This window comes from Parvibaculum sedimenti, assembly GCF_009184905.1.
In the GTDB taxonomy this organism is placed as follows: domain Bacteria; phylum Pseudomonadota; class Alphaproteobacteria; order Parvibaculales; family Parvibaculaceae; genus Parvibaculum; species Parvibaculum sedimenti.
On sequence record NZ_WESC01000013.1, the window covers coordinates 1 to 104,680 of the forward strand.

At 61.7% G+C, this 104,680-nt stretch carries 103 protein-coding genes and 1 tRNA gene; 55 read left to right on the forward strand and 49 right to left on the reverse strand.

Translation table 11 applies throughout. The annotated features are described in order from the left end of the window. Window positions 1-359 precede the first annotated feature (359 nt). The 6 genes from F2P47_RS13625 to arsA all read left to right on the forward strand — a co-directional run bounded on the left by F2P47_RS13625 (window position 360) and on the right by arsA (window position 6,747). Entirely contained in the window at window positions 360-1,898 is a 1,539-nt protein-coding gene (locus tag F2P47_RS13625; protein ID WP_152216930.1) for a sulfatase family protein, read from the forward strand. Between the two features lie 99 nt (window positions 1,899-1,997). Further along, on the forward strand, window positions 1,998-2,792 hold the full coding sequence (locus F2P47_RS13630; protein WP_152216931.1) for an enoyl-CoA hydratase: 795 nt from the start codon (window positions 1,998-2,000) through the stop codon (window positions 2,790-2,792). Window positions 2,793-2,827: 35 nt separating this feature from the next. Beyond that, a complete protein-coding gene (locus F2P47_RS13635; RefSeq protein WP_152216932.1) occupies window positions 2,828-3,694 on the forward strand; it encodes an SDR family NAD(P)-dependent oxidoreductase in 867 nt (288 codons plus the stop codon). A 62-nt stretch (window positions 3,695-3,756) separates the two neighbouring features. After that, window positions 3,757-4,104 carry a PilZ domain-containing protein gene (locus F2P47_RS13640; protein WP_152216933.1) on the forward strand — a complete coding sequence of 116 codons (348 nt, stop codon included), beginning with the start codon at window positions 3,757-3,759 and terminating at the stop codon, window positions 4,102-4,104. A gap of 71 nt (window positions 4,105-4,175) precedes the next feature. Beyond that, complete coding sequence (locus tag F2P47_RS13645; RefSeq protein WP_152216934.1) at window positions 4,176-4,964, forward strand: SDR family NAD(P)-dependent oxidoreductase; 789 nt, start codon at window positions 4,176-4,178, stop codon at window positions 4,962-4,964. A 25-nt stretch (window positions 4,965-4,989) separates the two neighbouring features. Further along, on the forward strand, window positions 4,990-6,747 hold the full coding sequence (arsA, locus tag F2P47_RS13650; RefSeq protein WP_152216935.1) for an arsenical pump-driving ATPase: 1,758 nt from the start codon (window positions 4,990-4,992) through the stop codon (window positions 6,745-6,747). Here arsA and F2P47_RS13655 read toward each other — a convergent pair whose 3' ends face one another. Next, window positions 6,748-7,494 carry an alpha/beta fold hydrolase gene (locus tag F2P47_RS13655; RefSeq protein WP_152216936.1) on the reverse strand — a complete coding sequence of 249 codons (747 nt, stop codon included), beginning with the start codon at window positions 7,492-7,494 and terminating at the stop codon, window positions 6,748-6,750. It lies immediately after the preceding gene. Window positions 7,495-7,616: 122 nt separating this feature from the next. Here F2P47_RS13655 and F2P47_RS13660 point away from each other — a divergent pair, with 122 nt between their 5' ends. Beyond that, window positions 7,617-8,879 carry a M20 family metallopeptidase gene (locus tag F2P47_RS13660; RefSeq protein ID WP_152216937.1) on the forward strand — a complete coding sequence of 421 codons (1,263 nt, stop codon included), beginning with the start codon at window positions 7,617-7,619 and terminating at the stop codon, window positions 8,877-8,879. Window positions 8,880-8,897: 18 nt separating this feature from the next. Here F2P47_RS13660 and F2P47_RS13665 read toward each other — a convergent pair whose 3' ends face one another. Further along, the gene (locus F2P47_RS13665) at window positions 8,898-10,259 is read right to left on the reverse strand and encodes an MFS transporter (RefSeq protein WP_152216938.1); all 1,362 of its coding nucleotides are present in this window, start codon (window positions 10,257-10,259) and stop codon (window positions 8,898-8,900) included. A 319-nt stretch (window positions 10,260-10,578) separates the two neighbouring features. Here F2P47_RS13665 and F2P47_RS13670 point away from each other — a divergent pair, with 319 nt between their 5' ends. Next, window positions 10,579-10,827: a zinc-finger domain-containing protein gene (locus F2P47_RS13670; protein ID WP_152216939.1), complete on the forward strand. Its 249-nt coding sequence runs from the start codon at window positions 10,579-10,581 to the stop codon at window positions 10,825-10,827. Window positions 10,828-10,864: 37 nt separating this feature from the next. On the opposite strand, the gene F2P47_RS13675 is transcribed toward F2P47_RS13670, so the two are convergent. Next, entirely contained in the window at window positions 10,865-12,151 is a 1,287-nt protein-coding gene (locus F2P47_RS13675; RefSeq protein ID WP_152216940.1) for an NRAMP family divalent metal transporter, read from the reverse strand. A 269-nt stretch (window positions 12,152-12,420) separates the two neighbouring features. On the opposite strand from F2P47_RS13675, the gene F2P47_RS13680 reads away from it, so the two are divergent. Together F2P47_RS13680 and F2P47_RS13685 are read left to right on the forward strand one after the other, a co-directional pair. Further along, window positions 12,421-13,419 carry an ATP-grasp fold amidoligase family protein gene (locus F2P47_RS13680; RefSeq protein WP_185681119.1) on the forward strand — a complete coding sequence of 333 codons (999 nt, stop codon included), beginning with the start codon at window positions 12,421-12,423 and terminating at the stop codon, window positions 13,417-13,419. Between the two features lie 230 nt (window positions 13,420-13,649). Then, window positions 13,650-14,489, forward strand: coding sequence for an ATP-grasp fold amidoligase family protein (locus tag F2P47_RS13685; protein WP_185681120.1), 840 nt, complete (start codon window positions 13,650-13,652; stop codon window positions 14,487-14,489). A 14-nt stretch (window positions 14,490-14,503) separates the two neighbouring features. Here F2P47_RS13685 and F2P47_RS13690 read toward each other — a convergent pair. The 3 genes from F2P47_RS13690 to F2P47_RS13700 form a co-directional block, all read right to left on the reverse strand. Next, window positions 14,504-14,590 (reverse strand) — tRNA-Leu (locus tag F2P47_RS13690). Between the two features lie 132 nt (window positions 14,591-14,722). Beyond that, window positions 14,723-14,974, reverse strand: a complete 252-nt coding sequence (locus F2P47_RS13695; RefSeq protein ID WP_152216943.1) for a hypothetical protein — start codon at window positions 14,972-14,974, stop codon at window positions 14,723-14,725. 267 nt (window positions 14,975-15,241) lie between these two features. Beyond that, window positions 15,242-16,039 carry a competence/damage-inducible protein A gene (locus tag F2P47_RS13700; protein WP_152216944.1) on the reverse strand — a complete coding sequence of 266 codons (798 nt, stop codon included), beginning with the start codon at window positions 16,037-16,039 and terminating at the stop codon, window positions 15,242-15,244. A gap of 149 nt (window positions 16,040-16,188) precedes the next feature. Between F2P47_RS13700 and map the strand changes: the two genes are divergently transcribed. Continuing rightward, a complete protein-coding gene (map, locus tag F2P47_RS13705) occupies window positions 16,189-17,010 on the forward strand; it encodes a type I methionyl aminopeptidase (RefSeq protein ID WP_152216945.1) in 822 nt (273 codons plus the stop codon). Next, complete coding sequence (gene radC, locus F2P47_RS13710) at window positions 17,003-17,704, forward strand: RadC family protein (protein WP_246176901.1); 702 nt, start codon at window positions 17,003-17,005, stop codon at window positions 17,702-17,704. The genes map and radC overlap by 8 nt, the downstream gene beginning before the upstream one ends. Before the next feature lie 52 nt (window positions 17,705-17,756). Here radC and F2P47_RS13715 read toward each other — a convergent pair whose 3' ends face one another. Then, complete coding sequence (locus tag F2P47_RS13715) at window positions 17,757-19,244, reverse strand: amidase (protein ID WP_152216947.1); 1,488 nt, start codon at window positions 19,242-19,244, stop codon at window positions 17,757-17,759. Between the two features lie 106 nt (window positions 19,245-19,350). Between F2P47_RS13715 and F2P47_RS13720 the strand changes: the two genes are divergently transcribed. The 3 genes from F2P47_RS13720 to F2P47_RS13730 all read left to right on the forward strand — a co-directional run bounded on the left by F2P47_RS13720 (window position 19,351) and on the right by F2P47_RS13730 (window position 22,451). Beyond that, on the forward strand, window positions 19,351-20,271 hold the full coding sequence (locus F2P47_RS13720) for a LysR family transcriptional regulator (protein WP_152216948.1): 921 nt from the start codon (window positions 19,351-19,353) through the stop codon (window positions 20,269-20,271). 62 nt (window positions 20,272-20,333) lie between these two features. Then, entirely contained in the window at window positions 20,334-21,656 is a 1,323-nt protein-coding gene (gene purB, locus F2P47_RS13725) for an adenylosuccinate lyase (protein ID WP_152216949.1), read from the forward strand. A 72-nt stretch (window positions 21,657-21,728) separates the two neighbouring features. Continuing rightward, window positions 21,729-22,451: a histidine phosphatase family protein gene (locus F2P47_RS13730; protein WP_152216950.1), complete on the forward strand. Its 723-nt coding sequence runs from the start codon at window positions 21,729-21,731 to the stop codon at window positions 22,449-22,451. A gap of 218 nt (window positions 22,452-22,669) precedes the next feature. On the opposite strand, the gene F2P47_RS13735 is transcribed toward F2P47_RS13730, so the two are convergent. Then, window positions 22,670-24,622 (reverse strand): pyrroloquinoline quinone-dependent dehydrogenase, encoded by a 1,953-nt coding sequence (locus F2P47_RS13735; RefSeq protein ID WP_246176902.1) that lies wholly within the window; start codon window positions 24,620-24,622, stop codon window positions 22,670-22,672. Window positions 24,623-24,700: 78 nt separating this feature from the next. Here F2P47_RS13735 and F2P47_RS13740 point away from each other — a divergent pair, with 78 nt between their 5' ends. After that, the gene (locus F2P47_RS13740; RefSeq protein ID WP_185681121.1) at window positions 24,701-25,420 is read left to right on the forward strand and encodes a TetR/AcrR family transcriptional regulator; all 720 of its coding nucleotides are present in this window, start codon (window positions 24,701-24,703) and stop codon (window positions 25,418-25,420) included. Window positions 25,421-25,460: 40 nt separating this feature from the next. Here the strand turns inward: F2P47_RS13740 and F2P47_RS13745 are convergent, their stop codons facing one another. Beyond that, entirely contained in the window at window positions 25,461-25,784 is a 324-nt protein-coding gene (locus F2P47_RS13745; RefSeq protein WP_152216952.1) for a DUF1476 domain-containing protein, read from the reverse strand. Between the two features lie 335 nt (window positions 25,785-26,119). Between F2P47_RS13745 and purC the strand changes: the two genes are divergently transcribed. The 6 genes from purC to grxD are packed head-to-tail and all read left to right on the forward strand — an operon-like array spanning window position 26,120 to window position 30,707. Next, window positions 26,120-26,881, forward strand: a complete 762-nt coding sequence (gene purC, locus F2P47_RS13750) for a phosphoribosylaminoimidazolesuccinocarboxamide synthase (RefSeq protein ID WP_152216953.1) — start codon at window positions 26,120-26,122, stop codon at window positions 26,879-26,881. A 38-nt stretch (window positions 26,882-26,919) separates the two neighbouring features. Next, window positions 26,920-27,165 carry a phosphoribosylformylglycinamidine synthase subunit PurS gene (purS, locus tag F2P47_RS13755; RefSeq protein ID WP_152216954.1) on the forward strand — a complete coding sequence of 82 codons (246 nt, stop codon included), beginning with the start codon at window positions 26,920-26,922 and terminating at the stop codon, window positions 27,163-27,165. Window positions 27,166-27,167: 2 nt separating this feature from the next. After that, the gene (gene purQ, locus F2P47_RS13760; protein WP_152216955.1) at window positions 27,168-27,836 is read left to right on the forward strand and encodes a phosphoribosylformylglycinamidine synthase subunit PurQ; all 669 of its coding nucleotides are present in this window, start codon (window positions 27,168-27,170) and stop codon (window positions 27,834-27,836) included. Next, window positions 27,833-30,052 (forward strand): phosphoribosylformylglycinamidine synthase subunit PurL, encoded by a 2,220-nt coding sequence (gene purL / locus F2P47_RS13765; protein ID WP_152216956.1) that lies wholly within the window; start codon window positions 27,833-27,835, stop codon window positions 30,050-30,052. The genes purQ and purL overlap by 4 nt, the downstream gene beginning before the upstream one ends. Before the next feature lie 27 nt (window positions 30,053-30,079). Then, window positions 30,080-30,316 carry a BolA family protein gene (locus F2P47_RS13770; protein WP_152216957.1) on the forward strand — a complete coding sequence of 79 codons (237 nt, stop codon included), beginning with the start codon at window positions 30,080-30,082 and terminating at the stop codon, window positions 30,314-30,316. 52 nt (window positions 30,317-30,368) lie between these two features. Further along, on the forward strand, window positions 30,369-30,707 hold the full coding sequence (grxD, locus tag F2P47_RS13775; protein ID WP_152216958.1) for a Grx4 family monothiol glutaredoxin: 339 nt from the start codon (window positions 30,369-30,371) through the stop codon (window positions 30,705-30,707). 63 nt (window positions 30,708-30,770) lie between these two features. Here the strand turns inward: grxD and F2P47_RS13780 are convergent, their stop codons facing one another. Both F2P47_RS13780 and F2P47_RS13785 read right to left on the reverse strand, forming a co-directional pair. Next, window positions 30,771-32,117 (reverse strand): ATP-binding protein, encoded by a 1,347-nt coding sequence (locus tag F2P47_RS13780; RefSeq protein WP_152216959.1) that lies wholly within the window; start codon window positions 32,115-32,117, stop codon window positions 30,771-30,773. Between the two features lie 3 nt (window positions 32,118-32,120). Continuing rightward, entirely contained in the window at window positions 32,121-32,840 is a 720-nt protein-coding gene (locus F2P47_RS13785; RefSeq protein ID WP_152216960.1) for a response regulator, read from the reverse strand. Window positions 32,841-32,991: 151 nt separating this feature from the next. Between F2P47_RS13785 and F2P47_RS13790 the strand changes: the two genes are divergently transcribed. Together F2P47_RS13790 and F2P47_RS13795 are read left to right on the forward strand one after the other, a co-directional pair. Then, a complete protein-coding gene (locus F2P47_RS13790; protein ID WP_152216961.1) occupies window positions 32,992-33,372 on the forward strand; it encodes an EF-hand domain-containing protein in 381 nt (126 codons plus the stop codon). 33 nt (window positions 33,373-33,405) lie between these two features. Further along, the gene (locus tag F2P47_RS13795; RefSeq protein ID WP_152216962.1) at window positions 33,406-33,990 is read left to right on the forward strand and encodes a hypothetical protein; all 585 of its coding nucleotides are present in this window, start codon (window positions 33,406-33,408) and stop codon (window positions 33,988-33,990) included. 111 nt (window positions 33,991-34,101) lie between these two features. On the opposite strand, the gene rpsD is transcribed toward F2P47_RS13795, so the two are convergent. Further along, the gene (gene rpsD, locus F2P47_RS13800; RefSeq protein ID WP_152216963.1) at window positions 34,102-34,722 is read right to left on the reverse strand and encodes a 30S ribosomal protein S4; all 621 of its coding nucleotides are present in this window, start codon (window positions 34,720-34,722) and stop codon (window positions 34,102-34,104) included. Window positions 34,723-35,213: 491 nt separating this feature from the next. Beyond that, window positions 35,214-36,002: an RNA methyltransferase gene (locus tag F2P47_RS13805; protein ID WP_152216964.1), complete on the reverse strand. Its 789-nt coding sequence runs from the start codon at window positions 36,000-36,002 to the stop codon at window positions 35,214-35,216. A gap of 163 nt (window positions 36,003-36,165) precedes the next feature. Here F2P47_RS13805 and F2P47_RS13810 point away from each other — a divergent pair, with 163 nt between their 5' ends. Then, complete coding sequence (locus tag F2P47_RS13810; RefSeq protein WP_152216965.1) at window positions 36,166-37,389, forward strand: NADP-dependent isocitrate dehydrogenase; 1,224 nt, start codon at window positions 36,166-36,168, stop codon at window positions 37,387-37,389. Here F2P47_RS13810 and F2P47_RS13815 read toward each other — a convergent pair whose 3' ends face one another. The 10 genes from F2P47_RS13815 to flgB form a co-directional block, all read right to left on the reverse strand. After that, window positions 37,390-38,655: a cyclic nucleotide-gated ion channel gene (locus F2P47_RS13815; RefSeq protein ID WP_185681122.1), complete on the reverse strand. Its 1,266-nt coding sequence runs from the start codon at window positions 38,653-38,655 to the stop codon at window positions 37,390-37,392. Next, window positions 38,639-41,311, reverse strand: coding sequence for an alanine--tRNA ligase (gene alaS / locus F2P47_RS13820; protein ID WP_152216967.1), 2,673 nt, complete (start codon window positions 41,309-41,311; stop codon window positions 38,639-38,641). The genes F2P47_RS13815 and alaS overlap by 17 nt, the downstream gene beginning before the upstream one ends. 229 nt (window positions 41,312-41,540) lie before the next feature. Then, complete coding sequence (recA, locus tag F2P47_RS13825; RefSeq protein ID WP_152216968.1) at window positions 41,541-42,638, reverse strand: recombinase RecA; 1,098 nt, start codon at window positions 42,636-42,638, stop codon at window positions 41,541-41,543. Between the two features lie 178 nt (window positions 42,639-42,816). Continuing rightward, window positions 42,817-45,336 carry an ATP-binding protein gene (locus F2P47_RS13830; RefSeq protein WP_204886695.1) on the reverse strand — a complete coding sequence of 840 codons (2,520 nt, stop codon included), beginning with the start codon at window positions 45,334-45,336 and terminating at the stop codon, window positions 42,817-42,819. A 111-nt stretch (window positions 45,337-45,447) separates the two neighbouring features. Continuing rightward, window positions 45,448-46,530 carry a flagellar biosynthesis protein FlhB gene (gene flhB, locus F2P47_RS13835; protein WP_152216969.1) on the reverse strand — a complete coding sequence of 361 codons (1,083 nt, stop codon included), beginning with the start codon at window positions 46,528-46,530 and terminating at the stop codon, window positions 45,448-45,450. A gap of 19 nt (window positions 46,531-46,549) precedes the next feature. Beyond that, a complete protein-coding gene (fliR, locus tag F2P47_RS13840; RefSeq protein ID WP_152216970.1) occupies window positions 46,550-47,311 on the reverse strand; it encodes a flagellar biosynthetic protein FliR in 762 nt (253 codons plus the stop codon). A gap of 25 nt (window positions 47,312-47,336) precedes the next feature. Beyond that, window positions 47,337-47,600 carry a flagellar biosynthesis protein FliQ gene (fliQ, locus tag F2P47_RS13845; RefSeq protein WP_152216971.1) on the reverse strand — a complete coding sequence of 88 codons (264 nt, stop codon included), beginning with the start codon at window positions 47,598-47,600 and terminating at the stop codon, window positions 47,337-47,339. 64 nt (window positions 47,601-47,664) lie between these two features. Next, window positions 47,665-47,985, reverse strand: a complete 321-nt coding sequence (fliE, locus tag F2P47_RS13850) for a flagellar hook-basal body complex protein FliE (protein WP_152216972.1) — start codon at window positions 47,983-47,985, stop codon at window positions 47,665-47,667. Between the two features lie 6 nt (window positions 47,986-47,991). Continuing rightward, window positions 47,992-48,402, reverse strand: a complete 411-nt coding sequence (flgC, locus tag F2P47_RS13855) for a flagellar basal body rod protein FlgC (protein WP_152216973.1) — start codon at window positions 48,400-48,402, stop codon at window positions 47,992-47,994. A 20-nt stretch (window positions 48,403-48,422) separates the two neighbouring features. Further along, complete coding sequence (gene flgB, locus F2P47_RS13860; protein ID WP_246176903.1) at window positions 48,423-48,878, reverse strand: flagellar basal body rod protein FlgB; 456 nt, start codon at window positions 48,876-48,878, stop codon at window positions 48,423-48,425. 249 nt (window positions 48,879-49,127) lie between these two features. Between flgB and F2P47_RS13865 the strand changes: the two genes are divergently transcribed. Both F2P47_RS13865 and fliP read left to right on the forward strand, forming a co-directional pair. Next, window positions 49,128-49,505, forward strand: coding sequence for a FliO/MopB family protein (locus tag F2P47_RS13865; protein WP_152216974.1), 378 nt, complete (start codon window positions 49,128-49,130; stop codon window positions 49,503-49,505). A gap of 89 nt (window positions 49,506-49,594) precedes the next feature. Then, window positions 49,595-50,269 (forward strand): flagellar type III secretion system pore protein FliP, encoded by a 675-nt coding sequence (gene fliP / locus F2P47_RS13870; protein WP_152217032.1) that lies wholly within the window; start codon window positions 49,595-49,597, stop codon window positions 50,267-50,269. A gap of 3 nt (window positions 50,270-50,272) precedes the next feature. On the opposite strand, the gene F2P47_RS13875 is transcribed toward fliP, so the two are convergent. The 5 genes from F2P47_RS13875 to F2P47_RS13895 form a co-directional block, all read right to left on the reverse strand. Then, a complete protein-coding gene (locus F2P47_RS13875; protein ID WP_152216975.1) occupies window positions 50,273-53,659 on the reverse strand; it encodes a hypothetical protein in 3,387 nt (1,128 codons plus the stop codon). Between the two features lie 170 nt (window positions 53,660-53,829). Further along, window positions 53,830-54,600: a MotE family protein gene (locus F2P47_RS13880; protein WP_152216976.1), complete on the reverse strand. Its 771-nt coding sequence runs from the start codon at window positions 54,598-54,600 to the stop codon at window positions 53,830-53,832. Between the two features lie 10 nt (window positions 54,601-54,610). Next, window positions 54,611-55,099 (reverse strand): DUF6468 domain-containing protein, encoded by a 489-nt coding sequence (locus F2P47_RS13885; protein ID WP_152216977.1) that lies wholly within the window; start codon window positions 55,097-55,099, stop codon window positions 54,611-54,613. Next, window positions 55,096-56,232, reverse strand: a complete 1,137-nt coding sequence (fliM, locus tag F2P47_RS13890; RefSeq protein ID WP_152216978.1) for a flagellar motor switch protein FliM — start codon at window positions 56,230-56,232, stop codon at window positions 55,096-55,098. The genes F2P47_RS13885 and fliM overlap by 4 nt, the downstream gene beginning before the upstream one ends. Window positions 56,233-56,264: 32 nt before the next feature. After that, window positions 56,265-56,759: a flagellar basal body-associated FliL family protein gene (locus tag F2P47_RS13895; protein WP_152216979.1), complete on the reverse strand. Its 495-nt coding sequence runs from the start codon at window positions 56,757-56,759 to the stop codon at window positions 56,265-56,267. 299 nt (window positions 56,760-57,058) lie between these two features. Between F2P47_RS13895 and flgF the strand changes: the two genes are divergently transcribed. From flgF to flgH, 4 genes are read left to right on the forward strand one after another with little or no spacing between them, the layout of a single operon-like run. After that, complete coding sequence (flgF, locus tag F2P47_RS13900; RefSeq protein ID WP_152216980.1) at window positions 57,059-57,811, forward strand: flagellar basal-body rod protein FlgF; 753 nt, start codon at window positions 57,059-57,061, stop codon at window positions 57,809-57,811. A 58-nt stretch (window positions 57,812-57,869) separates the two neighbouring features. Further along, entirely contained in the window at window positions 57,870-58,655 is a 786-nt protein-coding gene (gene flgG / locus F2P47_RS13905; RefSeq protein WP_152216981.1) for a flagellar basal-body rod protein FlgG, read from the forward strand. 11 nt (window positions 58,656-58,666) lie between these two features. Then, complete coding sequence (flgA, locus tag F2P47_RS13910; RefSeq protein WP_152216982.1) at window positions 58,667-59,650, forward strand: flagellar basal body P-ring formation chaperone FlgA; 984 nt, start codon at window positions 58,667-58,669, stop codon at window positions 59,648-59,650. A 29-nt stretch (window positions 59,651-59,679) separates the two neighbouring features. Continuing rightward, window positions 59,680-60,444, forward strand: coding sequence for a flagellar basal body L-ring protein FlgH (flgH, locus tag F2P47_RS13915; RefSeq protein WP_152216983.1), 765 nt, complete (start codon window positions 59,680-59,682; stop codon window positions 60,442-60,444). A 78-nt stretch (window positions 60,445-60,522) separates the two neighbouring features. Here flgH and dksA read toward each other — a convergent pair whose 3' ends face one another. Continuing rightward, on the reverse strand, window positions 60,523-60,939 hold the full coding sequence (gene dksA / locus F2P47_RS13920; RefSeq protein WP_152216984.1) for an RNA polymerase-binding protein DksA: 417 nt from the start codon (window positions 60,937-60,939) through the stop codon (window positions 60,523-60,525). Window positions 60,940-61,265: 326 nt separating this feature from the next. Continuing rightward, window positions 61,266-61,697: a flagellar assembly protein FliX gene (locus F2P47_RS13925; RefSeq protein WP_152216985.1), complete on the reverse strand. Its 432-nt coding sequence runs from the start codon at window positions 61,695-61,697 to the stop codon at window positions 61,266-61,268. 263 nt (window positions 61,698-61,960) lie between these two features. On the opposite strand from F2P47_RS13925, the gene F2P47_RS13930 reads away from it, so the two are divergent. The 8 genes from F2P47_RS13930 (at window position 61,961) to flaF (ending at window position 69,595) form a co-directional block, all read left to right on the forward strand. Continuing rightward, a complete protein-coding gene (locus F2P47_RS13930; protein ID WP_152216986.1) occupies window positions 61,961-63,100 on the forward strand; it encodes a flagellar basal body P-ring protein FlgI in 1,140 nt (379 codons plus the stop codon). Further along, on the forward strand, window positions 63,100-63,414 hold the full coding sequence (locus F2P47_RS13935) for a rod-binding protein (protein WP_152216987.1): 315 nt from the start codon (window positions 63,100-63,102) through the stop codon (window positions 63,412-63,414). Before F2P47_RS13930 ends, F2P47_RS13935 begins: the two co-directional genes overlap by 1 nt. Continuing rightward, window positions 63,411-63,878 carry a hypothetical protein gene (locus F2P47_RS13940; protein WP_152216988.1) on the forward strand — a complete coding sequence of 156 codons (468 nt, stop codon included), beginning with the start codon at window positions 63,411-63,413 and terminating at the stop codon, window positions 63,876-63,878. The genes F2P47_RS13935 and F2P47_RS13940 overlap by 4 nt, the downstream gene beginning before the upstream one ends. A 125-nt stretch (window positions 63,879-64,003) precedes the next feature. Then, entirely contained in the window at window positions 64,004-65,947 is a 1,944-nt protein-coding gene (locus tag F2P47_RS13945) for a tetratricopeptide repeat protein (RefSeq protein ID WP_185681123.1), read from the forward strand. 341 nt (window positions 65,948-66,288) lie between these two features. After that, window positions 66,289-67,407: a flagellin N-terminal helical domain-containing protein gene (locus tag F2P47_RS13950; RefSeq protein ID WP_185681124.1), complete on the forward strand. Its 1,119-nt coding sequence runs from the start codon at window positions 66,289-66,291 to the stop codon at window positions 67,405-67,407. A gap of 181 nt (window positions 67,408-67,588) precedes the next feature. After that, window positions 67,589-68,695: a flagellin N-terminal helical domain-containing protein gene (locus F2P47_RS13955; protein ID WP_152216991.1), complete on the forward strand. Its 1,107-nt coding sequence runs from the start codon at window positions 67,589-67,591 to the stop codon at window positions 68,693-68,695. Window positions 68,696-68,823: 128 nt separating this feature from the next. Next, on the forward strand, window positions 68,824-69,225 hold the full coding sequence (gene flbT / locus F2P47_RS13960) for a flagellar biosynthesis repressor FlbT (RefSeq protein ID WP_152216992.1): 402 nt from the start codon (window positions 68,824-68,826) through the stop codon (window positions 69,223-69,225). A 13-nt stretch (window positions 69,226-69,238) separates the two neighbouring features. Then, window positions 69,239-69,595, forward strand: coding sequence for a flagellar biosynthesis regulator FlaF (flaF, locus tag F2P47_RS13965; protein WP_246176904.1), 357 nt, complete (start codon window positions 69,239-69,241; stop codon window positions 69,593-69,595). A gap of 73 nt (window positions 69,596-69,668) precedes the next feature. On the opposite strand, the gene F2P47_RS13970 is transcribed toward flaF, so the two are convergent. From F2P47_RS13970 to F2P47_RS13980, 3 genes are read right to left on the reverse strand one after another with little or no spacing between them, the layout of a single operon-like run. Next, window positions 69,669-71,153, reverse strand: a complete 1,485-nt coding sequence (locus F2P47_RS13970; protein ID WP_152216994.1) for a flagellin N-terminal helical domain-containing protein — start codon at window positions 71,151-71,153, stop codon at window positions 69,669-69,671. Window positions 71,154-71,155: 2 nt separating this feature from the next. Further along, entirely contained in the window at window positions 71,156-73,069 is a 1,914-nt protein-coding gene (flgK, locus tag F2P47_RS13975; protein ID WP_152216995.1) for a flagellar hook-associated protein FlgK, read from the reverse strand. 42 nt (window positions 73,070-73,111) lie between these two features. Then, on the reverse strand, window positions 73,112-74,539 hold the full coding sequence (locus tag F2P47_RS13980; RefSeq protein WP_152216996.1) for a flagellar hook protein FlgE: 1,428 nt from the start codon (window positions 74,537-74,539) through the stop codon (window positions 73,112-73,114). A 291-nt stretch (window positions 74,540-74,830) separates the two neighbouring features. Between F2P47_RS13980 and F2P47_RS13985 the strand changes: the two genes are divergently transcribed. Together F2P47_RS13985 and F2P47_RS13990 are read left to right on the forward strand one after the other, a co-directional pair. Continuing rightward, window positions 74,831-75,676: an AAA family ATPase gene (locus F2P47_RS13985; protein WP_152216997.1), complete on the forward strand. Its 846-nt coding sequence runs from the start codon at window positions 74,831-74,833 to the stop codon at window positions 75,674-75,676. A 149-nt stretch (window positions 75,677-75,825) separates the two neighbouring features. Beyond that, on the forward strand, window positions 75,826-77,001 hold the full coding sequence (locus tag F2P47_RS13990; RefSeq protein ID WP_152216998.1) for a vWA domain-containing protein: 1,176 nt from the start codon (window positions 75,826-75,828) through the stop codon (window positions 76,999-77,001). On the opposite strand, the gene F2P47_RS13995 is transcribed toward F2P47_RS13990, so the two are convergent. The 5 genes from F2P47_RS13995 to F2P47_RS14015 all read right to left on the reverse strand — a co-directional run bounded on the left by F2P47_RS13995 (window position 76,998) and on the right by F2P47_RS14015 (window position 85,006). Next, on the reverse strand, window positions 76,998-77,696 hold the full coding sequence (locus tag F2P47_RS13995) for an ABC transporter ATP-binding protein (RefSeq protein WP_246176905.1): 699 nt from the start codon (window positions 77,694-77,696) through the stop codon (window positions 76,998-77,000). The genes F2P47_RS13990 and F2P47_RS13995 overlap by 4 nt on opposite strands. After that, window positions 77,693-78,943 (reverse strand): ABC transporter permease, encoded by a 1,251-nt coding sequence (locus tag F2P47_RS14000; RefSeq protein WP_152217000.1) that lies wholly within the window; start codon window positions 78,941-78,943, stop codon window positions 77,693-77,695. The genes F2P47_RS13995 and F2P47_RS14000 overlap by 4 nt, the downstream gene beginning before the upstream one ends. Window positions 78,944-78,955: 12 nt before the next feature. Further along, window positions 78,956-79,960 carry an efflux RND transporter periplasmic adaptor subunit gene (locus F2P47_RS14005; protein WP_152217001.1) on the reverse strand — a complete coding sequence of 335 codons (1,005 nt, stop codon included), beginning with the start codon at window positions 79,958-79,960 and terminating at the stop codon, window positions 78,956-78,958. Window positions 79,961-80,109: 149 nt separating this feature from the next. Continuing rightward, on the reverse strand, window positions 80,110-83,385 hold the full coding sequence (locus tag F2P47_RS14010; RefSeq protein WP_281349294.1) for an error-prone DNA polymerase: 3,276 nt from the start codon (window positions 83,383-83,385) through the stop codon (window positions 80,110-80,112). Between the two features lie 19 nt (window positions 83,386-83,404). Continuing rightward, the gene (locus tag F2P47_RS14015; protein WP_152217003.1) at window positions 83,405-85,006 is read right to left on the reverse strand and encodes a Y-family DNA polymerase; all 1,602 of its coding nucleotides are present in this window, start codon (window positions 85,004-85,006) and stop codon (window positions 83,405-83,407) included. Between the two features lie 147 nt (window positions 85,007-85,153). Between F2P47_RS14015 and F2P47_RS14020 the strand changes: the two genes are divergently transcribed. Together F2P47_RS14020 and F2P47_RS14025 are read left to right on the forward strand one after the other, a co-directional pair. Next, window positions 85,154-85,414, forward strand: a complete 261-nt coding sequence (locus F2P47_RS14020; RefSeq protein ID WP_152217004.1) for a hypothetical protein — start codon at window positions 85,154-85,156, stop codon at window positions 85,412-85,414. Window positions 85,415-85,431: 17 nt separating this feature from the next. Further along, window positions 85,432-85,701 (forward strand): hypothetical protein, encoded by a 270-nt coding sequence (locus tag F2P47_RS14025; protein WP_152217005.1) that lies wholly within the window; start codon window positions 85,432-85,434, stop codon window positions 85,699-85,701. A 16-nt stretch (window positions 85,702-85,717) separates the two neighbouring features. Here the strand turns inward: F2P47_RS14025 and F2P47_RS14030 are convergent, their stop codons facing one another. From F2P47_RS14030 to F2P47_RS14060, 7 genes are all read right to left on the reverse strand, one after another. Continuing rightward, window positions 85,718-86,518, reverse strand: a complete 801-nt coding sequence (locus F2P47_RS14030) for an ImuA family protein (protein ID WP_152217006.1) — start codon at window positions 86,516-86,518, stop codon at window positions 85,718-85,720. A 72-nt stretch (window positions 86,519-86,590) separates the two neighbouring features. Further along, the gene (locus F2P47_RS14035) at window positions 86,591-87,121 is read right to left on the reverse strand and encodes a flavin reductase family protein (protein WP_152217007.1); all 531 of its coding nucleotides are present in this window, start codon (window positions 87,119-87,121) and stop codon (window positions 86,591-86,593) included. A gap of 23 nt (window positions 87,122-87,144) precedes the next feature. After that, window positions 87,145-87,762 carry a class I SAM-dependent methyltransferase gene (locus F2P47_RS14040; protein WP_152217008.1) on the reverse strand — a complete coding sequence of 206 codons (618 nt, stop codon included), beginning with the start codon at window positions 87,760-87,762 and terminating at the stop codon, window positions 87,145-87,147. A 49-nt stretch (window positions 87,763-87,811) separates the two neighbouring features. Further along, window positions 87,812-88,699, reverse strand: a complete 888-nt coding sequence (locus tag F2P47_RS14045; protein WP_152217009.1) for a hypothetical protein — start codon at window positions 88,697-88,699, stop codon at window positions 87,812-87,814. 31 nt (window positions 88,700-88,730) lie between these two features. Continuing rightward, window positions 88,731-89,120, reverse strand: coding sequence for a DUF3574 domain-containing protein (locus F2P47_RS14050; RefSeq protein WP_152217010.1), 390 nt, complete (start codon window positions 89,118-89,120; stop codon window positions 88,731-88,733). 6 nt (window positions 89,121-89,126) lie between these two features. Continuing rightward, window positions 89,127-89,333, reverse strand: a complete 207-nt coding sequence (locus F2P47_RS14055; RefSeq protein WP_152217011.1) for a hypothetical protein — start codon at window positions 89,331-89,333, stop codon at window positions 89,127-89,129. A gap of 56 nt (window positions 89,334-89,389) precedes the next feature. Beyond that, entirely contained in the window at window positions 89,390-90,421 is a 1,032-nt protein-coding gene (locus F2P47_RS14060; RefSeq protein ID WP_152217012.1) for an NAD(P)/FAD-dependent oxidoreductase, read from the reverse strand. A 257-nt stretch (window positions 90,422-90,678) separates the two neighbouring features. On the opposite strand from F2P47_RS14060, the gene F2P47_RS14065 reads away from it, so the two are divergent. Then, complete coding sequence (locus tag F2P47_RS14065) at window positions 90,679-91,041, forward strand: chorismate mutase (RefSeq protein ID WP_152217013.1); 363 nt, start codon at window positions 90,679-90,681, stop codon at window positions 91,039-91,041. A 21-nt stretch (window positions 91,042-91,062) separates the two neighbouring features. Here F2P47_RS14065 and F2P47_RS14070 read toward each other — a convergent pair whose 3' ends face one another. Further along, on the reverse strand, window positions 91,063-91,383 hold the full coding sequence (locus tag F2P47_RS14070) for a 2Fe-2S iron-sulfur cluster-binding protein (RefSeq protein WP_152217014.1): 321 nt from the start codon (window positions 91,381-91,383) through the stop codon (window positions 91,063-91,065). Between the two features lie 266 nt (window positions 91,384-91,649). Between F2P47_RS14070 and F2P47_RS14075 the strand changes: the two genes are divergently transcribed. The 6 genes from F2P47_RS14075 (at window position 91,650) to F2P47_RS14100 (ending at window position 95,853) form a co-directional block, all read left to right on the forward strand. Next, window positions 91,650-93,206 carry an alkaline phosphatase family protein gene (locus F2P47_RS14075; protein WP_152217015.1) on the forward strand — a complete coding sequence of 519 codons (1,557 nt, stop codon included), beginning with the start codon at window positions 91,650-91,652 and terminating at the stop codon, window positions 93,204-93,206. A gap of 118 nt (window positions 93,207-93,324) precedes the next feature. Next, window positions 93,325-93,615 (forward strand): GIY-YIG nuclease family protein, encoded by a 291-nt coding sequence (locus F2P47_RS14080; protein WP_246176906.1) that lies wholly within the window; start codon window positions 93,325-93,327, stop codon window positions 93,613-93,615. A gap of 195 nt (window positions 93,616-93,810) precedes the next feature. Further along, on the forward strand, window positions 93,811-94,203 hold the full coding sequence (locus F2P47_RS14085) for a hypothetical protein (protein WP_152217017.1): 393 nt from the start codon (window positions 93,811-93,813) through the stop codon (window positions 94,201-94,203). 12 nt (window positions 94,204-94,215) lie between these two features. Continuing rightward, window positions 94,216-94,782 carry a hypothetical protein gene (locus tag F2P47_RS14090; RefSeq protein ID WP_152217018.1) on the forward strand — a complete coding sequence of 189 codons (567 nt, stop codon included), beginning with the start codon at window positions 94,216-94,218 and terminating at the stop codon, window positions 94,780-94,782. Window positions 94,783-94,840: 58 nt separating this feature from the next. Further along, on the forward strand, window positions 94,841-95,245 hold the full coding sequence (locus F2P47_RS14095) for a hypothetical protein (protein ID WP_152217019.1): 405 nt from the start codon (window positions 94,841-94,843) through the stop codon (window positions 95,243-95,245). Between the two features lie 209 nt (window positions 95,246-95,454). Next, window positions 95,455-95,853 carry a hypothetical protein gene (locus F2P47_RS14100; protein WP_152217020.1) on the forward strand — a complete coding sequence of 133 codons (399 nt, stop codon included), beginning with the start codon at window positions 95,455-95,457 and terminating at the stop codon, window positions 95,851-95,853. On the opposite strand, the gene F2P47_RS14105 is transcribed toward F2P47_RS14100, so the two are convergent. Further along, on the reverse strand, window positions 95,840-96,259 hold the full coding sequence (locus F2P47_RS14105; protein WP_152217021.1) for a DUF2177 family protein: 420 nt from the start codon (window positions 96,257-96,259) through the stop codon (window positions 95,840-95,842). The two genes, F2P47_RS14100 and F2P47_RS14105, sit on opposite strands and share 14 nt — an antisense overlap. A 148-nt stretch (window positions 96,260-96,407) precedes the next feature. Between F2P47_RS14105 and F2P47_RS14110 the strand changes: the two genes are divergently transcribed. From F2P47_RS14110 to F2P47_RS14120, 3 genes are read left to right on the forward strand one after another with little or no spacing between them, the layout of a single operon-like run. After that, entirely contained in the window at window positions 96,408-97,541 is a 1,134-nt protein-coding gene (locus F2P47_RS14110) for an NAD(P)/FAD-dependent oxidoreductase (RefSeq protein ID WP_152217022.1), read from the forward strand. Further along, on the forward strand, window positions 97,538-99,364 hold the full coding sequence (locus F2P47_RS14115; RefSeq protein WP_152217023.1) for a chloride channel protein: 1,827 nt from the start codon (window positions 97,538-97,540) through the stop codon (window positions 99,362-99,364). The genes F2P47_RS14110 and F2P47_RS14115 overlap by 4 nt, the downstream gene beginning before the upstream one ends. Before the next feature lie 13 nt (window positions 99,365-99,377). Further along, entirely contained in the window at window positions 99,378-100,286 is a 909-nt protein-coding gene (locus F2P47_RS14120; RefSeq protein ID WP_152217024.1) for an FAD:protein FMN transferase, read from the forward strand. Window positions 100,287-100,299: 13 nt separating this feature from the next. Here the strand turns inward: F2P47_RS14120 and F2P47_RS14125 are convergent, their stop codons facing one another. Further along, window positions 100,300-100,644: an EF-hand domain-containing protein gene (locus F2P47_RS14125; RefSeq protein ID WP_152217025.1), complete on the reverse strand. Its 345-nt coding sequence runs from the start codon at window positions 100,642-100,644 to the stop codon at window positions 100,300-100,302. Between the two features lie 166 nt (window positions 100,645-100,810). After that, entirely contained in the window at window positions 100,811-101,122 is a 312-nt protein-coding gene (locus F2P47_RS14130; protein ID WP_152217026.1) for a DUF2834 domain-containing protein, read from the reverse strand. A 126-nt stretch (window positions 101,123-101,248) separates the two neighbouring features. Between F2P47_RS14130 and F2P47_RS14135 the strand changes: the two genes are divergently transcribed. Together F2P47_RS14135 and F2P47_RS14140 are read left to right on the forward strand one after the other, a co-directional pair. Next, the gene (locus F2P47_RS14135) at window positions 101,249-102,076 is read left to right on the forward strand and encodes a helix-turn-helix domain-containing protein (RefSeq protein WP_152217027.1); all 828 of its coding nucleotides are present in this window, start codon (window positions 101,249-101,251) and stop codon (window positions 102,074-102,076) included. A gap of 319 nt (window positions 102,077-102,395) precedes the next feature. Then, complete coding sequence (locus F2P47_RS14140) at window positions 102,396-104,375, forward strand: ATP-binding protein (RefSeq protein ID WP_152217028.1); 1,980 nt, start codon at window positions 102,396-102,398, stop codon at window positions 104,373-104,375. Window positions 104,376-104,680: the final 305 nt, after the last annotated feature.

Below are 104,680 nucleotides of genomic sequence, written 5' to 3' on the forward strand. Positions count from 1 at the left end.
ACTCCCTGCAATCTTCCATCAAAAGGTGATCGCAGATCACGACGCCAGAGGTAATGTGGGGGCAAAACACCGCTTACACAATGTCCCAATCCAAGAGCGAAGCCTTGGAATAGAAACTCACGTCGGACACGGCATCAGACGCGAGATCGAGACCGATAGCCAAAATTTCTTTTGCCATATAGACACAAAACCCCTCGAATCGTCTCCCCTTTCAGACTAACAACATCCACCCTTTCTTCTAAATTGTCTGTGTGCCGCAGCACTTATGGCCGAACTCACGCACTGATTTTCCTAGCGCCCACATGTCAGACTGGGTTAATGTATATCATTAATAGTTGAATAGAGGTACGGGAGACTTCATGGGCCGCAAGATACTTTTCATCACGACCGATCAGATGCGCTTCGATGCCATCGGCGCGAATGGGCAGAAAGTGGCCCGCACGCCAGCGATCGACGCGCTGGCGGCAAACGGCATCAACTACAGCCGCGCGCATAACCAGAACGTCGTCTGCATGCCCGCCCGCTCGACCATGATCACCGGACAATATGTCTCGACGCATGGCGTGTGGATGAACGGTGTGCCGCTGCCCGTCGATGCGCCGAGCGTCGCGCAATATCTGCACGAGAAAGCGGGCTACCGCACCGCGCTCATCGGCAAGGCGCATTTCGAGCCTTTCCTCGACTTCAAGCAGCAGTTCTATGAGAGCCAGATGGCGCGGCTCGGAGAATACGGGCCCCATCGCGGCTTCGAGCACATGGAACTCGCGGCCCATTCACCGCTCATCCTGCACTACGCGGAATGGCTGAAGACGCACGATCCGGATGCCTTCGTGAAGTTCTATCCAAACCTCGACGCGAAATTTCAGGTGAATGCGGCGGGCGGCGGCGAAACGGGCGGTTGCCAGCTCCACTTCAACGATGTTGCGCGCGAGCATTATCACACCGACTGGGTGGCGGACCGCGCCATCGCCTGGCTCGACGGTTTGAAGGCGGATGAAGACTGGTTCTGCTGGGTCTCCTTCCCCGATCCGCACCACCCCTGGGACCCGCCGAAGTCGGAGCTTGGCCGCCACCCCTGGCGCGAAACACCGATGCCGGAATTCTATCCGGGCTCGAAGGAAAAGATCGAAGCGATCCTGAAGGACAAGCCGCGCCACTGGCACGAATGGTACACGGGCGAGCGCGTCACCAATTTCGAAGCGCCGCCGGAGTTTCGCGCCTGCGACATGACCGCCGATCAGGTGCGCGAGATCAACGCCTTCACCCATGTCGAGAACGAACTGATCGACGAGGCCGTGGCAAAGATCATGGCCAATATCGAAAAACGCGGCTGGGGTGACGATGTCGATGTCGTCTTCACTACCGATCATGGCGAGTTTCAGGGCGAGTTCGGCCTGCTCTTCAAGGGCCCCTATCATGTCGACGCGCTGATGCGCCTTCCCATGATCTGGCGGCCCGCCAAGTCGGCCAATGTCGCGCCCGCGAGCGTCGCCGCACCGGTCGGCCAGGTCGATCTCGCACCGACCTTCTGCGAGATCGCAAGTCTTCCCGTCGCCGAATGGATGCAGGGCAAGCCCCTCCCCCAGAGCGAAACGGAGGCCGCGCGCCAGAAACGCGAACGGGTTTTCACCGAATGGGACTGCCAGCATGTAGACGGCACGACAGTGGGGCTCCGCACCATCTATCGCGACGGCTACACCATCACGGCCTACCTGCCGGGAACGATCTATGACGGCACTGAGGGCGAGCTTTACGATCACAAGAACGATCCGCAGCAGTGGCGGAACCTCTGGAACGATCCGGCTTACCAGGCGCTGAAGTCGGACCTGCTCGCGGATATGAAGGACAATCTTCCCTCGGTCCACGAGCCGCGCCTTGAATGTGTCGCACCGGTCTAGGCACCCCGGTCCACGTCATGTCATCCCGGCGCAAGCCGGGATGACAGTCGCGCGTCCGGCATGCAGAATGCGGCACCTCAAGAACTGCAGGAGTCCCGCATGTCCTCTCCCACCCCGCGCATGATCGCCGTCAAGGACGGTTCGATCGGCTGGATGATCTTCAACAATCCGGAGCGCCTCAACGCCGTCAGCCTCGACATGTGGGAGGCCGTGCCGAAGATCATTGCGGAATTCGAATCCGATCCGGAAATCCGTGTCATCGTGCTGAAGGGCGCAGGCGACAGGGCCTTCGTCGCGGGCGCCGACATTTCGCAGTTCGAGGCGCAGCGCAACAATCCTGAAAGCGTCGCGACCTACGAAGACGCGACCACCCTCGCCTTCGAAACAATCGCGCGCGCCGAACGCCCGACCATCGCCATGATCGACGGCTATTGCATCGGCGGCGGCCTCGGTATCGCGCTTTCCTGCGACATCCGCTTCGCGGCAGAAGGTTCGACCTTCGGCATCCCGGCCGCGAAGCTTGGCCTTGCCTATGCGGCGTCCGGTACGCGCCGCCTCGTCGATGTCGTAGGCCCCGCCTTCGCCAAGGAAATCTTCTTCACCGCGCGGCGTTTCACCTGCGACGAAGCGCTCTCCATGGGTCTCATCAATCGCGTCTTTACACGCGAAACTCTGGAGGCCCAGACGCGGGACACCTGCTCGATCATCGCCGAGAATGCGCCGCTGACCGTCATGACGGCAAAGAAGATCGTCGACGAGACACGAAAGGCATCCGACAATTTCGACGCCGATTATTGCGATCAACTGATCGAACGCTGTTTTTCGAGCGAGGATTATGCCGAGGGACGCAAGGCGTTCATGGAAAAGAGAAAGCCCGTATTCAGGGGCCGCTGAAACAAATCCAACGAGAAAACAAAGGGAGAAACGTCATGGGCGGAAGGCTCGAAGGCAAGGTTGCGATCATCACCGGCGGCACGAGCGGGATCGGCCGCGGCACGGTCGATCTTTTTCTGAAGGAAGGCGCGAAGGTCGTCGTTGGCGATCTCCAGGACCACAAGGGCGTGGCGATGGAGCACGAGCTGGGCAAGAACTTCTCCTATTGCCGCACCAATGTTGCGCATGAGACGGAAGTGAAGACGCTGGTCGAGCACACGATCGAGAAGTTCGGCAAGCTCGACATCCTGTTCAACAATGCCGGTTATGGCGGCGTCGGCGGCGAGCTGCACGAAATCGACATGAATGGCTTCGACGAGACGGTCGGCGTCCTGCTGAAGGGCGTTGTGCTCGGCTACAAATATGCCGCGCCACACATGAAGGCGCAGCAGTCCGGCAGCATCATCTCGACCGCATCGGTCGCAGGATTGCAGGCTGGCTTCGGCCCCCTCATCTATTCCGCCTGCAAGGCGGCGGTGCATCACTTCTCGCGCTGTGCGGCGATGGAGCTTGCGCCCTTCTTCGTGCGCTCGAATGCGATTTGCCCCGGCGGCATCGCAACCTCAATCTTCGGAAGCGGGCTCGGCCTCGGCACGCAGGTTGCCGACCAGTTCGCCGAAGTGATGAAGCAGCACCTTGCCAACATCCAGCCGACACCGCGTTCGGGCCTGCCGAACGACATCGCGGAAATGGCGCTCTTCCTCGGCAGCGACGCATCGAGCTTCGTTACCGGCCAGAGCATCGCCGTCGATGGCGGGCTTACCGCTGGCCCCATGGCATCGCTCGGCAAGCGGATCGACTTCGAAAAGGTCATCGGCGACTTCCTGTCGAGCCTGCCCGCCGACGCGAAGCCCGCGCAATAATTCCTAAACCATCCGGCCCTAGGCTCTCTCCGGGGGTGCGTCACGCCCTCCGGAGAGAGCCCATGGCCGAACCATCCGAAACCCAGCCGAAAGACGCCTCCGACCGCCGCCTGTTCCGGCGTATCGGCACGCGCATCGAAGGCCGCGTCGTCTTCGCCGGCGTCGATGTCGATTGCATCGTGCATGAAATGTCGGCGACCGGCGCGCTCATCGAATGCCTGCCGCTCCCTGCCCTCGGCGCCGCTGTCGCCATCGACGTGCCCGATGTGGGTTTCGCGCGAGGCGCCGTCATCCGCCATGACGGCGCGCTTGCCTGCATCGAGCTTTCGACGCCGACAGGCAAGCGGCTGAAGCTGACCGACCGCCTCATCCTCGCTGCCTTCCATAACCCGCCAGAAGACCTTTCCTGACGTTTCTACCAGTAGCCTTCGCCCCCGGAACAGCTAAACTCCCCGCAAACAATATCTCACGGGGAAGCGACATGACGCTCAAGGACAAGGTTTCCATTGTCACCGGTTCGGCCACGGGCCTCGGCGCCGCCGTCGCCATCAAGCTCGCGGAGCGCGGCAGCCGCGTCGTCATCAACTACACGAAGAGCGAGAAGGAAGCGAAAGAGACACTGGAGATGGTCAAGTCGAAAGGCGTCGACGCCATTCTCGCCCAGGGCGATGTCGGCGAGGATGCCGATTGCCGCCGCATCGCGCAAACCGCTGTCGACAAATGGGGCCGCATCGACGTGCTCGTCAACAATGCGGGCACGACGCAGTTCGCCAACCACGCCGATCTCGAAGCGCTGACTGCAGAGGACTTCTTCTGTATCTACAAGGTCAACGTCGTCGGCGCCTATCAGATGATCCGCGCCTGCGCGCCGCACATGAAGAAAGTGGGCAAGGGCTCGGTGGTCAATGTGTCGTCGATCGCAGGCGTCACCGGCGTCGGCTCATCGGTTGCCTATGCCGCCTCGAAGGGCGCACTCAACACCATGACGCTATCGCTCGCCCGCTCCCTCGCGCCGGAAATCCGCGTCAACGCCGTCTGCCCCGGATTCATCGGCACGCGCTGGTTCTCCGACCGTTTCGGCGAGATGCAATACGAAAAGATCAGAAAGCAGCAGGAGGCGACCACGCCGCTCGCCCGCGCCGGAACGCCGGAGGACATCGCCGTTTCGGTCGTCTTCTTCGCCGGCGAAGGCTCGGACCACATCACCGGCGAAACGCTGATGACCGATGCCGGCATGCATCTCGGCTTCGCACCGCTGAAAGCGCGGTAAGTCGCGCGGGAAAGAACGGGTTCTTATGCTGAAGCTCGCCGACAATCCGACGCGATTCCTGTTCTTCACCGGCAAGGGCGGCGTAGGAAAGACCTCGCTCGCTTGCGCTGTCGCGCTAAAGCTCGCCGACAGCGGCAAATCGGTGCTGCTGGTCAGCACCGATCCCGCTTCCAATCTCGACGAGATGCTCGGTGCCAAACTCGACAATGCCCCCACGCCAATACCGGGCGCGCAGCATTTGTTCGCCATGAACATCGATCCTGACGAGGCGGCTGAAGACTATCGCCGGCGCGTCATCGAACAGATGGCACCTACATCAACCGACTCGGAACGCTCGACGGTACGCGAGGAGCTATCTGGCGCCTGCACCACCGAGATCGCAGCCTTCGATGAATTCGTCGGTCTTCTGGCGGATGACGAGTCCGCTTATGACCACATCATTTTCGATACGGCCCCTACCGGCCATACGCTGCGTCTTCTGAGCCTGCCCAAGGCGTGGACGGGATTTCTGAAAGACAATGATCGCGGTGCTTCCTGCCTCGGTCCGCATTCGGGCCTCAAGATGCGCGAGGCACGCTTTCGCGCCGCGCTCGCAACGCTTGGAAATGCGGCGCTCACCACCATCATGCTGGTAACGCGCGCCGACAGAAGCGCCATACGCGAAGCGGCGCGCACTTCGGACGAGTTGCGAGCGCTAGGCCTCGCCAATCAGCGCCTCGCCATCAATGGCGTCTTTCACGCGGCCGATCGGAACGACAGCATTGCTCATTCGATCGAAGCGCTTGGTGAGAAAGCCCTAGCCGGCATGCCGGAAAATCTGGAGACGTTGCCGCAGGATCGCATCCCTCTGCGGCCGTTCGACATGGTTGGATTGGCTGCGCTGCGCGCCCTGCTCTCCGATGTCGACCCACATGCCGCCGCGCATGTGAAGGGCGCGGGGCCCTCGGCACCGGCCATCCCCAAACTCGATGCACTGGTGGATGAACTCGCCGCCGCGGGTCGCGGCCTCATCATGGTGATGGGCAAAGGCGGTGTCGGCAAGACAACCATCGCCGCCGCGCTCGCCATAGGACTCGTCCGGCGCGGACATAGCGTTCACCTCAGCACCACCGATCCGGCCGCACATATCACCGCGACGCTCGACGGCGACCTCGACGGATTGCAGGTCGACCGTATAGACCCCAAGGCGGAAACCGATCGCTATATCGAGAAGATCATGGCCACGCGCGGCAAGAATCTCGATGAGCAGGAACGCGCCCTGATGCTCGAAGATCTGAAGTCCCCCTGCACCGAGGAAGTGGCCGTGTTTCACGCTTTCTCGCGCGTCGTCGCGGAAGCGAGAAGCAATTTCGTCGTTCTCGACACGGCTCCCACCGGTCACACGCTTCTGTTGATGGACGCGACAGGCGCATATCATCGCCAGATGATGCACGACATCGCGCCCGGCACCCATGGCCGCATCATCACGCCAATGATGAGATTGCAGGACCCTGACTACACAAAGATCATCCTCGTTACGCTACCGGAGACGACGCCCGTCTCGGAAGCGGCGAGTCTTCAGGAAGATTTGCGCCGCGCGAAGGTCGAGCCCTATGCGTGGGTGATAAATCGCAGCCTCGCAGCGGCCGCCACCCATGACCCGCTGCTGCGCGCGCGCATCGCTGCGGAGCGCATCCAGATCGAACGTGTCGGCAAAACGCTTGCAAGGCGTCTCTTTCTTCTGCCGTGGCAGGCCGAACCGCCGGTTGGCGTTTCTGCCCTGTCCGAACTCGTCTCTGGCTAACTACTCGGCAAGAAACTTCAGCACCGCTTCCTTATAGGCGCGGTCGCCGACCGTCTTCATGTGGTCGCGCTTCGGCACGGTATATGACTGTGCACCGGGAATAGGTGCCGCGAGCGATGCTGCAGGTCCGGCCTGATCGTCCGTTTCGCCCGCGACGATCAGCACAGGCCTTGTGATGTGTGGCAGCAGCTCGGCCGGAAAATCGGCGCGCACGGCCTCGAAGCAGGCGGCGAGCGCCGCGCGGTCCTGATGGTTCTGGTCGGCGAAGGTGCGGAAAAGCTTTGCGGCGGGACTTTTGATCGAGGCGGGATCGTCGGTCAACAATGCATCGGCGACCGCACTCGCATCCTTGTTCTTATCGAGAAGGCGTTCGCCGACGCCTGCGACAATCACGCGATCGAAGCGCTCCGGATAGAGCGCTGCCGCGACGAGCGAAACCATGCCGCCCATGGAATAGCCCATCAGGTCGACACCCGGCTCACCCAGATGGTCGAGCAGCGCAACCACATCGCCCGCCATTGCCTCCAGCGCATAGTCTTCCACATCATGCGGCTTGTCGCTTTCGCCATGTCCTCGCCCATCGGCCATGATGACGCGCCGGCCTGCCTCGATCAGTGTTCGCGTCCAGCTCGTCGCAATCCAGTTCACCCGATGCGTCGAGGCAAAGCCATGCACGAGAAGAATGGGCGCACCCTCCCCCTCGACGCGATAGGCGAGCTTCAATCCATCTGACTCAAAATACTGCACGGGCAATCTCCAGGCCGTTTCCGACAGCATAGCATTTTCGCTCGTCGGAAACGCGGCCACGGATTGTAGCGGTGACATTTGCCCGGCGAAGAGGATAGGATTTCCAAAACGCGGAGGATCCCATGACTGCATCAGCATTGAAACGCCAGGTCTGCGACGCTATCGACGCCATGGCGCCGACGCTCATCGAAGTGAGCCATGCGATCCATGCAAAGCCTGAGCTTGCCTTTCACGAGGTCGAGGCGGCCTCTCTGCTGGCGGGGCATCTGGAACGCGCCGGCCTGCCGGTCACGCGCAGCGCCTTTGGCCTGCCCACCGCCTATGCCGCAACCTTCGGCCCCAAGGGCACGCCGGAAGTGGCGATCCTGTCGGAATATGACGCGCTGCCCGGCATCGGCCATGCCTGCGGACACAACATCATCGCGACCACGGGCCTCGGTGCGACGCTCGCCTTGGCGCAGCTTGGCCATGGCCTGCCCGGCCAGATCCGCTATCTCGGCACACCTGCCGAGGAACGCGGTGGCGGCAAGGAACTGATGGCGCAGCAAGGTGCCTTCGATGGCGTCGATGCCGCCATGATGGTGCATCCGGCGGGCATCGACCTCATCACCATGCCCTGCATCGCCATTTCCGAAGTCGCCGTCACCTATCGCGGCCTGGCTGCCCATGCTTCGGCCATGCCGCATGCGGGCCTCAATGCGCTCGACGCGCTCATCACCGCTTACCAGTCAATCGCCCAGCTCCGTCAGCACATCAAGCACACCGAGCGCATTCACGGCATTATCACCAAGGGCGGCGTGGCGCCCAACATCGTGCCGGACGAGACGGAAGGTTTCTTCTATGTCCGCGCGGCCAATGCGGAGGAGCTGGCGCTGCTGAAAAAGCGCGTGCAGGTGTGCTTCGAGGCTGGCGCGCTCGCCACCGGCTGCACCGCCGAAATCAAATGGGCGCAGGCCGATTATCTCGACCTCAAGACCAACATGCCGCTCGCTCGCAGCTACGAGGGCAATATGCGCGCGCTCGGCCGCGACTTCTTTCCGATCGAGAAGCTGCCCTCGGGCACCGCCGGCAGCACGGACATGGGCAATGTCAGCCATCGCGTACCGTCGATCCATCCGATGATCTCCTGCGCGCCGCCCAATGTCGTGATTCACAATCCGGAATTCGCGCGTTGGGCCCGCTCCGATCTCGGCGACAAGGCCTGCATTGATGGTGCGAAGGCGCTGGCCATGACGGCCATCGACTATCTGAGCGATGCGGACCTGCGCGCCAAGACTGCTGCCGACTTCGCGGCAACGGCGGAAGCCTCCGCCCGCTCCGTCGCCGCCGCTTATGATCCGCGTGGCACGGCCGAAATCGGCGGCTGCGGCTGCGGCGCCCATTAGGGCGCCGCAGCCTCTCGCTCAACGAACGATCGTCTCGATCGACTCGACTTCCTCGACGACACGCTCGTCGAGGATCTTGCGCAACTCCTGCTGCTCCTTCAGCCCGATGGGGAAGCCCCACATCATGTAGGCGACGAAGAGATTGCAGCAGAACGGCACCGCGACATAGAGCATGTTGAGGTGGGTCAGCACCTCCGGCGCGTTCTCGCCACCTGGCTGAAACCCGATGAAGGACAACGCCCAATAGGTGACGCCGATCGACACGGCGCTCCCCACCTTCGCCGTCAGCGTCAGCAGAGCATAGAAAAGCCCCGTGCGGCGCTGGCCCGTATGCACTTCATCGTAATCGCCGACATCGGCCATGATCGAGCGATAGAGCACGTTCGGAATACCGACATTCATGCCGAGGAAAAGCAGCACGATCGACGCGACGACGATGTTGCCCGGCGGAATGAGGAACAGCGTAGGCACGAAGAGAACGTTGAAGAGTGCCGCGCCGATCATGGTACGGTGCTTGCCCAGGCGATAGCTGATCTTCAGGACGAGCGGAATGAAGGCAACGCCCGCGAAGAAATAGAGCAGCAGCAGCAGGCTCGCATAGGTGCCAACCTGCCAGACGTAGCTCGATTCGTAGATGAACATGGCGCCGAGCGCCGAGCCCGAGAAGCCGCTGGCGAGGTCGGCGATGACAAGCGTCCTGAGCGCGCGATTGGTGGCGAGCACCTTTACTGCTTCGCTGATTGGCAGATGCGCCTGCGGACGCTGCTTGCGCTCGCCCATGAAGCGGACTGCGAAGAAGACAGTAAGCGGCAGCGCGATAATGACATACCAGCCCATGACGGCGACACGCGCCGTCTCGACATGCTCGCCGCCCACTTTCTCGATGATCGCGGGCAGCATCAGCACCAGCGGAACGCCAAGCACCGCAAGCCCCTCGCGCCAGCCCTGGATGCGGGACCGCTCGTGATAATCGTCATCGAGCTCCGCGCCCCACGACATATGCGCGAGCAGCATCATGGTGAAACCGAGATAGAGACCGAACAGGCCGGCGAGCAGATAGTTCGCAGAGACTGGCGCCGTGGGCACGAAAATGAACCAGCTCGACACCATCAGGAGCGGGACGGCAATAACCAGCCAATGGCGCCGCCTGCCCCAGCGGCTGGGAAATCGGTCGGAGAGGTAACCGAGAACAGGATCGATCACGACGTCCCAGATGCGCGCCAGCATGAAGATCGTGCCGACGGTCGCAAGGCCGAGGCCCATAGGGCCCGCATAGAAAGGCGGCAGATAGACCGCCAGAGGCAGGCCCAGCGCGGCAATGGGAATCGAAGGGCCCGCGAAGGCGAGCAGGCGAAGGGCGGAATGTTTCGGTTCGGCCATCGAAGGCAGGGCTCCCTCTCGTACGTAACTGTTTACTGGAACGAGAAGAAACGCCCACCCAAGGCCGGAAACGCCTGCGCGCCCCATCGCCGGGTACTTGTCCTCCCCAAATCCTGCCTCCTGCGGGGTCTTCGTGCCCCGCTTTGGGCGGGAGGAGTATGCCGAACCGCACCGGCAGGGCCAAGCAATACTATCGACGTTGCGTCGTCCCCAAAAAAGTTGGGGAAAAGAGGCTAGGAATCCGCGCCCGCCCGGACTAATTTAGCGCCCGCCGGGGAAGCCACCCGGCCGAGTTACCCGCGGCAGAAGGTCAGACGCAATGCACGGCGAAGGCACCCCGAAATTCACGAATGACGCAGGCGTGTCGGAAATCCGCATCGGCGTGCGTGAGTTTGAATGCGTCGGCGCAACCCCGCCCTACGACCACCCGCATGTCTATCTCGACATGGGCCGCGAGACGGAAATGATCTGCCCCTATTGCTCGACGCTCTACAAGTTCGATGCGTCACTGAAGGCGGATGAAGCCGTTCCGGCCAGCGCCGTCTACCACACCACGGCACACGCCTGATCCTGTAACGCTGCCGCCCGCTCAGGCAGCCGGGCGCCTACAAGGTCACGATCAATCCGACCACCGTCGCCAGCATGACGAGGGTTGAGAGCCAGCCGAGCAGACGCAGGCCCTTCGGCAGCATCAACTCGCCCATGATTTCGGGCCGCTTGGTCATCAGCATCATCATCACCATGACCGGCACGGCGACGAAGCCGTTGATGACGGCGCTCCAGAACAGCGCCTTGATCGGGTTGATTTCCAGAAAATTCATCGCCACGCCGATCAGCGTCGAGAAGGCGACGACACCGTAAAAGGCCTTCGCCTCGCCCGGCTTGCGCGCAAGCCCCGAGGGCCAACCCATCGCCTCGCCCACCGCATAGGCAGCAGAGCCCGCCAGCACGGGCACGGCCAGAAGCCCCGTGCCGATAATGCCCGCAGCGAAAAGAACGAAGGCAAAGGGACCCGCAATCGGACGCAAGGCTTCTGCCGCCTGGGCCGAGGTTTCGATGTCCGTGACGCCATGCACATGAAGCGTCGCCGCCGTGGTCATGAGGATGGCGAGCGCAACAACATTCGAGAAAACCATGCCCACGACAGTATCGAGCCGAATGCGGGAGAATTCCCGGACCGCCCATTTCGGGTCGGTCGCTAGCGGCGGGCGGCGCGGATCGCCATCCGTAGACTCGACCTCCTCCTCAGCCTGCCAGAAGAAGAGATAGGGGCTGATGGTCGTGCCGAAGACGGCAACGATGCTGGTAAAATAGGCCGTATTATAGGAAATCGACGGTAGGAAGACATCGCCCGGGAGCTCGCTCCACGGCACGTCGACAGCGAAAAGCGTCGCCACATACGCGAAAAGCGTGAGCGTCAACCATTTGAGCGCAGGCTCGTAGCGCGCGTATTGGATGAAGACTTCCGCCAGCACACTGGCTGCGCCGAACAGCACGACATAGACCGGAGCCGGCCCGCCGATGAGTAGCTGCAATGCAGCACCCATGGCGCCGAGGTCCGCGCCGATATTGATCGTGTTGGCAATACAGAGAAGGCCGACAATCGCGTAGAGCACAGGACGCGGGTAGTAGCGGGCGAGGTTCCCGGCAATGCCGTGCCCCGATACACGGCCGATGCGGGCACTGATCTCCTGGATCGCCGCCATCAACGGGAGACTCAGCACCAGTGTCCAGGCGAGCCCGTAGCCGAACTGCGCCCCTGCCTGCGAATAAGTGGCTATGCCGCTCGGATCGTCGTCCGAGGCGCCCGTCGTGAGGCCGGGGCCGAGGAGCGCAAAACGTGGCTGCGCGTCATCGTCGGGCGCGTTTGCGGCATCGTCCGGGTTTGTCATGGAGACCAATGTTTGCGGTTTGGCGCTGGGGGCAGTCTATCTGCTTCGCTCCGGGCGAGGGAAGCTCCCCCTACCGAATGTTTCCGCGAAAGCCTTCCATGACTCCGGGATCTGGCGGTCGTTTCCCTTTTGGATACAAAGGCGGCCACGAGGATTCCTCCTGTCTGGACGAGCAGGTCCAATGGGCACACTCTGCACGCCGCGATCTTCGATTCTCCCAAACACCCCAAGTCGTCCCGGCGAAATTATTGAGGCAACCAGAGGCCAAAATGCCCAACTACCCCTCCTCGCCGGCCAGGCGCCTCGCCTTTGCCGCCATCGACCGGGGGCTTCTCACATGGCGCTTCGCCAGGCTCGGGCGAAGGTTCATGCGCGTTCAGGGCCGCATGCCGAAACTCGCGCTGCCGGAGACCTATTACGACTGGATGCAATGGCGAAAGGTCTTCGACCATAATCCGCTCTTCGTGACGCTGAGCGACAAGCTCGCGGCGAAGGAATTCATTACATCGCGTAATTCGGATCTGAAAGTGCCGCGCGTGTTGTGGGTGGGGAAAGGAACGGATGCCATTCCCAAAGAGGTTCTGCGCGGCAATGTCGTCGTGAAGCGCAATGACGGCTGCAATCGCAACTTCTTCATCCGCGCCGGGAAATATGACCGCGACGAGCTGGCGCAAACAATCCGGTGTTGGCGCAGCGAACGCGCCTATGGCCGCAAGGATGCGGAATGGGCCTATGGGCAGATAGAGCGCCGCATATTCGTCGAGGAAATGCTGGGCAATGAAGACGAGCCGCCTGTCGAGATCAACATACGCGCGGGGGCCGGCAAGGTAAGCTATGTATCGCTGCTGCTTCACGCAAAGACCGATCGAGAATCGCTGATCTATTTCTCTCGCGATGGAAAGCGCCTTGGGGTGGAACCTGCGCCCGGCGTGACGGACGCCGAGCTCGACGCCATTGCCCTGCCGGAGGGCTATCAATTGGCGGTGGCGCAGGCGGCGCGGCTCAGCCAGGAGATCGATTATGCGCGTTTCGATTTCTACTGGAGCAGCGGCGAACTCTTCGCAGGCGAAATCACCATCTATCCAGCTTCGGGCTACGGGATCATCCCGACGTTGAAGTTGAAAGAGGACCTCATAGAGAACATCATGCGTGTCTGGGATCCGCGCAATTCGTGGTTCCTGTCGACGCCGCAGCGGGGATGGCGCGGTGTCTACCGCCGCATACTTCTGGATGAACTCGACCGGCGCGGGTCCGCTGTTATCTCCTGAAGACAGACATTTGTGGTATGTCACTGAAACAAATGCCGACAGGTAATCTCATAAAGACGGTCCGCTGCGTCGCGGCCTGGCGGAAAAGCCTGTCGCGACGGCGCCATAGCTATGCATTTCGGGCCGCCGCCGCCCGACAGATCGAGCAGATCAGAAAATCCGCAGACTCACCATTTCGTCGAAAGCCGCGCCCCGGCCACGCACGAGGCATTGATTTCTACGATGAGAATATGCTGATCCAAACCATGGCCTTCGCCATGTACAAATATCACCGCTTTCACGGAACTTTGCCGGACTTCGTAAATCCGAGCGGATATAACGAGCATATTTTCAGGCGAAAATTTTTTGCCGAATTCAGTGTGCCCGAGAGCGGCAACAAACTGCTGACATCCTCATTCATCCCGGCGCATCTGAAGGGCCTGATTCGCATCCCGGAGATCGTATGGCATTCCCCACATGCGGAATTGCCGACTAACAACGAAATCGCCCCGGGCTTCTATTATCTAAAAGCCAATCACGGCTCCAACATGTTTCAACGGATTGAATATCCGCTGAAGGAAGACGAGCGCCGACTTCTTGAGAGGAAATGCGCAGCCTGGCTCGCAAACGACTATGGCGTCCATGACGGCGAGTGGTGGTACAGCGCGTTCCCGAAGGAAATCCTCATCGAGAAGCAGGTCGGATCGAGCGCAGAGTCGATCGCCTGGAACGTATACATCTTCAAGGACCGGATCGGACTGATCTCAGCCTACAGAAAGACCTTGAGGAACGGAATCCTGGTCGAAGAGTCGACATGGTTCGACGAAGATTTTCAGGTGAGCCGGTTTCAGTCCTCCGAAAGACCCCGCCTTCAGGACTTTCATCTATCGGAAGACACTAAGGCGCGGCTGGTCAGCGCCGCGCTCGACATCGCCAAGCCGTTCGATTTCAACAGGGTCGACTTTCTCATCGATGAAATGGAGCGGATCTATCTGGGCGAGATCACCTTCACACCGAGCAACGGGCTGAACGAACCAGCCGACGGATTGATCGCCCATTTCGACGCGCTGCTCGCCAGCACACTTCGCTAAGGCGTCCGCCCGGCTGGTGGCCCCTGCGGGACTCGAACCCGCATTCCCTCACGAGAAGCAGATTTTAAGTCTGCTGCGTATACCAATTTCGCCAAGGGGCCCCGTTTAGCGGCGTCACAGATATGCCTGCTCGGGCGGCGTGGCGCAACGCGGGAGCGTTTATCCGCATCACCCACCCCAAATGAAAACGGCGGCCCCGAAGGACCGCCGTTTCAAATCCAGCCTGCCGAAGCTTAGCCGGCGAGGCCCTGCCAGACCGGCCAGCAGCTGTTGCCGGCGGAAGCAGCGAGCTTCGCCTGGGCTTCCTTGGCCGTCGCGCCATCGGCGGACTGCACACTGCTCTTGCCGCCGGTGCACCAGACATAGAACTGGTGCTTGCCCGACTTGGACATGGCATCGAAGCTGGAATCCAGCGCCATCGCCGTGCCCGAAACCATCATCGTCGCACCGGCAACCAGACCCACAATGCCGAAAATCTTCTTCATAAGCGTCTCTCCCTCCGGGTATCGCTGACCCTTGAACTCGTTCCCAAGCCTTGTTTTTTTCAGGCTTTGCCGACGCTTCCCCCCAACCCAAGTGTTCCCTGCGGAGCGCGAGATTGGCGGCCGTCAAAACCCGTCAGCTTGGAACTTTAGCCGACTCTCATAATATTGTATCGGCTTGAGCCGGAGTGAAAGCTGAATCTTTGCAACAGATGGACCCGGCTGTTGCAATTTGGCGACATTTCCACCCCTGCCCGGCGTCTCCGGCTCTCAGCCTGGTTCCCCTTCGATGGGCTCCACACCAAAACCTTCCAAAAGCGCCCGAATCTCGCCCGCCGCCTCATCGAGTCGGACGGGATCGACACCGCGCATGACGAGGCTCGTCCCGAAGCTCTTGCCCCGATAATAGGGGTAGGAGCCGATAACGACGTCCGGAAAGCGCTTCTGAAGCTCGCCAAGCTTCTCCGCGATGGTCCCCTCCCCGATCTGCCCGCTCACCGTGCGGCTGCACATGGTAGCGCCGCCTTCGAGTCGCGGGGTCAGGCTGTCGAGCATGACCTGCATGACCATGGGCACGCCCGCCATGACAAAGACATTGCCGATCTGGAAACCCGGCGCCTTGCTCAGCGGATTGGCGATGAGCGTCGCGCCTTCGGGAATGCGGGCCATGCGCTTGCGCGCCTCGGTGAATTCGCCGCCGGTTTCCTTGTAGTGGGCATCAAGGATCGCCATCGCCTCGGGATGGTGGTCGATGGGCACGCCGAAGGCCTTGGCAATCGAATCCGCCGTGATGTCGTCATGCGTCGGGCCGATGCCGCCCGTAGTAAAGACATAATCATGCCTGGCGCGAACCTCGTTGATGACGGAGACGATAGTCTCCTCCACATCCGGAATCACGCGCGCCTCGCGCACCTGCACGCCGATCTGGTTCAGGTGCTGGGCGATATAGGAGAGGTTCGAATCCCGCGTCCTCCCGGAGAGGATTTCGTCGCCGATCAGCACCACGCAGGCTGTAACGAGGCGAGGCGCAGCGCTCTCGGCGCCCGGGCGGCCGGCGGCATCCGTCATCTTTCAGTCCTCGCGGGAGTTCATATACGGATGAAGATAGCGCCCTCGCCACGTCATAGACAATGAGCGGCTTCAGCCCGGCGTTGGGCTGGCCCTCGGCCCTTTGAAGGATTATGTTGCCCGAAAGCAGCCTTCACCCGGACCTTCCCATGAATTACATCGATGCCTTCGACGCGCCTACGCGCAATACCGGTCAGATCAAGCTCTACGGGGCCGACGCATTCGAAGGCATGCGGGTCGTGGGCAAGATCGCCGGCGGGGCGCTCGACATGCTGGCGGGGCTCATCAAACCGGGCGTGACCACGGCGGAGATCGACCAGGCGGCCTATCAATACGGGATCGACTGCGACGCCCTGCCCGCCACGCTCGGCTATCGCGGCTATCGCTACTCCTGCTGCACCTCGATCAACCATGTCGTCTGCCACGGCATGCCGAGCGACCGTGTGCTGCGCGAGGGCGACATCGTCAATGTCGACGTCACCTATATCAAGGACGGCTGGCACGGCGACAGCAACCGCATGTATTACGTGGGCGAAGTGCCCCGCAAGGCCGCGCGCCTTTGCGAAGTCACCTATGAGGCGATGATGCGCGGCATCGCCGCCGTCAAGCCCGGTGCGACCCTCGGCGACATTGGCGCCGCGATCCAGGAATATGCGGAAGGCGAGCGCTGCTCGGTCGTGCGCGAGTTCTGCGGCCATGGCGTCGGCCGCGTGTTCCACGACATGCCGAACATTCTGCATTACGGCCGCCGCGGCGAAGGCGCGCGGCTCAAGGCGGGCATGTTCTTCACCATCGAGCCGATGATCAATCTCGGCAAGCCGGGCGTGAAGATCCTCGCCGACGGCTGGACTGCCGTCACGCGCGACCGCTCGCTCTCGGCCCAGTTCGAGCATTCGGTCGGCGTCACGGAAGATGGCGTCGAGATTTTTACCAAATCCCCCGCAGGTCTCGACTTCCCGCCCTATGCCTGAACCAACCAAGCGAAAGACGCCGGTCAATCCGCATCACGCGGGCCACCGCGAGCGTCTGCGCGCGCGCTTCAACGTGGCACCCGACGCGCTGCCCGACTATGAGCTGCTGGAACTCATCCTCTTCCGCACCATTCCGCAGCGCGATGTGAAGCCGCTGGCGAAAGATCTGATCGCCTTTTTCGGCGGACTATCGGAAGTGCTGAACGCCGCACCCGAACGGCTGCGCGAGGTGAAGGGCGTTTCGGACGCGACCATCACCGACTTCCGCATCGTCCGCGAGGCGGGGCTTCGCCTTTCGCAGGCGAAGGTGATGAAGAAGGAAGTGATCTCTTCCTGGTCAGCGCTGCTCGACTATTGCTCGGCCTCCATGGCGCATCACCCGATCGAGCAGTTCCGCATCCTCTTCCTCGATCGGCAGAATGTGCTCATCGCCGACGAGGTGCAGCAGACCGGAACCGTCGACCACACGCCAGTCTACCCGCGCGAAGTGGTGAAGCGGGCGCTGACGCTCAACGCTTCCTCGATGATCCTCGTCCACAACCACCCCTCGGGCGACCCGACCCCCTCCTCAGCGGACATCGAGATGACCAAGCGCATCGTCGAGACGGCCAAGCCGCTCGGCATCCAGGTTCACGACCATCTGGTCATCGGCAAGGGCCGCCACGCGAGCTTCAGGTCGCTGGGGCTGATCTGAACCACCTGCCCGCGATAACGGCCCCCCTCGTCAGGAGTAATCTGCCCACAAACTAACTCGCATAAACTGGCGCGTGCCGGATCGCCCAGGGCTGGGCCTGTTCGAGCTCATAAGCGAGCGCGTAGAGCACCCCCTCACCGCCTTTTGCCGCCGCGAACTGGCTTCCGACGGGAAGCCCGCTCTTGCTCATGCCGAGGGGAACGGACATGGCGGGTGTTCCGGCGACATTGTGGATGGGCGTGTAACCCACATAATGGATCGTGCGCTCGTAGAGTGTGTCGAAGGAGACCGTCGGGGCCTGTTCGCCGAGCTTCGGCGCGGGAGCGGCCAGCACCGGCGTCAGCCACGTATCGTAGCGGGACATAAAGGCGTCGGTCTTCGCTTCGGCTTCCTTGAAATAGGCGAGCGCCTTGTCGAAAGCGCCCTTGGGTTTCTTCGCGAAGAACTCGGCGAGGCCGAGCGTCCAGGGCTCCAGCACGCTATCGGGCTTGAGCCCCTTGCTCTTCGCAAGTCCGACGAGGTTTGCGGGGCCCGAGGACCAGACCGTCAGGAAGGCGTCGATAAATTCTTCACCGTGGAGCGGGTTCTTCGCCTCGACGATCAGATGACCGAGGTCGCTGCAAAGGTTCGCCGTCGCGTCGATCGCGGCCTTCACGTCCGGATGCGGCTCATTCCCGAAATAGTCCTGCGTTCCGAAGGCGATAGTGAGGCGCTTTTTCGAGGGCCCCGTCACGAAACCGACCGACTTCAACAGCGCGTCGGGCGCACGATTTTCGGAAAGCGAGAAGACCATCGCGCTGTCGCGCACCGTGCGGCTGACGCAATTCTCGACGCCGATGTCACCGGGCATCGGCGGCCTGCCGAGGATCATGCGTCCGCGTGAAGGCTTCAGGCCGAAGACGCCGCAGTTCGAGGCCGGGATGCGGATCGATCCGCCGCCGTCCGACGCATGCGCGACCGGCAACATGCCCGAAGCAACGGCCGCCGCCGCGCCGCCCGACGAGCCGCCGGTCGAATGGTCGAGGTTCCAGGGATTGTGGCAAGCGCCAAGCAGCAGCGACTCGGTCGTCGCGAGAAGGCCAAATTCCGGCGTGTTGGTCTTGCCAAGCACGACCGCGCCCGCCTCGACCGCCTTTTCGGGTACACCGTCAGTCTTTTCCGAAACATGTTTCGCGAAAAGCCGCGAACCCGAGGTGCGGCGCTCACCCGCGAAATCGTCGAGATCCTTGATGAGATAGGGAACGCCGGAAAGCGGGCTGTCCGGAAGCTTACCCTTCGCCACATCGCGGGCCTTGTCGAAGAACTCCGTCACCACCGCATTGACCTTGGGATTGACGGCCTCAATGCGGGCGATCGCGGCATCGACCAGTTCGAGTGCGGTCACCTCCTTCTTGCGAACGAGTTCGGCCTGCGCCATCGCGTCGAGGCCGATGAAGCTCTCCTTGGCGACGAGTTGAGTCGACCGGAGGCTGGCTCCAGCGACCAACGCCGCCGTGGCAGCGGCCCCCAGAAACGAACGGCGGCTGAGCTTGATGGTCATGTTTTCTCCCGGGAACTCGTTTGATTTGGTTCGCTCATCATACCGATACAGATTTCCTCTAAAATGGGATAAGATTGGCATTCTTATTCTATAAATTAGAACATTCATGCACCCGAACCTTCTCGACCAACTCGAAGTCTTTCTCGCCGTGGCGGAGACCGGCAGTTTTTCAGGCGCCGCGAAGCGCCTGGGCCGCGCTGTCTCGGCGGTGAGCTATGCAATCACCAATCTCGAGAGCGAGCTGCGCGTTGAAGTCTTCGACCGCTCCGGCTACAAGCCCGAACTCACTGGGGCAGGCCGAGCCGTTCTGTCCGACGCCGAGATCATCTTCCGCCGCGTCGACCGGCTGAAGGCGCGGACCGCGGCGCTGCGCGAGCGGGCTGAGGTAGAGCTTTCCATTGTCGCCGATGCCGAATTCGACGTATCGACGCTTGCCCGGGCAGCAGGCCTCTTCCATCAGGAAATGCCCCATGTAGGCCTCCGTTTTTCGACGGACCATGCCGAGAACATCCTTGCGCGCATTGGCGAGGGACAGGCGCAGATCGGTATTCTCGGCCTCTTTTCGGGATTCAAGGGCAAGAAGCTCGACGGCCGCGAGATCGCGGCCTGGCCGAAACGGATCGTCGCTGCCCCATTCCACCCGCTCGCAAAGCTGAATGCGCCCTTCCCTCTCATCGCGCTCGACGACCATCGCCAGATCGTGCTCGCCGCCCATGAGAAAGAAGCCAGCAGCCTCGACTACAAGGTCCATACAACCGATTTCTGGATTGCGGACGGCCAGGGAATGATGCTGGCGCTGCTGCGCGAAGGGCTCGGCTGGGCTTTTGCGATCGAGCATATGGTCGCCGACGACATCGCCCGCGGGCAGCTCGTTGCGCTCCGCTGTTCGGGCGTGAACAACCCGCCACTCCAGCGTTTCGCCGCCGTATGGGCGGTGAAGACCCCACCTGGCCCGGCTGCCCAGCATTTCGTCGATTGCCTGGCAGGCACAGGCCACCGGATCGGGGAGCTTCAGCCACGCTATTGAGCCCATGAGGGCCATCTGTTAAACCCTCGGCTTCTCAAGCACTTATATTTACGAGGCGGCCCATGATCCCCCGCTATTCGCGGCCCGAAATGGTTTCTATCTGGACCCCGGAGACGAAGTTCCGGATCTGGTTCGAGATCGAGGCGCACGCCTGCGACGCGCTGGCGGAACTGGGCGTCATTCCCAAGGAGGCCGCGAAGAAGATCTGGGATCTCGGCGGTAAGGCCGAATTCAACGTCGAGCGCATCGACGAGATCGAGCGCGAGGTGAAGCACGACGTCATCGCCTTCCTGACGCATCTCGCCGAATTCATCGGCCCGGAATCGCGCTTCGTCCATCAAGGCATGACCTCGTCGGACGTGCTCGACACCTGCCTCAATGTGCAGCTGGTCCGCGCCGCCGACCTGTTGCTGAAGGACATGGACGGCCTCCTCGCCGCCATCAAGCGCCGCGCCTTCGAATACAAGGACACGCCGACCATCGGCCGCAGCCACGGCATCCATGCCGAGCCGACGACCTTCGGCATCAAGCTCGCACAGGCCTATGCCGAGTTCTCACGCTGCCGCGAGCGCCTTGTTCATGCCCGGAAGGAAGTCGCAACCTGCGCCATCTCCGGCGCCGTCGGCACCTTCGCCAATATCGACCCGCGCGTCGAAGAGCATGTGGCCGAAAAGCTCGGCCTTGAGCCGGAGCCCGTCTCGACGCAGGTGATCCCGCGCGACCGCCACGCCATGTATTTCGCCACGCTCGGCGTCGTCGCCTCCTCGATCGAGCGGCTGGCGACCGAGATCCGCCACCTGCAGCGCTCGGAAGTGCTGGAAGCCGAGGAATATTTCTCGGAAGGCCAGAAGGGCTCGTCGGCCATGCCGCACAAGCGCAATCCGGTACTGACCGAAAACCTGACCGGCCTTGCTCGCCTCGTGCGCGGCATGGCGATTCCGGCGATGGAAAACGTCGCCCTCTGGCATGAGCGCGACATCTCGCACTCGTCCGTCGAACGCATGATCGGCCCGGACGCGACGGTGACGCTCGACTTCGCCCTCGTCCGCCTCACCGGCGTCATCGACAAGCTGCTCGTCTACCCCGAGAACATGCAGAAGAACCTCGACAAGCTCGGTGGCCTCGTCCATTCGCAGCGCGTGCTGCTGGCCCTGACGCAGAAGGGCGTGAGCCGCGAGGACAGCTATCGCCTCGTCCAGCGCAACGCCATGCCGGTCTGGCGCGGCGAAGGAAACTTCCTCGAGCTCCTCAAGGCCGACAAGGACGTTTCCGCCAAGCTTTCGGCCAAGGAACTCGAAGACCTCTTCGACCTCGGCTACCACACCAAGCATGTCGACACGATCTTCGCCCGCGTCTTCGGCAAGGATGCAGTCGCCAAAGGTTGACGGCGACTTTCACCGCTCCGTCACGAAGTCGCCTATACTGGATTTATCGATATTCATTTCGAGGATCCAGTCATGCTTCGTACCGCTTTCGACGGCTCGCGCCGCCGCCGGATTTATGTGTTTCGCCACGGCGACGTTTCCTATGTGGACGATCAGGGCAACCGGGTCGCGGATTCGACCATCGTTCCGCTGACCGCCTGGGGCCGCGAACAGGCGGCGCTGACCGGCAAGGCGCTGGCCAATATCCCCTTCGACCGCGCCGTCGTGTCGAGCTTCCCGCGCTCGGTCGAAACGGCGAGCCTCATCCTTCAGGGCCGGGATATCGAGATCGAGCAGGACCCGGCCTTTGTGGAATTCCAGGGCGACAGTGCCGCCCGCGGCGCCATCACCGACCTCAACGATCTCGCCTATGCCTTCCGCCACGCAGCCGTTCCCGGCGCACGCTATGTCGGCGGCGACAGCTTTGAGGAGGTGAACGACCGCGTGGTCACGGCGCTGGAGCGCGTGCTGGCCGAGCCGGAGTGGGAAACGCTCGCCCTCGTCGCCCATGGCGGCATCAACCGCCTCGTTCTCGGCTGGGCCTTCGGGACAGGGCTTGCCGTTTTCTCGTCGATTGACCAGCACACCTGCTGCTTCAACATCATCGACGTCGATGTGCATCCCGAGACGAATGAGGTGGTTCGCAAAACGGTCCGCGCGATGAATGTGACGACTTACGACGTCGCCAAGGAAGGCAATCACCTTCTCTCGCTGGAGCAGATCGCGGCGCGGATGCAGAAGAAAATTCTCGCCTGAGAAATCTCGCCGGATAGTCCTTCTCCTTGAAACGGGGGAGATATCGACGATCTATGACGACGCGGCGGAACGGATTGCGGCGCGCAAGGAGACCCGCGCGCCTGATCCGTGTGCAGCCCTTTCGCCGGATGTGAAGACGGCCTTGCCGTCATGCGTTTCGTCGACGCAGCCGTGCGCTCGTCGAAAGCGAAGACCGCGTGGACCTCACCAGCCTTAGATTACTTCGCGTCAGGCAGCGCATAGGCGATCACATAGTCGCCGAGCTTCGTTCCGGAGCGCGCGTGTCCGCCCGCGGCGATGACGACATACTGCCTGCCCTTCCATGCATAGGACATGGGCGTCGCCTGCCCCCCCGCGGGCAGGCGGCCTTTCCAGAGCTCCTTGCCGCTCTCGATGTCGAAGGCGCGCAGATAATTGTCCATCGTCGCGCCGATGAAGACGAGGCCGGTCTTCGTCGTCAGCGGACCGCCGCAATTCGGTACACCCCATTCGAGCGGCAGCGGCACGGGCGCCAGGTCGCGGATGGTGCCGAACGGGTGGTTCCATTTGATCGTACCGTCGTTCAGATCGACCGCGACCAGCGTGCCCCATGGCGGCGGCGTGCAGGGAAGTCCGAGCGGTGACAGGAAGAGATCGCGCTCCATGCCGTAGGGCGCGCCCTCCTGCGGCGAGATTTCCGCCTTCAGGTCCGCCGCCCTGCGCGCCCTGTATTCAGCGGCCGGAAAGAGCGTGACGATGTGGCCGGCGCGATTGACGTTGATGATCGCGATCTTGCGAACGGGATCGAAGGACATGCCGCCCCAGTTCGCACCGCCACCCGTGAAAGGATAGATCAGTGTGCCCTGCGTCGATGGCGGCGTGAAAAGACCGTCGCTTCGCACCCTGTCGAGCTTCGCGTTGCACGCGCGCTTGTCGAACCAGGCGACGCCCCAGGCGCCACCCTTCTCGAGCTTCTGCGGCACGAGCGCGGGCGGCTTCACAGGGAAAGGCTGCGTCGGCGACAGCGCCTCGCCCGCGACGGCACTTTGCGGCACGGGTCTTTCCTCGACGCCGAAGAAAGGTTTACCGGTGTCGCGTTCGAGCACGAACATGAAGCCGGTCTTCGTCACCTGGATGACGACATCGACGGGCTTGTCGTCACGCGTCAGCGTCGCGAGCGTCGGCTGCGCAGGAAGATCGTAGTCCCAGACGTCGTGATGCACGGTCTGGAAACTCCAGACGACCTCGCCCGTCTCAGCCTTCAGCGCGACGACGGAATCCGCGTAGTCGTTGTTGCCCTTGCGCAGGCCACCGAAGAAATCCGGGCTCGGGCTTGATGTCGGCAGAAAGACGAGCCCACGCGTCTCGTCGACCGAGATCGGCGCCCAGACATTCGCCTGCCCCGTATGCTCGGCCGCGCCGGCGGGCCAGCTTCCCGGTTTTTCGGCGGAACCGCGCGCGACAGGATCGAAGCCCCATTTCAACGCACCCGTTCGCGCATCGAAGGCCCGCACGGTGCCCTTCGGCGCATCGACGCGACGGTTGTCGCTGATCGAGGATCCGACGATCACCGTATCGCGCGCGACGACCGGCGGCGAGGTCATCTGAAATTCGCCGGGCCAGACGAGCGCCCTGTCGGCACCTGCATCCACTATGCCCAGCTTCGCCATGTCACGGCCGAAGCCCGTGCAGGGCTTGCCGCTCCGCGCGTCGAGCGCGATGAGGCGTCCATCCACGGTTCCCATGAAGATTCGGGTTGCGCAGGCGCGATCCGCCGAGGCCTTTGCGACCTCCCAATAGGCGACGCCGCGGCAGACATACTGGTTGCCGGGTTTGCGATCGAGGGCGACATGCGGATCGTAGCTCCAGCGCTGCGCGCCCGTTGCCGGATCGAGCGCGATGATGCGATTGAATGGTGTGCAAAAGATCAGGCTGCCGCCGACGAGGATCGGCGTTCCCTCGAAGGCGTAGCGCTTCTTCACCTCGTCCGACTTGTCCACGAGTTCCCCAGTCTGAAAGCGCCAGGCCTCGCCGAGACCACCGACATTGGCGGGCGTGATGGCGTCAGCCTCGACATGGCGCTGGCCGCCTGCGTCGCCGCCGTAATGGTCCCACTCCTCGGACCTTGCGCCAAAAGCCCCGTAGAAGAGGAAGGCTGCACCGAGCCCCATCCATCCCGCGAATTTTCTCATTCTTTGCCTCCCTGCAAAGCTTGATGAATGAACCATTCATTCATATTATGTCGAGGTGAGGATGAAAAGCGAGTCGAAATGCAGAAGACTGAAATGCGGCGGCGGAAAGTACGACCGAACACCGAGCGCTTCGAGCAGATCGCCGAAGCGGCCATCGCCTGTTTCAGTGAACTCGGCTACCGGCGCACCCAGGTTGCCGACATCGCAAAACAGACGGGGGCCGCCGCCGGCACGCTTTATCTTTATGCTGAGAGCAAGGAAGCCCTGCTTCATCTCGCCATCATGCGGCTCTGCGGGCTCCCGTTCGAAGGGCTAGCCGCGCCGCTTCCCACGCCGCCCATCGGCGAAACCGTAGCCCTCCTTCGCACCGCCGTGGGACAGCGCATCCGCTGGCCGGCGCTGGATGCGGCACTCGCCCGCCCCTCCGCGCGGACGCGGCAGGACCTCACGGCGATCGGACTCGAACTCTACGATACCCTCGCGGCGGAGCGCCGGGCGATCTGGCTGATCGACCGCTGCTCGCTCGACATCCCGGAACTGGGGGAGCTTCACCGCGACATCATGCACGGCGGCTATCTTTCGGCGCTGATCCGGCTTCTCGAAAAACAAAGTGACTGGCCAACAGAGCGTATCGCCATCGCCGTCCGCGCCGCACTGGAAATGGTCGCCTGGACCGCCATGCATCGCCGTCGCGGCGACCGTCTTCATACCGACGGCATCACGCCGGCGAACGAATCTGAGATCAGGGATGTCGCGACGCGCTGTTTCGCGGCAGCACTGACCGTCGTGTCGGATTAGCGAGTCGGCTCAGCGACTCAGGCCAAGCCGCTGGAAAGCTTCAGCCTTCCGTCTGAATCTGACGCACAGCCTCAGCCAGCAGATCGTCCATGACGCGACGGATTTCGTGATCCGACTGTTCGACGCCGCGCTGGTCGAAATCGCCGCGCAGCTTGCGGAACACATCCTCCTCGCCCGCTTCCTGCAGGTCCGAGACCACCACTTCCTTCGCATAGGCGTCGGCTTCCGCACCCTTCAAGCCGAAGAGTTCAGCGGCCCAGAGGCCCAGAAGCTTGTTCCGACGGGCAGTCGCCTTGAATTTCAGCTGAGCATCGTGGGCAAACTTGCTCTCGAAAGCTTCTTCGCGCTTGTCGAAGGTAGACATGGGCTAACCGCTCCAAAGGAATGCCGACGCGCCAGATCAATCCACGGGCCGCGCGGCGAGGCCGAAAACGAGGCTTAGGCATAACCGCGAGCGGGCCTCAAATCAACCGTCCTCGTCCGCTTGAGGCAGATATGCGACGAATTGGGTAAGTATCTGATTTAACGTCACAAAAATGAGGCGGTAAAGACCGGCGCAGTTCCATTGTATCCCCGGGGGCCATAGAGTAACTTGCGCGCGAGCCACAGGGGCGATTCCTGCTCTCTCCGCGCATCCCGGTTTAGCGGGACCGATCAGCACTTCCGCCCCGTTACGGGCAACCGATTGGATTTCATGACATGAGCCGCCGCAGACGCGTTTACGAAGGCAAGGCCAAGGTTTTGTATGAGGGGCCCGAGCCGGGCACGCTCATCCAGCACTTCAAGGACGACGCGACCGCCAACAACAACCAGAAGCATGCGACGATCGAGGGCAAGGGCGTCCTCAACAACCGCATCTCGGAATTCATCTTCACGAAGCTCAACGACATCGGGGTGCCGACACACTTCATCCGATCCATCAACATGCGCGAGCAACTGATCCGCGAGGTTGAGATCATCCCCTGCGAGGTCGTGGTGCGCAACGTGGCTGCGGGCTCGCTGACCAAGCGTCTTGGCATCGACGAGGGGACGCCGCTCCCCCGCTCGATCATCGAATTCTATTACAAGAACGACGAACTCGGCGATCCGATGGTCTCCGAGGAACACATCACGGCCTTCGGCTGGGCGACGCCCCAGGAGATCGATGACATGATGGCGCTCGCGCTGCGCATCAACGATTTCATGGCCGGCCTGTTCCTTGGGATCGGCATACGCCTCGTCGACTTCAAGGTCGAGTTCGGCCGCCTCTATGAAGGCGATATGGTTCGCGTGGTTCTGGCCGATGAGATCAGCCCGGACAGCTGCCGCCTCTGGGACATGCGCACCAACGACAAGCTCGACAAGGACCGTTTCCGCCACGACATGGGCGGCCTCATCGAAGCCTATCAGGAAGTCGCGCGCCGGCTCGGCATCCTGTTCGAGAACGAGCCCAAGCGACGCGGCCCCACACTCGTTAAATGATGCCCCCATTCGGGGTTTTGCTTGAGAGAGACTTACATATGAAGGCCCGTATCAAGGTCATGTTGAAGAACGGTGTGCTTGACCCGCAGGGAAAGGCCATTGAGCACGCGCTCGGCTCGCTCGGTTTTCCCGGTGTCGCAAGTGTGCGTCAAGGCAAGCTCTTCGAGGTTGAACTCGCGGAGACGGACCCGGCCAAGGCCCGCGCCGCGATCGAGGAAATGAGCAAGAAGCTGCTCGCCAATACCGTGATCGAGAACTACGCGATCGAACTCGACGAGAAGTAAGCATGAAATCCGCCGTCATCGTCTTTCCAGGATCGAACCGCGAGCGCGACATGCTCTACGCGCTTGAGAAGATCACCGGCGAGAAGCCCATCCCCGTCTGGCACACCGAGACGGAGCTGCCCAAGGTTGACCTCGTGGTTCTGCCGGGCGGCTTCTCCTATGGCGACTATCTGCGCACCGGCGCCATCGCGGCGCGGGCCGCCATCATGGACGATGTCCGCAAGAAGGCCGATCAGGGCGTCCATGTACTGGGCGTCTGCAACGGCTTCCAGATCCTTTGCGAGGCAGGCCTCCTTCCCGGCATCCTCGTCCGCAACAACCACCTTAAATTCGTCTGCCGCAACGTGAAGCTCGAGGTCGCCAATGCGCAGACGGACTTCACGCGCAAATACGCGCAAGGCCAGGTCTGGCGCTGCCCGGTCGCGCATGGCGACGGCAACTACTTCACCGATGCCGAAACGCTTGCCCGCATCGAAGGCGAGAACCGGGTCGTTTTCCGCTATGCCGAGGGCACGAACCCCAATGGCTCGCTCAACGATATCGCCGGCATCATCAATGATCGCGGCAACGTCATGGGGCTGATGCCGCATCCCGAAAATGAAATCGAGCCGCTTAATGGCGGCACTGAAGGGCGCAATCTCTTCGAAAGCGTGCTGGAGGCGGTTGCGTGATTCCCAACGACACCAAGATCACCCCGGAACTCATCGCCGAACACGGCCTGAAGCCCGATGAATATCAGCGCATTCTCGACCTTATCGGCCGCGAACCGACGCTGACCGAACTCGGCATCTTCTCCGCGATGTGGAACGAGCACTGCTCCTACAAATCGTCGAAGAAGTGGCTCCGCACGCTCCCCACCACCGGCCCGCGCGTCATCTGCGGTCCCGGCGAGAATGCGGGCGTCGTCGACATCGGCGACGGTCAAGCGATCATCTTCAAGATGGAAAGCCACAACCACCCCTCCTACATCGAGCCCTATCAGGGTGCGGCGACGGGCGTGGGCGGCATTCTGCGCGATGTCTTCACCATGGGTGCGCGGCCCATCGCGGCGCTGAACGCGCTGCGCTTCGGCGCGCCGGATCATCCGCGCACACGCCACACGGTTTCGGGCGTCGTGGCGGGCGTCGGCGGCTACGGCAATTCCTTCGGTGTGCCTACCATCGGCGGCGAAGTGAATTTCGACGAGAGCTATAACGGCAACTGCCTGGTCAACGCCTTCGCGGCGGGCCTCGCGGATACCGACAAGATCTTCTATTCGCAGGCCAAGGGCGTCGGCCTTCCGATCGTCTATCTCGGCTCCAAGACCGGCCGCGACGGCATTCACGGCGCGACCATGGCGTCGGCCGAATTCGGCGAGGACTCCGAGGAGAAGCGCCCCACCGTGCAGATCGGCGACCCCTTCTCCGAGAAGCTCCTGCTCGAAGCCTGCCTTGAGCTCATGGCGTCGGGCGCGGTTATAGCCATTCAGGACATGGGCGCTGCTGGCCTCACCTGCTCGGCGGTTGAAATGGGCGCCAAGGGCGACCTCGGCGTCGAACTCGATCTCGACAAGGTGCCCTGCCGCGAAGCCGGCATGACCGCCTATGAAATGATGCTGTCGGAAAGCCAGGAGCGCATGCTCATGGTGCTCGACCCCGCGCGGGAAAAGGACGCCGAGGCGATCTTCCGCAAATGGGGCCTCGACTTTGCTGTCATCGGCAAGACGACGGATGACCTGCGCTTCCTCATCAAACAGCACGGCCAGGTCATGGCCAATCTGCCGATCAAGGAGCTTGGTGACCAGGCGCCGGAATATGACCGCCCCTGGGTGCCGACACCGAAGCCCGCAAGCCTTGCGCCTTCCGACGTGCCTGCGCCCAACGATCTCGCCGAAGTGCTGGTGAAGATCGTCGGCTCGCCCGACCAGTGCTCGCGCCGCTGGGTCTGGGAACAGTACGACCACCTCATTCAGGGCAACACGGCCATCGGACCGGGCGGCGACGCCGCCGTGATCCGCGTCGGTCATTCGGGCAAGGCGCTCGCCTTCACGCTCGATGTGAGCCCGCGCTACTGCGCCGCCGATCCGCAAGAGGGCGGCAAGCAGGCCGTTGCCGAATGCTGGCGCAACCTCACTGCCGTCGGCGCGGAACCGCTCGCCATCACCGACAACCTGAATTTCGGCAATCCCGAAAAGCCGGAAATCATGGGCCAGTTCGTCGGCTGCATTCAGGGCATCGGCGAAGCCTGCCGCGCGCTCGACTTCCCTGTCGTCTCCGGCAACGTGTCGCTCTACAACGAGACCAACGGCAAGGGCATCCTGCCGACCCCCGCCATCGGCGGCGTTGGTCTGCTGCCCGATATGGCGAAGCGCGCCACAGTCGCCTTCAAGGCGGAAGGCGAAGCGATCGTCGTTATCGGCGAGACCAGGGGCCATCTCGGCCAAAGCATCTATCTGCGCGACATCCTCGCGCGGCGCGAGGGCTCGCCCCCGCCGGTCGACCTCAGTGTCGAACGCCGCAATGGCGACTTCGTCCGTGCCGAGATCCGTTCGGAAGCTCTCACTGCCGTCCATGACGTCTCGGATGGCGGCCTCTATCTTGCGCTCGCCGAAATGGCGATGGCGGGCGACATCGGCGCCAAGGTCGATGCGCCGAAGGATATCCCGCTCCATGCCTGGGCTTTCGGCGAGGATCAGGGGCGCTATGTCGTCACCCTGCCCGAAGCCGCGGCCAAGGGCTTGCTGGACCGCGCAGCCAAGGCCGGTGTGCCTGCCGCCCGCATCGGTGCGACGGCTGGCCGCGAATTGACACTGGACGGTTGCAATCCCATATCATTGCAACGGCTCAAGGATGCCCATGAGGGCTGGCTGCCTGCCTATATGGCGGCGGCGCCTGCGGAAGCCCTTTGAGGCCCTGAAACCGGGAGTGTCTACGGCATGGCGATGAGTGCGAGCGATATCGAACGTCTGATCAAGGAAGCGCTTCCGGACGCCTTGGTCGATATTCGCGACCTCGCAGGCGACGGCGACCATTATGCGGCCAACGTCATTTCGGCGGCCTTCAAGGGCAAGACGCGCGTTCAGCAGCACCAGATGGTCTACAACGCGCTGAAGGGCGGCATGGGCAATGAGCTTCATGCCCTTGCCCTGCAGACCTCCGTTCCGGAAAACTGAACAAACCCATTAGCAAAGAGCGACGCTTCACGAGCGCGCGGAAGGACATCAGATGAGCGACAATCCGGTCTTCGACCGCATCCGTCAGGAAGTCGAGAGTAACGACGTGGTTCTCTTCATGAAAGGCACGCCCGTCTTTCCGCAGTGCGGCTTCTCCAATGCGGTCGTTCAGGTGCTGACCTATCTCAACGTCCCCTTCAAGGGCGTCAACGTGCTTGAAGATGCGGACATCCGTCAGGGCATCAAGGACTTCTCCGACTGGCCGACGATCCCGCAGCTCTATGTGAAGGGCGAATTCGTCGGCGGTTGCGACATCGTCCGCGAGATGTTCGAGCAGGGGGAACTCCGCGAGTTCCTCGCCCAGAAAGGCATCGAGACCGAAGCCGCCTGATCGGCGTTTCATCCGAAGAATATGGAGGCCGCGCGAAAACGCGGCCTTCTCCATTTTCGCGCCCTATTCGGAGGCTGCTGGCAGTTCGATATCGACCTTGAGGCCGCCGCCCTCCCGATCGCCAAGCGTAATCTTGCCCTTATGGTGGCGAACCACATCGGCGACGATGGCAAGCCCGAGCCCGAAACCACCTGCGTCGAGATTGCGCGCAGTATCGAGGCGATAAAACGCCTCCAGAACGGCCTCGCGCTGCGCCGCCGGAATACCCGGCCCCCGATCCTCGACCAGAAGCCGGACGATTCCACCTTCGCGCGACAAGGTTACATCCGCCTCGCCGCCATATTTGAGCGCGTTGGAAATGAGGTTCGCAAGCGCCCTGCCAAGCGCCGCTTCCTTGCCGCACACCGATACCGGCCCATCCGGCAAATGTAGCCTGAGCTTCGCCTCCGGCACGCCCGTCGCCTCGACGGCGCGGCGCGCTACCGGCGCGAGATCGACGACATCTAATTCCTCGCCGTTGTTGTCCAGTCTGGCGAGCGTCAGCGTGTCGTTCATCAGCCCGCTCATATCCTCGATATCCCGGATGGCGCGCTCACGCTGGTCTTCATCCGCGATGAACTCGGCGCGAAGCCGAAGCCGCGTGAGATAGGTGCCAAGATCGTGGCTGATCGCAGCCATCATCCGTGTACGTCCTTCGACGAGATCGCGAATACGTCCCTGCATCCGGTTGAAGGCGAGGATCAGACGCCGAACGTCGCTAGCGCCCTCCTCCTCGATCGGTGCCCGGTCGAGGCTCGTGCCGAACTGGTCTACGGCGGCTGCTAGCTTCTGGATCGGCCGTATCTGCCGCTGCACGGCCCAAAGCGAGGCCGCACCGACAAGGAGCGTCACGACAAGAACCATGAGCGCCATGCGGAAGCCGGTGAAACGCATGAGCACGGAGCTGCGGAAGTCGATGGTAAGGCTGCGGCCATCCCTCAGCTCCACGACGAGACGCATGGGATGCATCGCCAGGAACCTTCCGCCGCGCAGGTTCACTACGTCGGAGCAAGGGCCCTCGGACACATCGACCATGGCCCGCACTTTCCGCCCGCCCAAGGCGCGGAGATAGCCGGCCACAAGCCGCGTCATCAAAGGCATGGAGACGGTGCCATCGCTATCCGGCTCCTTCGCGCTGACGGCGACGCGGACATAGGAGGAATTCAAAGCCGTCAGGAGCCGCGGCAGATCCGCCTCGGGCGTCTTTTCCACCACCTCGACGATCGCGACGACCTGATTGGGCACCGGCAGAGGCAGGCCGCTGCCAAGTGTGTCCTGCCATTGCGCAAAATAGATCGCAAAGCCTGCCGCAACCATTACGACGATTGCCATGGCAACAATCAGGCAGATGCGGAGGAGGAGCCCGCGCATGGCTCAAACCCTCTCGGCCGGCACCGCGAGCATATAGCCCACGTTGCGCACGGTCTTTATGTAAGCGGGCAGCGAGGCGTCGTCTTCGATCTTGCGCCGAAGCCGCGACATGGCGACGTCGATCGACCGATCGAATGCCTCCCAGCTGCGTCCCCGCGTCATGTCCATCAACTGGTCACGCGAGAGCAGACGCTGCGGATGATGGACGAGGACGGTGAGAAGATCGAAGTCCCCGGTCGAAAGCTGGAGTTCGACGCCATCACGGAAAAGTCGGCGCGCGCCGAGATCGAGAACAAATTCTCCGAAGCGCATGCGCTCACCCTCACCGCCATGAACAATAGCGGGCACCGTCCGTCGAAGGATCGAACGGATGCGCGCGAGCAACTCGCGCGGATTGAAGGGCTTGGCCATGTAGTCGTCGGCACCGAGCTCGAGGCCAATGATCTTGTCTATGTCGTCGCCCTTCGCCGTCAGGATGAGAATGGGCACATTGCTCCGCGCCCGCAGGCGCCGGCAGATCGACAGCCCGTCCTCGCCCGGCAGCATCAGATCGAGAATGATGAGATCGGCATGCTTTTCGAGAAGCGCGCGATCCATCTCGACGCCACTGCGCGCAAGCCGCACGTCGAAGCCTTCTTTCACGAGGAAGGCTTTGACGAGTTCCCCGACCTCCCGGTCGTCCTCGACGATGACGATGCCCGATATGTGTGCCGATGCGTTCATGGCTCTTTTTTGCGCCGAAGCCGGAGCTACCACAAGCGCCGTTACCTTTGGTTACAAAGGGTAACGGGCCGGAAATGGCCGCGAAACAGTGACCTTCCAAACTGCAAGTGTCGCAGGGGCGATCGCCCGGCAGCCAGTATGGAGGAACGCTATGAAATCTTTCCTGACATCCGCAACCGGCCGGAAGACCCTTCTGACCTTCGCCGGGCTCGCCCTGCTGAAGACGCTGGTGGTCGTCGGCGCCGCCGGCCTCTTCTTCGTAGCACCCAACGCCGAGGCCGACGACGACATCGCCATGCTGCGCGGCGCCGACGGCAATGGCGACAAGGCGGTGACCATCGACGAGGCGCGCGCTGCCTTCGAAGCTCAGTTCAAGAAGCTGGACAAGAACGCCGACGGTGTCGTGAGCCGCGACGAATATGTCGAGGCGCGTCTCGCGGCGCTCTCCGAATACGACACCAACAATGACGGCAAGATCACCCGCGACGAGGTCCGCGCCCGCATGAGGGCGCGCGTCTCTGCCACCCGCTAAAGCCCCCCGCTCCAACCCGTGAAAGATCACCCCATGAACAGCAGATTTCTCCGCATTGCCGGCATCGCTCTCGCCGCCGGCCTCGCACTCACCTCATTCACCAATGCTGCCTCAGCGCGCGAACGTCTCCGGAACGGCTCAGCTACCGGCACCCAGGGCGGCACGGCGCAATGGTCCAAAGGTGTCGAGCGCAGCCCCGGTCATCGTTCGGTCGACCGCTCGCGCAACGTGACCGGGCCCGAGGGCCGCTCGGCCAGCATGAATGCCGAACATGGCTGCACGGAAGGCGCAGGCTGCAGCCGTTCCATCGATCGCACGGGGCCGAACGGAAACACCTACAGCCATGACAGCTCGACGACCCGCAATCCCGACGGCAGCGTTTCGCACACCGCCGCCACCAGCGGTCCACAGGGTGGCAGCGGCAGCACCACGAGCAATTTCGCCCGCACCGAGGACGGGGCGAGCTGGTCGCGCAACAAGGAAGGAACGGGGCCCAACGGAAACTCGGCCAGCGTCGATGCCAGCGGCCAATGCGAGTCCGGCCAATGCGGCAGCGAGGTGACACGGACGACACCAAACGGCGGCAGCACGGTATCCCGCTGGGTGACCGTCGAATAACGAAATCCGCGCCCCCCTTGCGCGGATTCCCGGGAGACCTCTCCCCAGGTCTCCAAGAAAAAAGGCCGCGGGAAACCGCGGCCTTTTTGACGTTCCGGTCTCGCGCGCCGGTTAGCTGCGCGAATAATGTTCGACGACGAGGTGCGGTTCCATCTGCACCGGATAGGGCACATCGGCCAGACCGGGGACGCGGACGAAACGAGCCGTCAGCTTGTTGGTGTCGACTTCGAGGTAGTCCGGCGTGTCGCGCTCGCCGCTCTGCACCGCTTCGAGAACGATGGCGAGCTGCTTCGACTTTTCGCGGACCTCGACGACATCGCCTTCCTTCAGGCGGAAGCTACCGATGTTGACGCGCTTGCCATTGACGAGCACATGGCCGTGATTGACCAGCTGGCGGGCGGCAAAGACCGTCGGCGCAAACTTCGCGCGGTAGACGGCGGCATCCAGGCGGCGCTCAAGCAGGCCGATCAGAAGGGCGCCCGTGTCGCCGCGAAGGCGCGAGGCTTCGACATAAATGCCGTGGAACTGCTTCTCGGAAATGTTGCCGTAGTAGCCCTTGAGCTTCTGCTTCGCGCGGAGCTGCACGCCGAAGTCGGAGAGCTTGCCCTTGCGGCGCTGGCCATGCTGGCCGGGGCCGTATTCGCGGCGGTTGACGGGGCTCTTGGCGCGACCCCAGATGTTTTCGCCCATCCGGCGGTCAATTTTGTACTTGGCTTCCTGGCGCTTTGTCATCGCGATTCCTGTCAAAAATGGAAACGCCCCTCCTTCGCCGTCGGGCTTAAGCCGTTGGGCCGACAGGGAAAACTGGCTCAAGCGTTACCGTTTCCCACGGGTGCGTAAATGAAAACGGACCCAGAGGAGCCCGTCTTCAGGGCGGCTTCTAGCCCGGGGGGTTCCCTGTGTCAAATGCTTGCCAAAGGCACAAAACAGGAACATTCTATTCGGGTTCCTCCTCTCTCCGACGGATTTACGACAATGCGCACAGATGACATAGAGATCCAAAAGGACAGATGGCTTAAGCGGATATCAAAAGCCAAAGCAGATCTATTTGAAAGTTCGGGCTCTGTTACGTCGCGAATGGCCGCCGTCTACCATGGTGACCAAGAGGCCAGCCCATCAATGCATGCGGTTCAAGCGTTTCTCTCCGCGACCAATCGATTCCGACGACTGACTGTCGCATACGCGAAATTTGTGCACCGTCATGCGAAATCGACGCCACACTCCTAGCCCTCGGGCCCCTCGCCTTTCGGCACCCGGCGGGTCAAAGCGGCGACGACGCCGCGCATGGTCCTGACCTCCTGCTCGGTCATGGTAGCCCGCTGGAAGAGGTTGCGCAGGTTCCTGACCATCGAGGGGCGCTTCTCCGGCGGCTTCAGGAAGCCGAAGCGGTCGAGCTCGCCTTCCAGATGTTCGAAGAAACCCAGAAGCTCCTCCTTGGTCGCCGGCCGCGTCTGGAGATAGTCGATCTGCTCGGCGGGGGTGCGGTCCGCCGCCTTGAACCACTCATAACCGATCAGCAGGACCGCCTGGGCGAGGTTCAGCGAGGCGAAGGCCGGATTGACCGGGACCATCAGAACCGCGTCGGCGAGCACCACATCGTCATTGGTAAGCCCTGTACGCTCCGGCCCGAAAATAATCCCCGCCCGCCTGCCGCTCCCGATGACCTCGCGCAGCTTCGCCGCCGCCGTTTCGGGCGTCAGCACCGGCTTCACCATGTCGCGCGTCCGGGCTGTGGTAGCGATCACATAATCGAGGTCCGCCACGGCCTCCTCGGTTCTGCTCACCAGACGAGCATTGTCGATCACAACATCGGCGCCTGACGCAGCGGCACGGGCACGATCATTAGGCCAGCCATCGCGCGGGGAGACCAGACGCAGATCGGAAAGGCCGAAATTGAGCATGGCGCGGGAGGCCGTACCGATGTTCTCGCCAAGCTGCGGCTGGACGAGAATGATGGCTGGCGCGTTCTCACCCTGTGAGACGTCTGCTTTGGTTTGGTCGGTTCCGGCCATGATAATGGGCTCGCGCGTGAAATATTGTGTCGCTGAATAGGCGATTGGCCGTCTTTAATCAATCGGCCCGCAATGTTATACGAACTTGTCCCACAAGCGCCCTGGCGCGCGCTGCGCGCCTCGCCCGCCTCCCCGCTCACGCTTTCTCGAAGGGTTCAGTTTCATGTCCAAGATCAAGGTCAAAAATCCGGTTGTCGATCTCGACGGCGATGAAATGACCCGGATCATCTGGAAGTGGATCAAGGACAAGCTGATATTCCCCTATCTCGACATCGACCTCGACTATTACGACCTCGGCATGGAACATCGCGACGCTACCGACGACAAGGTGACGATCGACTCGGCCGAGGCGATCAAGAAATACGGCGTCGGCGTCAAATGCGCGACGATCACCCCCGATGAAGCCCGCGTGAAGGAATTCGGCCTCAAGAAGATGTGGAAGTCGCCCAACGGCACGATCCGCAACATTCTCGATGGCACCGTTTTCCGCGAGCCGATCATCTGCCGCAACATTCCCCGCCTCATTCCTGGCTGGACCGAGCCGATTGTCATTGGCCGCCACGCTTTCGGCGACCAGTACCGCGCAACCGATTTCGTCGTGCCGGGTAAGGGCAAGCTGACGATGAAATGGGTCTCCGAGGATGGCAAGGAGACGAAGGAATTCGACGTGTTCGACTATCCGGGCGCCGGCGTCGCCATGGGCATGTACAATCTCGACGCGTCGATCCGCGACTTCGCGCGCGCCTGCCTGAAGTTCGGCCTCGACCGCAAGTACCCCGTCTACCTCTCCACGAAGAACACGATCCTCAAGGCCTATGACGGCCGCTTCAAGGACATCTTCCAGGAAGTCTACGAGAAGGAGTACAAGGCGGACTTCGACAAGCACAAGCTCGTCTATGAACACCGCCTGATCGACGACATGGTGGCCTCCTCGCTCAAGTGGTCGGGCGGCTATGTCTGGGCCTGCAAGAACTATGATGGCGACGTGCAGTCGGACTCGGTCGCTCAGGGCTTCGGCTCGCTCGGCCTGATGACCAGCGTGCTGCTGACGCCGGATGGCAAGATCATGGAAGCGGAAGCCGCTCACGGCACGGTCACGCGCCATTACCGCGCCCATCAGCGCGGCGAGCAGACCTCGACCAACTCCATCGCCTCGATCTTTGCCTGGACGCGCGGCCTCACCCATCGCGCCAAGCTCGACGGTACACCGGAGCTCGAGAAGTTCGCCCACACGCTTGAGAAGGTTTGCGTCTCGACGGTGGAAAGCGGCTACATGACGAAGGATCTCGCCCTTCTCGTCGGCTCTGAGCAGAAGTGGCTCTCGACCGAGGGCTTCCTCGACAAGGTTGCCGAGAACCTCAACAAGGCGCTGGCGAAGCAGGCTTGATCAGCCTGCTATTTCGTCTCCCTGCGAGCCCTTCTCGATTGTGATCTCGGCCATTTCGGTTTCGAGCTCGCTGCGCCGCTTGAGGTCGCGCAGACGTTCATCGGCAATCTTCCTGATCCGCGCGTAAACTTCCGGATGGCGGAGCATGAAGCGGGAGAAATCCCCGCTCTGCAGCTTCAGCAAGGAGCAGCGCGTCAGCGCCATGATGTCCGCCGCGCGGCGGCGCGACTGGATCAGCGCCATCTCGCCGAAGAACTCACCCTCGCCAAGCATCACGGGGCCGGAGGGAAACTCCACCTGCACCTGCCCCGACATGATGAAGTACATGCCGGTCGCCTCTTCGCCCTTGCGTCCGATGAGAGTGCCAGGCTCCACCGCCCGCGCGTGGAGCAGCTGGACGAGATTTCCGATAGTCAGCGCGTCCAGCCCGCAGAAAAGCGGCACACGCGCCACCATGCCCCAGGTGACGACGAAATCCCGGCGATGGATCTCGGCGGCAAAGCCCGACGAGATGATCGCGACCGGCAACGCGAACATGCCGAAACCGGCAATCATCACAAAGCCAGCCATCAGCTTGCCGAGCGGCGTGATGGGGACAACATCGCCATAGCCGATGGTCGTGAGCGTCGCAGCCGACCACCACATGGCTCGGGGAATGCTGCCGAAGGCCTCCGGCTGTGCGGGGCCTTCGATCTCGTACATGACGGCCGCCGAGGCTGTGATCAGTCCCAGCATGATGACGATGGCGCCGAAGATCGCCCGGCGCTCGTTGTAGAGCACACGCCCGAGCGTTCCGAGAGCGGGTGTCGCCCGGGCTAGTTTCAGGAACCGGACGAGCCTGAAGAGCAGCGCGATCTTCGGATCGAAGGCGACGAAGAGCGAGACATAGAAAGGCAGGATCGCCGCAAGGTCGATGAGCATGGGCGGCGTCGCCGCCCAGGTGAGCCGCGCCTCCCGGCGGGGCTTGTCGGCCAGAGGTGCGTGCTCGACGCAGACCCAGAGCCGCGCGAAATATTCGAGAGTGAAGATGCCAACCGAAATTTCATCGAAGAGGAGCAGTTCGGCGCGAATGGAGCTCGCAATCGACGGTTCAGTTTCCGCCACCACCGCCGCGACATTGGCGAGAATGAGCAACACCATCGAGATGTCGAAGATGCGACTTGCGGTCGTCCGGCGTCCCGACTCCAGGATGACATAGAGCTGGCGCCGCAGGAGCGTCAGTCCCCTGCGACGTTTTCCTTTATGTGCGTCAAGCGGCGCCGGCAAGCTGCCCCACAACGGCGCGGACCGCTTCGAGCGCGGCGTCGGCCTTGTCCCCATCGGGACCGCCCGCCTGCGCCATGTCCGGCCTTCCGCCGCCCCCCTTGCCGCCCATAGCCTCTGCACCCGCCTTCACGAGTTCGACCGCGTTGAAGCGCGTGGTGAGATCGGCAGTAACGCCAGTGGCAATCGCGCCCTTTCCATCCTCGCTCACCGCCACCAGAGCGACGATACCCGAGCCGACCTGCTGCTTCGCCTCATCGACGAGGCCACGCAGGTCCTTCGGGTTCACGCCCTGAAGCACACGCGCAATGACATTGACGCCGCCAATGGCCTGCACCGACGAGGCTTCAGCGCCGCCGGTACCCGACATGGCGAGCTTCTTCTTCGCTTCGTTCAGCTCGCGTTCAAGGCGCTTGCGCTCCTCGACCAGCGAGGCAACACGGGCGGGAAGATCTTCCGTTGCTATCTTGAGAGCACCAGCGGCTTCCTTGGCAATGCGCTCCTGATCGACGAGATAATGCCGCGCGCCTTCACCCGTCAGCGCTTCGATGCGACGCACGCCCGAAGCGACCGCGCTTTCGCCGATGATCTTGAAGATGGCGATGTCGCCGACGCGGCGCACATGGGTGCCGCCGCAAAGCTCGACCGAATAGGTCTTGCCGTCGGTGTCGTCATTGACGCCCATGGAGAGCACGCGCACTTCGTCGCCATACTTCTCGCCGAAAAGCGCCAGCGCACCGGCCTCGATCGCCTCCTTCGGCGTCATCAGCCGCGTCGTCACGTCACTGTTCTGACGGATGATCCGATTGACGATTTCCTCGACCTTCGAAATCTCGTCCGGCGTCATGGGCTTCGGGTGGCTGAAGTCGAAGCGCAGGCGCTCCGGCGCAACCATCGAGCCCTTCTGAGTGACATGCTCTCCGAGCACGCGGCGCAGTGCCTCATGCAGGAGATGGGTGGCGGAATGGTTCGCCCGCGTCGCCCTGCGGCGCGCGCTGTCGACCTTCATCTCGACCACGTCACCAACCTTGATTTCACCACGCGCGAGCTTGCCGAAATGCACGATCATGTCGCCGAGCTTTTTCAGCGTGTCAGACACTGGAAACTCGACGCCCGCCCCATTGAAGAGCACGCCCGTGTCGCCGACCTGGCCGCCGGATTCGCCGTAGAACGGCGTCTGGTTGGTGATAATCGCCGCTTCCGCGCCGGCCGCGACGACCTTCGCCGGTTTGCCGTCGACGATGATCGCGACGACCTTCGCCTCGGCATTCTCTGTGTCGTAGCCGAGGAATTCGGTGGCGCCGATCTCTTCGCGCAGTTCGAACCAGACCGTCTCCGTCGCCTTCTCGCCCGAGCCCGACCAGGCCTTGCGGGCCTCTTCGCGCTGGCGCTGCATGGCGCTGTCGAAACCCGCCTGCTCAACGGCGATGCCCTTCGGGCGCAGCGCGTCCTGCGTCAGGTCGAGCGGAAAGCCATAGGTGTCATAGAGCTTGAAGGCGACTTCGCCGGGAAGCACCTTGGCGCTGCCGATCTGTTCCAGCTCTTCGTCGAGGAGACGCAGGCCCCGTACCAGCGTCTCGCGGAAGCGCGTTTCCTCGAGCTTCAGCGTCTCGGTGACGAGCGCTTCGGCACGGCGGAGTTCCGGATAGGCGTCGCCCATCTGGCGGACCAGAGCGGGCACCAGCTTCCACATCAGCGGCTCGGTGACGCCGAGAAGCTGCGCATGGCGCATGGCTCGGCGCATGATGCGGCGAAGCACATAGCCGCGGCCCTCATTCGAAGGCAGAACGCCATCCGCGATCAGGAAGCAGCTCGAGCGCAGATGGTCGGCGATGACGCGATGGCTGACCGCATGGGGGCCGTCGGGATCGGTGCGCGACGCCTCGGCGCTCGCCACGATGAGCGCACGCATGAGGTCGGTGGCGTAGTTGTCATGCGTACCCTGCAGTACGGCGGCGAAGCGCTCAAGGCCCATGCCCGTGTCAATCGAAGGCTTGGGCAGGTTGAGGCGTGTGCCGTCAGCCTGCTGCTCGTACTGCATGAAAACGAGATTCCATATCTCGATGAAGCGGTCGCCGTCCTGATCCGCGCTGCCGGGAGGGCCGCCGGGAATTTTCGGCCCGTGGTCGAAGAAAATTTCCGAGCAGGGACCGCAGGGGCCCGTGTCGCCCATCGACCAGAAATTGTCCGTCGTCGGGATGCGGATGATGCGGTCGTCGGAGAAGCCCGCGATCTTCTTCCAGAGATTGAACGCCTCGTCGTCATCGACATAGACGGTCGAGAGAAGACGGTCCTTCGGAAGGTCGAATTCCTTGGTAATGAGGTTCCAGGCAAATTCGATCGCGTCGGCCTTGAAATAGTCGCCGAAGGAGAAATTGCCGAGCATCTCGAAGAAGGTGTGGTGGCGAGCCGTATAGCCTACATTGTCGAGGTCATTGTGCTTGCCGCCCGCGCGCACACATTTCTGTGCGGTCACGGCGCGCTTGTAGGGACGCGTCTCCTGACCCGTGAAGACATTCTTGAACTGAACCATGCCGGCATTGGTGAAAAGCAGCGTCGGGTCGTTATTCGGAACCAGAGGACCGGAGGGCAGAACCTCATGGCCATTGCTGCCGAAGAAGGACAGATACTTGCTGCGAATCTCGTTGAGGCCGGCCATTCCGTCGTCTCGCTTCAAAACCTTGGGTCGCCTGCCCTTCCATTAAATCAAGGCGGCGCGCCCGGAAAAGTTAAAGTCGTTCCAGCTTTTACCGTCCGCTCCGGCAACTGTCTAGGAAGGCTCCATATGGGCCCCGGCCGGGATTGTGCCCCTTACAACGCAAAAGCGGCGCCGGGGGGTATCCGGCGCCGCACCTTGCGAGCAAGGCTAGAGAAACGTTAAGGCACCCTCAGGCGCTGGCCTCCAGATCGCCATCCCCATCATCCTCGGGCGAGCCTTCCATGATCTGCTCGGCGATGAGGCCGGCATTCTGGCGGATGGCCTGCTCGATCTGGGCAGCCATGTCGGGATTGTCCCGAAGGAACTGCTTGGCATTCTCGCGGCCCTGGCCGATGCGCTGGCTGTTATAGGAAAACCAGGAGCCCGATTTTTCGACGATACCGGCCTTGACGCCGAGATCGACGAGTTCGCCCGTCTTGGAGATGCCTTCGCCATACATGATGTCGAATTCGATCTGCTTGAAGGGCGGCGCGACCTTGTTCTTGACCACTTTCACGCGGGTCTGGTTGCCAACCACCTCTTCACCATTCTTGATCGCACCGATGCGGCGGATGTCGAGACGGACGGAGGCGTAGAATTTCAGCGCATTGCCGCCGGTCGTGGTTTCGGGGCTGCCGAACATCACGCCGATCTTCATGCGGATCTGGTTGATGAAGATCACCATCGTGTTCGACTTGGAAATCGAACCGGTGAGCTTCCGGAGCGCCTGGCTCATCAGACGGGCCTGAAGACCCGGCAGGCTGTCGCCCATTTCACCTTCAAGTTCGGCCTTTGGGGTCAGCGCTGCCACCGAGTCGATCACGAGCACGTCAACCGCGCCTGAGCGGACCAGCGTGTCGCAGATTTCGAGCGCCTGCTCGCCCGTGTCGGGCTGGGAAATCAGAAGGTCGTCAAGCGCCACGCCGAGCTTGCGGGCATAGACGGGATCAAGCGCATGTTCTGCGTCGATGAAGGCGCAAACGCCGCCCTTCTTCTGGGCTTCGGCGATGGTCTGGAGCGCCAGCGTCGTCTTGCCGGAGGACTCCGGGCCGTAAACCTCGATCACGCGGCCGCGCGGAAGACCGCCAATGCCAAGCGCGATATCGAGACCGAGAGAACCCGTCGAAATCGACTCGATCTCGACCACCTGCTCGTTCTTGCCGAGCCGCATGATGGAGCCCTTGCCGAACGAGCGCTCGATCTGACTGAGGGCGGCTTCGAGGGCTTTCTGCTTGTCCATATCGGTCTTATCGCCCTTATCAACGAGCTGAATCGCAGGTTTCGACATTCCGGTTCCCCTTATTTCACGCTGGCCGCAGCGAAGCAATCTGGAGCTACCGTACCGGTTTTGTTCTCACTGGCAAGAAAAAAGTTAATGCTTTGAAAATAAAAGGCTTTTCAGACCATGTTCGACGGATGTTCCGACGAACCACAACCCTCCGCAACCACAGGCTACAGAATCGCCCTCACGCCTTGCCCATGACGTCCTTCACGGCGGCGGCGAGCTGCTTCAGCGAGAAGGGCTTGGGCAGGAAATGGAACTGCTGCTCGGGGTCGAGGCTCTTCTCGAAGGCATCTTCGGCGTAGCCGGAGACGAAGATGATCCTGGCGCCCGGAAGCTTGCCCCTGAGTTCCTTCACCATGGTCGGCCCATCCATGTTGGGCATGACCACGTCCGAAACCACGAGGTCAATCTTGCCCTCGAATTCCTGAACGAGCGCGATCGCGGCCTCGCCGCAGTCGGCCTGAAGCACTTCATAGCCGCGTGTCTGAAGTGCGCGGGCGGCGAAGGTGCGCACGGCGTCCTCGTCCTCGACGAGGAGGATGGTGCCCTTGCCGGTGAGGTCGGTCGGTTCGGCGGCGACGGCTGCGGCTTGCGCTTCCGCCTCGGCCTTGGCCTCGGCCGGCGTTTCGAAATAGCGCGGCAGATAGATGCGGAAGGTCGTGCCCTTGCCCACCGTCGAATAGGCGAAGATGAACCCGCCCGTCTGCTTGACGATGCCATAGACAGTCGAAAGGCCGAGGCCCGTTCCCTTGCTCGGATCTTTCGTCGTGTAGAAGGGCTCGAAAATCTTGCCGAGATTTTCCTTCGGAATACCGGTGCCTGTATCCGCGACCTCGATCAGCAGATAGTCGGCGGGCGGCATCATCGCGTGGTCGAGCGCACGGGAATCCTCCTCCGAGACGTTCGCCGTGCGGATGGTCACCCGGCCGCCGTCCGGCATGGCATCGCGCGCATTGACGGCCAGGTTCATGATGACCTGTTCGAGCTGATTCTGGTCCACCTTCACCAGGCCGAGATCGCGGCCATGCACGATCTTGAGCTCGACTTTCTCGGTCAGAAGGCGCGACAGCAGGTTCTGAAGCTCGGCCAGCGCGTCGGTGAGTGAAAGAACCTTGGGGCGCAAGGTCTGGCGGCGCGAGAAGGCGAGCAGCTGCCGCGTGAGGTTCGCGGCGCGGTTGGCATTCTGCTTGATCTGCATGACATCGGCGAAGGACGGATCGCCCGCCTGATGGCGCGCGAGCAACAGATCACAGAAGCCGATGATGGCGGTCAGCAGATTGTTGAAGTCATGCGCCACGCCACCAGCGAGCTGACCGATGGCCTGCATCTTCTGCGACTGGGCGAATTGCAGTTCGAGCGATTTCTGTTCGGTCGCGTCGATAAGGTAGACAACCGTGGAGCTTCCACCCTCGCCGCTGTCGACGCGGCTGGCATAAAGCTGGCCGACGCGCTCCGGACGATTGACCAGACGGACTTCGATGGGCGGCCCGGGCTGCCTGCCCCCGCGCAGGGCGGCGAGGCTTTCGAGCAGGGCCGGGCGATCATCCTCGACCAGAAGATCGGCCAGCGGCACGCCACGGGTCACATTGCCGCCCATATATGAGAGGAAGGCGCTATTGGCATTGTCGATGCGGCCTTCGGCATCAACGGTGGCGATGCTGATCGGTGCGTTGTTGAAGAAGCGCGCGAAGCGTAATTCTGCATCGCGGGCGTTGCCCTCGGCCTCGCCGGAGGTGGCGCGGTCGAGCACCAGCGCGCAACTGATGAACTCTCCATCCTTGCCACCGGCCTTGGGCACCAGCGAGCGCAGGATGCGGACCGGCACCGGACGCCCATTTGGCCCCTTGAGATCGGCATCGACGATGGAAGCATCCTCGAAGTCCGAAACCATGGAGAGCCCGGCGACGTCGCCAAGCAGAATATCGGAGAGCTTCTGCGTCCGCCCGGAGAGGCGTTCCACCGAGGCGCCGAGCCAATCTGCGAGCTTGTTGTTCACATAGAGAATTTCGCCGCTCAATTCGGCGGCGTAGAAACCGATGGGCGTCGCCGAAAGAAAGGCAGAGGCGCGCCGCCATTGCTGTTCGGCCTGATCGAGGCGCTCACGCTCCAGCGTGAGGTCGCGGAGCAACCATACGGCTCCGCCCAGCTGGCCGCTCAGTGGCCGCACCACAACCTGATAGGTCCGCTCGGCAAGGCCGGTGCGGAGCGCAAAGCGAATTTCCTCCTCGGCGGCAAATCCGGTGCGCGCGGCCTGGGCCAGCCGGTATAGCGTCTCGGCATGCCCCTCCCTGCCCGCAAGCAAGCGCTCGAGCGGCGCGGGCCGGTCAGCATTCACGGAACCGACGAGGCTGCGGTAAGCCTCGTTCGCGAAAAGGACGGCACCGCGCCGGTCAGTCGCATAGCAGGGATCGGGAAGCGCGTTGAGCGCGTCGCCCGCCGCTGCCGGCGCCCGGCTCACATCGCGCGAAATGGTCGAACTGAAGCCGAACAGGATGATGCCGGCGGCGCCGATCGTTCCGATGACGGTGAGCACACCCGGCACGGCGAAAGCGTGGAACCCCAGAATGTCGAGCAGGATCGCAAGCCCGGCGACCGCCACGCCCGCAAGCGTGAAGATTTGCCGTGGCGACAGGCGCGAACCCGGCTCGCGCCCGGACGCATTACGTTCCAGTTCAGCCATTTCAGCTGACGTTTCGGTCATCGGCATGCCCCCAAAGCCGCCTGGCGCCCAGATTCCATATGGACCGCGCCTCGCACAGCCTCATGAGTTCTGCCCCGAATTCATGAAGTTTGATTGGCAAGAGCGACCGAATCACCTGGCGCGTCTCCGTCCACCGATCTTAGCCTTAAGACGCATGACATATCCAATGACCTCGGCCACGGCCTTGTAGTGGTCGGGCTGGATTTCCTGGTCGATCTCGACCGAGGCATGGAGTGCGCGGGCAAGCGGCGGGTTTTCAACCACGGCCACCCCGTTTTCCTCGGCGATGGCGCGGATTTTCAAGGCGATGGCATCAAGGCCCTTGGCGACGCAAACCGGCGCGCCCATGCCCTTCTCGTATTTCAGTGCCACGGCATAATGGGTCGGGTTCATGATGACGACGGTTGCCTTGGGCACATTGGCCATCATGCGCTTGCGACTACGTTCGGCCCGGATCTGGCGCAGCTTGGCCTTCACCGTCGGGTCGCCTTCGGACTGCCTGTACTCGTCCTTGATTTCCTGGAACGACATGCGCTGCTTTTTCATCCACTGCATGCGCTCGAAAAGGTAGTCGACGCCGGCGACGATCGCCATGACAGCAATGACGCCCGTGAACATCTTGAGTGCCAGCGCCCGGACGAGCGGCAGCAGCAGAGAGACATCCCATGTCATCATCAGTGCGAGCCGCCCACGCTCCGGCCAGGCGATCTGGAACACGACGGCGCCGACAACGACGAATTTGACGATGCTCTTGGCAAGATTGACGAGGCTCTTCTTGCCGAAAAGCCGCTCCAGCCCCTTCATGGGTGAGAGCTTGGAGAAGGAGGGCTTCATGTTCTCGGCGGAGAAGACCGGCGCATGCTGCACCAGATTGCCCGCGAGCGCCGCGACGATAAGGACGCCGAGCGGCATCGCCATCGCGCCGAAGATGGTAGCGCCGAGGTGGAGGATCATCGCCCGCAGATGATCGCGATCCATCGGGATCTGATCCGGTGCGGCGAGGTAAACCTTGAGTGCATGCATGATGGTGCCCGCCGAGGAGCTGCCCATCAGGCCGATACACATGGCCCCGCCCAGCATCACAAACCAGGCGCTGATTTCCTGGCTCTTGGCGACGTCGCCGCGCTTTGCGGCTTCTTCTAGTTTTCGGTGTGTTGGTTCTTCTGTTTTTTCGGAATCGTTTTCTTCGGACATGACGTTCTGTTCGCCTCCGTCAATGCACGAAGACGGTCATCGACTGCTCGAACCCTTGCAGGAACCAACTCATCATGGCTCCCAGGATCAGGAAAAGCAGCGCGAAGCCGAAGCCGATATTCGCCGGCACTGTAATGAAGAAAATCTGTATCTGCGGCATCAGGCGGGAAAGGATGCCGATACCAACATAGAAGACGAGACCGAAGACGACGAGCGGCGCGGAAAGCTGGACGCCGAGCTTGAACGCGCCGGAGACGGCCTTCACCGCCATCTGCGAGAAATCGCCCACGGGCAGCGCCTGCCCCGGCTTGAAGAGATCATAGCTGTCGCGCATCGCGGCGATCAGCAGATGATCGAGATTGGTCGCGAAAATGAGCGTGACCGCGACCATCGAAAAGAAGGTCGAGACGATGACGCCCTGCGTGCCCTGCGTCGGGTCCACCGTCTGCGCGAATGAGAGGCCCATCTGCATGGCGATGATGTTGCCCGCAACCTGAAGAGCGCTCATAACGATCCGCGCCGACAAGCCGACAAAAAGCCCGATCGCCACTTCGAAGATGACGGCAATCGCAAGGCCCGGAACAGTCTGCGGGATGGTGCCGAATGAGCCCGATACGAGCGGCATCATGACGCCCGTGATGAGCAGCGCGAAAATGAGCCTGACGCGCGGAGGAATCGACGCCTCACCGAGCGCGGGCATCAGCATGATCATGGTGCCGAGGCGCGAAAAGACGAGCATGAACACGAAGCCCGTCTGCGGCAGAAAATCGATATCGATCATGTCGCGCCCCGCCCTTCGCCGTTTCTCAGCCTGCGACGATCTTCTGGGCGATCAGGTTCATGTAGCCGGAAAGCGCCTGCCCCATGAAGGGCAGAGCAAGCAGCATGACCAGAAAGATGGCGACGATCTTCGGAACGAAGACCAGCGTCATTTCCTGCACCTGTGTCAGCGCCTGCAACAACGCGATGGCGATGCCCACCACCAGCGCGACAATCATCATTGGCGCTGAAATCTCGAGCAGAACATAGATGCTCTGGCGTGCCAGATCGAGCACTTCCGGTCCGGTCATTCCCCTACCCACTTTCCTGAATCGATCAGCTTGAATTTCACCCGCCGCACCAAAGCCAGAGGCTTCAGATCGGCATCTTCATGATGTCCTGATAGGCCGCGATCACCTTGTCGCGCACCGCGACGACCGTTTGCAGCGTCGTCTCGGCTTCTGCCACGGCGGTCACGACATCGACGAGGTTTCCGTCTTTCGATCCGGCGGTCGCCGCCATCTGGCGCTCGCTCGCCTTGCCGGTATCGACCGTTTCGTTGATCGCCTTTTCGAGGAAATCGCCGAAGCTGCCGCCCATCGCCTCTTTTGCCGCGCCCGCCTGGGGGGCCGCGCCGCCGCCCATGCCGGCAGCGCGGGCATAGGCGTTCAGAGCTACTGTCGCTGGAATGGCCATGATGCGTTACCGCTTCAGAATGTCGATGGTTTGCGAAATCATCCGGCGCGAGGCCTGGATAAGATTGAGGTTCGCTTCGTAGCTGCGCTGTGCCTCTTTCATGTCCATGGCTTCGACGAGGCCATTGACGTTCGGCATCTTCACGTAGCCATTCGCGTCGGCGGCAGGATGTCCCGGCATGTACTTCATCTGGAAGTCGGCCTTGTCGAGGACGGGCCGTCCGAGCTGCACGGTCTCGGTGCCAAGCGAACGGTCGAGGCGGTCCTGAAAGGTCGGAATCTTGCGGCGATAGGGATCCCCGCCCGGCTTTGTGGCCGTGGAGTCAGCATTCGCGATATTTTCCGCGATGATACGCATGCGACCGCTCTGGGCCTTCAGACCCGAAGCGGCAACCATCATCGATTTCAGAAGATCCATGGCGGTCATTCTGGCGTTCCTTATGAGTTGCCGCTGATCGCGAGCTTGATGAGGCCGAGGCTCTTCGAATAGAGGCTCGTCACCGTGTCGTAATCCATCTGTGTCTGTGCGACTTTCACCATCTCGTCTTCGAGCGTGACTGAATTGCCGCTCGGCGTGGTTTCAAAGTCCGCCTTCTTGATGAGCTCGCCGCCGCGCGCCTGGCCGAAACTCAAGCCCCCTGCCGCGCTCGGAACGGGCGAGCCGATATGCGCGGGGCTGGTGGCGACAGGCGCGAGCTTGGTGCCGCTCGCATCCACCATCGCGCCAAAATCCAGTTCCTTGAGGTCCCTCGCCTCGTAGCCGGGCGTATTCGCATTGGCGACGTTCTGCGCCAAAACTTCCTGGCGCTGCGTCAGCCAATGCAGGCGCTGCTTCATCATCGAGAGGATGGGGAGATCGCCGATAGCCATGGTCGCGTACCCAATAGAGACCATCTTCACGCTCCCATTCTGGGTGCTCGAGACAGGTCGCTCGTCAGTTCGCAGGCCACGCATTCCTTGGCGGCATGGGCAGTCTTCGCCGCTCAAGGTTAAGATCGTCCTAACGCGGCAAAAATGACCTACCGCCGGTCAGAAGTCGTTAACCGTCGGAATGGCTGATTTTTGCGGGTCTTAACCCGTCATTAAACATGACCCGGCAAATTGTGCCGAAGGGAGGCGGCCCGCAACGGGACGCCCCGGCTGATGGGCATACCGATGGACCTGACAGAAATCTTTCGCTTCGTCGCTGCTCTCGCCTTCATCGTCGGGTTGATCGGGGTTTGCGCCTATGCCGCCAAACGCTTCGGCTTTGCGACCGGTGGCTTCGGCGGAAGCGCGCAGAAGCGGCTCTCGGTCACCGAGGTGAAGGCCCTTGACGCCAAGCACCGACTGGTCCTCATCCGCCGCGACGGCAAGGAACACCTCATTCTGATGGGAGGCGAGCACAACCTCCTGATCGAAACGGGCATCGACGCCCCCACCATCGTGGAGGCCGCCACCATGACGCCAGATGGCGAGCCCCCTGCCCCCGGCTTTCAGTTCCAGCGTATCGTCAACCTCATCAAGGAGCGCCGCGCGTGAACCGCTTTTCGAACTTCGTTCTGCGTCACGTGCCGCTTGTAGTCGGCATTCTCGGCGCATTCATTGCCTTCTCCATTTCCAATGCCGCGATGGCGGAATCGATCAAGGTCGATCTCGCCGACAATCTCGGCCTGACGGACCACGTCGTACAGCTCGTCGCCCTCATCACGGTCCTGAGCCTCGCGCCGTCCATCTTCATCATGGTGACGTCCTTCGTGCGCATCGTGGTGGTTCTGTCGCTTCTGCGCACGGCTATGGGCCTGCAGCAATCGCCGCCGAATTCGGTGATCATCAGCCTCGCACTGTTCCTCACCGCGTTCGTCATGACTCCGACCTTCACGACGGCCTATCATGACGGCATCGAGCCCCTGATGAACAAGAAGATCGAACTGGCTGAGGCTTTCACCAAGACCAGCCTACCCTTCAAGGGCTTCATGCTGACCCAGGTACGCAAGCAGGACCTGAAGCTCTTCGTCGATCTTTCGAAGACCGCCGAACCCGAAGAGGCAAAGGACCTTCCGCTTCAGGTCGTCGTACCTGCCTTCATGTTGAGCGAGCTGCGCCGCTCCTTCGAAATCGGCTTCCTGATCTTCCTGCCCTTCATCGTCATCGACATGGTGGTGGCGTCGGTTCTCATGTCGATGGGCATGATGATGCTACCGCCGGTAACGATCTCGCTGCCCTTCAAGCTCATCTTCTTTGTGCTGGTGGACGGATGGGCGCTGATCGCGGGAAGCCTCGTCCAGAGCTTCGGAACAGGTTGACCGCTATTCGTTCGCAGCAACGGCGGTGCCGTCGAGCTCCGAGACCCGGTCGTCTTTCTTCAAGGAATTGACGAAACGCTCCATCGTGTTGACGGAGGCGATCCGGCTCGCGAGCTCACGGAAGGCCACGCCGTTCTTCTCGATGGCATCCGTCACAACCGCGAAAGCGCTGGCATCAGAGGTGGCGGCCATGCGGCTTCCGAATTGCGTTCTCAGCCGCGAAAGTCCTTCCTCGTCCTCAGCCATCGCATAGGCAATCGCGCTACGCATGACATCGAAGCGTTCGTCATCCGTAAGCGGCCTTGCGCCGCCTGCCCCGGCAAGCACGACCTCGGCCGCGGCTCCCGCGTCGCCCCAACGTTGCGCTTCCCAGAGGATATCGGCGCGCAGCACTTGCGCGATCGGGCCGGGAATCTCCGACAGGAGATCGAGCGCCAGATCGAATTTCTTGAGTGAGCCGAGCGAACGTGCCTCGATCAGGCGGCGTTGCTCGTCGATATCTTCAGGCAGCCCGTTCTGCGCCGTGGCACGGATGATGTTGAGCGCGTCCTGCGGCTTGCGGTCGAGGAGATAGAGACCTGCAAGGCGAGCCGCCACCTGCGCCTTGGCGACGCCGCTATGGAGGCGTTGCTCGATCTGATAGCGAAGCAGCGTCTCGGCCTGAGGCAGCAAATCAAGCGATGCGAGATGCTCCGCCAGATGGCGCAACAGATCGTCGCCCCGCCGGCCGATCGGCGTCAGGTCCTGGAAGTCATAATAGAGGCTCAGCGCCTGAATGGGCGGCAGTTTGGACGCGCTGTCGTTGATGAAATAGTCGGCGAAGATATCCGGCATCCGCGCGCCCATGGCCCGGGCGTCGTCGCTGTTGGGGAAGTTCACCGTGGCGACGCGCATGGTCTTCAACCCGGCCACGACATCGCCGGTGGCAAGCTGACGCTCCGAAAGCGCCGACAGAATGCGCAGCTCGAGATCGTCCCCGCGCCACATCATGCGAAGTTTTTCGAGTTCCGCGAGCAGCAACTTGTCGTTGAGTTTGCCTGCCCTGTTCAGCATCAATGCCTTTTCCAGCCGCGCCTGCACAGCGAACCGACGCACACCCTGGGCAATCGCATCGTCGTAAAGTACCGCCGCCTTATCGGTCTGGTCGAGGGCCGCTGCGATCTGCGCCTTGACCAGCAGAACCTCCGCATCCGCCGCATGATCGCCGCTGCGGTCGGGCAGCAACCTCATATAGCCGCGCGCCGCCTGCAAATTGCCCATGGCGACAGCCGCGCGCGCCGCCTTCAGCTTGACGCGAGCGGCCAGTTGCGGCTCGAGACTGCTGATCGCCGGCGAGGCGAGATCGAAATCGCGCCGCGCCGCCGCCATCTGCCCAAGTTCCACCCGGGCAAGACCACGCCAGATCGCGGCATTCGGATCCATGGCAAGCGTACTTGCCGAAAGGTCGGTGACCGCCTCCGCGTACCTATGAGCGAGGACCTTTGCGACGCCCTTGAGCGCGGCGAAGCCTGGATCGGAGCTGAGCCCGCCGTCGGCTTGCTCGGCTTGGCGAAGCTGAGCGACCGCTTCCGGACCCAGCTGATTGGCGACGAGAAACCGGGCATAAGTCACGCGCGCTGCAGCTACATCTTCGGCGTCGGCCATCGCGATCTTCGCTTCGAGGTCCTTGCGCTCCTCGGTGTAATCCTTCTTGCCGCGCCAGTCCGCGAAATCCATGAAGCCCGCATAGGAGAACGACGCCTGGGACGGCGTCTCCGAATTGTCGGCGGAGAGTGTCAGGCCGCTTTGCCGCGTCACAGCCACCGACTCCGGCCCGGCAACCACATTGAGGTCGTCCGCAATCTGCACGATGGCAAGCCCTTGCGCCGTTTGCAGTGCCTGAAACTCGACAAAGCTGCGCGGCGTCTGCAGCGATTGCACCGGCGCGCGGGCAGTCGCGACTTCGAGCACATCGCCCACGACAGGATCATGAATCTGGACGATGCGCCGCGCATCTTTCATGTCGAAGCCGACGACGCCCTCGCCCGTATCGCGCCATGACCGCTCGACATTGATCGATCGACCGGTGCCTGCAAGCGTTTCACCGACCGAAACCCGCCATTCGGTGCCGCTCTCTGCCGCGCTGACAAGCACATGGCTCCGACCCAGGGGGAAGGCGAGCGCAACACCGTTCTCAATCTCGACAGAACGCGGTTGGCCAACCTGTTTCGACGCATTGCGCAGCAATGCCGACAGATCGAGCGGCGCGGTCCGATCGAAGACGACCCAGAGCGTTCCGGCGCGAACGAAAACGGCCGCGCCTGCTGGCACGGTCCAGGGGAAGATAATGTCGGTGCGCCCGTCCACGGCGCTTGCGCTCACCTTGAGCGGTGCCATCTGCCCTGCCGCATCGGGCGCGGCGGCGGCAATTGGAACTTCCGGTTCGGGTTTGACGGTTTCGGCTGCCTCGTGCTTTTCCACCGCTGGCGGTGCCTCGGAAGTCGGCACGATCCGCTTCGGTGTATGCGCTTGCGCCGCCGGAACTGCGGCGGCGGATTTCTCATGGTCGGCCCGCACGCGAGGCTCTTCCGCCACGGGCTCCGAGGCTTCAGTCTCCGCCCTCGGTTTCAGGTCAAGCACAACCCCAAGATCCTCGCGGAAATCGGTGACGGCGACACCCGGCTTCAGCTTCATAACGATGGAGAGGCGGCCATCGCGCTCCAGCGCGCTGATCGTTTCCAGGTAAGGCGGCGGGTCAACGCGGATCGGTGCCAGCGCCACCTTGGCCGAGCGATCGAAGGTGACCGTCGCCGCGCCCTCCTGCTGCACGACCGAATAGAGAACCGGCTGGTTCCAGTCGAAGACGAGGCGCGTCATGCCATCATGCCGTGCGACGCGAACGCGCAAAGCAGGCGCAGGCGCACCGGGATCAACGATGCCGAGATCCTTGACGAGCTTGGCGTCCTCAGCCGCCTTCTTCTTCGCGGCGGATGCGGCCGCTATACGCGCCAGCACATCGGCTGGCAGCGACGGCGCCTTCCCGGCCCAGGAAGACGGCAGCAGATCAAGATAGAGGCTGCTCTCAGCCTGCTGAACGTTGAGCCAATAATCGAACTTGAGGGCGAGGCGCAACGTCCGGCCATCCGCATCCTGCCGCGCCATGGCGACATAATCCGGCATCTGGCGCATGAATTCGGAAAGGTCGGTCGTGAATGGCTGATCGAATTTAACGACCAGAACGCCCGAGGTGATCGCCTCTACATGGGCGGGCACCCCGCCCGGCCAGGTAAGGACGATACGGCCATAGCCATCGCTCTCGATGAAGTTGCCCGAAACATTGACCGCGGCGCCAGCAGGCGCGGCCACGATCATGGACCAGACGACAAGCAGCGCCGCCGCAATGCTACGCATCGCGCTATGCCGATTCAGATGATGCCAACCGGCCTCGATCAATTCTTTGCCCGCCAGATTTACGCAGGCCGCATCAGAAAAACGCGCGGCCAGGTGCCTGAAGTCAAAGCATAAATGCGCGGAGTTAAGTGACGCTTAAACCGACCGGGCTCACGTCAATTTGTGACAAATCAGACGTGTTTGCCCTTCGTGCCGTCGAGTGCGGCGCCGGGTGCGGCGGGAAGACCTGCCTGCGGCGCGGACGTCGCGGCGGGCACATCCACCGACGGCTTGACGTCCTTGACCGCCGGCACGGCATCAATGCCATCAGGGAGCTTGTCGCCAGTGGCGAGTTCGACGGTCAGTTCCTGTGCCGTCACCGGGTCCATGGCGGCGAGCACGGCAGCAAGCTTGCGCGGCTCCATGCGCTTCGTCACATCGACCAGAACGCCCATGTCGAGCCGCTCGAAAATCCGCGCGGCGTCCTTCGGCTTCATCGTTTCATACATCTTCACGACGCCTGCGAGCCGCGCTTCGTTCGCCTTGTCGTTATCGGCGATGCGCGTCTTGATGCTCGCCTCGATCTGCTTCAACTCGCCAATCCGGTCCTCGACTCGCTTTTCAGCAGCCGTGAGCAGTTGCTCGCGCATTTCGATATCCTTGGCGCGCTTGTCCAGTTCATCGCGGCGTTGAGCAAGACTGCCGAGCACTGCAACCTCGGCGGGGCTCATGGCAGGATCGGAGGGCACCTGCGCCTGCTGCTTGGGCGCGGGAACCAGAGTCTCCGCATGGCCTTTCTCCGCGCCTTCGGAGGCCTTCTCCGCCTCCGCATGGTCGGCGGCACGGGCTGGCGAGATGGCGACAAAGCCTTCGAGTCCGCCGACGAGATGAACGACCTTCAGCCCGAGCAAAAGCCCGGCGCAGAGCATCACGGTCGGCAGGAGACGAAGACGGTTGAACATGGGGTAAACCTCAGCGGGCCCGCTTCAGAAGATCGAGCAGCGGATGCTGCGCCTGGGATTTCTGCGGCTGAGCCGCCCTCGCCGTTTCACGAGCGGGTGCAGCGCTCGCCTGACGCGGGCCGGAAGCCGGCTTCAGATTGGGCACGATTCCCGCCGGCGCGCGGCGCGCATCGATGTTGCCGAGACGATTGGCAATGTCGTTGCCGGCTTCGAGCATGAAGGCAAGCTCGTCAGCAAGACTCCTGCCCCGAGCAACATGTTCACTCAGTTTCTGGCCCGTCGCATTCGAAGCATCGCGCAGGCGGGTGATGGCATCCGACGCCTGCTCAGTCGCGGCAGACAGTTCGCCGATCAGATCGCGCAGACCATCCTGCCCCGAGCGCATGGCGCGGAGGCGACGGTCGATCATGGCGCAATAGCCGATCGTCGCGACGAGCAGTATCGAGACGATGCCCTCCAGCAGGAGGTCGAACGGCAATCCGGTTTCAAGGAAATTCATCGGCGCGCTCCTGTGGCGTTCGATCCGCCTGCCTGGTTTGCCGCCATAGCGGCCTCCATCGCCTCGGTGCGATTGGTTTTCTTGATGCCATGCTCGATGCGCACGGCGACGTTGCTGCTCATGCGCCCGATGCGCCCCGATGCGAGCGGCACACCGCCGCAGCGCATTTCGACCAGCGCGTCAGGCCCGTTGTTCAGCATCAGCGTTTGCCCGACCTTGAAATTCATGACTTCGCGAAGCGTGAGCTTCTGTTCGTCGAGTACCGCTTCGAGCGGAACCTTGGTCGACCAGAGTTCAGTCGCGAGATGGCTTTCCCAGATGGAATCCCGCCCGAACTTCTCGCCCATGAACATCTGAAGCAGAAGTTCACGGATCGGCTCGAGCGTCGCATAGGGAAGCAGCATTTCGATGCGGCCGCCGCGATCTTCCATGTCGATGCGGAGCTTGACCAGAATGGCTGCATTCGCAGGACGTGCAATGGCAGCAAAACGCGGATTGGTCTCCATCCTGTCGAGTTCGAGATTGACCGGCGACAGGGGTTCGAAGGCGGCTTTCGCATCCTGCAGCACGACTTCGATCATGCGCTGGACGAGATTGAGCTCAATGGTCGTATAGGGCCGCCCCTCGATACGCATCGCGGCTGTGCCGCGGCGTCCGCCCAGCAGCACGTCGACGATCGAATAGATGAGGTTCGAGTCGACCGTGAACATGCCGTAATTGTCCCACTCCTGTGCACGGAAGACAGCGAGGATGGCCGGCAGCGGAATGGAATTCAGATAATCGCCGAAGCGGATCGACGAAATATTGTCGAGGCTCACCTCAACATTGTCTGACGTGAAATTGCGAAGGCTTGTGGTCATCAGACGCACGAGCCTGTCGAACACGATTTCAAGCATAGGCAGGCGCTCATAGGAGACGAGCGCGGAATTGATGATTGCCTTTATGCCCGATTTGTCGCCGGCATCTTCATTGTCGATCTCGAAGCCGAGCAGGCTGTCGATCTCGTCCTGGTTGAGCACGCGTTCAGGCGGCGCGCGAAACTCAGGCTGCGCCGCGGCCTCATCCTCATCGTCCGCCATGGCGGCCATGGCCGCGGCCATTTCGTCCTGATCGATGTCGTCGATATCAGCCATGAATCACACTTTTCCCGGCGGGGCCCACTGCCCTACTGAACGATGACTTCCTTGAAGAGAATGTCGCTGACGATTGGCGGCTGGATCGCGAGCGTAATCCGACGCAGCAGCTCTTCCTTGACGCGTGCCATGCCGGCTGACCCTTCAAGGTCTTCAGGCCTGAGTTCGCGCAGAAAGGTCTGGAAGCCGTCGAGAACGCGCGGAAGCTCCGCGTCGAGGCGCTTGACGGCTTCCTTGTCCGTAACCTGGAGCGACACTTTCATCTTCAGAAAGTGCTGGGGCGCCGGACCGCTCAGGTTCACGAGAAAGTCCGGCAGGTCGTAGAAGACCGGCTCGGCAACAACCGGCTTCGCATTTTCACCGCCGCCGAGAAGCCCCGAAAAATAGACGCCGGCGCCTGCTCCACCGAGCAGGAGGAGAGGAACGACGATGTAGAGAACGAGAACCCTTCCGCTCAGCTTGCGCTTCGCGGGAACGGCGGCCTCTGCTTCATCACCTGAAGCATCAGCGCTGATCGCTGCTGCCATGACTACCCCACCCTTGCCCGCCGGCGACGAGGCCGGATCAATTCAAAGCGCCTCGGGCGACGCGAGAACGCATTCCGCCCGTGCGCTGCGCACGTCTGAATATTTGCTGATTTTAGTTAATGAAGCGTTGCGGGCGTCGGGTGCCTCCCGGCAAGAACTGCCCGGTAAAGCCTGCCACGAAGCCGGGGACCGCCGGACTGCTTATCTTCTAAGCCGCTGAAATTGCGCATGTTTTTTTCTGGCACACGCCCTGCACATGAGTGGCTGAGCTTCACCAACGGCACGACTTCGGAACCGCCATGGACAACGCAATTCTCATCGGACTATCGCGGCAGAGCGCCATGATGCGCCAGATGTCGGTGATCGCGAACAACATCGCGAACATGAACACCAATGGCTACAAGTCCGAGAGCATGATTTTCGACGAGTTCGTCATGCCCGTTGCGAGCGAGGCGAGCCCCGACAAGAACCTCTCCTTCGTTCAGGACCTGGGCCAGTTCCGCAATGTCGCCGACGGCGCCATGCAGACAACGGGCAATCCGCTCGATGTCGCGATCAGCGGCGAAGGCTTCTTCAAGATCCAGACGCCGCAGGGCGTGCGTTATACGCGCGACGGTCACTTCCAGCTCGACGGTTCCGGCCAACTTGTCACGCAGGAAGGCAACCCGGTGCTTTCCGACTCCGGCTCGCCCATCACCTTCAATGCCGACGAAGGCGAGATCACCATCGCCCGCGACGGTACGATCACGACCACGCGCTCCGGCACCGCCAATTCCGAACAGGTGCGCGGTAAGCTCGGCCTCGTCACCTTCGCCAATCTCCAGGACATGAAGAATGAGGAGAACAACCTCCTCTCGACGACGCAGACCGAGGCGCCTGTGCAATCTGCGCGCGTCGTTCAGGGCTCAATCGAAGGCTCGAATGTGAAGCCCATCGTGGAGATGACCAACATGATGACCGTCCAGCGCTCTTACGAAAGTGCGCAAAAGCTCATCGAGGCCGCTGACGACATGCGTCGCCAGGCCATTTCGCAAATCGCCGCTGCGGCCTGAACCGCACCTGACCGTTCAACACGATCCCCTCGCTTAACAAGATCAAGGAACCCGATCCATGCAAGCGCTCAGCATCGCCGCCACCGGCATGATGGCCCAGCAGCTCAATGTCGAGGTGATCTCGAACAACATCGCCAACATGAGCACGACGGGCTTCAAGAAACAGCGCGCCGAGTTTCAGGACCTGCTCTACCAGAACCTGCGCCGCGTCGGCACGAACTCATCCGACACCGGCACTGTCGTTCCCTCGGGTGTGCAGATCGGCCTCGGCGTCAAGACAGGCTCGGTCTATCGCATCATGAACCAGGGCGACATGGACAATACGGGCAACAAGCTCGACATGGCGATCCAGGGCCGCGGCTATTTCCGTGTGCAGCTTCCGAGCGGCGAAGACGCTTATACGCGCGCCGGCAACTTCTCGTTGAGCGCGACCGGCCAGATCGTCACCTCCGACGGCTACACGGTGCAGCCGGGCATCACCATCCCGAGCGACGCAACCGACATCACGATCAGCAAGGATGGCCAGGTGCAGGCAACCATTCCCGGCCAGACGGCGGCTCAGGTCGTCGGCCAGCTCGATCTCGCGACCTTCCCGAATGACGCCGGCCTCGACCCTCAGGGCGACAACCTCTTCCTTGAAACCGCCGCGAGCGGTGCGCCCTCCGTCGCCACGCCTGGCACCACTGGCGTCGGTACCTTGCTGCAGGGCTTCCTCGAGACCTCGAACGTCAATGCCGTGACGGAAATCTCGAGCCTCATCACTGCGCAGCGCGCCTATGAGATGAACTCCAAGGTCATCACCGCCGCCGACGAAATGATGTCGGTCACGTCGAACCTGAAGTGAGAATAACAGCAATGTTTTCGGGTATGCGCCATTCCGTTCTGATGCTTGCCGCCGTCACCGTCGTGACGGGCTTCACCGCCCGCGCCGACGCAGCCGCGCTGCGTTCCGACGTCACAGTTTCCGGCAATGCCGTCACACTCGGCGATCTCTTCGACGATGCAGGAGATGCTGCGCGCGTCATTGTTGCCGATGCGCCTGCACCGGGCCTGACGACAGACATCTCCGTCTCGCGCATTTCTCTTGCCGCACGCCGCAGTGGCCTTGCCTGGCACAACACGACGGGGCTCACCCATGTGACCGTCGCGCGTGCAGGCATCGCCGTTCCCGATGCCGAGGTTTCTTCAGTGATCGCTTCGGCAATCATCGCCTCGACGCCTTCGCTCATGCCGAGTGCAAAGCTCCAGGTCGATTTCGCCAATGGCGCCGCCGGCATTCAGGTCGGCATGGACGCTCCCGCCACCGTGAAGGTCGAACAGATCGCCACCAATCCGCGTACCGGTGCGTTCGACGCGCTGCTTCGCGCGCCCGCCAACGATCTCACGGCCCCGCTCCGCCACGTGTCCGGCCGCGCCTATCCGGTCGCCGATGTTCCGGTTCTCACACGCGAGATCGCACCGGGCGATGTGGTCCGCGCGCAGGACATCGATTGGGTGCGCTTGCCCGCCATGCGTGTCAGCCAGAACATCATCACGTCGCTGGACCAGCTTGTCGGCATGTCGCCGCGCCACCAGATCCGCCTCGGCGAACCGATCCGCACCACGGATGTGCAGGCACCCCTCGTCGTGAGCAAAGGTATGCAGGTGGACATGACCTATGCCATCGGCTCGCTGACGCTGCTTGCCCGCGGTCGCGCGCTGCAGAGCGGTGCGGTGGGCGATACGGTCGACGTTCTCAACCCGCGCTCAAATCGTACCATTCAGGGCATCGTCGAAGGGCCGAACATGGTTCGTATCGAAGCCCTCGGTGTACCCCATCCCGCCGAACTGAAGTCCTGAGCAGGCCCTAGCAGATAATGAGGTTCGTAATGTTTTCCCGCCTGGTCTCCGCGCGCTCTGCCGGTCTTGCAGTACTTGCCGCTTTCGCCATGACACTTGGCGGCTGCGGCGCCATGGACCGCATCGACAATATCGGCGCGGCCCCCGCACTCGCCCCCATCGCCAATCCGACGACGCAGCCGGGCTACCGCCCTGTCAGCATGCCGATGCCGACGGCGGAGAAGGTTGTCTACGAGCCGAATTCGCTCTGGCGCACCGGCTCGCGCGCCTTCTTCCGCGATCAGCGCGCAGCGAAGGTTGGCGACATTCTCACCGTGTTGATCGACATCGCCGACAGCGCCAAGGTCGACAACTCGACGGAGCGCACACGCGCCAATTCGGAAAATGCGGGCCTCACCAATTTCCTGGGGCTCGAGGGCAAGTTGAAAAACGTGCTGCCGAGCGGTGTCGACCCGACGAGCCTTGTCGACGGTTCGAGCGCGAGCGCGAGCAAGGGCGCAGGCTCCGTTGACCGCAAGGAAAGTATCGCGCTCACGATTGCAGGCGTCGTGACGCAGGTCCTACCCAACGGCAATCTGGTGATCGAGGGACGCCAGGAAGTTCGCGTCAATTATGAGGTACGCGAACTTCTCATTAGCGGCATCGTCCGGCCGGAGGACATCTCCAACACCAACACGATCAAGCACACGCAGATCGCCGAAGCGCGCATCTCCTATGGCGGTCGCGGCCAGATCAGCGACGTGCAGCAGCCGCGCTACGGACAGCAGCTTTACGACATCGTGATGCCGTTCTGATGGTTTGATGTCGGAAAACAAAACGCGGCTCCGAAAGGAGCCGCGTTTCTGATTCAGTGCCTAAGCAAAGCCGAAGCCTCAATCGTCGCGATAAACCTTTTCGCGCCGCTCGTGGCGTTCCTGCGCTTCAATGGAGAGCGTGGCGATGGGACGCGCATCCAGCCGCTTCAGGCTGATGGGCTCGCCGGTCTCCTCGCAATAGCCGTAAGTACCTTCCTCGATCCGGCGCAGCGCGGCGTCGATCTTGGAGATCAGCTTGCGTTGCCGATCGCGTGTCCTGAGTTCGAGCGAGCGCTCCGTCTCCGTCGACGCGCGGTCGGCGAGATCCGGATGCTGTGCCGTTTCTTCCTGAAGATGCTGCAGCGTTTCGCGATTTTCGTGGAGGATGTCGTCCTTCCACTTTTCCAGCTTGCGCCGGAAATACTCGCGCTGCCGCTTGTTCATGAACGGCTCGTCCTCGGACGGTACATAGCCTTTAGGTAAGCGGACAACCATTCGCGGTGATCTCTCCTGACACACACGCAAGAAAACGCGGCGGAGTATAGGGAGTGGATTCTCGATTCTCAACAACCGAAGGCAACTTAGGTTATCAATCTCCAACCCGTTGATAAATATAAGAGAAATGCAGCCCTTCAGGCGGAATTCGCCATCGGCGCGCATGAACCTTCTGTTACGCCGTTATGCGTTCAGAACCTAATGTATGAGATTATGCATAATTATACCTGCTCCCGTCGCAGGCTTATGGGTCATTTTTGGCACTTCGGACATAGCTTCAGGCGGGTAAAAAGCGCCGCTTGAGAGACCGCAAGGCAGTCCTCCGATCAGTCTTTCGGGAAGGCTCCGAACTTCGCCAGTTCGACCCGCGCCCTGAGCTCGATGTGATCGAGGATGTTCCCCAGCTCGGGATCTACGACGCGGCCCCGCTGCCCTTCGACGGCAATGAGCAGACGCGAAAGCTTTGCCTGTGGCACCTGCCCCGCGAGCAGCGCCACCTTTATATCGTCGAGCATGTCGAGCAATTGCTCGCCACGCGCGATGGCGCGGCGGGGCGAGGTCAGTGCGTCGCCCGCGGCGGAAGCACCTTGCAGCGCGAGAAGCGCGTCAACGGCGCCCAGCGAGGCCGCAGCGCCGAGGCCCGCAACGCCCCTGCCTTCGTCCAACTCTCCCGCCATGAAGCCGGAGCCCAGGCCGCGCGCCGATGCCGAGCGCTTGCCCGCCGTCTGGCCGATCTGCCGTGTACCGCCAATCTTCATCGATATGTCCTCAAGCCCTTTTTCCGGCAATGCGCCGGACGATATGGAGCTATTCGACAGTGATGATGGACCGCATCCGTTAAAGCGGCGTTAAGCATGAACTCATCGCCGGCAGAATTTGCCGGGAGCGCCGTCGAAACTTGCCGGGCATGGCGGAAGCGCACCATTCAGAAGGCGCATGAGACAAACAAAATCAGCCACTTAGGCCATGGCATGGCTTTCGCTAGGGAGGGTCGTACTCTTACGCCTCAGACGGTCAGCAAATGCTCAGGCACATCGCCGCCTTCTTCCGCTCCACCGCACCGCTCCTCGCCTTGGCCTGTGCCTTTGCGCTTGTTCTGCCTCAGGGCGTTCAGGCCTCGTCGCGCATCAAGGACATCGTCGATGTCGAAGGCGTCCGCGATAACCTGCTCGTGGGTTATGGCCTCGTGGTCGGCCTGAACGGCACGGGCGACACGCTGCGCAACGCGCCCTTCACGCAGCAGAGCCTCACCGCGATGCTTGAACGGCTGGGCGTCAACACGCGCGGCAGCCAGATCAAAACGGCGAATGTGGCCGCCGTCATGGTGTCGGCAAACCTGCCGCCTTTCGCACCGCAAGGCACCCGCATCGACGTGACTGTCAGCGCGCTTGGCGACGCGACCAATCTTCAGGGCGGCGTCCTGCTTGTGACGCCTCTCATGGGCGCGGATGGACAGGTCTATGCCGTCTCCCAGGGTTCCGTGGCAACCGGCGGCTTTTCCGCCAAGGGCGACGCGTCATCCGTGGTACGCGGTGTGCCGACCAATGGCCGCATCGCCAATGGCGCCGTGGTCGAACGCGAAATCGACTTCAAGCTCGCCGAGCTCAAGACGCTGCGCCTTGCGCTACGCAACCCCGATCTCACGACCGCTCAGCGCGTCGCCGGCGCCATCAACACCTTTCTGGGCAACGGCGCGGCTGTCGCCAACAATCCGACCACGGTTCAGCTGACCGTGCCCCCTTCCTATGCGGGCAATGTGGTCAATCTGTTGACGGATATCGAGCAGCTCCGCGTGGAGCCTGACCTCGCGGCCCGCGTTGTCATCGACGAAAGCTCGGGCGTGATCGTGATGGGTCAGGATGTGCGCGTCAGCAAGGTGGCCATCGCGCAGGGCAACCTCACCATCAGCGTCACCGAAACGCCGCAGGTCAGCCAGCCCGCGCCCTTCTCCAACACCGGCCAGACCACCGTCGTGCCCCGCACCAGCGTCAATGTCGATGAGGCCAAGGGCCGCAAGCTCGCCATGGTCGACGGCAGCATCAGCCTCAAGGAACTGGTGGACGGGCTCAACGCCCTCGGCGTCAGCCCGCGCGACATGATCACCATTCTTCAGGCGATCAAGGCTGCAGGCGCACTCCAGGCCGAAATCGAGGTGATGTGATGATCGCCAGCCTCGCCGCCGCCACGCCCGCCTATGTCCACACGCCGATGCAGGCTTCAACGCCCGGCGCGACGCGCAATGCAAAGGCCTGGGCCGTGGCGCAGGAGTTCGAGAGCCAGTTCATCTCGGTCATGGCGCAGTCAATGTTCGAAGGCATCAAGTCCGACGGGCCTTTCGACGGCGGGCAAGGCGAAGGCATGTTCCGCTCGCTCCTCGTCGATCAGTACGGCAAGGAAATGACCAAGGCGGGCGGCATCGGCATCGCCTCCAACATCTACAACGAAATTCTGAAGCTTCAGGAGCAAGGACGATGAGCGAACCCCACCGCATCGCCGCAGGCGACCTTTCCCCCGCCGCCCTGGTGGACCGCATGCTTGCCGTCGCCGACCAGCTCGGCGACATCATCATCCGCGAAACCGGCCACCTTCAGGCCTGCGAGCCTCTGAGGATCGGCGAGCTTCAGGAGCAGAAAATCCGCCTTGCCAATGAATATGCCATGGATGTCCGCGCTGTGACGTTGCGCAAGGATTTGATCGACCGCGCACCTGCCGAGAAGGTCGCGACGCTCAAAGCCGCCATGACAAAGCTCGACAGCTTGCTTCGCGCAAACGAAGTAGCCCTCGGCGCGGCGAAGTCCGTCTCCGAACGGCTGCTCAAGGCCGTGGCCAACGCAGTCTCCGAGAAGAAGGCCCCTGTCCTGGGATACGGCCGCAATGCCGCCATCGCGCGGCCCTCGGGCAGCTCGCCCGCAGCCATCGCGCATGACGCGCGCGTTTAAGGCTAATACCGCCTTAAAATTAACCGGACGCTAACCCTGTTCGCGCGAGTGTTGAGGCACATTCGGGCATCGTCCATTCCGCGCGCGACGCGCCGGCCATGGACAGGACAGCGGGGGCGGCTTCAATGTCAAAATCCAGCAGGCAAGGCGCAGCGAAGCACATCGACCTGGACCGGACGATAGAACGGGCCCAGACCTATCATCGCAAAGGCCAGTTTGCCGATGCGGAGCGCCACTACCGCATGGCGCTCGCCCAGGACCCCGCCAATGCTGGCATACTTCGCCTCATGGGGGTCCTAGCGCATGAGGCCAGGCGCAACGACCGCGCCATCGAAATGCTGCAACGGGCACTCGACGTCGATCCCGATTACAGTACGGCCCATCGCAATCTGGCTCATGTCTTCGCTCTCGAAGGCAAGAACCTGGATGCCCTTCACCATTATTGCGAAGCCGCGCGGCTCGATCCGACCGACATCAACGCGCTGATCGAAGCGGCCCGCCTGCAAAGCGACGGCCTCGGAAACTACGAAGCGGCGCTCGCCACCTATGACCAGGGCCTCATTTCTGCGCCGAATGACGCCCGGCTCCATCGCGGCCGGGGCAAGATGCTTGCCGAGATGGACCGGCCGGACGAGGCGATTGCCGCCATGGCGGAGGCCGGCCGCCTTGCGCCGGACGACGGCGTCGTCGCCTACCATCAGGGAACGATTCTCGCCCGCTTCGGCCATGCGCAAGAAGCCGCCGAAGCATTCGAGCGCGCCGCGAAACTCAACCCGGACGATACAGAAACCTGGATCGCCTATGGCAATGCCCTTGCCGCCATAAAGGAAAAGCAGAAGGCAGTGGACGCATTGTCTCGTGCCATTGAGCTCACGCCGGATGCTGCCATCGCCTATACCAATATCGGCAATATCCTTGCCGACGAGGCGATGCTGGAGGAGGCGATAGGCGCCCACCTCAGGGCCATCGATCTCGCGCCTGCCCTCTATCAATCTTATGTAAATCTAGGCTCGGCGCTCCAGACCGCCTGCCGCCCGCAGGAAGCTCTACCCGCCTACCAGAAAGCCGCGGAACTCAACCCCGGGCATGACGGCATTCTGTGGAATCTCGCACTCTGCCTGCTCTCGGTCGGACGCCTCGAAGGTTGGGACATCTACGGCTTCGGCTTCAGCAGCGGCCAGCGCAAGCCCATGCGCCCCTTCCCCGGCCTGCTGTGGGAAGGTCAGGACCTCAAGGGTAAGACCATCATGATCTGGCGTGAGCAGGGCGTGGGCGACGACCTGCGTTTCTCCACCGTCATTCCGGATATGATCGCCGAAGCGGGCCATGTCATCGTCGAAACGGAGCCACGCCTCGTCGATCTCTACCAGCGCAGCTGGCCCGAAGCGACCGTCCGCGCCGAGCAGGGCCGGGCTACCGGTCTCGGAAATTACCCCGAGGAGGAAATCGACTTCGACTACACCGCACCCGCTGGCATCGCTGCATCGCTGCGCCGCCGCACGCTCGATACCTTTCCGAAGCGTTCGAGGCCGCTCGTTGCTTGCCCCGAGAAGCGCGCCGATGCGCGAGCATGGCTCGACAGTCTCGGTCAGGGACCGAAGGTCGGTCTGACCTGGCGCTCCGGCATGCGCAATCCCGTCCGCAACATCTTCGCAACCGATCTTCAGGATTGGATCCGCCTTCAGGAGATCGAGGGCCTCAAGCTTATCAGTCTTCAGTTCGGCAATCCGCAGGACGAGATTCGCGAGGCGGCCGAGAAGCATGGGCTCACCATCCACGAAATGCCCGGCGTCGACACGCATAATGATCTCGACGGGACGGCAGCGTTAACGGCCGAACTCGACTTTGCCACGGGTCTCTGGAACGCGGCCGCGGAAATGACCGGCGCCCTCGGCATGCCCGGACTCTTCTATATGCCTGCGCATCATCCCATGCAGATCGGCACCGGCACCCTGCCTTGGCATCCGACACTGCAAATCTATCCGGTCATGCCCGGCTTCAACCGCTCCGAGCTTCTGGGCCGCATTCTTTCCGACGCCCGCATTCTCCTGGCCGCCCGTCGGGTCTGAGGCCGCGTTCCGTACACGCGCGGCAAATGCCACCCGGCAAAAATCGCCGCCCCCGGCACCCGCTGCCGGGGCGACGGCCAGAGGAAATCATATAAGTCATTGTTTTTATTGAATATTATAACTGGCCCGCTCCTTGCTGATTAAGTTGCCAGTAAGTACAGGAACACAAGGGACTGAAATGCTCCGTAGGCGAACGAGAGAGGCGACGAGGACCAACTTTCCTCATCCGGCAAAAAAATAAGCTGGACCGCCGCGCGTTTACGCGGAATTAAGCATTAATTTTCAGTATGACACTCGAGCCGGACCGAGACACGCCGGCAGAACCCAAGAGGGTGATTGAAATGGCTGACGTTGTTCTCTCTAGCGCGATGCGCTCCAATCTGCTGAGCATGCAGAACACTGCGAAGCTGCTCGACCAGACGCAGCAGCGCGTGGCAACCGGTCTCAAGGTCAATAGCGCGGTTGACAATCCGCAGTCCTATTTCACGGCGAAGGGACTGAACGGTCGTGCATCGGACCTGAATACCCTGCTCGACAATGAAGGGCTGGCGGTTCAGACGATCAATGCTGCGAGCCAGGGCATCGACGCGATCCAGAAGCTGGTGCAGCAGGCCAAGGCCACCGCGACCCAGGCGCTTCAGACAACCATTCAGCCGACGACGCTGACGGAAACCGTGACCACCCATGACTATTCGACGACCAACGGCTCCCTGACGATCAAGATCGGCAGCAAGTCCGCGGTCACCGTCCCGCTGACAACCAATATCCAGAGCGCCGGCGACCTGAAGGCCGCGATCTCGGCCGCGGGCATTTCGGGTCTCAGCGTCACTGAGACTTCTGCCGGTCTCCTCAAGTTCACGGTCTCCACGGGCGACAAGCTCACCCTGAGCGGCGATGCCACGACCACAGGCGGCGCCCTTGCCGACACGACCAACACCAATACGTCGTCCAACGGTACCAGCCGCAACAAGCTGATCGACGACTACAACAACCTGCTGACGCAGATCGACCAGCTCGCCAAGGACGCAAGCTTCAACGGCACGAACCTGTTGCAGTCCGGAACGAACCTGGTCGTCAACTTCAACGAGGACCAGAGCTCGAAGCTGGCTATCGCGGGGGTAAACTCCAACTCTGCGGGCATCGGCCTCGATCCCCTCGCTTATGACGCCTTCAATAACGACGATAACATCAAGGCCGTCCAGAACAGCAACGATGGGGCAACAAACAAGCTTCGCAGCCTCGCCACCTCCTTCGCCTCAAGCCTGTCCATCGTGCAGGCCCGCGAGGACTTCACGAAGAATCTGGTAAATACGCTGCAGACAGGCGCGGCGAACCTCATCACCGCCGACACGAATGAAGAAGGCGCCAACATGCTGGCCCTGCAGACTCGTCAGCAGCTCGGCGTGCAGGCCCTTTCGATCGCCAGTCAGGCCCAGCAGAGCGTCCTGAAGCTCTTCTGAGCCGCCTGACACCATCTCTCTAATAGACAAACCAGCGGGGCTCTTCGGGGTCCCGCTTCTTTTTTTGAAAAATCGGAGAAATTTTTTGGAGCATTTTACCGGGTCTTAAGACCTCGGGCGCATAGTCCTCGCGAGCTCAGGAAGAGCCCACGACATTCGTTCCTAGGAAAGGAAAAATACAATGAGCGGAATTTCGCTTTCGTCCGGCGTTCGTCAGAACCTTCTGACCCTTCAGAACACCGCCGATATGATGGCCACGACCAACAACCGTCTCGCCACGGGCAACAAGGTCAACAGCGCCGTCGACAATCCGAACTCCTACTTCACGGCATCGGGCCTGAACAACCGCGCTTCGGACCTTTCCACGCTTCAGGATAGCATGGGCCTCGCCGTCCAGACGATCAATGCGGCGAGCACGGGTATCGACGCAATCACGAAGCTTGTCGCTCAGGCCAAATCGACGGCCAACCAGGCGCTCCAGGCATCCAACACGGCGACGACGCTGACGACCTCTTTCGCCGCCGCCAGCGGCTCGACCCTCACGCTCTCGGTCGCAGGCGCCACCGCTGCGTCGGTCACGATCGCTTCCGGCGCCACGGTGAGCCAGGCCGCATCCGCGATCAACGCGTCGACCAGCGCCAAGGGTGCCGGTATCTCCGCTTCGGTCGACTCCAGCGGGAAGCTGGTTATCAGCGCCGCTTCGGGCGACAAGCTGGACGTTGCGGACACGAAGCACACCCTCTCCGCCACGACGTCGGACAATGGCGTCAATAACACCGCGACCTACGTGAAGCAGTACAACGACCTGCTCCAGCAGATCGACCAGCAGGCCAACGACGCGGGCTTCAATGGCGTCAACCTGCTTCAGAGCGGTTCGAGCCTCTCGGTGACCTTCAACGAAAGCGGTTCGAGCAAGCTCGACATCGCTGGCAAGGATGTGTCCTCGACCGGTCTCAATCTTTCGAGCGTGGCCCAGAGCGACTGGAGCTCGGCGGGCAAGGTCGACAAGACCGGCGTCAATGCCACGATCTCCAAGCTCGACGCGGCCACCTCGACGCTCCGCGCCCAGTCGACCGCCTTCGGTAACAACCTGTCGGTCGTGCAGAACCGCCAGTCGTTCACGAAGAGCATGATCTCGACGCTCCAGACCGGCGCTTCGAACCTGACCCTTGCGGACTCGAATGAAGAAGCCGCGAACCTGCTCGCCCTTCAGACCCGCCAGTCGCTCGCGACCACGGCTCTGTCGATCTCGAACCAGGCCAACCAGAGCATCACGAAGCTCTTCTGATACGGCCTCTTCCTGACCAGATACCGACGGCGGGGACGAAAGCCCCCGCCGTTTCCTTTTGAAACGCGCAAACGGCGATTAAGCTAGGATCAGCGTTGATTCTGGTTCTTGCCGCCCAAGGAAAAGCCATGGCCCTCAAAGTCGAACTCAAGCCGGGAGAGCGTTTCATCCTCGGCGACAGCGTCATCACCAATGACGACCAGCGCACACGGCTCTTCGTTGAAGGCGACGCCCCCATCCTGCGCGAAAAGGACATCCTGCGGCTCGAGGATGCCGACACGCCCTGCAAGAAGATCTATATCGTGCTCCAGATGATGTATCTCTCGGTGGACCCCAAGCAGCATCACCCGCTCTATTTCCAGTTGATCGACGATGTGCTGCGCGCCGCGCCGAGCACCGCGCCCTATATTGAGGCCGTAAACAGTAAAATCTTAACGGGTGAAATGTATAAAGGCTTGAAGGAAGCCAAAAAGCTCATCGAATACGAGGGGACACTCCTCAACAATGCAAAGACATCACCAAGCCTATAATCAAACGGCGACGATGGTTGTCGCCGACCCGCGGGAATTCGATGCGTCGATCCTGCTCAAGGCTGCCAGCCGCTTCCAGCGACTGCGCGACAATTGGGAAGACCACGATCGCCACGAATTGGCGGACGCCCTCCTCTACAACCGGAAGATCTGGACGGTCTATGCGACCTCCGCCGCGGAGATGGATCACCCTCTTCCGCGCGAGATCAAACAGAACATCGCAAACCTCGCCATCTTCATCTTCAATCGAACGCTTGAGCTCCAAGGCAAGCCCGAAGCGCGTCTTCTCGATGCGCTTATCAACATCAATCGACAGATCGCTGCCGGTCTGCTGCAAAAGCCGGATCTGCCCCTCGCCGCAGCAAGCTGAACGTTCGATCCCCACCACGAAAAAGGGCCCGGTTTTCCGGGCCCTTTTTCGTTTCAGGAACTAGTCCGACGCGTCACATGTAGGTGACCAGCGAGAGCTTCGAGAGTGACGAGGTGATCTGGTAGCTCGCCTGAAGCTGGGTCATCAATGTCGTGAGCTTTGTCGAAACCTCATAGTCATTGGCATTCAGATTGTCGCCGAGCAGGCTCTGGCTCGTCGCGATCTGCGTTTGAAGGCTCGTTTTGGTGGCGTCGAGATTGGATGATTGCAGGCCAAGCTTGGTGACTACACCTTCGATCGACTGCGTGCCCTTGTAGTTGAGGGCCGTCGCGGTTCTCTGCGTCAACGCCGAGTAGGAAGCCGCGGCATTCGTATCCGTGGCGTCATACTGAACGACCGAAATAACGGCCGCAGCCTTCAGTGCTGTGACGATGGCGCTCTGGTCCGCGCGGGCGCCATAGGCGATCTGCTGCCCGTCCCCCACGGTGGCAACGAAATTGTCGCCCGCGGCGCCGCTCGTGTCGCCCTGATACCAGAAGACCGTGTCAGTTGTCGTGCCGTCCTGCAGCGCCGTCGCAGTATATGGATCGCTACCGCTGACGCGCTGCGGCGGATTGCCGAAGAAGTCGTTGCCAGCCTGGACGGCGGAAGCTGCCTTGAGCGTCGAGCCCGCTTCACTCTTGATGGAGGCGGTGAGCGCAGACTGGAAATTCGCTGCGCTCGTCGCGGCATCGGCGCCGATGGTGAACTGCCCGGCCCCGGCCGGATTCTTCGTGGTCGCCGCCAGTTTGACCGTCGTGGTCGTGCCATCGGGCAAGGCCAGATCGACCGAGATGGTATCGCCATCCGCCGGAAGCGTCGCGCCGAACTGCACGTTGAGCGATGCAGGCGAGCCGGCGGGGCCGGTCACCGTCGCACCCGTCAGATTGGAACTGACCGACGACAGCTTGAAGCCGAATACGCCCGAATCCTCGGTGAGTGAAACGGAATCCGCTGTCGGAGCGCTCGTTGAGAGGCGGCCCATGCCATCGGCGCCGAGATCGGCCTTGGCGCGCTCCGCAATCACGGTCTTGAGGCCCGCATGCGCTGTATCGCCATTCAGCATAAGGTCGGTCGAGACAACGGGCGTCGTCTGCGTGTCCTTGCCACCGAAAAGATACCGATCAGCGACGCTCTGGTTGAGCAGGCTCACCATCTGGTCGAGATAGGCGCCGGCAGTCGTCTGGAAACTCGTCTGAGTTCCCGTGCCGGCGCTCAGGTCGAACGATGAGGTGAGGCTCCCCGTCTTCACGCTCGACGCCATGCTGTTGATGCTGGTGAGCGCATCCGCCGATGTCTGAATACGCAGCTGAACCGTGTTGATCGTGTCGATGTAGCTGTTCGACTGACTGACCTGATTGTTCAGCGAAAGCACGAGGCTCGTCGCCGAGCCGAGCTTGGCATAGGTGTCTGCCTTGTATCCCGACGTCAACTGTTGCTGCAGATCGGCAAGCTGCGTCTGAATGTTCGCGATGCTGTTCTTCATCGCCGTGGATTGAGACAGGGAAGAAATCTGCATGACTAGCGTCCGATGCTCAGGAGCGTCTGAAACAGCTCCTGTATGGTCGTGATAACCCGCGCATTGGCGGCATAGGCGTTCTGAAGAACGATGAGGTTCGACATCTCCTGGTCCACGCTGACACCGGTCTCACTGTCGAACTTCGACTGCAACGTGTCTGAAGTCGCCTTCTGCGCCGTATAATTCGCAGTCGCGCTCGTCGCCTGGGACGATTGATAGGTAATCACGCGCCGTGCGAAGGCGTCGATCGAGCCGCTATAAGGCGTCGACGCGCTGCCGATGCCGGTCGTCGGCGAATAGACGCGGCTTGCGTCGGTCAAGCGGCTCAGCAGTTCGTTCGGCCGCGTATCGTCGCCGATATCCGTGCCCGTCTGGTAAAGAACAAGCGACGTTGTATCGCTGGCGATAGCGGAATTGACCTGAATGCGGCCAGCGAAACCTGTGATCTGCGACGGCGTACCGATGGCGCCCGTATAGGTCTTCTGCCCATTGCCGTCGACAAAGAGCGAAAGACCACTCCCCAACCCATCCTTCAGCGTATCCGCGTTCTCGACCACATTCGTCGAGGCCGAACTGACGCTCGCTGACGACGTACCGTCGTCCAGGATGCTGAGCGTATTGCCGCTCGGGTTCGAGACGACCAGCGAGGACGGCAGCGCGCCCTGCAACGCCGAAACGATGCCGGCCATCTGTGTGCTGGCGCTCGCATTGGGGTCGACATAAACGCCGACGACTTCATCGCCTGTATTTGTCGTCGCATTGTTCGAAAGCGGAAGCAGCGAAGGATCAGATACCGGCACGACCGAGACATTGTGTGTGCCCGTGCCGTCCGTATAGCTGAAATTAATCTGCGTACCGGTTGCGCCAGTGGTGTTGCCCGAAACGAAGGGGTTGAGGTCGAGGTCAAAGCCCGTTCCCGTGCCCACGCTCGCCGAGGCTGCGGTGCCGGACACCTTGTCGGAGGACAGGGACAGCGCGAGCTGGCTTGCCAGTTCATCGAGCTGCGCCTGGGCCTGCGGCAAATCCGTGTCGCGCAGCTTGACATAGGCGGCGATGGAGCCCGACTGAATGGCGCCCGAAGCGATCAGGTCAACCGATGTCGTGCCCTGATTGAGTGTGATCGTGCCGACCGACCGCTTGGTCGGATCCGCGCTATAGGTCGAACCAGCGTCGAGATTCGCATGCTGGTCGAAGGAAAGCTGCGCCGCCGCATTATCGACGAGAAGCTGGCCGCCGGTGGTGAAGACCGCGACAGTGCCGTCGTCGCGCTCGACAGTCTTCACACCCATGAGGTTCGAAAGCGAATTGATCGCCGTGTCCCGCTGATCCTCGAGATCACCTGTGGACTGGCCGCTCGCCTTTGTCTGGGCGATCTGCGTGTTGAGCTTCGCGATCGACTGCATCAGGCTGTTTGCCTGCGAGACGCCATCGGCAATGCTCTGCTCCGCCTGCTTCCGCAGGTTCTGAACCTGGGTCGAAGCGCTGTTGAGCTTTGAGGCGAGTGTCGTCGCGCTGTTAATCAGTGTCTGGCGCGCCGCGTCGTCGTCGGGCGTCGTCGCAGCCGCTTGCAGTTTGGTCTCGAAGGTCGATACCGCTCCGGAGATCGAACTGTCGCTATTCGGCGAGCCGAAGGACGAGTCGATCTGCGTCATGAAATTATTATAGACGTTCAGAAACGATGTAGACGCAGACTCAGTGCGCATCTGCTGAAGCAGATAGCTGTCAACCAGACGGCTGTCGGCGAGCTGCGTAACGCCGATGCCCTGGCTCCCGGCCATCTGGGTCGTCGTTTGCTGGACCTTCCGCGTATAGCCGGCCGTATTCGCATTCGCGATGTTGCGCGAGACGAGATCAAGCCCTGCCTGGCTCGCATTGAGCCCCGAGAGTGCCGTGCCGATCGCCGAACTAAGGCTCATGGAAGAAATTCCTGCCTACTGACCCGATTGTTGAAGCGCCGCTTAGTGCTTCATATTCAGCGTTTCCTGGATCAGCGAGTCCGCCGCCGTGATGACACGGGTATTCGCCGAATAGGCCTGCTGCGCGATGATGAGCTTCGAGAACTCATCGGAAAGATCGACGTTCGAATCTTCCAGCGCAGAGCCGACGACAGACCCGCTCCCGCCGGCAATCGCCTGACCGGACGCCTCAGTCGCGGCGAAGGCCGCACCATCGACCTTTTGCAACCCGTCCGGGTTGTTGAAATGCGCGACGCCGATCTGGTAAAGATCGACCGTTTTGCCGTTCGAGTAGGTGCCCGCGATACGGCCGTTATCCGTCACCGCGATGCTCACGAGATTGCCTGCCGCATATCCATCCTGGTCGATCTTGTTGACCGTTACGGCGCCGCTCGTATCGGCATATTGCGTGACGCCCCCATTGCCGTGATAGAGGGTGACATTTCCGATAACGTCACCATTCACCGTCAGATTGTTGATGGTCGTCGAGGCGACCGGCGGGTTCAGGTTGCCGGCGGAGTCGAAGGTGTAGTTCTGGCCGACATTGGTCCACTTGGCGTTCGTGCCGGTGGCACTGTCATCGGACTTGTAGAAGAGCTGCCACGTTTCCGTGCCGGGCGTGGAACCGCTTCCATCGCCACTCGCATTGTCGACCTTGACCCAACGGAGCTGAACGGAAGCCGCCGTGCCCTGCGAGTCATAGGCTGTCACCGAACCACCTGTGACCGAACGATTGAGGAAGGCCGCTTCGTCCTGAGCCTGAATGACGCCGTCAGTCGCAGGCGTGCCAGAAGTATTGGTCGGATCGTTGTGGAAGACTGTGCCCGAGGTCTTTTCCGCAGAGGTCTGCAGGAGTTCGCTGCCCGCGACCGTCGTGTCGTAGTTGGACGTCGTCGGCGTACTCGGCAGGTTGACCTGATAGTTGATCGACGACGTGGCATGGGCCGCGAGGAAACCCTGATTGATCTGGACAACGCCTGTGGCATCGCCCACCAGATTGCCCGATGTCGGGTCGATCGGCGTGCCCTGCAGATAGTAACCACTGCTGTTCTTCAGATAGCCATTCTTGTCCATCGAGAAGTCGCCGGCGCGGGTGTAGTAGTTCACATCCTGGAACACAGGGCTGTTGTCGGCATTGCCCACGGACTTGGAGACGACGAAGAAGCCGTTGCCGTTGATGGCCATGTTGGTTGCGACCGAGGTCGAGGAAATGGTCCCCTGCACGCTGTTGGTGTATTTCGGCTGGGCCATCACCGCGCCCGGCTGCTGGTTCGTCGCCGTCGCGACCGTCACGATGTCAAGGAAGCTTGCCTCGGTCTTCTTGAAGCCGGTCGTCTGGCTATTGGCAATGTTGTCCGAGATGTAGCCCAGTGCACTGGACTGGGCCTTGATACCCGTGACCGCGGTGCTCATCGCTCCGAAGAAACTCATCGCCTATCTCCTGCCGAAATCGCAAATGGATCGTTCGGCGCTTAAGGGAGCAAGGAGCGGGCCAGATCATAAATTCAATGGAATCAATGGCTTGCTTATATTAAAACGCGTGTTCGACGGGTAGATTTGACCCCCACCGGCAATTCCTGCCGGGCAGATGCTCATGGCTGATGAGGTCCCCGACGGCCTTTTTCTTGAATGCCTCGAGACGAGGCCCTAGTTTCGTGCCCGTTCTGCCATTGCCATATATGGAGCGCGCCAACGCGCCCCGGGGAGAGGAAGCCGGTTCCCATGAAGTTCGAAGGTACAGAGAATTACGTCGCCACCGAAGATCTGCGCGTCGCCGTCAATGCGTCGATCACGCTGCAGCGCCCCCTCCTCATAAAGGGCGAGCCGGGCACGGGCAAAACAGTGCTGGCCGAGGAAGTCGCCAAGGCGCTCAATGCCGAGCTCATCACCTGGAACATCAAGTCGACGACCAAGGCGCATCAGGGCCTTTATGAATATGACGCGGTGACCCGTCTACGCGACAGCCAGCTTGGCGACGAGCGCGTGAAGGACATCAGGAACTACATCAGCAAGGGCAAGCTCTGGGAATCCTTTGAGCGTGACGCCCGCCCCGTCCTTCTCATCGACGAAATCGACAAGGCTGACATCGAATTCCCGAACGACCTCCTGCAGGAGCTCGACCGGATGGAGTTCTATGTCTACGAGACGAACGAAACGATCAAGGCCCGCCAGCGTCCCATCGTCATCATCACGTCGAACAACGAAAAGGAACTGCCGGACGCCTTCCTGCGCCGTTGTTTCTTCCACTACATCAAGTTCCCGGACGAAGACACGATGCGCGCGATCATTGATGTCCACTTCCCGGGGCTGAAGGGCAAGCTCGTTCAGGACGCGCTCAACATCTTCTACGAGATCCGCGAAGTGCCGGGCTTGAAGAAGAAACCGTCGACGTCGGAACTCATCGACTGGCTCAAGCTGCTGCTCTCGGAAGACATCTCTCTCGAAGCGCTGCGCGAGAAGGACCCGTCGAAGCTGATCCCGCCGCTCCACGGCGCTCTGCTGAAGAACGAGCAGGACGTGCATCTCTTTGAGCGCCTCGCGTTTCTCGCGCGCCGCGAGCGGAACTGACGATCATCGCCTACCCCTGTCATCCCCGGGCTTGACCCGGGGATCCAAGGCCGCAGGCACGGAGCAAGCGGCGCTGGATTGCCGGGTCAAGCCTGGCAATGACGAGGCAAATAGATTTGGATTGCTCCGAACGCATCTGGAGAACTCTCATGTTCGTCCACTTCTTCCACGAACTAAAAAAAGCGAACGTTCCCGTCTCGCTGCGCGAATACCTGATGCTGCTTGAGGCGATGGATTCGGACGTCATCGATCGCAAGGTCGAGGACTTCTATTATCTCTCCCGCGCAGCCCTGGTGAAAGACGAGCGCAACCTCGACAAGTTCGACCAGGTCTTCGGCCATGTCTTCAAGGGCCTCGATCTGATGAACGAAGGCCAGACCGCCGAAATCCCCGAGGAGTGGCTGCGCAAGCTCACCGAAAAATTCCTGACCGAAGAAGAGAAGGCGCAGATCGAAGCGCTCGGCGGCTGGGAAAAGATCATGGAGACGCTGAAGAAGCGCCTCGAAGAGCAGAAAGAGCGCCACGAAGGTGGCAACAAATGGATCGGCACGGGCGGCACCTCCCCCTTCGGCGCCTATGGCTACAATCCTGAGGGCGTCCGCATCGGCCAGAAGGAAGGCCGCCACGGCAAAGCCGTGAAGGTCTGGGACAAGCGCGAATACAAGAACCTCGACGACTCCGTCGAACTCGGCACACGCAACATCAAGGTTGCCCTGCGGCGCCTGCGCAAATTTGCCCGCGAAGGCGCGCCAACGGAACTCGATCTCGACGACACGATCCGCTCGACCGCTCATCACGGCTATCTGGACATCAAGATGGTCCCCGAGCGGCGCAACAAGATCAACCTGCTCGTCTTCTTCGACATCGGCGGTTCGATGGACAGCCACATAAAGCTCTGCGAGGAGCTTTTTTCGGCGGCCCGCACCGAATTCAAGAACATGGAATATTTCTACTTCCACAACTGCCTCTATGAAGGCGTGTGGAAGGACAACAAGCGCCGCCACAATGAAAAGATGTCGACCTGGGATGTGCTCCACAAGTTCCCGGCCGACTACAAGGTGGTCTTCGTCGGCGACGCCAGCATGTCGCCCTATGAAATCACCTATGCGGGCGGCTCCGTCGAACATTGGAACGAAGAACCCGGCGGACTCTGGATGGAGCGCGTGACGCAGATTTATGAAAGCTGCGTCTGGCTCAACCCCATTGCCGAAAAGCACTGGGAATACACGCCCTCTCTCCAGATCCTCAAGCAGATCATGGGGGAGCGCATGTATCCGCTGACGCTGGAAGGCCTCGACAAGGCCATGCGGGAACTGAGCCGCTAACTCCGCCGCTCATCCTTCACGATGCGGCCGTCGACCAGATGCACATTGCGTTGGGTCGCGGCCGCAAAATCCGTCTCGTGCGTGACCGCGATGACGGTCCTTCCCTGCTCGCTCACCAGCCGGGCGAAAATGTCCCGAACGATCTTGCTGTTCTTGCTGTCCAGATTGCCGGTCGGCTCGTCGGCGAGAAGGATCAGCGGATCGTTCGCCAGCGCGCGGGCAATGGCGACGCGCTGGCGCTGACCGCCCGATAGCTGGTCGGGACGCTTTGTCGTCTGATCGGCCATTTCGAGACCAGCCAGAAGCGTCATCCCCCGCTCTCTCATCTCGCTTTCCGAAAGTGTGCCGAGCCTGCGCATCGGCAGCATGATGTTCTGCAGCACATCGAATTCCGGCAGCAGGAAGTGAAACTGAAAAACAAAGCCGATCTTCCGTAGCCGGATCGCCGCCAGCGCATTCGCATCGAGGCCGTTCGTCGGTTGCCCGTCGATCATCACCTCGCCTTCCGTCGGCACGTCGAGAAGGCCAAGGAGATAGAGGAGCGACGATTTGCCGGAGCCGGAGGGACCGGTGATGCTTACGAATTCGCCCTTCCTCACCGACAGGTCGATGTCGCGCACAAGGGTGACCGGCACCGCCTCCTGAAGGATGCGCGTGACGCCTCGCGTCTCGACGACCACCGGCGCTTCGCTCACGCGGCCCCCCGGATGATGTCGACGGGCCTGACTTCCGAAGCCTTGTGCGCCGGATACCATGCGGCCACGACTGCAGCTGCCAGCGCGAAAAGCCCGCCTATCGCATAGGGGCGAAAGCTCCAGTCGAGAACGAAGCCTTGCCGCTCCGACATGCCCGGCACGGTGAACTTGAGTGTCGAGACGGCTTCGAGCAGGCCTCGGCCAATCCCCCAACCGAGCAGCATCCCGAGAATGCCGACCAGCACACCCTGAATGAGGAAAATGAGCTGAATATCGAAGGCGTGAAATCCCATCGACATCATGATGGCAATGTCGCGCCGCTTCTCCATGACCACAGTCGAAATGATATTGAAGATGCCGAACGCGGCGACAACCATGATCGCACTGACGATCGAATAGGTGATGGCGTTGCGGATCACGAAGAGACCGAGAATATCGCGGTTCACTTCCTGCCACGACTCGGCGCGATAACCCCAGCGCGCCTCCAGGCCAGCGGCGAAAGTTTCAGCATCGTCGGGATTTGGTATCTTGATGCGTATCTGGTTCGCGATGAACGCCTTGTCGAGCAGGACCTGCGCGTTCTTCAGGAGGACATAGACCTGCCCCTCGTCGAGCAGGAGGTTCCCGACATGGAATATGCCGACGACCTTCATGCGCTTGACGAGACCCGAAGGCGCGATGACGGTCGCGAGGTCGTCCATCCTGAGGCCGAGTTTTTGCGACATGCCGGAGCCGATGACGATACCGTCCGCCGTCGTCTTGAGCCGATCGAGACTCCCTTCGCGCATGTCGCTTTCGACCTGAGTGAGAAACTTCTCCTTGGCTGGATCGATGCCAGCAACCGAGGCGCTCACATCCTTGTTGGCGTAGCGCACGATGATCTGCCCCGTCAGCGCAGCCTCTGCTATGACGCCGCTGCGCTGCGACAGTTCCTCGACCTTCGCTCCATAATTCTTGATGCCACGCAGATATTCGCGCGGCTTGGTGCGCACGAGCGAGATTGCTCCCTTGGGATAGGCGAGAAAGACGGGCTGCGTTGTCGGATTTCGAAACTCGTCCTTGATGGTGATGTGCGGCGCATTGTTGACGAGGCGTTGCGTAAAGTCCTTCTCGGACCCCGACATGATCGACGACGTCGCGATGAAAAAGCCGACGCCGAGGGCAACGCCCAGAACCGAGACAAGCGTTTGCCGCTGCCGATTGGCAAGCTGGGCAATCGCGATGGAAAGAGCGACGCGCCAGAACATACGATTCTCCGCCTATGACGATCCGACGCGCAAACGGGCGCCGGGCTTGAGCGTCGATGACGGATTCAGGATGACGGTGGCCTCGTCGCTGAGGCCCGATTTGATCTCGGCCTTGTCCTTGGCGACAGCGCCGAGTTCGACCTTCTGCTGCACCGCGCGGCCATCGACGATCGTCCATACCGTGCCGCCTGAGAGGGCCGAAACTGGAACGAGCAATGCATTTTCCTGCTTGCGGACCACGATGTTGATTTCCGTCGTCATACCCGAAAGCAACGGCGTGTCCGAGGGAAGCGCGATGTGAACACGATAGGTCCGCGCCACGGGGTCTCCATAGGGCGTGATGTCGGCGACGCTGCCGTTGAGCACCTGCCCATTGAAGGCGTCGGCGCGGATCAGGGCCTCCTGCCCCGGTTTCACCTTGGTGATGTCTTCCTCATCAACCTCGGCGTCGATCTGGAGCGCGGAAGGATCGCCGACGATGAAAAGTGTCTGTTGCGGCTGCACCATGTCACCGATCTTGAGCTGCTGCTCGGAGCGAAGAAGCACGCCCGCAATCGGCGCGCGAATGTAATGATCCTCAAGCCTCGCCTTTGCCGATTTGAGCTCGGCATCGGCGGCACCAAAAACGCTTTCAGCCTGATCGAGTGCAGCGACGCTGACATTGCCGGAACGCCGGAGTTTCCTCGCCCTCACCGCATCTGCTTCTGCCAGCCTCAGTTTCGCCTGAAGCTGATCGACATTCGCCGCGTCTTCCCCAAGATCGATGACAGCCAGGATATCGCCCGCCGCGACGTGGTCGCCCTCCCTCACCTTCAATTCGATGACGCGGCCTGAAATCTTCGATCCTGTTTCGGCATAAATATGCGGCTCAACGGTACCCGTCGCATAGACCGCTTCGATCGCAAGGCCCCGCTCGGGCTTCACCACCACGACGGAAGGCGCACGCAGGAAAAGGAATGCACCAATAGCGAGGGTCAGGGCGGCAATGGCGCCGATCCAGATCATCTTATTCTGCAAGACGAAGTCCCGTTCTGCCGCAAATCCGGTTCATTCTTCCACGCCAAGTTAGCCGGGCGAAGGGTTGTCCTGCCAGTCCGGCGATTTACCTATGGAATATACCCCTCCAGGACCAAATCCGGCCCGAAATCATAAACAACCAAGATCATTCAGTGGAAATCCCGGCTTTTGGGCAGGAAGCGCGCTGCGCGCAATTGCTGCTCCTCGGCCATTGCAAGCTTCCTCTGGCGCGCGTCGGGCGAAGCATTCTTCACATGATCGTTATGGGAGAGATTGGCATTGCCGATCTCTCCCAGCGATGACAGACCCGACAGCTCATGCGTCAGGTCCTCTAGTTCGTCGGCGATCACATGAACGACCGCCCCCTCCCTCTGCACACGGCCTTTCACGGCAAGGAGCCGCGACGTCAGTACGATGCGCCGGTAGCGCTCATAGGTTCGCGGCCAGATGATGATATTGGCAATGCCCGTCTCGTCCTCCAACGTCGCGAAGATGACGCCACTCGCAGTTCCAGGCCGTTGGCGCACAAGGACGAGGCCCGCAAGCTTCACCCGCGCGTTGGCATCGATTTCTGTCAGCCGCGAATGCGCGACGATGCCGCGCGCACTCAGCCTGTTGCGCAGGAAAGCGAGCGGATGTGCCTTGAGCGACAGACGGATCGTCGCATAGTCGAGCACGACATGTTCACCAAGCGGCATGGTCGGAAGCTGCATTTCCTCCTCGCGCTGGAAGCCTCCTTCCTCGAGCGCTGCGAAAAGCGGCAAAGCCGCGGGTTTCACGCCGCTCTGTCCGTCGCCATATCCGCCAAGCCCACGCACGGCCCAGAGCGCCGCGCGCCGGTCAAGCCCCAGCGAGCGGAAAGCGTCCGCATCGGCGAGCTTTTCGATGACGCGAGGAGCAAGTCCGGTCCGGAGCCAGAGATGGCGAACGGAGTCGAACCCCTTCCCTCTCACCTCCATGATTTTCTCGCCCGTCTCGCCCTGCACGCCCTTCACCTGTCTGATGCCGAGCCGCACGGCGCGAAGCGCCTTTTCCGGTACTGCTTCGAGCGTGCAATCCCAATCGCTGGAGTTCACATCGACAGCACGCATTTCCACGCCATGTTCGCGAGCGTCGCGGACGAGCTGCGCCGGTGCATAGAAACCCATGGGCTGCGAATTGAGGATCGCTGCACAGAAGACATCCGGATAGTGGCATTTGATCCAGGCGGAGACATAGACGAGCAGTGCGAAGCTCGCGGCATGGCTCTCCGGGAAGCCGTAATCGGCGAAGCCCTCGATCTGCTTGAAGCAACGCTCCGCAAAATCCGCGTCATATCCGTTGCCGATCATGCCGCTGATGAATTTCTCTCGATACTTCCCGATGGTTCCGACGCGGCGGAAAGCGGCCATGGCGCGGCGCAACTGATCGGCCTCGCCCGGCATGAAGCCCGCAGCGACGATGGCCATTTTCATTGCCTGTTCCTGAAAGAGCGGCACACCCAACGTCTTCTTCAGAACGTCTTCCAGTTCTGGCGACGGATATGTCACCTCATCCGGATATTCGCGCCGCTTCAGATAGGGATGCACCATGCCGCCCTGAATGGGCCCCGGCCGCACGATCGCGACTTCGACGACGAGATCGTAGAAATTGCGGGGCTTGAGGCGCGGCAGCATCGACATCTGCGCCCTGCTCTCCACCTGAAAGACGCCGACGCTGTCGGCCTTGCAGAGCATGTCATAGACCGCGACATCGTCCTGAGGCACTGTCGCAAGGTTGAGCTTGATACCGTAATGCTCGTCAAGAAGGTCGAAGGCACGGCGGATGCAGGAAAGCATGCCCAGCGCCAGAACATCGATCTTCAGAATGCCGAGCGTATCGAGATCGTCCTTGTCCCATTCGACGAAAGTCCGCTTCTCCATCGCCGCATTGCCGATAGGCACTACTTCTTCGAGTGGCCCCTTGGTAATGACGAAGCCGCCCACATGCTGCGAAAGATGACGCGGAAAGCCGATGAGTTCGGCTGCGAGCGCCAGCGCCATTTCGAGACGTGGATCCGTGGGGTCGAGGCCCGTCTCGCGCGCATCCCCGTCCGACACGCCACGATTGGACCAGCCCCATGTCGAACGCGCCAGCGCATTGATGACGTCTTCTGAAAGGTCGAACACCTTGCCGACATCGCGAATTGCACTGCGCGAACGATAGCTGATGACAGTGGCCGCGATGCCGGCACGCTCCCTAGTATACTTATTATAGATATACTGGATCACCTCTTCGCGGCGCTCATGCTCGAAGTCGACGTCGATATCTGGCGGCTCGTTCCTGTCCTTCGAGACGAAGCGCTCGAAGAGAAGATCGATTTCGGTTGGATCGACAGAAGTGATGCCGAGGCAATAGCACACGGCGGAATTCGCCGCCGATCCACGCCCCTGACAAAGAATGTCCTGACTTCGGGCATAGCTGACAATATCATGCACGGTCAGGAAATATGGCGCGTAGCGCATCTCCTCGATCAGCGCGAGTTCATGCGCGATCGTCGCAGAAATCCTCTCCGGCACACCGTCGGGAAAGCGCCAAGCCGCTCCTTCCCACGTCAACCGGATGAGTAGATCCTGTGGCGTCTCATTTTCCGAGAATGTATCTGCAGGATATTCATATTTAAGTTCATCGAGCGAGAAGCGGCAGCGCTCCATGATCTTCAGGCTTTCGTCGAGCGCTTCCGGCGCATGCGGGAAAAGCCGCGTCATTTCCGCATCGGATTTCAGATGGCGCTCGGCGTTGGCTTCGAGGCGGAAGCCTGCCGTCTCCAATGTGCAATGTTCGCGGATGCAGGTCAGCACATCCTGTAGAGGCCGGCGCTCGGGCCCATGATAGAGCACATCATTGGTCACAAGCAGCTTCGCGTCAGCATCGCGCGCGAGGCGTTCAAGCCCGCTGAAACGCCGCGCGTCGTTGCCGTCATATCCGGGTGCCAGCCCAAGCCAGACCGAGCCCGAAAACGCCTTTGCCAGCACCCTCAGCACATCGCCGAATTTCAGCGATAGATCGACAGGCGGCATGGCGATGAAGCAATGCCCTTCGCCATGGGCAAGAATATCGCCGAGCGTCAGGTGGCACTCTCCTTTCCTCGCGCGTCTGTTGCCGAGAGTGAGAAGCTTCGTCAGCCTGCCATAGGCGGCGCGATCCTCCGGATAGGCGATGACCTCGAACCCATCCTCCGTCACCAGCCGTGTGCCAACGAGAAGACGCATGCCATTCGCTTTCGCCGATGCATGCATACGCACCACACCCGCCAGCGTGTTGCGATCCGCGACGCCGATGGCCTTGAGGCCCAGCGCCTTCGCAGCCAGCACCAGTTCGTCCGCATGGGAACCGCCATGCAGGAAACTGAAATTCGTCATCACGGCAAGTTCGGCAAAACCGCCCTTGCGGGAAAAGCGGATCACTTTTCTCTCCTCATCATCTTCATCCGAAAATCCCATGCAGATACCAGAGCGGCATTTCGGTATCGCGCTGATAAAGACCGTCGCGATAGAGCCAGAAACGGCGACCATCCTTGTCTTCGACGCGGTAATAATCGCGCGTCCGTTCGCCATCGCGCCGCCACCATTCAGGCGCGATGCGTTCCGGTCCCTCCGACCGCACGACGTGATGCAGGACACGGCGCCAGCGGAAGCTGCGCGGCGGACCTTCCGGCACTTCGGCCGTCACCTCGATCTGTTCGGCGCAGGCAAGCATGCGCAGGGGGCGACCCACCACGCCGTCGAGTTTCTGCAATTCCGGAATGCGCCAGTCATTGGGCGATATGATGGACGTGGGCGGCAGCGCCCCACTCATCGCGGGCACGGTCGCAACGGCGCGTTCGGGAATGTAGCTCGCGCAAGGCCGCAGTCGACGCACGCGCGAAGGTCCGAGACGATTGCCGATCCTGTCGATCAGCGCATCGATGTTCCGCTCGCCACTATCTTCATCTGACAGTGCGGCTTGCGAAGGCGACATGGCATCGACAGCGAGTGCCGCGAGGCTCAGCGCCTCAATGCCGTACCCCGCATCGAAATCGTCTCCAACCTGTTTCAGCTTCTCGCGGAAGAGGCGCGCGAGATGCTTCGCCTCGCGCGAGGGGGCGCTAGTGCCGGCGAGAAGCTGCGAGACTTCCCCATCGACACGGAAGAGAAGAAGTTCGAGCCGCCGCGCGCCCTTCAGGTCGCGCGTCAGCAGATCGCAGAGTTCGACGGCAAGGCGTTCCACCGCCGTTTCGATATCCTCGATGCGGGTCAGCCCTTCGGCGAAAAGAAGCCGCGCTCGAAAAGGCACCAGCGGCATTTCGGGGGAAATGGGTTCTGCCGTGCGCCCCAGCGCCTCATCGAGACGGCGAGCGACATCAGGGCCGAAGCGCGCGGTGAGGGGCGCGCGGGGGCGCCCATAAAGATCGCCCACCCGCTTCAGGCCGAGCCGGTGGAGCCCGTCGCAAATGTCGTGTGAGAGCCGCAAGGCGCGGATGGGCAGACCTTTAAGCGCGTGCTCCTCCTCGCCTGCGGGCAGAACGAAGACCTGCCTTTCGTCGAAGCGGGCAAGCGCCCAAGCCGCGCCGGGCGTTGCCGCCGCGACCGCCCGCGCAGCGATGCCGAAACCCCTGAGACGCGCGACCAGATCGTCGAGCAGCGCCGCATCGCCGCCAAAGAGATGATCGCAGCCGGTTATGTCCATGAGAATGCCGTCAGGCTCGACACCCAACCCGTTCGCATCCGGCGCGGTCCAGGGCGTGTAGCGCCCGCACCAGTCGGCGAGCTTCTTCAGCGCAGCAGCATCGGCGGCCAGATCGGCGTCACGCACTTCAAGCCTTCTGCAAAGCGCCGTGGCGTCGGTGACGAGCTGATCCTCATTTACGCCCTCCTGCGCTGCGGCGCGGTTGCGCGCGGTAATTCGGGGGCCACCTTGAGCCGACATGGCAAGAGCGAGCGGACGCCTGCGATCTGGCTTTCTGCCTTTTGCCCTCAGCGCCCTGAAGAACCGATCCATCGGCCAATGCGGCAGAAAAACCGCTACGATCCGTCGCCGCCCTATCATCGGCACGCCATCCAAATAGAACAAAACAAGAACTTAAATCTGCTCCCCTCCGAACAGAAAGGCGAGTCAAAAATTTTGACTGCCCGCAACGTCCTTTCGCATCGTTCACGCTAAGATTAGATTTCATTCAAGGAGAGGCTGTTCGAGATGAAGTCCAGACGCGCTTTACGAATTGGTTTTCTGGCTTGCTTCACCCTGCTCGCAGCGGCTTGTGCAGACCCCGCCGCTGAAAAGGCGCGGCTTGATGCCATCGACAATCAGAACTGCATTGATCTTGGCTTCAAGCCCGGCACCGAGGCCTATGGCAATTGCCGCCTCAAGCTGAAGGAAATCCGCGCCAAGAACGAAGGCGCGCAATCGCCCAATGTGAGCTTCGGTCTGGGCGTTGGTGTCGCTCACGGCTTTTAAGTCCTGAGGAGGTGTGAATGCGTAAATGGTTTGCGGTGGCAGTGTTTATGACGCTTGCCGCATGCGTCAGCCCCGAGGAACAGGCGGCGAAAGACGCGGCCCAGCGAGCCGCCGACGAACATGAATGCCAGAGCCTCGGTTTCAAGTCCGGAACGACTGCCTTCGGCAATTGCATGCTGAAGCTCAAGGAGATCCGGGCACAGGAAGAAAATACCCGCGCCATCGATCGCGCCAATACCATGCCGCCACCCTGGTGGGGACCACGCTACGGCCGGCCCTATTGGTAGCGACGTGCCGCGACGATCATCCGGCCAGTTCCAGCACGCTTTCTCTTCGCGTCGCAACCGCGTGAAGCTCGCGATCCGGCGTCGAGAATTTCCGCCGAGCGACATCCCATTCGACGAGCCAGGCCGCGCCGCCCTCTGCGCCGCGGCAACGCTCCAGCGTCGCCTTCCAGCGCGGCCTGCCGACTAGCTCCATAGAGTGACCTTCGAAACGCAGGCCCGGCGAACCGGGCGCGGCGGCAATGCGCCAGCGCGTGGCGGCAGCACTGGCGCCCGCGCTCTGATACCCCGTCAGAAGCAGGGCCGGTGCGCCACCCTCTTCCGCCGCGAGCTGCAAGCGTCGCGTCGCTGTAAGGTCAAACGCGCGCGCACCCGCATCTATCTCTCCGACGACGGCCGCGAAGGCACCGAGCCGCAGCGCCTCTTCCAGCGTCCATAGAAGTTCCACATCGCGGGGCGGCGTAACAAGGACGAGCCGCGCGGGATCGAGGCCGAAAGCCGCAAGACCTGGCCCATAAAGCCCGCCGACATCGAAAGGCGCGTGATTTCCCTCGCACCAGAGAACAGGCGCCATGGGCGAGGCTTCCGCAAAGCATGCGACCAACGCCGTCGCGAAGCCCATCGTCGCCGCCATGTCGCCATAGGTTGCGGCGGCCACCTCATGCAACGCATCGCGCCTGAGCCCCCCCATCGGCAGTGCATCTTCGATCGACGCCGCGCCCAGCGAAATCATGCGCGCGGAGCTTTCCCTCTTCGCCGTATCGAAAGAAGCGATGCGGGCGCGCAACTCGGCAATGGGCCCGGCGGCCGGTCCGGACATGGCAATGCCCCTTATGTTTGTTCTTGTTATGTTCTATTCGCCAATCAGCATCGAGTCAACCAGCCTCCCCGCCTAGCGCATGTGCGATTTCAGCCGGATCGCCTCGCCATCGACGACAAAATTGCCGAAGCCATGATGATGGATCGTCTTCGGCCGCTTCTGATCGGGATCGATCCAGGCCTTTACCACTTCGAGGATGAACATGTTGTAGCGGTTCACCTCGCGCGTATCGCTGACGCGGCATTCGAGATTGGCGAAGCATTCCTTGATGAGCGGCGCGCCGACACTCCTCGCCTGCACCGACGTCAGGCCGAAACTCTCGAACTTGTCGATGCTGCGGCCCGACGAATTGCCAACCTCCACCACTTTCGATGCGAGCTTGCGCGCAGGAATGGCGATCACGCATTCCTTCGTCGCCCTGAGCGCCTCGAAACTGTAATTGGCGCCGCTGACGACGCAAGCGACAAGCGGCGGCTCGAACTCGACCATCATATGCCAGGACATCGTCATCACATTGGCGCGCCCCTTGCGCGCCGTCGTGAGCATGACCACGGGTCCCGGTTCGAGTAGTTGATAGACCTTGGATAAGGGTAGATCCTTCATGGCAATCACCCCGAAACGAAGACCTATCCCTCCGCGACGCCCCAATAGTTGAAGCCGGCGATGCGCGGCGTCGAGGGGAGATACATGGTCTGGAGATCAGCGATCCTGAAGCCGCCGCGCTCGACAAGTTCAGGAATATGCCGGTTGAGATTGCAGCCGCCGAAGAGTACGCGCCAGATCGGATTGACGCGATTCTGCCACTTCAGCACATCGGCATCGGGCGCTGCGCCATGCTCGCAGAAGACGAGCTTGCCGCCCGGCTTCAGCACGCGGCGCATGCCTTCGAGCGCCTTCACAGGATCCGGGATCGTGCAAAGGCTGAAAGTCACCAGCACCGTATCGACGCTCCTGTCGTCGAGCGGGATCATTTCACCCGGCAGCCCGACAAACTCGACCGGAAACGGCAGATCCTTCGCGCGCTCGCCCGCGAGCTTCCACGAGGCTTCGGAGGGATCGAGACCGATCACCTTCTTCACCTTGGCGGGATCGTAATAAGGGAGATTGAGTCCCGTGCCGATGCCGATTTCCAGCACCGTCCCCTCCGCCAAAGGCACCACCTTCTTGCGCTGATAGCGGATCGGCTTCGAACCACAGGCGCAGTTGATGACGTGCGGAACGACGTGTTTCTCGTAAAAACCCATGACGCGCTCTCCCATTCTTGTTTTCAGGGATTATGAGCGCGGGCGCCGCTCAGCGCCACTCGGAAACGCCGAAGCGCAGGAGGCGGTTGCCATCTATAGGGCCGAGGGTGCGGCCACGCCCCTTGAGGGCAAGGGCAGCGGCCCGGAGCAGACGCTTTTCGCGGAGCAGGCTCGCGCGCTTCATGCCACCGGACAGCGCGTCCCAGATCGTCTCCGGCGCGAGCAATCCAGTATTGCCGGCGAGAGGCCGTCCCTCGACCGCGCGGGCGACCAGAGGATCGGCAATCCGCTCCTTGCAGCGCGGCATCCCCGGCACCGTCATTCCGTCCGCCATATAGGCGGCGGCGAGCGAGGCAAGCGCGGCACTTTTCGCCTGAAGAACAACGCGGTCGGCAACGCCGGATGTCGGGAAATGCGCCTGCGCGCCGGAAAGTGCCACCCCTCCCGACCGCCCCTCGCCCAGCATGCGCAGGAATTCGCCGGTCACAAGCGGCAACGAGAGGTCAGCAGGCAGAACCGCTCCACCCTCGACATGAAAGGAAAGCGCATCGCCGAGCGAGACAACGACAGTGTCACAAGATCCAGCATTCCTCATCGCCTCGGCAACTACATCACAGACAGCGCCCGGCAGTGCGACGAGCAGCGGCGGCAGATCCGACGGCTGCGCCGTGGGAACAGCCTGCGTCATCGCACGCATCGCATCAGATGCCAGCCGTCCCGCATGACCACGCGGCAGGAGATCGAGCGAGCCTCCAGCGTTCGCGATGAGCTCTGCATCCACCATCAGCGTTGCGGCAACCTCGCGGGCGGCATCGAATCCCGCGTCGAGCGCCGCATACGCTCCCTCGCCGGTAATGGCGAAGCGCAACAGGCCCGGCCAGAGCTCAAAGCTCTTTTCCAGATATATCTCGGTCTTGAGCATGGCCCGTTTTCGCAAGGACACCTCCCCCTGTCCAGAAGCGAAGGCGTCACTCGACGACGTTCACCGGCTGATCTGTCTGCAAAACGGACTGCTGGCGGAAGCGCTTCACATAAGTCTGCCGGATTTCGGCAATCGCCTTGGCGGTCGCGGCGGTTTCCGGATGGACGATGATAACGATCCGCGACGGCTCGGACATGACCTTCGCCGACTGTCCCTTGGGATCGCGCCACTGCCCCGTGCCGCTCAGGACAGTGAGCCCATCGGGAAAGCGCGGCGTCACTGTCTCGGCGAGAAAGCGCATCCATTGCCGCTCACCGACGCGGCCGCCGCCGGGTATCCCCAATCCGAAATAGAGCTTGGTCTCGATCGCGGCGGAACCGGCAAAGGCGGGGCCGGCAAGAACGAGCAGAAAAAAGATGACAACGAACCGCTGCATGCGAATTCATCCCTGCCCCTGCTCGACCTTTTTCTTGAACCAGGCGATCGCAAAGGCGGCGCCCGGCCAGAGATAACTGACGCCCATGAGCGGCCGAAAGATGTGCGACGGGATGTCGAACTTGAGGACGAAGGACGTCATCACAATCACAAGCGAGACGATGCTGATTGCGAAGGCGAGATAGCTGAGGCGGAGCGCGGTTTGGTAGGTCATAATGAAATTATGCCATGCCTCGGCGCACTCCGCATCATTTGCGATCCGTCAAAACATCAGGCGACGCCGAGCTTCTTCTGAAGGCTGGTCGACGACGTCGTGTACTGGAAGGTGATCTTCGCATCCGGATTGACGATGCGCGCCGCCGCCTGCGCCATCAGAGCCACCTCGTGAAACCCCGACAGGATGAGCTTCAGCTTGCCCGGATAGGTGTTGATGTCGCCGACGGCGAAGATGCCGGGCGCATTGGTCGCGAACTTCTCGGTATCGACCGGAATGAGGTTCTCATGCAGGTTGAGGCCCCAGTTCGCGATCGGGCCGAGCTTCATGGTGAGGCCGAAGAAGGGCAGCAGCGTGTCGCAGGCGACATCGAACTCGGCATTGTCATTGCCCTTGATCGTCACGCCTTCGAGCTGACCATTGGCGCCATGCAGCTTCGTGACCTGGCCGAGATGGAACTTCATCTTCTCTTCCTGCACGAGACGATGCATCTCGTTGACGGAAGCGGGCGCGGCACGGAAACCGTCGCGGCGATGGATGAGCTGCATCGACGCGGCGATGGGCTGGAGATTGATCGTCCAGTCGAGCGCACTGTCGCCGCCGCCGGAGATCAGAACGTTCTTGCCGCGGAAGGTTTCCATCTTCTTCACGGCATAGAAGACAGACTTGCCTTCATATTCCTCGATGCCGGGAATGGGCGGACGCTTCGGCTGGAAGCTGCCGCCACCCGCCGCGATGACGATAACCTTGGCGTGGAAGGTAATGCCGCCGTCGGTCTTCACGAGCCAGCTGCCATCTTCCTGGCGCTCAACCTGTTCGACCTGTTCGTTGAAATGGAACTGCGGATTGAAGGGCGCCGCCTGCTCCATCAGCCGGTCGGTAAGTTCCTGACCGGTGACGAGCGGAAGGCCCGGAATGTCGTAGATCGGCTTTTCGGGATAGAGCTCGGCGCACTGCCCGCCCGGACGGTCCAGAATGTCGACGAGATGAACCTTGAGGTCGAGAAGGCCAAGCTCGAAAACCGCGAAGAGGCCCACGGGGCCCGCGCCGATAATGACTACGTCTGTCGTGATCGTTTCTTCAGCCATCTCTGTCACCACTGATCCACCAGGGAATTAACAACAATTATATTGTGTTATATTTTATATTTCACACCAAGAGCGGCTTATATAGGTCTCCGCGGCGGCCACGCCAAGCAAAAACTGCAACGCCAAGCCCACTGCCGGCGCCGTATGGTTTTTCATGAAATTCCAAAAATTTCACGGGTGACAAGCCGCCCTCACGAACTATGTTGCACCGCATCGCAGGTGTGAGGATAAAGCGCGACGCGGGCGCGGAGAGCAACATGGTCAAGTGTCACACGATGGCGGAAGTTCGGCGCGAGATCGACCGGATCGACCGGGATCTGGCTAAGCTTCTGGCTGAACGGCAGGGCTATATCGAGCAGGCCGGGCAGATCAAGGGCGAGCGCAGCGCGGTCCGCGACGAGGCCCGCATCGAGGACGTCGTCCAGAAGGCGCTCGCCGCCGCGACACAGCACGGCCTCTCCCCCGCGATTGCCGAGCCGGTGTGGCGGCTCCTCATCGAGAAGTCGATCGAGCACGAGTTCACGGTCTTCGATGCGAAGACGCAAAAGAGCGCTGGCTTCGATGCGAAGACGCAAAAGAGTGCTGGCTTCGACGCGAAGACGCGCGAAGCCGGCAAATAACAAAAAAGCGAAAAAAGCCCGTCAGAACTGCTTTTCAGGCGTCGTGACGATGAGGCCGTCGAGCGCGTCCGTCACCTTGATCTGGCAGGACAGGCGCGAGTTCTCGCGGACGTCGAAGGCGAAGTCGAGCATGTCTTCTTCCATGCTCTCGGGCTTGCCGACCTTATCCACCCATGCCGGATCGACATAGACATGGCAGGTCGCGCAGGCGCAGGCGCCGCCGCAATCGGCATCGATGCCGGGGATCATGTTCTTGATCGCGGCTTCCATGACGGTCATGCCGTTCTCGACGTCGACGGGGTGTTCCTTGCCGTCATGTTCCTTGAAGATGATCTTGGTCATGTCTGATGCCGGATTCTTTAATAGTTATAGGGACTTGGACGTGACGACGCGCAGCCCGAAGGCAAGCGTGACGTGGTGAGGTAGCATGCGGTTTTGGCGAGGTAAAGTGCGGTTTTGACGCGGTAAAGCAGAGGCAAAACGCGCCCCTGACCGAAATCGCGATTCACTTCTTCGCCGAAGCGTCATGGGGCTCTTCGCCGAAGCGTCATGGGGCTAGCATAGGCTTACCGGAATCAGCCGAAAAACAATCCCCGGAGCCCCGCCCCATGCCCTCGCCCGCCGCCCCGCTGAACATCCTCTTCATCACGGCCGACCAGTGGCGCGGCGAATGCCTGTCGACGCTCGGCCACCCGACGGTGAAGACACCGAACCTCGACGCGCTGGCGGCCGAAGGCGTCCTCTTCAACCGGCACTATGCGAACGCCGTTCCCTGCGGCCCCTCGCGCGCGTCGCTGCACACGGGCATGTACCTCCAGAACCACCGCTCCGGCACCAACGGCACGCCGCTCGACGCCCGCCACACCAACTGGGCGAAGGAAGTTGCCCGCGCCGGCTACGATCCCGTCCTCTTCGGCTATACCGACACGAGCCAGGACCCGCGCGAGGAAGACCCGGAAAGTCCGTGGCTGCGAACCTATGAGGGCCCCCTCCCCGGCATCCGCCCGGTCTGCATGATGGGCACATGGCCGACGCCGTGGACGGACGATCTGGCGGCCAAGGGCTTCGAGGTGCCGGAAGACATCCGCCTCGCTTACGGCAAGCGCGAACCCGGCCCGGATTATGAGGACGGCGCGGCGACGCCGAAACCTCTCGTCTATCCGGCGGAGGAAGACGACACGGCCTTCCTCGTCAACCGGCTGATGGACTACATGGGCAGCACCACGAAGCCATTCGTCGCGCATCTCTCGCTCTTGCGCCCGCACCCGCCCTTCGTCGCGCCGGAACCCTGGAACGAGATGTACGACCCGGAGGACGTCCCGGGCTTTACCCGCGCCGCGACGCCCGACGAGGAAGGCGCGCAGCACCCCTGGCTCGCGCATCAGCTTTCGCGCCGCCTCTTCCGCGCCTCGTCGAACGAGAAGAAGCTCCGCCGCATGAAGGCGGTCTATTACGGCCTCATGTCCCGCGTCGATGCGGAGATCGGCCGCCTCGTCGCCTTCCTGAAGGAAAGTGGCTTGTGGGACCGCACGCTGATCGTCTTCACCTCGGATCATGGCGAGCAGATGGGCGACCACTGGCTCCTCGGCAAATGCGGCTATTTCGATGCGTCCTACCGCATCCCGCTCATCATCCGCGACCCGCGCGAAAAGGCCAACGTGACGCGCGGAAACATCGTCACGCGCTTCAGCGAGAATGTGGACATCATGCCCACCATGCTCGACGCGCTCGGCCTCGAAACGCCGGTGCAATGCGACGGCAAACCGCTGACGCCTTTCCTCGAAGGCCGCGAGGGATATGAGATGGGCGCCTCCGCGCCCGGGAAGTGGCGCGACGCCGCCCATTGGGAATTCGACTTCCGCGACCCTGCCGACGACGCGGCGGAACGTGCGCTCGACCTCACGCTTCATCAGTGCACGATGAACATCATCCGCGACGAGAAGTTCAAATATGTCCACTTCACGTCCCTGCCGCCGCTCCTCTTCGACCTCGAAAAGGACCCGCAGGAATTCGTGAACCGCGCGAACGATCCCGCCTATCTCCCCGTGGTGCTGCACTACGCCCAGAAGATGCTTTCATGGCGCATGAACCATGACGAACAGACGCTGACGCATATTTCAATAACGGATGAAGGGCCCGTAGTGAGGGCGGCGGATAGGTGGTGAGGAACTCATCCTCCCTTTAAGGCATGGATGGCCCGCATAAAGCGGACCATGACGGACAGAATCAATAATCGTCATGGCCCGGCTTGTCCGGGCCATCCACGTCTTAGATGATAAGCATATGAAGGGCGGTTGGGTTTACATCATGACGAATGGGCCGGATGGCACGCTTTATGTTGGCGTGACGTCCGATATCGTACGGCGCGCGTGGGAGCACCGCGAGGGCATCTTCGAGGGGTTCACGAAGCGATACGGATTGAAGCGTCTCATTTATATGGAACGGCACGACGACATAGAGAGCGCCATTCAGCGGGAGAGCCGGCTCAAAAAATGGCCGCGCGCCTGGAAGGTGCGGCTCATTCACGGAGTCAATCCCGACTGGGATGATCTTTACGAGACGCTGCAGGGGTGAAGACGTGGATGGCCCGGACAAGCCGGGCCATGACGGTTTGGCGAGATGATGTTTTCCGCGCACTAGCGCACTCCCCGCCAACCGTGCATCATCCGGGGACGGATAGGATTTCGATAGACTGTGCGGGGGCGCATGAGCGAGGGGTTGGTTTGGGGAATTATCTTTGCTTTGTCGACGCTTGGCGGGATCGGGGGGATGATCCTGCTGCATCGCTCCGCGCTCAACGAGGCACTGACGCGAGCCAACCGAGACAAGGTCGATGAGATCGAACGGCTGAAGGACGTCGCCAACAAGGCGTCCGAGGCTGCGACGGCGGAACTTCAGGCGGCGGCAACTCGGCTTGCCGCGGCGAATAAAGCCACAGGTGCGATGCGAACGGCGCTGGAAGATCAGATTCAGGCGCTTGAAGGAAACGTGAAGTCGCTTGAGAGCGAGGTTCGGGCGACGCATGACAATTTGAGCGCGAAGGAAGGCGAGCTTCGGCCTTATCTTGCCAAGGAGCGAGGCTTACGCGACAGGCTCGATGCAATGAAGGCAACCTGGCTCGATGCGGCGGCGAGCGAGCAGGCTTGTCACCAGTTGCTGTAGCGCAATCTTTGGGTGCTCTACCCCGATTACGTGGTGGAAGAGCAATTCCTTTCGAACCGTGGGGTGCTCAGCGCCTTCGAAAACCATTTCGGCCAGAACCGCGAGAACTGGGTCAGCGTCGAAAACGCGGACCAGCCTTGGCGGATGCGCGTGGGTGGCACGTCGCGGCCTGACCTCTGTGGACCGGCCATATCGACTGCAAGCTTCGACAAGCCGGACGACGTCTATCTCATCATCGAGTTGAAGCGTCCAAACGTGACGATCTGCTGGGATCATATTGAGCAGGCACATGCCTATGCGTTGAGCCTGATGCTGAATGTCGGCGGGGACCTGCGGAACAGGCGGATCGACTGTCTGGTCATTGGCGGCTCGCTCAGCGACGACGTCAACGACGCACATTTGCGCTGGGGCAAGGAGGCGCATCATGCGATCCGCATCTTCCCAATGACCTATGCGCAGCTCCACGATCGCGCCTGCCGGATCGCGGCGCCTTTCCTCGACGGCGTATTCGCGGATGCGGAGACTGCCGTTCCGCCTATAGCGCAGTTGGAGGCGGCTGCCGAGGTGGCTGCGGCTTGAAGGTCTGGGGTAACGAAGACGTGGATGGCCCCGACAAACGGGCAATGACGGGAGACACATGAACGTGAAGTGGCAGATGAGCAAGCCCCTACGCTATATACTCGCAGCCCTTATCTGCGGGCTCTTTCTCTTTCGAGCCTATTATCTCGAAGGACTCGAGGCCTTCGTTATCCTGCTTGCCATCTTCGGTGCATTCGGCATCTGGACCGCCTACAGAGCCTATCGCGGGATTCAGCCCCAGGAATTCCCGAGTTTCAGCCGTGCCGAAAAAATTAGAATCTGGGGCGTCGGCGCGCCGGCCTTGATTCTCTGGCTGGTCGTGCATTCGGTCCCGACCTGGAGGACGCCTCTGATCGATTTCCCCACCGCGGTCCTGCTGCTGGCAGCTGTTTTCTATTTGCGGCCACTGCGACGAAAGCTGCAAGACGCGATGAAGCCCCAGCCAAAGCAAGACGACGACTAGAACAAGTCACTCTGGCGCAAGACAGGGAAGAGAGCCCCGGCATTCACCGGCGCAGTCATGGATGGCCCGGACGAGCCGGGCCATGACGAAAAAGTAATGATTGGAGCTGCACCGCTCCTTCCGGCAGCTTCGTCTCTAACAAAATGGGCCGGAAGACAAATCCTGCCGCCGTGGTAGTCTCCCGGCAAATAGCCTTCCAGGAGTGAGAAATGGCGATGAAGACGATCGGGCGCGGTGTGGCGGTGGTGGCTCTGGCTTGCGCGGTGGCGCTGCCGGCGGCGGCGGCCAATATCAAGGCGCGCTTCGGCAACACCATGCTGGGGACGCGGCCCGACGGCACGGTGCTGAAGCTCTACTACAACAAGGACCACAGCTTTTCGGGCGAGATCAAGGTGCCGGGCCGCGAGGGCACCTTCGTGACCAAGGGCGTGTGGCGGCTGGACGGCAAGAACCTCTGCGTGACGCCGGAAGGTCCGGACGGGCAGAAGGGCGCAGAAAGCTGCACCCTGCTCAAGGGCGACAAGGTGGGCGACACCTGGAAGACGACCGTTCAGGGCACGGATGGAAAGCCCGTCGAGCAGACGGTGAAGATCGTCAAGGGGCGCTGATCCACGAGAGGATCAGGCCTGCAACGACCGCGCCGAAAAAGCCCGACGCACCGCTAAGCACCGTGCCCCATGCCAGATCAACCAGCGTGAGGCTTGCGGGCCAGCGGGCCAGCGTCGCCTGATTGGTGAGGTCGTAGGTCGCATAGGAGCAGAAGCCGAAAAAGGCGCCGTAAACAAGCGCCGGAAGGGCCCGGCCACCCGCGAGAGCAGGCGCGACGGCGAAAACGACGATCCCCGAAATGAAGATCAGATAAAAAATGATGGCGGGCGCGGGGCGAAAACCCTGCTCCAGCATCAGCTCGCCGAGAGCGCGGCGGTAGAAGCCTTGCATGGTGGACAGCCAGAAGGCGTCCAGTGCGACGAAGACGAGCGCGGTAGAAGCCCAGGCGATGATGTGGCGCTGCATGGGGTGTCCTCCAGGGTTTGCTTCGGGCTTGATACGCGGGGCACGAGGCAGGGGATCATCGCCCCGCCCGCACGATAAAGCAGGCGCTCGGGAGCGCATTCATGGCATAAGGATTTCACAGGAAAATCGGCCGGGGATGGACTGAAGGGTGACGGAGAGCGCCGAAGTCGAATGCGTGGTGGTGGGCGCGGGCGCCGTGGGGCTGGCGGTCGCGCGGGCGCTGGCACGGGCGGGCCGCGAGGTCGTGGTGCTGGAACGGGCGGACGCCATCGGCTCCGGGATCTCGGCGCGGAACAGCGAAGTCATTCATGGCGGCATCTACTACCCGGCGGGCAGCCTGAAGGCGCGGCTCTGCGTCGAGGGGCGGCGGATGCTTTACGACTATCTCGAGCGGCACGGCCTTGCGCACAGGCGTTGCGGCAAGCTCATCGTGGCGAACGGCACCGCGCAGGAGGCGGAGCTTGAACGGCTGGCCGAACGGGGCCGCGAGAACGGCGTCGAGGGCCTCGCCGCGCTGACATCCGCGCAGGCCCGGGCGCTGGAGCCGGCGCTGCGCTGCACGGCGGCGCTCGCCTCTCCTGAAACCGGCATTCTGGACGCGCATGGCTTCATGCTGAGCCTTCGGGGCGAGATCGAGGATGCGGGCGGCGCGATTGCGCTTGCGAGCCCGCTCGTCGGGGCGGAAGCCGAGGCGGAGGGTTTCACGCTTCATGTGGGCGGCGCGGCGCCGATGCGGCTTCGGGCGCGGATGCTCGTCAACAGCGCAGGGCTTTCGGCCCCTGCCGTGGCGGCGCGGATCGAGGGGCTTGGGGTCAAGCATGTGCCGCAGGCGCATTATGCCAAGGGCAATTATTTCTCGCTGGCGGGGGCGACGCCCTTCTCGCACCTCATCTATCCGATACCCGAGGCGGCGGGGCTCGGCGTGCATCTGACGCTCGACCTTGGCGGGCAGGCGCGCTTCGGCCCCGACGTCGAATGGATCGACCCGCCATCCATCGACGAGATCGACTATGCCGTCGATGCGCGGCGGGGCGATGGCTTCTATGCCGCGATCCGCTCCTATTGGCCTGCCCTGCCCGACGGCGCCTTGCTGCCGGCCTATGCGGGCGTGCGGCCAAAGCTCGCCGGACCCAACGCGCCCGCCAGCGACTTTGTCATCTCGGGGCCGGAGACGCATGGTATGCTCGGTCTCGTCAATCTTTTCGGCATCGAAAGCCCCGGCCTCACAGCCTCGCTCGCCATCGCGAACGACGTGGCAAAGCGCCTGATGGAGGCCGCATGAGCGCCATTGCCACCCGCGCCGCACAGATCACACACCGCCTCTGGCGCATGGCGCTTTATCGCTATGCCGCCTTCCGCCGCGATCTCAGAAGCCATGAGGGCTGGCTGATCCTGCTCTGCGCACCGCTCGGCGCGGCGGTGGGCGTCGGCGTCTTCGCGGTGCGCGAGACGGTCTATACGCTGCACGACATCAATTTCAGGCTCGCAGCCGGAAGCTATCTCTCCGCGCAGACGCATATCGACACGCTGCGGCTGGCGCTGGTGCCGGCGGGCCTCGGGCTCGGCTTCGGCCTCCTCGCCTATTTCATCCGCAAGCGGCGCTCGGCGGACATCACCGACCCCGTGGAGGCCAATGCGCTTTTCGGCGGGCGCATGTCGATGCCGGACTCGATCCGCCTCACCGTGGCGACGATGATTTCCAACGCGGCGGGGGCATCGGTCGGCATGGAGGCCGGCTATACGCAAATGGGCGCGGCGCTCTTTTCATGGATCGGGCAATATTTCCGCCTGCGCCGCGACGACGCGCGCATCTTCGTGACGGCGGGCGCGGGAGCGGCGATCGCCTCCGCCTTCAACGCGCCGCTGGCGGGCGCCTTCTACGGCTTCGAACTGGTGCTTGGAAACTACGCGCCGCGCGCGCTCGCGCCGGTCGCCATAGCGGCGCTGGCGGGCACGCTGGTGGTACGCATACTGGGCGGCGAGGAGCCGCTTTTCGCCGTGACGATCGGGTTTCACTTCACGCCCATCTATTACGTGCTCTTCGCCATCATCGGCGTGGGCGCGGCGGGCTTCGCCATCCTCACCATGCGGGCGGTGACCTGGGCGGAATGGCTGCTCAGATGGGCGCCGATCTGGGCGCGGCCCGCGGTTGGCGGCGCGATTCTGACTGCGCTCGCGCTTTTCTCGCCGCAGGTTCTCGGCTCCGGCCATGGCGCGATCCAGTACCAGCTCGAACATGAGCGCAGCTTCGTCGCCATCGCCGCGCTCCTCCTTGGCAAGCTCGTCGCCTCGGCGATTTCGCTCGGCGCGGGCTTTCGCGGCGGCATGTTCTCCTCCTCGCTGTTCCTCGGCGTCCTTTTCGGCGGCGCCTGCATCGCGGCGATGAGCCTCATCGCGCCCGAGCTTGCGAATCAGGACATCGCCTTCATGCTGGTCGGCATGGGCGCAGCGGGCGCGGCGATCATCGGCGCGCCGGTGACCATGGTGCTGCTCGTCCTCGAAGGCACGGGCAACTTCCCGATCACCATGGGCGTGCTGGTCGCGGTCGTCACGGCGTCGACCATCGTGCGGCTCACCTTCGGCTATTCCTTCTCGACCTGGCGCTTCCACCTGCGCGGCGTGCCGATCAAGAGCGCGGAAGATGTGGGCTGGATCGCGGACCTCACCGTCGGACGGCTGATGCGCGCCGACCCGCGCACCGTTCCCATCAACACGCCCCTGATGACGCTGAGGCAGAAAGTGCCGCTCGGCGCCGCGGCGCATGTTTTCGCGGTGGACGATCAGGGGCGCTATCGCGGCATGGTGGAAATGGCCACCGCCCACGACCCGGACCTCACCGTCGCGGCGCCGGGCCTCGTCGCGGGCGACCTCGTGGAGGGGCGCGGCTACTACCTGCTGCGCAACGAAAACCTCCGCGTGGCGATGAAGCGCTTCGAGACGTCGGAACTCGAGGCCTTGCCGGTGCTCGACAGCATCGAGGACCGGCGCGTTGTCGGCTACCTCACCGAAGCCTACGCGCTGCGCCGCTACGCCGTGGAACTGGAGCGCCAGCGCGGCAGCGGCGCGGCGGAAATCTTCCCGCTGGCGCCGACGAAGAATGTTTGAGGGCGCGCGGCCCATGGCGATCAGGAGCTTCAGCTTCACCGCCATGGCGTCCCCCTGCTTCCTGCACTTCGAGGCGGAAAACGACCTCGTCGCGGAGGTCGCGGCAAGCGACGCGATGGACGAGGTCCGGCGGATCGAACAGCGCTATTCACGCTACCGCCCGGAGAGCGAGCTTTCGCGCATCAATGCGGTGGCGAAGGACGGCGGCGAAACGGAGGTCGATGCGGAGACGGCGGCGCTTCTCGACTTCGCCTTTGCGGCCTATGAGAAAAGCGGCGGGCTTTTCGACATCACCTCGGGACTTCTCCGCAAGGCGTGGAATTTCGACGTCGCCGCCCTGCCCGCGCCCGGAACGATCGCCCCGCTGCTCGCGCGTATCGGCCTCGATCATGTGCGCTGGCAAAACCCCGTCATCGGCTTCGCGCGGCCCGGCATGGAACTCGATTTCGGCGGCATCGGAAAGGAATATGCGGTCGACCGCGCGGTCGAGGTGTTGCGCAGCTACGGCATCGCGCATGGGCTCGTCGATCTCGGCGGCGATATCGGCGTTACGGGGCCGCAGCCCGACGGCGCGCCCTGGCGCATCGGCATCGGCCATCCGCGCGAAACCGACGGCATCCTCGCCCATGTGCCGCTCGCCTCGGGCGGACTTGCCGGGAGCGGCGATTATGAACGCTTCATAGAGGTCGGGGGACGGCGCTATTGCCACATCCTCGATCCGGGGACCGGCATGTCCGCGCAAGGCTTGCAGGCGGTGAGCGTGATCGCGAAGACCTGCCTCGCGGCAGGCGCCATCGCCACGACGGCGATGCTCAAGGGACGCGAGGGGCCCGCATGGCTCGCCACGCTCGGCCTGCCGCATCTTTATGTCGACGAGACCGGCGCAGTGGGGGGCACGCTCGCCCCCGTCACCAGCCGATAGCGAAGGCGCGGCCTCAGGCGCTGAGCGCGCTGGTGCCGGCGGAAGCCGTCTGGCTCGGATCGGCGCGCAGGCTCACCATCAGCTGCTTCATGGTGCTGACGAAATCCGACTTCGAGACGCTGCCCGAGCCGCTCGGATCGAGCTGCGACCAGATCGCATCGGCGCCCTGCTTCTGAAAGACCGACGGCGGATTGTTGGTCTGGAAGGCGGTGTCGAACTGCGACTGATCGATCGATCCGCTGCCGGATGTGTCGATCGAGTCGAACAGATTGCTCATCTTCTGCTGCGGCGGCATTTTCGCGCTGGCGCGCGATGTCGCGAAGGACTGGTTTGCGCCCGATACGGCTGCGACGGACATTCAGTTATCTCCATTTCGTTCATGTGCGGGTAACCCTATGAGCGGGAGGGTAAAGCGCCCCTTAACCACGCCGCCGAAACGCATCGCATGGAGAAGATGTAAGAATACGGACAGGAGGCGTTCACGATGCCACTCGCGCCGACCGGGAACGCCCGCCCCGCCCCGCTCAGGCGGTCGCCGGACGCCGCGCCGCGTTCCACTCGCGCAAGGCGAGATAGAAGAGCGGCCCGAAAGAGCCGAGCGCGAAGGTCATGAGGATGAAGGGCCAGACGACCGCCCCGCGTTCGCGCGCGTCGCTGTACATCCAGACGCAGACGAGCACGCCCATGATGACGAGATCGAAGAAAATCTGCGTGCCCGCCATATCCCTGAAGGACGACAGGAAAATACCGGAATAGCCGACATCCATCAGCGCGAGCGCGGTGAGCGCACCGAAAGCGGCGATGACGGCAATGAGAGCGATGAAACGGCCAGACATGGGAACCTCCTCTTTCGTGTCCGCCGGCAGGATGGGCCCCGCCTCGGCCGCGCCGCAATTACCTCGAAGGTCATTGAATGGCCGCGCGGCGCAAAAGATAATCGCCGGAACGAGGGAGTTTCGATCATGCCGCTATCGACCCTGACCGGGCCCGAAACCGGGGAGCGCGGCTTCCCGCAGCTGCTCAGAACATGGCGGCAGAAGCGCCGCCTCTCGCAGCTCGACCTCGCCTTGTCGGCGGGCGTCTCGCAGCGGCATCTGAGCTATCTGGAATCCGGCCGGGCAAAGCCCAGCCGCAACATGATCCTGCAACTGAGTGAAACGCTCGAAGTCCCCTTGCGCGAACGCAACGACTGGCTCACCGCCGCGGGCTTCGCGCCCGCCTTCAGGGCCCGCCCGCTCGACGATCCGCAAATGGCGCAGGTCATGGGCGCGGTCAGGATGATGCTCGCGAACCACGAGCCCTTCCCCGCCGTCGCGCTCGACCGCGCCTGGAACATCCGCATGTCGAACGCGCCTTTCGACATGCTCGCCGCCATGATCGGCGCCGATGTCTGGGCGCGCGTCGGCGGCGCGGAACGCAACCTCATGCGGCTTTTCTTTCATCCGGGCGGCATCAGACCCTTTGTCGAAAACTGGTCCTCCGTCGCGCCGCTTCTCTGGCACCGCGCGCAACGCGAGGCGGAGGCGCTCGGCGGACAGGAAATGAAAGAGGTGCTTTCGGAACTCGGCCAGTATCAGGACGACGAAACGCTCTGGGCGGCGGAAGACGCGGCCCTCGTCCCCGTGCTGCCGCTGGTCATCGCCAAGGACGGCGCCCGCATCTCGCTCTTCACGGTGATCGCCACCTTCGGCACCGCGCAGGACGTCACCGCGGACGAGCTACGCATCGAAAGCCTGTTCCCGGCAGATGAGGCGACGGAGATGTTGTTTCGGGAAGCGGCGGGGACTTGAGCGACGAAGCACTAAAACTCGTCACCCGCCGATGCTCGATAGTAACGAGGACCGGCGCGTCGTCACGTACGCCGTCCCGCGGCCCGCCTCCAGCACCGGCCATACGGCGCGATACGCGCGAAAGCGGCAACCTCCGCAACCAGCGCCTAGGGATGGCCCAAGCGAACCTCGTCACATAAGTTCGACTACGGAATTAAAGGTATGACGGAGGTGCAAAGAAAAGACATCTCTATTCTATGCGCTTATCAACGGCTGCGAACAATCGTTGAACAACATCAGATTCACCTTCATACTCCGCCAAATTGGAGTGGAGAAACCAATGTCCGAGCAGAGCACCGATGCGTTGGTAAAGCCCGATATGAAGTCGGTGCTTTCTAGAACTCATCTTTCCGATGATCTTCATGGCTTTTTGTTGCCAATCTTTGAAGCGATCTCCAACGCCATGGATGGAATCGAAAGTCGCTTTGGCGACAGCGCAAATAAAAAGGGTCATATAAAAATCTGCTTCACCGACACAAACGACCCGACGAAAATAATGGTGAGCATCACGGACAATGGCATTGGGCTTACTGATGAAAATTACAATTCATTTAAAACGCCGTTTAGCGGTTACAAGCTTAAGCAGAACGGTCGTGGATTCGGTCGGTTTATCGCGTTTAAAGTTTTTTCCAGAGTTCTCTATTCCAGTCGACACGAATTTTTTGCGAGCACGAACGTCAGAACCTTTCGGTTCGATATTGATCAGGAAAGAGAATTTATTTTCTTTGATGGAGAGCCGGACTTTGATGGCCCCGGCTTGCGCGTAGAATACGACCAGCCACTTTTAAACTGGTATGATTTAATTAGGACGCTAAAGCCCGACGAAGTGCTAGACGAGATTGGCCGACACTTCTTACCTTATTTTTTATACAAATGGCTTCCAGCAATTAGCATTCAATTTGACGGCTTGTCTCCAGAAGACATCACCAGTCACTTTAAGAATGTATTTGTTCAATACGACACCGGCACGTTTAATTGCGAGATTGACGGCGCCGAAGAGATTCTTACTTATGCGCTGACAAAAATCCCGAAGAGCAGATTGTTCAAGAACCACTGCCTACTTCTTTCGGCAGCAGACAGGATCGTCGGATTTCCTCGCGACCTTTCAAATAAGATCGGCGAACCTCATTTCGCCGGCGAAAACAATGAGAAATATATTGTTATTGCTGTCGTTCGGGGCGATGCATTCGAGAAACGACTGAACGACGCTCGAACCAGTATAAACTTACCCCCCAAGGCAATTGAAACGATTGTCTCTTTGGTTAGCGATATGATCCAACATAAAGAGCATGATCAGATTGCCAAAATTAAATCGGAACAGTCTGTGGAGCTCGGGGACGCTTTGCGGGAAAATCCAATTCTCCGCTTAGGCCTGCGGGGAAAGACCCTCAAAGATTACGTCGCTACAAAGCCCAATAATTGGAAGGCAGAACAGTTCGTCTCCGATTTAGCCATCGAGCGTTTTCGAGCCTCCCACGACCTTACCAAACAGATTACCGCTGCTGCTAACAACGCAGAGGATTACGCAAGTAAAATTAGAAGCCTTGTGGAGAAAGTCGATGAAGGAAAAAAAGAGGCCCTTGCGGAGTACGTAATCCACCGAAAAAATATTATTTCTCTTGTTGAATCAGCAAGGAGGTATGGCTCCTCGGGCAAGCACGCCTCTGAAGACACCATACATGAGCTTGTATTCAGAAGATTCAGCGACAACGTCGTAACAGAATACTTCGAGCACAACCTCTGGCTTATCGACGATACACTCGCTTTCCTCCCGTATGTTTCGAGCGACCGCACTCTCCACGGCCGAGGCCGCAAGCTCGGGGACAAGATTGGTGACCTGGCTTTTTTTGACGACAGCATGGTACTTGGAGATAATGATGGGACCACAATCACAATTGTGGAATTCAAAAGGCCTAGTCGAGACGATTATAGTTTTGGCAACATCAAGACCGATCCTGTCTTACAAGTCATTGAGACGCTTGATCAGGCGACACACTCCGGCGGCATTTCCAAAACGGATGGCACGCACTTCTCGTTTACAGGTACCGTGCGAAGATTTGCCTTCATCATCGCAGACCACAAACCAACTCTAGTGAAAGTACTAAAAAGTCACGACTTTCGAAATGATTGGAATCCAAAAATATACGTTCGGTATAGAGACAATGAACAGATTTTTATTCAAGCTTTTGGGTATGACACTCTCATAGAGAATGCCAAGAAGCGCAATCAAGCATTTTTCTCGGTTTTGTTCGGCGAGTAACCTTCAGCGCGCGTAACGCCATCACCGGAATGATACCGTTCCACGTCCTATTTTACGCGCTCCCGCCTCCCTGTCCCCCACTCCAGCAGCATATCGAGCGTCGAGCACAGCGCTTCTCCTCATTCCGTGAGCCGATATTCGACCTCCGGCAGAGCCTCCGGGTGAGCCCGTGCGCCGCGCGCCGCCAGCACTCAAAGCCTGTACAAAAACCCCGGCCCGGCGAATTCCGTAAGCGGTGTTTTGCCCCCACATTACCTCTGGCGTCGTGATCTGCGATCACCTTTTGATGGAAGATTGCAGGGAGT

What these genes read in the sequence shown, in the direction of transcription:
- F2P47_RS13665 (WP_152216938.1), bottom strand. Translation starts at nt 10,259, where the DNA reads ATGGCCGAACCGAAACATTCCGCCCTTCGCCTGCTCGCCTTCGCGGGC.
- F2P47_RS13680 (WP_185681119.1), top strand. Translation starts at nt 12,421, where the DNA reads ATGCCCAACTACCCCTCCTCGCCGGCCAGGCGCCTCGCCTTTGCCGCC.
- F2P47_RS13625 (WP_152216930.1), top strand. Translation starts at nt 360, where the DNA reads ATGGGCCGCAAGATACTTTTCATCACGACCGATCAGATGCGCTTCGAT.
- flgG (WP_152216981.1), top strand. Translation starts at nt 57,870, where the DNA reads ATGCAAGCGCTCAGCATCGCCGCCACCGGCATGATGGCCCAGCAGCTC.
- F2P47_RS13700 (WP_152216944.1), bottom strand. Translation starts at nt 16,039, where the DNA reads ATGACGGATGCCGCCGGCCGCCCGGGCGCCGAGAGCGCTGCGCCTCGC.
- F2P47_RS13635 (WP_152216932.1), top strand. Translation starts at nt 2,828, where the DNA reads ATGGGCGGAAGGCTCGAAGGCAAGGTTGCGATCATCACCGGCGGCACG.
- fliM (WP_152216978.1), bottom strand. Translation starts at nt 56,232, where the DNA reads ATGGCTGATATCGACGACATCGATCAGGACGAAATGGCCGCGGCCATG.
- F2P47_RS13980 (WP_152216996.1), bottom strand. Translation starts at nt 74,539, where the DNA reads ATGAGTTTCTTCGGAGCGATGAGCACCGCGGTCACGGGTATCAAGGCC.
- F2P47_RS13695 (WP_152216943.1), bottom strand. Translation starts at nt 14,974, where the DNA reads ATGAAGAAGATTTTCGGCATTGTGGGTCTGGTTGCCGGTGCGACGATG.
- F2P47_RS14135 (WP_152217027.1), top strand. Translation starts at nt 101,249, where the DNA reads ATGCCGCTATCGACCCTGACCGGGCCCGAAACCGGGGAGCGCGGCTTC.
- F2P47_RS13745 (WP_152216952.1), bottom strand. Translation starts at nt 25,784, where the DNA reads ATGTCTACCTTCGACAAGCGCGAAGAAGCTTTCGAGAGCAAGTTTGCC.
- flbT (WP_152216992.1), top strand. Translation starts at nt 68,824, where the DNA reads ATGGCCCTCAAAGTCGAACTCAAGCCGGGAGAGCGTTTCATCCTCGGC.
- F2P47_RS13970 (WP_152216994.1), bottom strand. Translation starts at nt 71,153, where the DNA reads ATGCAGATTTCTTCCCTGTCTCAATCCACGGCGATGAAGAACAGCATC.
- F2P47_RS13675 (WP_152216940.1), bottom strand. Translation starts at nt 12,151, where the DNA reads ATGACAAACCCGGACGATGCCGCAAACGCGCCCGACGATGACGCGCAG.
- flgB (WP_246176903.1), bottom strand. Translation starts at nt 48,878, where the DNA reads ATGGTCTCTATTGGGTACGCGACCATGGCTATCGGCGATCTCCCCATC.
- purC (WP_152216953.1), top strand. Translation starts at nt 26,120, where the DNA reads ATGAGCCGCCGCAGACGCGTTTACGAAGGCAAGGCCAAGGTTTTGTAT.
- flgA (WP_152216982.1), top strand. Translation starts at nt 58,667, where the DNA reads ATGTTTTCGGGTATGCGCCATTCCGTTCTGATGCTTGCCGCCGTCACC.
- fliR (WP_152216970.1), bottom strand. Translation starts at nt 47,311, where the DNA reads ATGATCGATATCGATTTTCTGCCGCAGACGGGCTTCGTGTTCATGCTC.
- F2P47_RS14100 (WP_152217020.1), top strand. Translation starts at nt 95,455, where the DNA reads ATGGCGATGAAGACGATCGGGCGCGGTGTGGCGGTGGTGGCTCTGGCT.
- F2P47_RS14020 (WP_152217004.1), top strand. Translation starts at nt 85,154, where the DNA reads ATGAAGTCCAGACGCGCTTTACGAATTGGTTTTCTGGCTTGCTTCACC.
- F2P47_RS13740 (WP_185681121.1), top strand. Translation starts at nt 24,701, where the DNA reads ATGCAGAAGACTGAAATGCGGCGGCGGAAAGTACGACCGAACACCGAG.
- F2P47_RS13730 (WP_152216950.1), top strand. Translation starts at nt 21,729, where the DNA reads ATGCTTCGTACCGCTTTCGACGGCTCGCGCCGCCGCCGGATTTATGTG.
- F2P47_RS13940 (WP_152216988.1), top strand. Translation starts at nt 63,411, where the DNA reads ATGAGCGAACCCCACCGCATCGCCGCAGGCGACCTTTCCCCCGCCGCC.
- purS (WP_152216954.1), top strand. Translation starts at nt 26,920, where the DNA reads ATGAAGGCCCGTATCAAGGTCATGTTGAAGAACGGTGTGCTTGACCCG.
- F2P47_RS14095 (WP_152217019.1), top strand. Translation starts at nt 94,841, where the DNA reads ATGAACGTGAAGTGGCAGATGAGCAAGCCCCTACGCTATATACTCGCA.
- F2P47_RS14130 (WP_152217026.1), bottom strand. Translation starts at nt 101,122, where the DNA reads ATGTCTGGCCGTTTCATCGCTCTCATTGCCGTCATCGCCGCTTTCGGT.
- grxD (WP_152216958.1), top strand. Translation starts at nt 30,369, where the DNA reads ATGAGCGACAATCCGGTCTTCGACCGCATCCGTCAGGAAGTCGAGAGT.
- F2P47_RS13630 (WP_152216931.1), top strand. Translation starts at nt 1,998, where the DNA reads ATGTCCTCTCCCACCCCGCGCATGATCGCCGTCAAGGACGGTTCGATC.
- F2P47_RS13880 (WP_152216976.1), bottom strand. Translation starts at nt 54,600, where the DNA reads ATGTTCAACCGTCTTCGTCTCCTGCCGACCGTGATGCTCTGCGCCGGG.
- F2P47_RS14125 (WP_152217025.1), bottom strand. Translation starts at nt 100,644, where the DNA reads ATGTCCGTCGCAGCCGTATCGGGCGCAAACCAGTCCTTCGCGACATCG.
- F2P47_RS13990 (WP_152216998.1), top strand. Translation starts at nt 75,826, where the DNA reads ATGTTCGTCCACTTCTTCCACGAACTAAAAAAAGCGAACGTTCCCGTC.
- F2P47_RS14050 (WP_152217010.1), bottom strand. Translation starts at nt 89,120, where the DNA reads ATGCAGCGGTTCGTTGTCATCTTTTTTCTGCTCGTTCTTGCCGGCCCC.
- fliQ (WP_152216971.1), bottom strand. Translation starts at nt 47,600, where the DNA reads ATGACCGGACCGGAAGTGCTCGATCTGGCACGCCAGAGCATCTATGTT.
- F2P47_RS13950 (WP_185681124.1), top strand. Translation starts at nt 66,289, where the DNA reads ATGGCTGACGTTGTTCTCTCTAGCGCGATGCGCTCCAATCTGCTGAGC.
- F2P47_RS13935 (WP_152216987.1), top strand. Translation starts at nt 63,100, where the DNA reads ATGATCGCCAGCCTCGCCGCCGCCACGCCCGCCTATGTCCACACGCCG.
- F2P47_RS13795 (WP_152216962.1), top strand. Translation starts at nt 33,406, where the DNA reads ATGAACAGCAGATTTCTCCGCATTGCCGGCATCGCTCTCGCCGCCGGC.
- F2P47_RS13645 (WP_152216934.1), top strand. Translation starts at nt 4,176, where the DNA reads ATGACGCTCAAGGACAAGGTTTCCATTGTCACCGGTTCGGCCACGGGC.
- F2P47_RS13865 (WP_152216974.1), top strand. Translation starts at nt 49,128, where the DNA reads ATGGGCATACCGATGGACCTGACAGAAATCTTTCGCTTCGTCGCTGCT.
- F2P47_RS13785 (WP_152216960.1), bottom strand. Translation starts at nt 32,840, where the DNA reads ATGAACGCATCGGCACACATATCGGGCATCGTCATCGTCGAGGACGAC.
- F2P47_RS14025 (WP_152217005.1), top strand. Translation starts at nt 85,432, where the DNA reads ATGCGTAAATGGTTTGCGGTGGCAGTGTTTATGACGCTTGCCGCATGC.
- flgF (WP_152216980.1), top strand. Translation starts at nt 57,059, where the DNA reads ATGGACAACGCAATTCTCATCGGACTATCGCGGCAGAGCGCCATGATG.
- F2P47_RS13810 (WP_152216965.1), top strand. Translation starts at nt 36,166, where the DNA reads ATGTCCAAGATCAAGGTCAAAAATCCGGTTGTCGATCTCGACGGCGAT.
- flgK (WP_152216995.1), bottom strand. Translation starts at nt 73,069, where the DNA reads ATGAGCCTTAGTTCGGCGATCGGCACGGCACTCTCGGGGCTCAATGCG.
- F2P47_RS13770 (WP_152216957.1), top strand. Translation starts at nt 30,080, where the DNA reads ATGGCGATGAGTGCGAGCGATATCGAACGTCTGATCAAGGAAGCGCTT.
- F2P47_RS14120 (WP_152217024.1), top strand. Translation starts at nt 99,378, where the DNA reads ATGGCGATCAGGAGCTTCAGCTTCACCGCCATGGCGTCCCCCTGCTTC.
- F2P47_RS13895 (WP_152216979.1), bottom strand. Translation starts at nt 56,759, where the DNA reads ATGGCAGCAGCGATCAGCGCTGATGCTTCAGGTGATGAAGCAGAGGCC.
- fliE (WP_152216972.1), bottom strand. Translation starts at nt 47,985, where the DNA reads ATGGCCATTCCAGCGACAGTAGCTCTGAACGCCTATGCCCGCGCTGCC.
- dksA (WP_152216984.1), bottom strand. Translation starts at nt 60,939, where the DNA reads ATGGTTGTCCGCTTACCTAAAGGCTATGTACCGTCCGAGGACGAGCCG.
- F2P47_RS14030 (WP_152217006.1), bottom strand. Translation starts at nt 86,518, where the DNA reads ATGTCCGGACCGGCCGCCGGGCCCATTGCCGAGTTGCGCGCCCGCATC.
- F2P47_RS13790 (WP_152216961.1), top strand. Translation starts at nt 32,992, where the DNA reads ATGAAATCTTTCCTGACATCCGCAACCGGCCGGAAGACCCTTCTGACC.
- F2P47_RS13660 (WP_152216937.1), top strand. Translation starts at nt 7,617, where the DNA reads ATGACTGCATCAGCATTGAAACGCCAGGTCTGCGACGCTATCGACGCC.
- F2P47_RS13670 (WP_152216939.1), top strand. Translation starts at nt 10,579, where the DNA reads ATGCACGGCGAAGGCACCCCGAAATTCACGAATGACGCAGGCGTGTCG.
- F2P47_RS14000 (WP_152217000.1), bottom strand. Translation starts at nt 78,943, where the DNA reads ATGTTCTGGCGCGTCGCTCTTTCCATCGCGATTGCCCAGCTTGCCAAT.
- F2P47_RS13925 (WP_152216985.1), bottom strand. Translation starts at nt 61,697, where the DNA reads ATGAAGATTGGCGGTACACGGCAGATCGGCCAGACGGCGGGCAAGCGC.
- F2P47_RS14055 (WP_152217011.1), bottom strand. Translation starts at nt 89,333, where the DNA reads ATGACCTACCAAACCGCGCTCCGCCTCAGCTATCTCGCCTTCGCAATC.
- F2P47_RS13685 (WP_185681120.1), top strand. Translation starts at nt 13,650, where the DNA reads ATGCTGATCCAAACCATGGCCTTCGCCATGTACAAATATCACCGCTTT.
- purQ (WP_152216955.1), top strand. Translation starts at nt 27,168, where the DNA reads ATGAAATCCGCCGTCATCGTCTTTCCAGGATCGAACCGCGAGCGCGAC.
- F2P47_RS14070 (WP_152217014.1), bottom strand. Translation starts at nt 91,383, where the DNA reads ATGACCAAGATCATCTTCAAGGAACATGACGGCAAGGAACACCCCGTC.
- map (WP_152216945.1), top strand. Translation starts at nt 16,189, where the DNA reads ATGAATTACATCGATGCCTTCGACGCGCCTACGCGCAATACCGGTCAG.
- F2P47_RS13720 (WP_152216948.1), top strand. Translation starts at nt 19,351, where the DNA reads ATGCACCCGAACCTTCTCGACCAACTCGAAGTCTTTCTCGCCGTGGCG.
- rpsD (WP_152216963.1), bottom strand. Translation starts at nt 34,722, where the DNA reads ATGACAAAGCGCCAGGAAGCCAAGTACAAAATTGACCGCCGGATGGGC.
- recA (WP_152216968.1), bottom strand. Translation starts at nt 42,638, where the DNA reads ATGTCGAAACCTGCGATTCAGCTCGTTGATAAGGGCGATAAGACCGAT.
- F2P47_RS14060 (WP_152217012.1), bottom strand. Translation starts at nt 90,421, where the DNA reads ATGGCTGAAGAAACGATCACGACAGACGTAGTCATTATCGGCGCGGGC.
- purB (WP_152216949.1), top strand. Translation starts at nt 20,334, where the DNA reads ATGATCCCCCGCTATTCGCGGCCCGAAATGGTTTCTATCTGGACCCCG.
- F2P47_RS13780 (WP_152216959.1), bottom strand. Translation starts at nt 32,117, where the DNA reads ATGCGCGGGCTCCTCCTCCGCATCTGCCTGATTGTTGCCATGGCAATC.
- F2P47_RS14040 (WP_152217008.1), bottom strand. Translation starts at nt 87,762, where the DNA reads ATGGGTTTTTACGAGAAACACGTCGTTCCGCACGTCATCAACTGCGCC.
- flgC (WP_152216973.1), bottom strand. Translation starts at nt 48,402, where the DNA reads ATGGATCTTCTGAAATCGATGATGGTTGCCGCTTCGGGTCTGAAGGCC.
- F2P47_RS13955 (WP_152216991.1), top strand. Translation starts at nt 67,589, where the DNA reads ATGAGCGGAATTTCGCTTTCGTCCGGCGTTCGTCAGAACCTTCTGACC.
- F2P47_RS13735 (WP_246176902.1), bottom strand. Translation starts at nt 24,622, where the DNA reads ATGAGAAAATTCGCGGGATGGATGGGGCTCGGTGCAGCCTTCCTCTTC.
- F2P47_RS14080 (WP_246176906.1), top strand. Translation starts at nt 93,325, where the DNA reads ATGAAGGGCGGTTGGGTTTACATCATGACGAATGGGCCGGATGGCACG.
- arsA (WP_152216935.1), top strand. Translation starts at nt 4,990, where the DNA reads ATGCTGAAGCTCGCCGACAATCCGACGCGATTCCTGTTCTTCACCGGC.
- F2P47_RS14015 (WP_152217003.1), bottom strand. Translation starts at nt 85,006, where the DNA reads ATGATAGGGCGGCGACGGATCGTAGCGGTTTTTCTGCCGCATTGGCCG.
- F2P47_RS13985 (WP_152216997.1), top strand. Translation starts at nt 74,831, where the DNA reads ATGAAGTTCGAAGGTACAGAGAATTACGTCGCCACCGAAGATCTGCGC.
- F2P47_RS14140 (WP_152217028.1), top strand. Translation starts at nt 102,396, where the DNA reads ATGTCCGAGCAGAGCACCGATGCGTTGGTAAAGCCCGATATGAAGTCG.
- F2P47_RS14035 (WP_152217007.1), bottom strand. Translation starts at nt 87,121, where the DNA reads ATGAAGGATCTACCCTTATCCAAGGTCTATCAACTACTCGAACCGGGA.
- radC (WP_246176901.1), top strand. Translation starts at nt 17,003, where the DNA reads ATGCCTGAACCAACCAAGCGAAAGACGCCGGTCAATCCGCATCACGCG.
- F2P47_RS14075 (WP_152217015.1), top strand. Translation starts at nt 91,650, where the DNA reads ATGCCCTCGCCCGCCGCCCCGCTGAACATCCTCTTCATCACGGCCGAC.
- flhB (WP_152216969.1), bottom strand. Translation starts at nt 46,530, where the DNA reads ATGTCCGAAGAAAACGATTCCGAAAAAACAGAAGAACCAACACACCGA.
- F2P47_RS14105 (WP_152217021.1), bottom strand. Translation starts at nt 96,259, where the DNA reads ATGCAGCGCCACATCATCGCCTGGGCTTCTACCGCGCTCGTCTTCGTC.
- F2P47_RS13830 (WP_204886695.1), bottom strand. Translation starts at nt 45,336, where the DNA reads ATGACCGAAACGTCAGCTGAAATGGCTGAACTGGAACGTAATGCGTCC.
- alaS (WP_152216967.1), bottom strand. Translation starts at nt 41,311, where the DNA reads ATGGCCGGCCTCAACGAGATTCGCAGCAAGTATCTGTCCTTCTTCGGC.
- F2P47_RS13805 (WP_152216964.1), bottom strand. Translation starts at nt 36,002, where the DNA reads ATGGCCGGAACCGACCAAACCAAAGCAGACGTCTCACAGGGTGAGAAC.
- F2P47_RS14115 (WP_152217023.1), top strand. Translation starts at nt 97,538, where the DNA reads ATGAGCGCCATTGCCACCCGCGCCGCACAGATCACACACCGCCTCTGG.
- F2P47_RS13715 (WP_152216947.1), bottom strand. Translation starts at nt 19,244, where the DNA reads ATGACCATCAAGCTCAGCCGCCGTTCGTTTCTGGGGGCCGCTGCCACG.
- fliP (WP_152217032.1), top strand. Translation starts at nt 49,595, where the DNA reads ATGGCGGAATCGATCAAGGTCGATCTCGCCGACAATCTCGGCCTGACG.
- F2P47_RS14065 (WP_152217013.1), top strand. Translation starts at nt 90,679, where the DNA reads ATGGTCAAGTGTCACACGATGGCGGAAGTTCGGCGCGAGATCGACCGG.
- F2P47_RS13885 (WP_152216977.1), bottom strand. Translation starts at nt 55,099, where the DNA reads ATGAATTTCCTTGAAACCGGATTGCCGTTCGACCTCCTGCTGGAGGGC.
- flgH (WP_152216983.1), top strand. Translation starts at nt 59,680, where the DNA reads ATGTTTTCCCGCCTGGTCTCCGCGCGCTCTGCCGGTCTTGCAGTACTT.
- F2P47_RS13945 (WP_185681123.1), top strand. Translation starts at nt 64,004, where the DNA reads ATGTCAAAATCCAGCAGGCAAGGCGCAGCGAAGCACATCGACCTGGAC.
- F2P47_RS14085 (WP_152217017.1), top strand. Translation starts at nt 93,811, where the DNA reads ATGATCCTGCTGCATCGCTCCGCGCTCAACGAGGCACTGACGCGAGCC.
- F2P47_RS13930 (WP_152216986.1), top strand. Translation starts at nt 61,961, where the DNA reads ATGCTCAGGCACATCGCCGCCTTCTTCCGCTCCACCGCACCGCTCCTC.
- flaF (WP_246176904.1), top strand. Translation starts at nt 69,239, where the DNA reads ATGGTTGTCGCCGACCCGCGGGAATTCGATGCGTCGATCCTGCTCAAG.
- F2P47_RS13640 (WP_152216933.1), top strand. Translation starts at nt 3,757, where the DNA reads ATGGCCGAACCATCCGAAACCCAGCCGAAAGACGCCTCCGACCGCCGC.
- F2P47_RS13875 (WP_152216975.1), bottom strand. Translation starts at nt 53,659, where the DNA reads ATGCGTAGCATTGCGGCGGCGCTGCTTGTCGTCTGGTCCATGATCGTG.